The sequence below is a fragment of the Planococcus beijingensis genome, from assembly GCF_016820615.1.
Lineage (GTDB): Bacteria > Bacillota > Bacilli > Bacillales_A > Planococcaceae > Planococcus > Planococcus notacanthi.
Map to the genome: position 1 here is coordinate 57,672 of NZ_JADHDZ010000007.1, position 115,343 is coordinate 173,014.

The following is a 115,343-nucleotide window of genomic DNA, read 5'->3' on the forward strand; positions in this document are numbered from 1 at the left end:
CGGAGCTGGTTTGCGGAATATCTATTAAAAACATTCATCGCTTATAATTAATTCACTTATCTTACTTACACCTTCGCCAAAATCAACACGCCTTTTTCTTTCAGGACCAGGTTGCCGCTCACTTGTTCATCCGTTAGCACTTCTTTATACTCGCTGTCCGCCAGCTCGATCGTGACTTCTTCGTTATTATGATTCAATACGAACAAATAGGTCTGACCGTCTTTCACGCGCTCGGTTGTTTCGACGCCTTCCGGTACGGCAAGCAATGGCTCAACACCCGCTTCATCGCACACCGTCTCGAGGAAGTCGACGAGGAATTCCGCGTCCGGGCTTGATGCCACATACCACGCTTTCCCTTTTCCGAATTTATTGACGGTTAGGACCGGCATGCCTTTGTAGAAGTCAGAGCCGTATTCTGCTACCGCTTCTGCGCCTTCTGTGTGGATCAAATCAAACAGCAGGTTGCATGAATACTTGCCGCTCATCTTGCCGCGTACTTCTTTCATGACGATTTGATTGGTTTCGTCCGGGTGCAGCGCATCGATTTCTTCTGCCCAAATGCCGAGCACGTTGCGCAATTCACCAGGGTATCCGCCAAGCGTGACGATGTCGGTTTCGTTGACGATGCCGCTGAAGAACGTCGTCAGGAAAGTTCCGCCGTTTTCGACAAAGGCCTCGACTTTCGCTGCGTAGCCTTCTTTCACCATATAGAGAACCGGTGCAATGACGACATCGTATTGGCTCAAGTCTTCTTCGACGCCGATCATGTCGACTTGGACATTCAATTTGTACAATGCGTCATAATATTTATGAACTTCATTGACATAATCAAGCGATACGGAAGGTCCGCTCGACAGTTCCGTCGCCCAGCGGTTTTCCCAGTCGAAGACGATGGCCACTTTGGCGTTGACCCGCGCATCGAGCAACGTATCGGATAAGCCGTTCAGTTCTTTTCCTAATTGGGCGACTTCATTGAACACACGCGTGTTTTCGTGGCCGACGTGTTCGATGACCGCTCCGTGGTATTTCTCGCAAGCCCCGACCGAACGGCGCAGCTGGAAATACAGGATGGTGTCTGCGCCGCGGCCGATTGCCTGGTAGCTCCACAAGCGCATAACGCCTGGGCGCTTCAAGGAATTATACGGCTGCCAGTTTTGCTGGCTCGGCGTCTGCTCCATCAGCATGAACGGCTGGCCGTTCTTCAATCCGCGCATCAAATCGTGCGTCATAGCCGTGTAGCTGACCGGTGTGTCGATCGCCGGGTAGTTGTCCCAGGATACGACGTCCATTTCTTTCGCCCATTTGAAGTAATCGAGCATCGGGTACGTCCCCATCAAGTTGGTGGTGATCGGCGTGTTCGGAATGTGCTTGCGGATCGCGTTGTATTCCAGCTTGTAGCAATCAAGCAAGCTGTCCGATTGGAAGCGTCGGTAATCCAGTGAAATCCCCTGGAAGTCGGAAACGTTGTCTTCGCGTTCTTCGCTCAGCATATTCGGTGCGACGATTTCGTCCCATTCGTAGAACGTATGCCCCCAGAATCCGGTGTTCCATGCTTTGTTGAGTTTTTCGATCGTGCCGTATTTGTCGCTCAACCAGCCACGGAACGCGTCCTGGCAATTGTCGCAATAGCAGTAGCCGCCGTATTCATTGGACACATGCCAAATCAAGACAGCCGGGTGGTCCTTGTAGCGCTCCGCCAATGTTTCAGCGATTTTTTCGGAATACTTGCGGTACGTCGGGCTGTTCGGACAGGAGTTGTGGCGGCTGCCGAACTTGCGTTTACGGCCGTAGAAATCCACACGCAATACGTCTGGGTATTTCTTCGCCATCCACGCCGGATGCGCGGCTGTGCTGGTGGCAAGGCACGTATAGATGCCATTTTCATACAAGCGGTTGATTTTGTCGTCCAGCCAGTCAAAATTATAGGTATCTTCATTCGGCTGATTCAATGCCCATGAAAAGACGTTTAACGTCGCCACATCAATTCCAGCCAATTTGAACATCCGGACATCTTCGTCCCAGATTTCTTTCGAATCCCATTGTTCCGGGTTATAGTCCCCGCCATGCCAAATCTTCGGTAATTTATCGTTGATCATTTTATTCCATCCCTTCTCTTACAAAATTGTTCAGCCGAGCTTTGGCTGGTCCAGCAAGTGGATTTTATCGGTTGTCGTGTTTTCCAGTTCCAGTACGACGATTTCATTGTTTTCATTTTTCAGCAGCGGCCCCGGCAAGTACAGCCGTTGTTGCGGCCCGGCAGTGTTCCAGTAGCGGCCGAGATTAAAGCCATTGATGAAGACATTGCCTTTGGTGAAGCCCTCGGTGTCGACATAGGTGTCCAGCCCTTCTTCCGCATCAAACGAACCGCGGAAAAATTTCGGGAACCGGTCTTCGCCGCTCAGCTCATAGGCTTCCGGCAAACGGTCCAGCTCCACTTTGAACATTTCCCAGTGGAAGAAATACTGTTCGCCGAGCCACAGGTTTTTGATAAGCCCTTTCGGATCGGTCAAATGCTCCCCGTAATTGGCGCGCCCCATGTTCTCCACGAGGATCTCCAGCGTGTTCACCGGGTCCGGGAACTCCAAGGTCAATTCTTTATTTAGATCGTTGATGTAGGTTGTGGTGATATAACGGCCGTTGATGTAAATAGAGCCCCGGTCGCGGATATGGCCCGAGTTGACTTTCAATTCGCCTTGGCGGTTGACCGTCGTCCGGTACAGCGTATAGCCATATGCCTGGTCGATGTCTTCCATCGCCAGCGGCACAATGTGCTCGACTTTCCCACTGATGTCTTCCAGGACGTCGAACAAACTGACGGCCTCTGAAAGCGTCACTTCTCCATAGGCTTTCGCCGTTGCCGTCTCCTCGAAATCCGCCGGCACTTCCCGGTACTCACTCAGGACTTTCTTGACTGCTTTGTATTTCTCGGTGATCGCTCCGCCTTCCGTCAGCAAGCTGTCGTAATCGTAGCTGGTGATCGTCGGGTAATAGATGTCATAATGGTTCGCGCCGTTCATGAAGCCGAAGTTCGTACCGCCGTGGAACATATAGAAATTGACGGAGATGTTCTTCTCCATGATTTCCTTAAAAACTGCTGCCACATCGTCCCCGCTCCGCACCGTGTGTTCACCGGTCCAATAATCAAACCAGCCGATCCAAAACTCCGCCACCATCTTCGGCGAACCGGCTTTGAACGTTTCGAGTGCATCGAATGATTCCGTTACCCGCGAACCGAAATTCAAGGTAGTGGTGACATCCGGAAGCGAACCTTGTTGAATAAAGTCCGGACCGTCTGATGTGAACAAGAACGTATCCAGTTCATGCTTTTCATACTGTTCTTTAAAGAAATGAAGGTAAGCCATGTCATTGCCGTACGCCCCATATTCATTTTCAATCTGCATGGCAATGACCGGCCCGCCGTTTTGGTAGAGATGCTTTTTGAACTTCGGCAGCAATTCGTTGAAGTAATCTTCGACATGCTTCAGGAAAGACGGGTGGCTGCTTCGCATGACCATGCTTTTGTGCTTCAGCAGCCAGGACGGCAAGCCGCCCATTTCCCATTCCGCGCAGATATACGGCGCCGGACGCAGGATGACATAAAGCCCGAGCGTGTGCGCCAGTTCGATAAAGCGTTCGATATCCGCCATTCCCGAAAAGTTGAACTGCCCTTTTTTCGGTTCGTGGAAATTCCACGGAATGTAGGTTTCCACCGTGTTGAGCCCCAAAGCCTTCAGCTTCAGCAAGCGGTCTTCCCATTGTTCCGGCATCGTCCGGAAATAATGCATGCCGCCCGACAAGATCTGGAAAGGCTCGCCTTCAAAATAAAACGAATCGTTTTTAACAGTCAGCACGTCGACGCCTCCTATGTAGGTGGAGATATTTTTAGTGTTGATATGAAGCAAAACAAATAAAGTCTCTTTTTTACAGCACTCACTTAGCGCCGACGCGTCCACGGGATAAGCGACCGGCGCGATTTTAAAAGTTATTCTATCTGTAAAACTCTTTACTCACACCCGCTTTACTTTAAAAACAACCGACGAAAAGTCAGCCGGATGGTGGTCCGTTCGGTACTGGTTCAGCTGCAATCCAGCACCCATCAATTCATCTCCGAAAAAGGTGTCGCCGGTCCCATCGATGCTGTATTCAAATTCCGGGTTCAGTCCTTTAAAGAAAAGGCGGGTGAACCCTGGATTCGGCCGCGACAAGACTTGGTAATAACCGAGGATTGCTTCGCTTTGGTCTTCTGACACGACCATCCAACTGGTTTGATTGCCCTCTTCCGCAAACGGGCTTTCGATTCGGTAAAACTGGCCTTGCTGGATGAGCGACCGGTTTTCTTTGTAGAAAGCGATTTGTTCTTTTACTTCTTCTTTTTCTTCATTGGTCATCGCCGTTACATCGAGTTCGTAGCCGAATGCGCCGAAATAAGCGACGTTTGCCCGGGTCTCTAAGCTCGTCATCCTGCCCACTTGATGGTTGGGAACCGCGGATACATGGGCGCCCATTGAACTGAGCGGATACACCAGCGACGTGCCGTACTGGATCTTCAACCGTTCAACCGCATCGGTGTCGTCACTGGTCCAGCCTTGCGGCGCGTAATACAGCAAGCCCGGATCGAACCGGCTGCCGCCACCCGCACAGGATTCGAACAAGACATGCGGAAACTCTGTCGTCAGCCGTTCATACAAGGAATAGACGCCCAGGATGTAGCGGTGCGCCACTTCACGCTGGCGGTTGGCCGGCAATTCCAAAGAACCGACTTCTGTCATGTAGCGGTTCATGTCCCATTTCACATACGAAATCGGCGTCTCCCTCAAGACTTTCGCCATCATCTTATGGATGAAATCCACGACGTCCTGTCTGGAAAAATCAAGCACAAACTGATTTCGGCCATGCGACATTTTCCGGTTGGGCACATGGATCACCCAGTCCGGATGGGTTTTATACAACTCACTTGCTTTCGAGACCATCTCCGGTTCAAACCAAAGGCCGAATTCCATGCCCAAGCCGGTAATGTCTTTCGCCAATTGCGTAAGGCCCTTCGGCAACTTGCGCTTGTCTGTCGACCAATCCCCTAAAGACGTGGTGTCGTCATCGCGTTTGCCGAACCAGCCGTCATCCAGGACGAACAATTCCACGCCCAATTCTTTGGACGACTTGGCGAGCTCCAATATTTTTTCATCATTGAAATCCCAATAAGTCGCTTCCCAGTTGTTGATCAGCACCGGACGTTCCCGGTCACGCCATTTCCCGCGCGCCAAGCGAGTACGGTACAGCTGATGGAAAGTCTGGCTCATGCCATTCAAGCCTTCATCTGAATACACCAGCACCACTTCCGGTGTCTGGAAACTTTCGCCGCTTTCCAGCAGCCAATTAAAATCAAACGGATTGATGCCCATCATCAAGCGCGTGACATCGTAATGATCCACTTCCACCTGCGCCAGGAAATTGCCGCTGTAGACCAGGCTCATGCCGTACACTTCGCCTTGATGTTCCGTCGTCTCCGGCCGTTTCAAGGCAAGAAACGGATTTTGCTGGGCGCTGCTCGTCCCGCGTGTACTGGCAATGCTTTGGATGCCCGGCACCAATTTGCGGTTTTGGATGTGCCGCTCCCGTGCCCATGAACCCGACAGCTGCACCATCTCAAAATTCGAATCCGGCAAATCGATGCTGGCACTCAATGCTCTTGTTAAATTTACATCTCTTTGCCCCCGATTGATGAACTGTGCAGAACGCGCAATCGCATTGGACTTTTCAAACACCGTATAAGAAAGCCGGAGCTCCAAATCGATTTCTTTGTCGTACAGATAAATCTCCAAAGTGGTCGCTTCCTGATCACTTTCCGCATACGTAGCGGGCAAGCCTTCCAGTTTCTTTTTCCCTTTAAAGATCTGGTGGTCCTGATAAACCAAATCCGTAATCCGGCTGCCGCCTTCCTGCAGCACCTGATAAGCCGGCTCCCGGAAGTCCGTCGCCCCGTAGGCCGGATATTCCTGCTTGATCAAATCCAATGAAAAAACCAAATCCCCTTCATTGACACAAGCCGTATTCGGAGCAGCTTCCACATGAAACAAGCGCTGGAACGACTCCCGATGGCGCAGCTTCTTGCCATAATAAAGCTGCCCCAACTGGCCATTGTCCAAAACGCTGAAAATATAGCTCACTTTTTCTGTTTGCAGGTGAAACTCTTGAGTGGAGTCATTATATAAAATCGGCACAATTTACCTCCTACTTAAAAATCAAATAGAGTGAACTTCTAAATCGCTTCGGTCGCTTTGGGCACAGCTCTCGCAAGAAGCCAGGAAGAGCACCTGTCTTCTTGCTTCGCTCAGCCCAAGGACGCGCCGGCGCTAAGTAGCTTATTAAAAAACAAAAGTAAGTACATATATTTTGCTGACTTAATTAGATATGTAGCAAAACCGTTGAGACTCCCGCGGGAGCAGCGTTAGCGACATGAAAGAAATCCACTGGGGCCCCAGCCCAAGTTAGTTCGGCGCAAGCCCGCGGCAGCTGGTACCGCGACTTCCTGTCGCACCAGCCGCATGACCCACATCCTGTGGGCCCGAAAGCGAAACGGTTTTGCGAAATATCGTTTATCAGCCATTAACCTTTAACCGACCCCATCATGCCTGCAACAAAATGCTTCTGCATGAGGAAGAATACAAGTGCAGTCGGCAAAGTGGCGATGACGATGGCTGACATGATGACGCCGTAATCCGGTGCGTAGCTGGAGCCCAGGTTTGAAATCAACAACGGAATTGTTCTTTTTTCCGGTGATTGCAGGATGACCAATGGCCACAGGTAGTTGTTCCAGCTGTTCATGAACGAAATGATGGCCGCTGCTGCGTACGTCGTTTTCATCGTCGGCATGTAGATCCGGAAGAAGACGCCGATTTCACTCAACCCGTCAATTCTTCCCGCCTCCACCAAATCTTTCGGAAACATCTTCGTGTTCTGCCGGAAGAAAAAGATGAAGAACGCGGTCGTCGCCGTCGGCAAAATGACTGCGCCGAGCGAATCGATGCCAAGGAATGGTGCTGTGTCGCTGATGCTGCCGAACATGCGGTAAAGCGGCACCATGATCGCCGCAAACGGAATCATCATCGACAGCAACAGGATGTTGAAGACAATGTCTTTTCCTTTGCTGCGGTGGATTTCAAAACCATAGCCGGCAAGCGATGCCAACAACAGCGTCAAAATGGTCGTAATGATTGCGATGATCGCCGAGTTCATCAATGCCGGGACAATGTCCACTGTCGCAAATAAAGTCTTCATGTTTTCAATCAAATGAGTCCCCGGTATTAAGCGCCCTTGCGTTACATCCACCGATTTATTGGTGATGCTGACAAGCATCCACAGGAACGGAAAAATGGAAACGATGGCTGCGAGACTTAGAAACGTGTAGATGAAGATGCTTTTCAAGTTTTTCATTTTTTCTCACCCGCCACTCTGAATTGAATAATCGAAAGGATCACCACTAAAATCACGATGACGTAAGATACGGTTGACGCATAACCAAAGTCAGGCGTGTATTCGAACGATAGGTTGTAGATGTATTGCGAAATCGAAATCGTCGCATTCCCGGGTCCGCCGTTGGTGATGTTGACGATTTCATCAAAGATCTGCAAGGTACCGATCGTAGACGTGATCGATGTGAACAAAATGATCGGCTTCAGCATCGGAACGGTAATCTGGAAAAACTGCTGGAAAGCGTTCGCTCCATCAATTCTTGCCGCTTCATAAATTGACTTGTCGACGTTCTGCAATGCCGCCAAATAGAAAATCATGTTATAGCCCGTCCATCTCCATGTGATGGCAAGGATGATGACTACCTTCGCCCAAAACGGATCGGCCAGGAAATTGATCGTTTGTGAAATAAAACCGAAGTTCAGCAGGAATTGATTGATGATGCCATCGATGCCGAACAAATACTTGAAGATAACTGAATAGGCAACCAATGATGTGACACAGGGCAAGAAAATCGCGATTCTGAAAAAGCCTCTGAATTTCAATTTCGGGTCGTTTAACAAGACCGAGAAGAATAACGCCAAGACAATCATCAAGGGTACTTGAATGAGCAAGTAGATTGATGTATTGGTTAGCGCTGCGATAAACGTCGGATCACCGAACAATCGCTGCCAGTTGTCAAAGCCGACATATTCCAAGTTCCCGCCCATCCCTGATTGGAATGACAGCAGGAATGCTTGGACCATCGGGTAGAAGTTGAAGATTGTGATAGCGATGACGGAGATAATGACAAACAGCCAACCGACTTTTTTCCTGAAGAATACACCGTTTTTTTCGCGTCTGGTCTCTTTATAGCGCAAGCTGACCGGGAGATCCAGTTCACCTTTTTTTGTAGATTGCTGGCTCATTTTTCTCATTCCTCCTATAAAAAAAGCTTGAGCTGTGCCTGGCTGGTGAGCGATAAAGCACTTCTACCAGTTCATCGGCGGCAACTCAAGGCTTTAGTTAATTCCAATCAATTATTTGAGTTGTGCTTCAGCTTGTCCTTGGACATTCTCAAGTACTGTCTTAAGCTCTGTGCCATTCAAATAATCCTGCATTCCTGTTACCAGGATATCTTCAATTGCATATGTGTGTAGACCGTAGTTGACGCCTGGAATTTCGTCTGTCCATGAAGACAGGTCAGTAAGAAGTTGCTGCCCGCCGAAGAATTCGTCTTCAACTGCATAAGCGTCGCCTTCAGCTGCCGCGGAATAAGTTCCAAGAGCGCCGATGTCTTTAACCAGTGTTTGATAAAGATCAACATTCGATCCAAATGTGTTCAGCATGAAATCAGCTGCCTGTTCTTTGCCATCGACGTTCAGGATATACCAAGAACTGCCGCCCAAGTTAGAAGCGTTGACTGCGCCTTCCATGTCCAGTCGCGGCATTGGCACAACAGCCCATTTGCCTGATTGATCTGCTGCTTGTTTGATGCTTGGCGTGATCCAGTTTCCTGTTGGAACGCTTGCTACATCGCCGCTGTTGAAGGCGCCGACAAACTGGCTCCAGTCAGAAACGATTTTTCCGATATCCGCATCCATCATCTTTTTGTATGTTTCAAATGCTTTTTCAAGTGATTCGTTGCCTGCAAGGTTTGGCGTTGAACCATCTTCATCCACATACCATGAACCATTTGTCTGGATCATCATACGGATTTGACCCAAATCGTTCGGGTCCAATGTCAGCATATTTTTGCCCGTTGCTTCTTTTACTTTTTTACCGATTTCGATGTATTCATCCCAAGTAATATTTGTCAGGTCTTCGGGTGTGTAGCCCGCTTCTTCCAAATAATCTGTGCGTACGTACAATCCAGCAACCCCTGAGTCAAATGGCAATCCGTATTGTTCGCCGTCAAAGCTGGTTGTGGCAATTTTGTAATCCGCAAAGTCGTCTGAGTTGATGACATCCGTCAATGGATGGAAAGCATCCGGATAGGCCTGAAGGAAACTTTGTGCACGGTAATCTTCGATCAACACAATGTTCGGCATTCCTTTTGTTGTACCCGAGCTAAGCCCTGTGTTTAATTTTTGAATGATATCGTCTTGCGCATTTTCAATGATGTTCACTTCAAAATCTCCGTCTCCGCTGTAAGCTTCTTTTGCTTTTTCAAGAGCGGCAATATTGAATGCTGGATCCCAAGCCCAAGCGGTAATGGCGTCTACGCTTGATGAACCTTCTGAACTGCCGCCGCTTGCTTCTTCATCCCCGGAAGAACAAGCCGCTAAAACTGCCATACCGACAAGCAGCACAAGCATAAGATAAAATTTCTTCATTGAAAATCCCCCTTTTTTGTAAGCGCTTAACTTTGCACCTTGTCTACAGTATAACGACACAAAAAAAAAGATTGTTAGCACAATCTTTAGGTGTTTGTTTGATAATTTTTAGATATTTCAAACTTTCCGATAATTTAGTTGGACTATTCTTAGATGCTGGTAATTTCTTTAGGTTTCGCGGAGAGCTGAAGCGGCAATTCGACTTTCACTTTTGTGCCATTTCCTATTTCACTGGTGATTTCTACGCCAAATTCTTCTCCATACAGCATCTGGATGCGCTCATGGACATTGCGGATGCCGATGCCGCTGAACAAGTGGCGTTTCTCTTTGATGTCTTCTTTGGTATGGTCGCCTTTGATTTCCATGCCATCGCCGTTATCGACGATTTCGCATAACAGGTTGCCTCCTTTTTCAGAAACCAGGATTTGGACAAAGCCTTCTTTTTGAATGTTGAACGCGTGGAAAAAAGCGTTTTCGATAAACGGTTGAAGAATCAGCTTCGGCAACTGGTAATCCAGGCAATCGGGCGAAATGAAGAAATTCACTTTGATGCCTTCGCCGTATCTCGCCTGATTGATCAGCACGTAATTTTTTAAGTCTTTTATTTCCTGTTCGACGGTGATGGTTTGGTCGACGTTGCTCAGGGCATTTTGCAATAACGAAATCAAAGCATGGATCATATCCGTCGCTTTTTCCTTTTTGCCCTGCTGGATCATGAATTTGATGGAAGCCAAAGTATTGTAAAGAAAATGCGGATTGATTTGATGCTGCAGCGCCATCAGTTCCGCAGAACGCTGTTTTTGCTGCGCCTGGACAACAAGGCCGACATATTCCTGTAATTCATTGAGCATGGAATTAAAAGCATTGGCGATTTTCTTCGCTTCGTAGCCGCCTGTTTCGGCAATCGGCCGATTGAATTCGTGTTTGGCGCTCGTTGAAATCTGCTTGACCAAACGGCTGATGGAATTCGTTATCCGCCGGGAAATGAGAAACACCACAATCACAGCCAACAAGACGATGCCCAGACTGATCAATAGAATTTCTTTGGTGTTGATCAAATTGGCCAATACTGCGTCTTTATCCACCAGATTCACCAAATACATGTCATAGGTCGGAAGGTATTGCGACATCAGCATGTAATCTGTGCCAGAGATGGTGACATCTTTGAATTCCAATCCTTCATCTTCCACTTTTTCCGCCAATGCCAGAAGCTCATCAGCTTTGTCACCGATCATTTCTTCTTTATTGCTGGAAACGATCTGCCCTGCCCGGTTGACCAGCAGCACTTCGTTTTCCGTACTGGTATACCCTTCATACAGCCCTTTCCATTGCTCTTCGAGAATCGGAAAATACAGCACGCCATAAATTTCGCCGGTCGACCGTTCCATGAGTGCTTTTGTGGCCACAATCATCGGTTTGTCATTAAACGATGTAGAAGGCATAAATTGATAAAGCAGCGTATTGGGCCGGTTGATGGTGTACTTCGTTATGGGATGGTTTCGCAGTATGTCCCAAGACACCGGCCAATTGGAATAATTCATATTGTACAGGCGTTCGTTGTTGCCGAGCACAATCATATTGGTGTCGTAGGACTCGACCGTCGGATAAATGCGTTCAATCTGCCGGCTGATGTCGTGATAGGATTTCGATGTTTCGATAGCGTTTGTATTTTCCTGCGTCAATACTTTTTTGATGGTGCCGTTGTTCTGGACTTCATTCGTGGCATTGACGATGGCAAAACTATAATCTTCGAATCTGATTTCGATCTGTTCCAGGGCTTTCGTGTTTGAAATGCTGAAAGTTTCCATAAATAAGTTGGAAGACATCCGGATCGAGCTGAAGGTGATCAATAAAGATACGGCCACGATACTGAGCATCATGATCAGGAACATTTTGATGAACAGGCTGTTATTCCGTAAGATGAGAAAGGCCATTTTCTTCATTTTCATGTCGGGCACGGAACTCCTTTCGGTAACTGCCTGGCGACGTCCCGGTTATGCGTTTGAACACTTTGCAAAAATAGCTGTGATCCGAATAGCCGACCATTCCGCTGATGTTCGAAATGGTGACCAGGCTGTTTTCCAAAAGGTCCATAGACTTCTTGATCCGCACCCGGTTGAGGTATTCGCTGAACCCTTCTTTGTGGTGCGCACTGAAATAAGAAGACAGATACGATGCATTGAAATGAAAATGGCTCGCGATTTCAGACAGACGGAGCGGCTCGGTATAATGCTGTTCAATATACGCCAGGATTTTATCGATGTTGTTGGCCTGGTCTGCTGTTTTGTTAAGCGACAGAATGTTGGTCCGCACTTCTTCCAGGAATGCGTTGAACTGCGCCAGCGCTTTATGAACATGTTCCGCTTCGTTGATCGCCGAGAAATAACCGTATTTCTTTTGCTCGATTTCCTTGTTGTCGTATTTCATGGCATCCAGTAATATGATGATGTTAAAGACGATATTCCCTAAAAATGATTTGAATTCAAAGCTGTCGTTGTTGTATCGTCCCCCCAAATCCGACACATGATTTTCAAGATACGCAAAAGCCGCATTGAACAAGCCATCTTTGAACATCTCGATAAAATGATTCAAATCAAAATTGGCTTGTTTTTCATTTTCTTCCGGCAAGTTGTCGTAGACGAATACATTCTGTTCCGGCAGATAAAATAAATACTTCTTCATCTTCGCGAAGCCTTCATCGTGGACCTGTTTAATGTCATCGATTTTTTCGAACGGTTCGAACATCATCCATGTGGCAAGCAGCGTTTGGGCCACCTGGCTTTCAATCGTGCCTTTGATAGCTTCCAATTGATTTGGATTGAAATTCAGCAACAGCATCGATTCCGTCTCGCTGCCAGCAAACGAATAAATGGCAATGTCTTCAAACGGGATCCGGTTGAACACGGCTTTCAGCTGAGTAGAATCCAGTTTATTTCCGTGTATGCGCACCAAAACAAAGCGGCTGTTGGGAAAGACTGTTCCATCCGCCGATGAGTCGTAGCCGAGCAACATATTTTCAAGTATTTCTTCGGTGGAACGCTTCGGCTTCTCTAGTAAACCAGCTTCCTGCAAATCCGGTATCCTGTTGACGATCTGCTTTAAGATCCGCAATAATTCGGCGCCGTTCAACTTCGGCTTCAAGATATAATCGGCGACTCCATTTTGGAATGTCGAACGCACGTAATCGAAGTTTTCAAAACTGCTCAACACAATGATTTCAAGATGAGGAAACGCTTTCTTGGCTTCTCTGACCAGATCGATGCCATCCATGATCGGCATGACGATATCCGTGACGACAATATGCGGTGAAAATTCCCCGATCATTTGCATCGCTTCTTGGCCATTCGACGCTTCCCCAACAATCTGAAACCCTTCCTGTTCCCAATCAATATAATTGATGATTCCCTGCCTGATCAGCATCTCGTCATCGACAATCAACACTTTGCACATTTCTCCCATGAATATACCCCCTTAAAATGTAACCCATAAGAAAAAATTCTGGACTTGAACATCTTCTTCATTCGGCACCTGCTTCTATTTCTCTTGTGCCAATCTACAGACATAGTACCACTTTTTATTGATCAGCGACAAAAAACCTCCTTTCAGGCGCAAATCTTCTGCTTGAAGGAGTATCTGGAATCTTTTTGAAACGTTTCTTCGCTCCTGCCGTATAACAGGTACGAGGAGGTGCGTGTATGATGAATGAATTTTTCTTCCTGATTCCGATAGTGACCATTCTTTTTTATTTAGTGGTATTCGGCTTTGTGATATATGCCGTGGTCACCGGCCTGAGATTGGCGAAAGAGCGCAACGAGCAGTTGAAAGCGATTGCTGAAGAATTGAAGCGGAGACCGTAGTTCTCGAGAGGGGTTGGAAGATGTGGGATTGATCCGGTGGCTGTTTTTTGAAAAGAAGCATTTGGCTTATACGGCTTTTGGCGACGATATGTACTATAAAGCAGCTGGCAAGCTCACCGCTCACGGTGTCGCTTACGATGCAGTATTGAAAGTGAATGCCAATGCCACTCCCCCCGTTTTCAACAATGCGGCAAATTCGGCGCAATATGATTTTTATGTAGCGAAAGAGCAGAAGCACCGCGCACAGCAGGCGCTTCACAGTTAGATCTCAGCATTTGCTGCTTACCGAAAACTACAGACCCGATTGGCTGCAATTCAAGTGCGACGCGACGCTATTTGCTTTTTAAACAGATTGGAGCTGCGCGGGAAAGGCCTATGGCAGAGAAGAATTCTTGTAAAAACCTAAAAAACGCTTCAGGCATGGTGAGTGCCTGAAGCGTTTTCGTCTTTTATTCAGCATATGGGTGGTTCTGCAAACAACATGTGGGATTCCGCAAACAATGTCGCATATTCCGCAAACAACTTCACGCATTCTGCAAACAACGCCGCCGATTCCGCAAACAAACTCCACGATTCCGCAAGCAACCGCTTTAAGATGGCAGCTTCCTTGCTTTAATTAACCACCAGATGGTGAAAATTATCATAAAGATGCCGGTTCCAAGGAAAACCCTCGAAAACAATTCCAATCCGGCGGTCGGCGAGGCCATCAACGCCCCGCTGAGTACCAGCAGCGCGATTGCACATAGTAAGAGAAACACGCTTAAAGCCGCCTTCTTTCTTCTGAATATCCAGAAAGACAGTTGCAGAAACAAAATCATGCCGGAAACGAACATGACGAGCGGAAACAACGGCTCGAATTTTGCGGCGTAGACGAGGTAGTCGATGGCCAGGATATCATCTGCCGAGCCCACTCCTCCACTCAACCAATTGGTGAACACTGCAGAGTACGGCCACTCCCAGGAAATATCATCAAGCTGGCTTCCTTCATAGAGGCTGATGAATGTAGCAGCGGCGAAAAAGGTCAAGGCGCCGAAGAACAGGACAGCTTGCTTTGATTTCCTTGCGTTTTCATTCTCCATTCAACCTCTCCTTACCCAGCTTCTTTTCCAACCATTATATCAATAATTTTCCAATTCGCATAAAAAAAGAAGAGAAACCCGAAGGCCTCTCTTCTGATCCAATTAAGTGGGTTTTACTTCGTACGAGTCGTCGCTGATTTCTCCGACGATTTCTTCCAGGATATCTTCCATCGTGACAAGTCCGGAAATGACGCCGTCTTTTGTGGTGACGACCGCCATATGCGTCCGGCTTTGCTGCATTTTTGTCAGGACTTTCTGGATCGGCGTGGTTTCTGTAAAGCTTGTCATTTCATGGATAAACGATTCGGGCTCTTGAATCCGTCCCGCCGCCATGCTCGTCAATATTTCTTTGGTGTTGATGAAGCCGATCAATTTGTCTTTATTGCCGGCATCGGTGACCGGGTAGCGTGTGTACTCGTGTCCGTCGATGACGTTGAACAGTCCATCACGGGGCAAATTGCTGTCGATTGTGACCATTTTCTCCCGTGGGATCATGATGTTCCCGACAATGCGGTCATCGAAAGCAAAGATATTTTTCAGGTACGTCAATTCGGTTTGATTGATCTCACCGCTCTGGTAGCTTTCGGCCATAATCAGTTTTAATTCTTCTTCGGAATGGGCTTCTTCGTGGCCGGCTGGCTCTACTTTAAATAAACGCAGCAACAGGCGCGCCGAACCATTCATCAGCCAAATGAACGGGCTCATGATTTTTCCGAACCAGTAAAGCGACGGTGCCAAGAGCAAGGTCATCTTTTCAGCGAATTGGATAGCCAAGGTTTTAGGCGCCAATTCTCCGATAACCACGTGCAGGAACGTTACGATACTCAATGCAATCGCATAGGAAAGAACTGTCGATAACGCTGCCGGAACCTCGAAGGCTACAAATAGCGGGTGCAGCATGCGTTCCACTGTCGGCTCCCCTAATGCACCGAGGGCCAAAGCGGTTACGGTGATTCCGAGCTGACAGGCGGACAGGTAGTAGTCCAGGTTATTGGCTACTTCTTTTGCCCGTACAGCTTTTTTATTGCCTTCTGATATCAATTGGTCGATCCGTGACATCCGCACTTTCAAGATGGCGAATTCGGCACCCACGAAAAATGCGGTTGCAATGATCAGCAATGCCACAAGTATCAAGTTAATTACTATTTGTCCATCCAAGTTGTATCCCTCAATTGAGGGATTCACCTCCATATATTTTGTAGGTTCTACTGGCTAGTTCACGGTCCAGTTTATTCGATTAAGTTGTCGGTTGTTTATGGAACATGACTTGCTTGATCTGTTGGTTGTCCATTTCCGTTACAGTCCATAGAGTCTGGTCTTCCGTGACTGTTTCGCCCGGTTGAACTTCTCCCAGGCTCTTGAAATGAATCCAGCCGCCGATGGTATCGATCTCTTCGCTGTCATCAAAAGACAGTCCGAAACGTTCCTCAAGGTCTTTCAGCAGGACACGGCCATTAATCAAGTATTGGTCTTCATTGACTTTACTGATGTCCGGAACTTCATCCGCATCGAACTCGTCGCGGATTTCGCCGACGATTTCTTCCAAAATGTCTTCCATGGTAATCATACCAGCGGTACCGCCGTATTCGTCCGCCACCAACGCGATGTGGACGCGGGCATTCTGCATATGCAATAACGCATCTTGCAGGCCAGTCGCTTCAAAGACGGTCGGCAATTCCAAAATGAACTCTTCCAGCTGCCAATCACGCCCTGCGACGATATGCGGAAGCATTTTCTTGGCACTGACAAAACCGAGAACGCGGTCTTTGTCGCCATCTTCCGTGACGGGATAGCGTGTGTAATTGTTTTCATCCAAAATCTCGATGATTTCTTTCAATGGCATGTCTTTATCAAGTGTCACCAATTCGGTACGCGGCACCATGATATCTTTAGCCACGCGCTCATCAAATGAAAAGACGTTTTCCATATAGGAAAGCTCGGTTTCATTGATCGCTCCGCCTTCATAACTTTGGGCCATGACGATTTTCAGCTCTTCTTCCGAATAAGCCTGTTCGTGCCCTGCCGGCTGAACGCCGAAAAGTCTCAACAGGACGCGGGCAGCTCCGTTCAATGCCCAGATGAAGGGCTTCATGATTTGACCGAACCAATAAAGCGAAGGCGCCAACAGCAAAGACATCTTTTCAGCGAATTGGATCGCCAAGGTTTTAGGCGCCATTTCACCGACCACTACGTGAAGGTAAGTCACAAGCAGGAACGCAATTGCATAAGAAGCAGCAGATGCTAAAGCATCGGAAACTGCAAAAAAATCAAAGATCGGGTACATCAAGCGTTCGACAGTCGGTTTCCCGAGCGCCCCGAGCCCGAGTGCCGTTACGGTAATACCAAGCTGGCAGGCGGACAAGTAATAATCCAAGTCGCTGGCCACTTTTTTTGCCATCACTGCTTTTTTATTGCCTTCCGCAATCAATTGGTCGAGCCGCGACATGCGGATTTTAACGACCGCAAATTCCGAGCCGACGAAAAAGGCCGTCAAGCCAATCAATATCACTAATAACACTAAATTCAATAAGGTAACTATATCCACGTGTTCTCCCTGTAAAAGGGATTCACCTCCAAAGTTGGTTACAGCAAAGCGATTAAGGCAGCAATTGCTGCCACTTGATGCTCAAGCGCTTTGCTGATGTGCAGCTTCACGGAACTTGGCGCGTCTTTCAATTGCTCTTCCAAGCGCGTGATTTTTTGTTGCAGGTACTCGAATTCTTCGGTAACTTCATCCACCAGCTCATTTGTTTCCGGCATTTCCGGCGCGTTGAGGATTTCTTTGATTTCCGAAATCGACAAACGCTGTTTCTTCAGCAGCTGGATCCGTTCAAGCGTCTGCAGAGCAGAAGCCGGATAAAGCCGGTAGTTGGCTTCAGAACGTTCACTATGAAGCAATCCGGATACCGTGTAGTAATCGATGGTTCTTGTTGATACCCCGCTCATTTTTGCAACTTCTCCGATTTTCATTAATCCCTTCCCAATGCAGACGCCTCCCTTTTTGATTCCGTTCAGCCGCAAAACTTACGCAGCTGAAATCCGTTTTGATCAACTGCGGAAAAGCAGTTTCTCTCTGTAATAAAAAATATAGCACATGCCAGTAAAAAGCATACAGTTGCACGTGCTGCTTTTTAATAGAAATATTGAAATACTTAGGAGGTTTGCCATGATATCGACATTTTTTGCTTAGAGAGGTGATTTAGCGAAAGAGCGGTTCGGGCACGGGGTGCCTGAAGTGGTCTTTCTTCTTTTTCCAATTATGGTTTTGGTGCTTCTGCAAACAACTTCACGGATTCTGCTAATAAAACCGGCTATTCCGCAAACAACGCCCTGTATTCTGCAAATAAAACAGGTTATTCCGCAACAAACCTGTCTTTCCGTCATTCTGGCTTCTCTCCCGTTTATTTTTCAATTTCAGGACTGACTGCCGGCCAATCGGGTATAGCTCTAATACAGCAATTTCTTGCTGGATAACGGTCTTTAGCCACGGGGGTTCTTCGTAAAATCGATTTTGAGATTTGGCAAATAGCATTGAAAAGGAGATGGCGTTTTTGGAATATCAACTGACTTTGCGCTTGGCTGATGAAAATAAAGGGTATTCCTGGCTGTTCGAGAGCCCGGAGGATACCATGCCGCTGTTTGATGAGGTAGTGGAGACGTTCCAGCATTACGAAGCAGATGACATGGAGACGTTTATCCGCGAGAAGAAAAAGGAAATCGAGGAAACGGGGTCCAGCCATACCGCACAGATTGACGTGACGAAAGTGGACAAAAAAGCGATTATCCGATCCGCGTCGTATAAGGAAATGTGGTACGAAGGAAAATATTTCGATGATATTTTGGAGGTGTTGACCGATCGGTTGGGCCCACCGGAAAATCAGCAATTTGAATAGCAGTTGTTGGCAGCAAGCGTCCTTTGGGGCGCTTTTTTGTTTGGAAATAATAAAAAGCCAGGCGACATCTGCCTGGCTCCATGCTTATTCCCTTCCTTTGATTACTTGTTCCACCAACCCACCTATAGATTCTTCCCCTTCGATCATCATCGTGAAAATGAGATCCGGGCTTTCCAGGCTATAGCCGGCAAACCAGGCGTTCTGCTCGCCGTTTTCCCGTGTGGTGCCACTTTTGCCTGCGAGCTCCAGCCCCAGCTCGCTGCCCGCATTGACCAATCCTGCCTGCAGCGTTTCGGCATTTGCAGCGTCAAGCAAGCCTTCATTCCATACTTGTTGGTCTGCGTCATCAAGGAATAACGTCGGCTTGTAAAGAGTGCCGTTTGCCAAAATGGGGCTGTAGAGAGTGGCGAGATGCAGGATGTTGACCTGCATCTGCCCCTGTCCGGAAGCCGTCCCGGCGAGCTGGCCTTCTGAACCGAATGTGCCGTCCCGGGAAATCTGCGATGGCGTCAGCTCGATGGGAAAGGCGATTTCTTCGCCAAAGCCGAAATCTTCCAAGCCACTCCGGAACTCATCATTCGGAATATTGAGCGCCTGCTGGGCAAAATAGATATTGTCCGAATGGGCCAGCGCTTTATTCAAATCAATCGGATTCGGCACATCATCGTGCGGACGCGTCACCCGGTAATCGCCCCACGAACGGTAGCGCTGCCACGACTTACCGGTGATACCGAGCCCTTCCGCCGGATCGAGCGTACCGCTTTCCAGTCCGATCGCTGCGGTGACCGGCTGTATGACCGGCCCCGGTGTATACACTGCCGCAAACCGGTTGAAGAACGGCTGCAGCGGATCGTTCGCAAGTTCCTGAAAGCGGCTATTGGTGATGCTTGGAATAAATTCATTGGGATCAAAGCCCGGTGAACTAACCAACGCCAGCGTTTCACCGGTATCTGGATCGATTGCCGCACCGGTTCCCGCCTTGCCCCTCATTGCATGGTAGAGTGCTTTTTGCAATTCGGCATCGATGGTCAACGCCACCGTTTCGCCAGGCACGGGTTCATTGTCCACCGACGTGATGACGGCGTTTTCCCGTTGCTTCTTCAAAATGATGCGGCCGCCCGCTTCTCCGCGGAGCCGCTCCTGCAAAATTTCTTCAAGCCCCTGCCGCCCGACCAGCGTTTCAGCCGAATAGCCCTGGCCGCTCCACGCGTTCAGCTGCTCGGCAGTAATAGGGCCGATATAACCCGTAATATGCGCCAGTGCGGCGCCATACGGATACGTGCGCATCGCCACTTCGTCCCGTGTCGTGCCGCGAATTGTAAACAATTCATCCAGCTTCTTTTGGTCCGCTTTGATCTGCGCAATCGGCACCAGGAAATGCGGCTGGACCCACGGCTGGTTGAGCTTGTCCTCCAGCGCCTGCTCATTCATCCCCAGCAATTCCGCGAGCTGCGGCTTTTTGGACTCATCGAAGTTTTCCGGAATCACACTGACTTCATAGCCGGTGCTGCTCGAAGCGATCGCTTGCCCGTTCCGGTCCACAATCTCCCCGCGCGGACCTTCGGTGATTTCAGTCGTCACCTGGTCTCCCGCTTCGAGATTTGGCAGAATAAAAGACGGATCCCATTCCACAAACCAGTCCTCCACTTCACCATGCGCTTCATACAATAAAGTGAGCGTCTTTTCGAATTCCACCGGACCGATGATCGTATCGAATGTTACCCGGACCGGGAAATCCGCCGGCTGTTCTGGGGTCCATTCAGCATCTTCCACTGGTGCAGTATAGGAGATTTCTACATTGTCGATGCCCAACTGTTCGTGAAGCTCCTGTTGCCAGATGACAAATTTTTCCTCTCCGTAAACCGATTGCGTGCCCTGGTTCAAATAATTAATGTGCATGCCAGCAAAGTCGCCGGTTTTCCACAGCTCAATAAACTCGGCGACCCGAGGTTCCGGCGACTCGACCGTCTCAACGCCCTCTTCCGGCTGCGGGTCAGGTGCCGGCTGCGCGTCCTCCTCCTGACACGCTGTTAGGTTGAGAATCAATAGAAAGAAGATGGCTGTTAAGATGTTCTTCCTCATCACATGACCTCCGCTCTTTAGCTTTCTCCTATTATCGCTTGAACGGGCCAGAATATAAAGACTGAATTTTCTGTATCAATTTTATTGTATAGGAGTGGTTGGATTTGGAGGGGGCGTTAAAGTAGGAGGCTTGGTAGTTTAGGTAGAGACGTGGAGTGTGCAGGTAGAGATAGGAATAGTGCTTGTAGAAAGCGGAATTTGTGAGGTAGGGTGCTGCTTTCGTGGTTGGATGTTGAGTTGTTCATGTAAGAGCGACGATATCTCATGTACAAACTCAAATAGTGCTGGTAGAAACCGTGTATCCTCAGGTAGACTCCCGCTATCACAGTAGAATTGCGAGTTGTTCATGTTAGAGCGACGATAGGTCAGGTAGAAAATCGGATAGCACTGGTAGAAACCGTGTATCCTCAGGTAGACTCCGCTATCCCGGTAGGAATGTGAGTTGTTCATGTAAGAGCGAGGATATGTCATGTAGAAACTCAAATAGTGCAGGTAGAAACGGCGTATCCTCAGGTAGCCACCCACTCTCCCTATTGAATCGCGAGTTGTTCATGTAAGAGTGTGAAAATGTCATGTAGAAGCTCAAGTAGTGCCGATAGAAACCCCATATCCCCAAGTAGTCTCCCGCTATCCCCATTGAATCACGAGTTGTTCATGTAAGAGCGAGGATATCTCATGTACAAACTCAAATAGTGCTGGTAGAAACCGCATATCCTCTGGTAGACTTCTGCTCTCACGGTAGGAATGTGAGTTGTTCATGTAAGAGCAGCGATATCTCATGTACAAAATCAAATAGTGCTGGTAGAAACGGCGTATCCTCAGGTAGACTCCCACTATCCCGGTTGAATCGCGAGTTGTTCATGTAAGAGCACACAAATGTCATGTAGAAACTCAAGTAGCAAAGGTAGAAACCACATATCCTCACCTAGCCACCCACTTTCCACAAAAAAATAACCAAGCGCATACCCGCCTGGTTAACTCACAATTACTTCTTTGTCTTCTCTTTGATTTTATTCGCAACGTCGTCTTTCATGACCATGGCTTTATCTTTATAATTCGATGCTTTTTCTTTGTAGTCGTCTTTGTTTTCTTCCCAATGCGCTTTGCCTTTTTCAATCGACTTGTCTTTTAATTGGTTCAGCTTGTCTAGAAATGCCATTTAGATCATCCTTCCGTTTCCCCCGCCGTTAAAACGGTCAGGTCAACTGGGTTAAGCATACCGTGTTTGCCTGGCCGTGTCTAAAATTAGCCGAAAGTCGGACCACCTATTAAATGAAACCTGCAGCGCTAAATGGCGTATACTCTAGATAACTAATTCCGAACTGCTTATCCGAAAGGGGTGCTCCATGTTTGAACAAATGAAGGCGCGTTACCTGATCCTGTTTTCGGTATTGGGGATGATCGCCACTCTGGTTATCCTGATTGCGCTCGGTGTCAGTGATATCACACCTGATGTCGTCAGCCAATTGGTGCTGTATGTTGTGGTCCCTGGCATTTACTTCGGCTACTATTTCCGCAAACACCAGTCTTCTGTCTGGGATGTGCTGTCTTTAAACGGCATCCGGAAATGGCTGCCGGCTTTATTCGCGTTGGTGGCGGTGTCCATCGCTTTTTCCATCAGCATGTTCTGGTTCCAGTTGTTCATGTTGGCGCCCGTCGCCCCGTGGTTGGTGAATTTCATGCTGGAAGAATTCCCGGTGCCGAATACGCCCGGGTATATCGTTTTCACGATTTTCACGATTGCCATTTTGGCACCGATTGTGGAAGAATTCATGTTCCGCGGCGTGCTGCTGAAGCGCATGATCGCCAAGACCTCGATGTGGGGCGGGATTTTGATTTCCAGCTTGTTGTTCGGCATTTTGCATTTGGATATTATCGGCGCCTTCCTTTTTGGTGTCGTGGCGTCACTTCTGTATGTGCGGACCAATAATTTATTGGTGCCGATTTTATTGCATATCATCAACAATTCATTGGCAGCGGCTGCATTGTTTCTGGCACCGACTTGGCCGGAATCGCTCGCCATTTTCAGTCTGGCCGATATCTATGCGAAAGCGGCTCCGAATGCCGTAGTACTTGGCATCAGCGCGGTGCTGTTGATCGGCGCCATTTTCTGGCTGGGGCGCGGCTTGCCAAAAGCGCCTGAAGAAATTCATCAATAGAAAAAGGTCGACCGTGCACAAATCGTGCGGTCGACCTTTTTGGTTTTAAACAGCCACTTCCGTTGAAAATTGGCTGTGGTACAGATCGGCATAGAAACCATCTTTGTCGAGAAGCTGTTGGTGCGTGCCTTGCTCGATAACCGTGCCTTTGTCCATAACGAGGATCAAGTCGGCGTCTTTGATGGTCGACAGGCGATGCGCAATGACAAAGCTGGTGCGCTCTTTCATCAGTAGGTTCATCGCTTGTTGGATAAAGATTTCGGTCCGTGTGTCGACGCTCGAAGTCGCTTCATCAAGAATCATGATCGGCGGATCGGCGAGAATCGCACGGGCGATGGTCAATAATTGTTTTTGCCCTTGTGAAATATTCGAGACTTCCTGGTTCAGGATGGTATCGTAGCCATCCGGCAAGGTCCGGATAAAGTGATCGGCATGTGCCGCTTCTGCCGCTGCCAAAATCTCTTCTTCGCTGGCACCGGTTTTCCCGTAGGCGATGTTGTCGCGGATCGTACCGTTGAAGAGCCACGTATCCTGCAGCACCATACCGAAGTTCTGGCGCAGCTCGTGACGCGACATTTGCCGTGAATCAAGACCGTCGATCAGGATGCTTCCGCCATTCAATTCATAGAAGCGCATCAATAGATTGATCAAGGTCGTTTTTCCGGCACCGGTCGGCCCGACTATCGCAACTGTCTGCCCAGGGCGTACGTCGATATTCATTTTGTGGATCAGCAAGTCTTGGTCGTAGCCGAAGTCGACATCTTCAAAAACGACAGCGCCTTTCGCACGCGGCAGAACGGAAGTCGTCACTTCTTCCACTTCTTCTTGTTCGTCCAGCAATTCGAAGACCCGTTCAGCCGCGGCAATCGTCGATTGGATGATGTTGGCGATGTTCGCGGTTTGGGTGATCGGCTGCGTAAACTGTTTGGAATAGGTGATGAACGCCTGGATATCCCCGATCGAGATGGCGCGCTGCGTCACCAGGATCCCGCCGACAATGCTGATGACGACATAACTCAAATTGCCGATCAGCGTCATCATCGGCATGATGATCCCGGAAATAAACTGGGCTTTGCGGCCCGCTTGGTACAATTCTTCATTGACTTCATCGAATTGTTCGTTGGATTTTGCTTCATGGCCGAATGCTTTGACGACTTGGTGGCCTGTGTACATTTCCTCCACGTGGCCGTTCAAGCGCCCCAGATTTTTTTGCTGGCTGCTGAAGTATTTCTGGGATTTCTTCAAAATCGGTCCGATGACGAATAAAGACAGCGGCAACGAAACAACCGCGATCAATGTCAATAAAGGACTGATCGTCAACATCATCACCAAGATCCCGACAATGGTGACGATGGAAGTAATGAATTGCGTCAAGCTTTGCTGCAGCGTGCTGCCGATGGTGTCGATGTCGTTGGTCATGCGGCTCAAGGTTTCACCGTTTGGACGTCCATCAAAATACTTCAGCGGCAGTTTCTCCAGTTTTTTGTTGACGTCCTGGCGCAGATCATAGACCGTGTCCTGTGCCACTGTTGACATCATGTACTGCTGGATATAGCTGAACAAACTGCTGAACAAATAGAGTCCGGCAAGGACAGCGAGAATTTGGCCGATGACGCCAAAGTCGATGCCGCCGCCCGGCACGCCCTGCAACTGGCCGTATGCGCCTTCGAACAATTCGGTGATCGCCATTCCCATGATTTTCGGTCCGACGATGGTGAACACCGTACTGAGTATGGCGACCAGGAAGACCGCTGCCAATTTCTTGCGGCGCGGTTTTAAATAAGAGACAAGGCGTCGGAATGTGCCTTTGAAATCCTTGGCTTTTTGCGGCGGCATGTTCGCTCCGCCATGAGGAGGTCCCATCTTGGTCATGCGATCTCCTCCTCTGACAATTGAGATAAGGCGATTTCACGGTAAACTTCATTGGATTTCAACAGTTCTTCGTGCGTGCCCATGCCCACCATTTTTCCTTTTTCCAAAACGATGATGCGGTCCGCATCGACGACGGTGCTGACGCGTTGTGCCACCAATAGGACCGTAGCGTTTCGCGTTTCGTCTTTCAATGCTTTGCGCAGCTTGGCGTCTGTCTTAAAATCCAGCGCCGAGAAACTGTCATCGAAAATATAAATATCCGGCCTGCGGATCAATGCGCGGGCAATCGACAGGCGCTGCTTCTGTCCGCCTGACAGATTGGAACCGCCCTGCTCGATTTCAGCTGCGTAGCCGCCTTTGATTTGATCGATAAACTCTGTAGCTTGCGCAATGCTTGCCGCGTGTTCCATTTCCGCTTGCGTGGCATCTTGTTTGCCGAAGCGGATATTGTCCGCAATGGTCCCGGTGAACAAGATCGATTTCTGCGGAACAAAGCCGATTTTCGAACGTATTTCCTGTTGCGAAGCTTCACGGATATCGACGCCGTTGACGCGGATCGTTCCGCTCTTGACGTCATAGAAGCGCGGCACCAGATTGACCAGCGTCGACTTTCCGGAACCTGTCCCACCGATCAAAGCGGTGATTTCCCCCGGCTTGGCGGTGAAGCTGATGTTCGACAGCGCCGGCTCTTCCGCTCCTGGATAATAGAAAGTAACATCCTCGAACTCCAGCGTGCCCCGTGCACGGTCCGCTTTGGCGGTGCCACCGTCCGTGAAGGCCGGTTTCATTTCCAATACTTCGTTGATGCGTTTCGCCGATACCGCTGCACGCGGAACCATGACAAACATGAACGAAGCCATGACCAATGCGAACATGATCATCATGACGTATTGGATAAAGGCCATCAGATCCCCGATCTGCATAGCGCCGTTATTGATGCGGATACCCCCGAACCAGATGACGGCGACGACGGTCATGTTCATGACCAGCATCATCACCGGCATCAGGAAAGCCATGACTTTATTGACTTTAATGGAGACATCGGCCAACTCACGGTTGGCTTTTTGCAAACGTTCCTTTTCTTCCGGCTCGCGGTTAAAAGCGCGGATGACTCGGATGCCCGTCAGGTTTTCACGTACAACCAGGTTCAAGCCGTCCAAACGTTTTTGGACTTCCTGGAATAAAGGCATTCCATATTTCAGGATCAACAAGATCGCAACGGCCAATACCGGCATCGCGCCGATGATGACCAGCGACAATTGGGCGTCTTTCGAGACCGCCATGATGACGCCGCCGACCAGCATGATCGGCGCGCTGATGACCATGCGCAGCATCATGATGACCACTTGCTGCACTTGGGTGATATCGTTTGTGGTGCGCGTGATCAGTGAAGCCGTTCCCACTTCATCGAATTCCTGCAGCGAGAATTGGCCGACGTGTTTGAAGACTTTCTGCCGCAAATCGCGCCCGAGCCCCATCGCCGCTTGAGACGAATAAAAACTGGCAAAAACCGCGGCGACAGCACCGATTGCCGAAACCAACAGCATCCAGCCGCCGATTCGCCATATATACGGAATGTCCCCTTTGACGACGCCGTTGTCGATGATGTCCGCCATCAAGGTCGGCAAAAATAGTTCTGCCATCGATTGGCCGAACACCAACAACACGACTGCCAGCACAACCCATTTATACGGATTGAGATTTTTCAGGATTTTAATCATTTCGTTGCCACCTCTAATTCCACTTCTTTTAAATACGACGAAATTTTCCGGTGCGCCTGTAGCAGCTCTTCTACCTGCTCGTCCGTAAACTGTTCACTGGCCGCTTTGAACACCTGATGCAGGCCATCTTCCTGAAGATGAAGTTCCTCCACCAACGCCTGGCCTTTCGGGCTGAGTGCCAGCAAGGTTTCACGGCGGTTGTCCTCGACTTGCCGGCGGTCAAGATAGCCTTCTTTGACCAGTCCATCCACCGCCTGGCTCAACGTACTTTTCGGCAGGAACGTCTTTTCCCCAATATTTTTCTGGGTCATTTCCTTGCAGCTGATGATCGTCATCAAAATCGAATATTGCGGAATCGACAGCCCTTTTTCCACTGCCGACTTTTGAATGAAGCGCACCATATTTTTCTGTACATGGGCAAATGACAGCATCAATTGCATATACGCATCCATTTCTTTATTCTCATTCATCTATAGCACCACCCTTCATTTTCGAACCGTTCCAAATGGAACCATCATTGCATATCCTATAAGCTACTCCGATTGGTTCGGTCCGTCAACTTTGAAGTACCGGCTTTTATGGCAATAAAAAACATCTCCTACAAGTGGAGATGCGATTTTTTCAGGAACATTTTTTTATGGTAATTTCAGCACTATGCGAGCGGCAACAGTCGATGAGCTGCGTCAGCAGTTTGCGGTTCTGCATAAAGTTTTCCGGTTCGTTCCAAACCGCGCGGAACACCTGGGCGACAAGCTGCTCACAGACGGACGGGTCTGAATCGGCTTGGCGTGCAATGTTCCATAAGATCCGGTGGTAGCGGTCGTACAAATCGGCCAGTGCCTGTTGTTCCCGGTTCAGTATGTCCGTCATCAATTTCTCGTCTATGGTCAATTTGTCACCTCCATATTTGCCATTGCCTTTAGGCAATCGTCCTAAACCTAACTATCTCGAAATAAAGGCATTTTTTAAAAATAAAATAGAAAACACTAGAAAAATCCGCCTTTCGCAGAGTTTTCTAGTGCTATCGATTTATCTCATTTAATTGTTTAGAATGTTTTCCAACGCTTTATCGAGCGTCGGGTAGGCAAAACGAAATCCTGCCTGCTGCAGCCGCTCCGGCAAAATCCAGCGGCTTTTCAAGATCAATTCCGGTTCTGTCCCAATAACCACTGCGCCTATTCCCAGCATCCACTTGGTTGCCGGCAAAGCAAACTTCCGGTCCATCGTTAGCCGCAATTGCTTCATCAGTTCGCGATTGGTGACAGGTTCCGGCGACGTGGTATTGATGATGCCGCTGATGTTTTCATTGTCACGTATAAACAGGATAATGCGATAAACATCTTCAAGATGGATCCAGCTGAACATCTGACGTCCGTTGCCTTGCTTTCCCCCAAGTCCGAAGCGCACCAAGTTTTCGTATGGCGGCATGACACCACCGTCTTTGCCGAGAACAATCGACAGACGCAATGCTGCTTGCCGTGTATTCGGCAGCTTGAACGTGAAAAACGCCTGCTCCCACGCCTTGCCGACCTCCACCGAAAAGCCGCTGCCGAATTCCCCGTTCGCTTCGGTCATCGGCCGGTCTTCCGCATGGCGGTAGATCGTCGACGTACTGGAATTAATCCAAAGCGGAGGCGGATTGTCGCAAGCCAGAATCGCGGTTCCCAGCGCTTCCGTCGTCTCCATCCGCGAGTCGAAAATCTCGCGCTTATTCGCTTCGGTATACCGGCAGTTCACCGATTTCCCCGCCAAATTGACCACCATCTCAGCGCCTTCCAACGCATTGACGATTCCGGTATGGTTACTCCAATTCAAATAGCCGGGCTGCCGTGAAATAATGACTACCTGATACCCCTGGTCTGTGAATTTCTGTTCCAAATACTGTCCGACAAATCCTGTGCCTCCAGCCAATACGATCTTCTTCATCCCATCACCCATTTTCTGTAAGTTGTTCTCAAGCTACTTGACGCTTTAGTGGAATAAAAGATGCAGCTCAGCCAAATTCTTTTTGATGTTTCTTTTTGCGCTTCAAGTAATCTTCATCTTCCCGGATTTCGTCCCAGCGCTTTTTGAAGATCGCTGCCGATTCCGCCTTCACCGGATCGATTTCCCTTTCCTTGATGCTGCCGTCTTCATTGTATTTGCGGCCGCCTTTGTAATTGGTGTAGCGGCGCGCCCGCGTATAGCCCATCTGAATGAATTTGCGCGCCATGTCCATTCCCACAAAATCATCCTGCTTGCGGTACTCCTCGAACATCTCCGAAATCTTATCGCACGATTCCTGCGCAATTTCCGGCGTCTTGAAACGCCAATACGGCAAAATTTCACTCTTATACGGCTCCACCAGCAACACCCCCTGCTCACCTTTTCCCACACGATACAGCTCAGGATGTTTGCGCAAATCCAAGTTCTCATAATCCAAATCATAATCAAACGCCATGTTGATCGACTCCTTTATACTGAATGCTTTGTTAGAGTTATACCCTTGATTGGGGTGGGTGAATCCATGGGGAGTGATTAGTGGATAGGAAGCGTTAAGTCTTTGTGTCGAGAGTGGGGATTGCGGTAGAAATGGGGATTGTTCCTGTAGAAAGCTCAACTTGTCATGTAGCGATGCGAGTTTTGCGGGTAGAAAACCAATATCCTCCTGTAAAGAGTGGCGATCCCGGTAGAAATGAAGATTGTTCATGTAGAAAGCTCCACTAGTCATGTAGCGACACAAGTTGTGCAGGTAGAAATCCAATATCCTCCTGTAGAGAGTGGCAACCCCGGTAGAAACCCTGATTGTTCATTTAGAAAGCTCAACTTGTCATGTAGCGACGCAAGTTGTGCGGGTAGAAACACAATATCCTCCTGTAAAAAGTGGTGACCCCGGTAGAAACCCAGATTGTTCATATAAAAAGCTCCACTTGTCATGTAGCGACGCAAGTTGTGCAGGTAGAAAACCGGTATCCTCCTGTAAAAAGTGGCGATCCCGGTAGAAACCCATCCCTCCTATAAAAACAAAAAACCAGAGAAAACCTCAACGGTTTCCTCCGGTCTTTATCGTCGGGGGCGTTTTTCAGCCCCCCTGGTCTTATCCATTCAGGTTTGTATCTTTTGGGATTTTGTAGACACGCGCTTCATATGGAAGCAATTGCGCGGGATCGATGTTTTGGTGATTGGCCAGAAGCAGTGTGGAATCTTCTGGATCCACTGCGCATAAGACCGCATGCTGAGCAAGGTTCGTTACGACCAATACTTTGTCGTCTTCATTTTCGCGTGTATAGGCAAATACGGAGTCGTGGTTCATGTCCACCAGTTGGTAGTCGCCGTAGACGAATACGTCCATGTTTTTGCGCAGCCAAATCATCTGTTTGTAAAAAGACAGTACCGAATGCGGATCGTTTTCCTGTGCTTCGACGTTCAGCCATTCGTAATTCGGGTTGACGCCCATCCATGGCAAAACATCTGAGAAGCCAGCATGGTTGTTGCTGTTCCATTGCATCGGTGTCCGGGAATGGTCGCGGCTGGTTGCGCGCAAAACGGTCATGATGGCGTCATGCTCCATTCCGCTTTCCTTCTTATGGAAATACAGATTATGCGTATGGACGTCATCGAAATGATCGAGTTCTTCAAACGGGGCATTCGTCATACCGATTTCCTGGCCTTGGTAGATGAACGGTGTCCCCTGCATGAAGAAGTACATGCATCCGAGTGCCGTCGCGCTTTCACGCCAGTGCGACTGGTCATTTCCCCAAGTCGACACAATGCGCGGACGGTCATGGTTTTCGATGAATAAAGCATTCCAGCCATTGCCATTCACTTTCTCCTGCCACTTGCTGAGGACCGCTTTTAGTTCCGGCACGTTGACACCATTGCGCACTTCGGTGTTCCATAAGCCGATGTCTTCAAACTGGAAAATCATATTGAACTTGCCATTCTCGGGACTGACCCAATCGTGGATTTCATCCGCTGAAACGCCGTTCGCTTCACCGACTGTCATGATGTCGTGTTTGCTGAAGGTTTCATCGTATAATTCCTGAAGCAGCGGTTGGATGCCGTCGACATTCATCATCTTTTCCCATGAAGGTACAAAGAGGTGGCCGTCCAGATCCGGAACGTTCGTGTACTCTTTTTTGATGTGGCTGATGGCATCTACGCGGAATCCGTCGATGCCTTTCGCTACCCACCAATTGACCATTTTAAAGAGTTCATTGCGGACTTCGGGGTTTTCCCAGTTCAAATCGGGCTGTTTTTTTGAAAAGACATGCAAGTAATATTGGCCGGTCTTTTCGTCGTATTCCCAAGCCGGTCCACCAAAGATGCTTTCCCAGTTGAGCGGCTCATCGCGCCAGACATACCAATCACGCTTCGGATTGTGGCGGGAGGAACGCGATTCCACAAACCAAGGATGTTCATCGCTCGTGTGGTTGATCACCAAGTCGATGATCAATTTCATGCCACGCGCGTGCACTTCTTCCAGCAGGCGGTCGAAATCCTCCATGGTTCCGAAATCTTCCAAAATGGCCTGGTAATCGCTGATGTCGTACCCATTGTCGTCATTCGGCGATTTGTACATCGGACATACCCAAATGACATCGATGCCTAATTCTTTCAAGTAATCCAATTTGCTTGTGATGCCGTTGATGTCGCCCAGGCCATTGCCGTCAGAATCCATGAAGCTGCGCGGATAAACCTGATAGACGACTGCTTCTTTCCACCATTTTTTATTCATATCCGATCCCTCTCAAAGACGGCGGCAAGATCCTCTTTCAATCAGCCGGGATGAAACCACGACTTGCTTTGGAGGCACCGATTCGTCCGTTATTTTCTCTAATACCAATTCCGCTGCATGCAGCCCGAGTTCATAAATGGAAATGTCTACGGTGCTGAGCGGCGGCTTTAAATGTTTTGAAATGGCGTGGTTGTTGAAACCGATGATGGAAATGTCTTCGGGCACCCTGATTTGCAGATCCTCAAGGTAACCGATCACTTCGTATGCGACCATGTCGTCATGCGTGACGATGGCTGTCGGCGGCACGTCGAGTGCCATCAACTGGCGGATTGCTTCGCGTTCCTTGCCTTGCATGAGTTCCTGGTTCACCGCGTAGGCTTCAACAAAGGGAATGCCGTGTTGGTCCAGTGCCTGCCGGTAACCTTCCATCCGATCCAGCGAAACGACGAAATCCGTAGCCCCTCCGACAAAAGCAATATGCCTGTGTCCGAGGCCAATCAAGTATTCCACCGTTTCTTTAGCGTTGTTGATGTTGTCGTTATCGACATACGAAACGGTTTCCGGATCTTTATGCGGACGTCCGACTACAGAGAACGGCAACCCGCATTGCCCCAAGTATTCCATAACCGGATCGCCGATTTTCGAATACAGCAGGATGATGCCGTCGACTCGTTTTCCTTGTGCCATTTCCACGACTTCCCTGTGGATTTCTTCCTGTGTAGCGCCTGTCGATAAATACAAGCCATACTGGCTGCCGTGCGCACGTGTTGAAATGCCGCGCAGCACTTCCGGAAAGAAAGGATTTTGAAATGCCAGTGTCGCCGAATTTTCCATAACGATGCCAAGCGTCTGGCTCTTTTTCGCTACCAGATTGCGGGCCTGGAAATTCGGGAAGTAGCCCAGTTCTTCCATGACTTCACGGACTTTTTGTTTGGTCTTGCTGCTGATTCGTGGATTATCTGCAATGACACGGGACACAGTGGCCGGCGACACGCCAGCTTGTTTCGCAACGTCTTTAATCGTGACTGCCATGATGCTGCCCCCTTATTTTACTGCTCCATCCGATACGCCTTTGATGATTTCACGTTGTGCAATAAAGTAGAAAATGATGACCGGAATGATGGCGAGCGTCAAGCCCGCAAGTGCCAGATGCCATTGTTTCGTATATTCTCCGAAGAAAAAGAACATCTTCAATGGGATCGTCTCGCTTCCCGGAGTGTTGATGACCAATGAAGGCAATAAGTAATCGTTCCAGATCCAGATAATGTTCAGGATCGCCACCGTCACCGTGATCGGCTTCAGGATCGGGAAGATGATGTACCAGAATACTTGCCAGCGGTTGGCTCCGTCGATTGTTGCTGCTTCATCCAGCGAGCGCGAAACATTGTTCAAGGCGCCGTGATAAAGGAAAATCGATAGGCTTGCACCGAATCCGAGATACATGAAGATCAATCCGCCGCGGTTCAGCATTTCAAATTGGCCAAATACCGTCACGAGCGGAATCATGACCGACTGGAATGGAATCAACATCGCTGCAACGAATACAAAAAACAGCACCGTGCTGAGTTTGCTTTTCGCACGGGACAGCGCATACGCAGCCATCGCAGAGAAGACGATGATCAAAACCACACTGACGATGGTGATCAACAATGAATTGAAAAGCGTACGCATAAAATCAAGCTCTTCGAAAGCGGTGATGTAATTATCGAAGTTCCATTCTGCCGGCAGGCTGATGGTATCCATGAATATTTCTTTTTTTGATTTGAACGAGTTGACGAACATGAGATAAAAAGGGGCCAGCCATAAAAGCGCCAATAATCCCCCGAGGACTTCCAGTTTGATATCCCACTTTTTCCGCATTACATTTCAACCTCCTTGCGTTTGTTCACATAAACTTGAACAAGAGCGATGATTGCAACGATGACAAAGAATATGACCGCTTTGGCCTGCGCATAAGCGAAGGCATTTTGCGTGAATGCAGTCTTGAAAATTTCCATTGCCACCATTTCAGTTGAGTTGTAAGGTCCGCCGCCTGTCAGCGACAAGTTCTGGTCATATAATTTGAACGAGTTGGACAGCGTCAGGAACATGCTGACCGTGAACGCCGGCGCAACAAGCGGGAAGACGATGTAACGGAAACGCTGGAATGTGGAAGCTCCATCAATTTCAGAAGCCTCCAGCAATTCTTTCGGCATCCCCTCCAAATAAGCGATGTAGATGACCATGATGTACCCGGCCATCTGCCAGCTCATCAAAATAACCAAGCCCCAGAATCCCGTGTCTGTCGTAGACAGCCAACCTTGCAGGCTTTCCATGCCGATGATTTCACCGACACTGGCAAACACTTTGATGAAAATGAACTGCCAAATAAATCCTAAGATCAAACCACCGATCAAGTTCGGCATAAAGAATGTCGTACGCAATAATTTGCTAGAACGGACGCGGCCCGTCACAAGCAATGCCAGGGACAGTCCGATGATGTTGATCAGAATAACTGAAACGATCGAGAATTTTGTGGTGAACCACAGAGAATCCAAGAACCGCTCATCTTTGAACAAATCAATGTAATTTTGTAAACCGACGAATTCACCAGTAACAATACCGTTCCAGGAAGTAAATGAATAATAAACTCCAAGCAGCATCGGAACGATGACAACCAGCGTTAGCGCCAGTAAAACGGGGGCGAGGAACAACCAATAGGATAAATCTTTTGTACGCATGTAGGCACCTTTCCTTCCTTAACTCATTCCATGAAAGCTCCGGTAACAAAACAAAGTAGCACACAGGCTACTTTGTTTATCACGCTCATGATGAAAACCGGATTGTTTTGTTATTATTCAGCTCTGCTTGTTTTCCAAGCTTCTTTAGCTGATTCGATGACTTCGTCCCAGCTTGCTTCGTCGCTCAAGTATTTTTGGATACTTGCGCCAAGTTCGTCTTCACCCCATCCAGTCGGATAGCCCATGAACACCCAACCGATTGTGTTGCCTGACTCAGACGCATCATAAATCGCTTTCGACATTGGATCGGAGATTTTTGAAGTATCGTAACCTTCATAGGCAGGAATGAATTTAAAGTCTTCCACTACCGCTGTTTTTCCAGCGTCTGAAGTATAAAGCCAATCCAAGAATTCTTTTGATTCTCTGATGACATCTTCGTCCGCTTGTTTGTTTACGCCCCAGTACATCGGTACGCCAACCGGTAAGCCTGCGTTATCCAGACCTTCTACAGGAATCGGCATCAGGCCGACACCGCTGTCTGCAAGTTCAGGGTCAATTCCAGCGATTGAGCCGTAAGCCCAGTTTCCTTGTTGGATGATCGCTACACGCTCAAGAGAGAACAGTTCTTCGACTTGTTGAGAATAATCAAGGCTCACAGTCGGCTGTTTCGAATATTCGTTTTGTAGATCGACGATTTTCTTGTAACCTTCTGCGTATTTAAAGTCGACAGTTTTTGCGTCAAATGCCGCCAATACATTGTTGTCGAATTCAGGTGCCAAGAATGTATTTGATAAGTGAAGTCCTGTTACCCATGCTTCTTTTCCTGGGAAAGCAAAAACCGATTCAAGTCCCAATTCGTCTTTTTTCGAATCCAATGTTTTCACAGCTTCTTCAAGTGATGCGAAATCTGTGATCGACGCTGGATCAATTCCAGCTTCCTCAAACAGGCGTGTGTTGTAGATAAAGCCGTATCCTTCTTGGTTATAAGGAAGTCCAAGCACTTCAGATTCAACCGTTACACCGTCAAGTGTGCCTTCAAGTGCGGCTCCCGCTGCTTTTGTTTCAGCTAAGTCAGACAAATTGTCTTTCCAGTCCGCAACGTCCTGAGGTCCACCGATGTTGAAGATTGCCGGTTCGTTTCCGGATGCAAAGCGTGAACGAAGTGCCGCGCCATAATCTTCTCCGCCTCCGACAGTAGTGATTTCAACATTGACGTCCGGGTTCTCTTTTTCGTAAAGCGCCACTACGTCTTCAAACTGGTCTTTAAATTCCACTTTGAACTGGAAAATATCAACCGTTACCTGATCTTCGCTTCCTGAACCTGAAGCTTCTTCCCCGTCGCTGCTGCACCCTGCTAATACTGCTGCCGACAACATCAACGATGCCACTAACCCCTTGTTGAACTTAAAATCCTTCATCCCAAACTCCCCCTTTTGGTTTTTATGCAAGCGTTTGCACAAAGTCGTAAATAAAAAATGGAAACTCTCTGAAGCGTGTTTCCAATAATTAATTATTTGTATCATACCACCATGAAAACGTTTGCGCAATATGTAATTTTAAAATTATTTCATTTTTTTTTGCTTAATTTGCGTTTTAGCACGAGCAGAAAAAAGCAGCAACAGCTCTTAGACTGTCACTGCTTTTCTGTGGATCATTCATTTTCCAACACCAGCAATGCAGCACCTAAAATGCCTGCATCGTTTTCAAAACGCGCCACTTCCACTTGCAACGGATTCAATAACATCGGTTTGAGCTGCCGTTGGAAAGGCTCCATCCATAAGTCCGCTGCTTCGGAAACACCGCCACCGATGATGACCATTTCCATATCAAATGCTGCCTGCAGGCTGCTGATGACAAGGGCCAAGTCGCCTGTGAACTCTTCCACTACTTTTTTTGCTGCCGGATCTTTCTCCGCATTCTCAAACAGTTCAGGCGGCGTGATGTCCAGCCCCGCTTCGCGGATCCGGCGGCGCAATGCCGTGCCGGAAACGTACATTTCGCTGCAGCCCAGTCTTCCGCATGCACATTTCACGCCATTTGGATAAAGGATCATATGGCCAAGTTCAGCTGCTCCTCCATGAGGGCCGCCACTCAAAAGCTTTCCGTCCCACAATACGCCACCGCCAAGGCCGGTACCGAGCGTTAAGACGACCACACGATCCAGTCCTTGCGCCGCACCAAACTTCGCTTCCGCAAGTGCGACAACATTTGCATCGTTTTCCACTTCAACACGCTTTCCTGTTGCCTTCTCCAGCCATTCCTTAACCGGTGTATCGGTCCACCCCGGCAATGTTTCCGCGGCATAGATGACTTTGCCTTGCTTCGGATCGACAAAGCCATGTGTGCCGATGCCGATTGCATCGATTTCTGGCCTCGCCTCCAGCATGCGCAGGATATTCGCTTCCAGATACGGATACAGCGGAATCTCGGTTGGAATCTGTTCGTCGTATAAAATCTGTCCCTTGTCATCAATGACACCCATGCGGACTTTTGTTCCGCCAATGTCGACGCCTAATACGTTTGCCATAGTTTTTCCTCCATTTACGCTTTTATTTGTAGTAAACAACCGCTTCGTACGGTCTCAACAAAATATCCCCTTCACCGGCGTCAGCTGAGTAATTGCCGATCAGCACATGGCCTTCAGGGCGAGCTGCCGCTTTTGGCTGGTCCGAAAAATTGCAGTAAACCGTCAGCAATTCATCATTCCATGAACGCGTGTAGGCAAACAGTTCATCGTCTTCGCGGTACTGCAGTTCAAAATTGCCGTGCGTGATGATGTCCATGTCTTTGCGGAAACCGATCAGCTTTTTGTAATACTGATAAACCGACTCTGGATCTTTATGCTGCAGAGCATTGATTTTCGTGTAATTCGGGTTCACTTTCAGCCAAGGCGTCCCGGTTGTAAATCCGCCGTTCGGCTCAGCCGACCATTGCATCGGCGTCCTGGCGTTGTCGCGGCTTTTAACGTGGATCTTGTCCATGATGACAGCGTGCGGAATACCCGCCTCACTTTTTTCCGCGTACATATTCACTGTTTCGATGTCTTTGTAATCGGCAATCGAATCAAAGCGCACATTGGTCATCCCGAGTTCTTCGCCTTGGTAAATATAAGGCGTTCCTTGCATAAAATGAAGGCATGTAGCGAGCATCTTCGCCGATTCCACACGGTAGTCCGTGTCGTTGCCGAAACGGGAAACGATGCGTGGCTGGTCGTGGTTGTTCCAGTATAAACTGTTCCAGCCTTCATCATGGAGGCCATGCTGCCATTTTTCCAGATTCTCTTTCAAGTCCGTCAATTCCAGCGGCTTCAAATCCCATTTCTCGCCAGATGCCTGATCGAGCCCCATATGCTCAAACGTAAAAATCATATTGAGTTCGCGGTTTTCTGCAGCCGTGTAATCGCGCGCTTCTTTCGGCGTTGTGCCCGGCATTTCACCGACCGTAACAATATCGTATTGCGACAGCACCTGCTGGTTCATTTCTCTCAAATACGTATGGACATTCGGACCATTCATGAATTGATGGCTGCCGTCGCCGCCCGGTGCATCATGCATGACCGGCACTTTTGAAATCATGTTGATGACGTCCATGCGGAAACCGTCTACCCCTTTATCGAGCCACCAACGCATCATTTCGTAGACCGCCTTACGCAATTCCGGATTGTCCCAATTTAAATCCGGCTGCTTTTTGGAAAATAAATGCAGGTAATACTGGCCGCGCTCCTTCTCGAATTCCCATGTCGAGCCACTGAAGAATGAACGCCAATTCGTCGGCTCGTCGCGCCATATGTAAAAGTCGGGATGGTTTTTGAACCATTCGTGTTCGTCGGATGTGTGATTGACGACAAGATCCATAACGAGCTTCATGCCGCGATCATGAATCCCTTCCAGCAATTCATCAAAATCCGCCATGGTGCCGAATTCTTTCATGATCTGATAATAATCACGGATGTCATAGCCATTGTCATCGTTCGGCGAATCATAGACCGGCGACAGCCAAAGAATGTCCACCCCAAGCTCATGCAAGTAATCAAGTTTTTGAATAATGCCTCTAATATCGCCGATACCGTCTCCATCCGAATCCATGAAACTTCTCGGATAAATTTGATACACCGTCGACTTTTTCCACCATTCTGCCATCAAAATCCCCTCTTCCTTTTAAAGTGAATATTATTCTAACATCATACATCAATTTGCAGAATTGCCAACTAAATGTTGGCAATTCATTGATTTTTATAAGCGTTTCGGTTGAAGATGGCCAACGCTTTTTATTGGGATGCTTTCTTAAGAGGCGTCTTTCACGGTAGGAGTGTTGATTGTTCATGTAGCACCCCCACTTGGGCATGTAGCGAGACAAATTATCCTTGTAGAAACCCGGTAACTTCCGGTAGAGAGTGGCAATCACCGTAGGAGTGTCGATTGTTCATGTAGCAGCCTCACTTGGGCATGTAGCGAGACAAATTATCCTTGTAGAAACCCGTAGATAGCAATAACTCAGTTAGATAACCTTGACTATTCCCGCTGAAATTTTTCCGATGGCGAATCTAGCATAAATCAAAAAACACTACCGGGCTTTCCCGGTAGTGTTAGGTTAACGATAGATTTTGCAACGTTTCACAGGCTATGTGATTAAGCTTCTGCTGCGGCATATAAATCTGAGACGATTACATCGTCTTCTACCAGAATATATGGATGCACTTCGAGCAGCATATTTTTAATATCTTTCGGCATTGATTTGTTTGCGTAGGCGCAAATCAGTGGAAATTCGTATTCTTTTACCGCAACATCGATGATCTTTTCAAAATCCTTCACCAAGTGGATCGGGTCTTCCATCGTCGCCCATTCTACATGCGCCCAAGATCTGAACGTGGCTTGTTTGGCCAGATAAGGTTCGATCGTTTTTTCAAAATACGCCTGAATCGCTGGCGGATGATAACTTCCGCTGGAATAATAAAAGTCATAACTTTTTACAAAATGGATGAATTCCATTTGCTGTTCAGAAAGTTGAAGCTTGAGTTCAGTTTGTATTTTGGGAGTCAAACGGGGATTTTCAATCAGAATGACATAATCTCCCGCTTCAACGCCGTGCTTGGCATAAGCCACGACTTGTTCGATATATTTTTCGGTTTCCTCATACGAATACAGGACGTGGACATCTCTGCATTCTTCAAATAATTGCAGCATATTTTTGTTCAATTTATCACCCCTTCATCATTTTCAACTTCAGGCAAAGTTTTACTGGGCTTATTATACAGAAAAAGAGAACACACGTCCTCTTATTTGTTTGCGGCTGGACTATAGCTGAATAAATACTACGGCAAAGCTAAAAAAATACCACCCATAGTTATGCGGATGGTGGATGGTTAAAAGTTCTTAATTCCAGCGATGATCTGCTTTAACGCATCGATGGATTTGAGTGGATCGGTTTCGCAATCCAATCGGTGATTGATGTCGGGCAGCAATGTCGACTCCAGGCTCGGATTCGTTTTCAGCAATTCGAAAGCTCCCGCCGAGTAGTAGCGATCCTTATCGCCGATATAGCATTGGGCAGGATTCCTGCTGTTTACCATGGTGTTCAGTACGTCTTCTTGATTCATTAACGGCGTTACCCAAACGGCTTTGGCTTCGTTAAATTCCGGACGCTTCATTTCGGCAGCCATCGCAATGGTGCCGAGGGATTTGCCGATCAAGTAGAATTCCTGATAGTTTCTTCCTTTGAGCACTTCACTGATTACCAAACGCACGTCCTGAACAATCGCTTCATTTAATTCTTTCATGGTGAACTCATCGTATGCTTTGTCTGTATATTGATAATTGACCCGCAAGACGTCATAGTTTTGATTCAAGAAAATCTCTTCTGCAAAATGAAACATTGGACTTTTTGCGGTGTATCCCGCACCCGGCAAAAAGATCGCCAATTTCTTTGTATAATCCTCTGTCAGCACCACTGTGTAAGGAACCTCGATTCCTTTGTAGCCAATGACTTTGTTGTTAATTGCTTTCATAACTCCCACTCCTATCTCTCTCTATTATAAAGAATATTCCATAAGTTTACTAAATGTTTCCTGAATTAGCTATGATACAATCAAATTATCATAATTATTGCTGGGAGGTTGACGAATGAAAACGGAAAAAGAAAAGATGCTGGCTGGTGAAATGTATGATCCGCAGGATTCCGAGCTGCGCCAAAAACGCATGAATGCCCGCCGCCTTAGCCGCTTGTTCAATGTAACAACCGAAATGGATGGCCAGGACCGGACCATTCTGCTGAAAAAACTCTTTGGTTCAACCGGCGAATTGATCCATGTTGAACCGAATCTCCGCTGCGATTATGGTTTTAACATCCACGTCGGCAATAACTTCTACGCCAATTTCGATTGTGTGTTTCTGGATGTCTGCGAAATCAGGATCGGCGACAATTGCATGATTGCGCCGGGTGTCCACATTTACACAGCGACTCATCCGCTCGATCCGGTTGCCCGCAATTCCGGCAAAGAATTCGGCAAACCCGTCACCATCGGCCACAATGTCTGGATCGGCGGCCGTGCTGTCATCAATCCCGGCATCAACATCGGCGACAACGCCGTCATCGCTTCGGGTGCCGTGGTCACCAAAGATGTACCCGCCAGCTCTATCGTCGGCGGCAATCCCGCAAAACCAATCGGCCATATTGAAGAATAAGAGGCGATGCGCATCGGCGCGTTGCCTTTTTGATTAAAATTTATCGATGTCTGCAATAATGTCCTGCAGCATGCCAATCGAATCCACCGGTCTGTCCCCGTACTCCAAACTATGGTTCAACCCGGGGTACAATTTTGATGCCAGGTTTGGATTGGCTTCAAGCTTGCGGTAATTTTCTTCAGAATAATAACGATCCTGATCACCAATAAAACATAAAGCGCGGTGGGGGCTGTCAATCATCGCATCCAAAACTCCCGGCTGGTCGATCAACGGCGTCAGCCAAATCAGTTTGGCCTGTTCAAACCGCCTCTTCTTCACTTCCAGACTCATTGCTATGGTCCCGAGCGATTTGCCTACTATGTAATATTCATCGCATTGCGCATCTAAAAAGAACTTATCCAAAACAGCAGCTGCATCCACTTTCACTGCTTGGTCCAATTCTTCATTGGTAAAATCATCGTACTCTTTGTCTACATAACGATAGTCCACACACAGCACATCATAAACTCTGTTTAGATAGACTTCCTCTGTAAAATGAAACAACGGCGACGTGGTCTTGTATCCTGCTCCCGGAAAAAAATCGCCAAGGTTTTTGCCTTTCCAGAATTTCGAATAAAATTATAAGGGACTGTTATCCCTCTATACCCCAGAACGTCTCCTCTAATCAGCTTCACTTCTCCCACCTCTTTCCATCATTATACAAAATATCCCATGAAGTGTATAAGTTTTTATGAGAGTTTTGCATATTTATCCGTTTTCTTGAGATATTCCCTAAAAGCTTGTTGCTGCGTTCAACCATCTAGTTTGGAGTAAGCTCCTACCGCTTTTAGCAAAACGCAGTTCGCGCAGCCGAACTGCGTTTTTCGGCATTCTAGGTTTTGGATTGTTGGAGTTCCTGTAAAGATGAGAATATGTCAGGTAGAAACGCAAATAGTTCAGGTAGCCGCGAAGGCTTCAGGTAGAAAAGCGATTTGTTCAAGTAAAGATCCTCACTCTTCATGTAGAAACGTAAATAGTTCAGGTAGCCGCAAAGACTTCAAGTAGAAACGCGATTTGTTCAGGTAAAGATCTCCACTCTTCATGTAGAATCGCAAATAGTTCAGGTAGCCGCGAAGACTTCAGGTAGAAAAGCGATTTGTTCAGGTAGAGATCCCCACTCTTCATGTAGAATCGCAAATAGTTCAGGTAGCACCACAAAAATCTCATGTAAAACCCAAAACCTCCACATAATGAAAGGATCCCGTAAGCGCCAATTGCCGCTTACGGGATCCCCTTTTCAAAAAACTACAATTCCACTTTCATGCCCGCTCCGCTTGCTTCTGCTTTGCTGTAAACGCCTTTGGCGACGGCTAAGTCGAAATAAGCGGCGCCGACGCATTTGAAGAAAGTGATTTCGGATTCTGCTTCACGTCCGGCAATGTCGCCGGCAACCAATTGCGCAAGTTCTGCATGCAGCTGGTCGAATGACCAGGCGCCGCTTGCCGCGCTGTGGATCAGTTCGCCCGCTTCGTCTTTGACGCCGGCAATGTCATCCGCCACGATTTTATTGGCGCGCAGGATGGTGGTTTCGTCCATTTCACGCATGCTAGGCAAGTAAGAGCCGACGCCGTTGATATGCGTTCCTGGCTTCAAGTCTTCCCCGTTAAACACAGGCTCGTTCGAACGTGTCGCGCAGCAGATGATGTCTGCCTGCTGAACTGCCGACGAGACAATGGTCTCAACGACATATGGAATTTCCACACCGAATGCCACAAGGCTTTCCCCGAAGCGCTCCGCTTTTGCCGGCGTCCGGTTGACCAGGATGATCTTTTCGATTGGCCGCACCGCCAGTACGCCAAGCACCTGCTCAAATGCCATCGCGCCTGTGCCGATGACAGTCAGCACACGGCTTTCTTTGCGTGCCAACAAATCGGTGGCGATGCCGCTGAGCGCCCCTGTCCGCAAGCGGGTTAAATAAGAAGCGGTCATCATCGCGACATGCTCGCCATTGTCGCCGTCGGATAATAAGATGACGCCTTGCGTAGTCGGCTTGCCCTGTGCCGGATTTTCCGGGAAGATGGTGACGATTTTGACGCCAGAGATTTTATTCGCCATATCGGCACTCGGCATGTACAACGCCGATGCCTGCCTTTCGGGAAAATCAAGAACTGTACGATGCGGGCTGTTGATCTGCCCCTCTTGCTTGGCCCGAAGCATGTCCGTAACGTCACGGATGGCGTCTTCCATGTGGTATTGCTGCTGAATCTGCTGTTCGTTGATGATAAGCACAGTAAATAGCCCCCTAAAAAAATAAGCCGCTTAGACGCGGCTTTCTTTTGTTACTAAAGTTGGTTCCGGTTGAGCCTGTCTGCCGCTCAAATCCTTCACTGCCCAAATGGACAGGAGTGAAATGACCGCCGTCAGGATGATGTAAAGCGCTACCGGCACATAGGAATTATCGAATGTCGCCAATAGGAATGTTGCGACGAGCGGCGCTGTTCCGCCTGCCAGGGCTGCACCGATCTGATAGCCTAATGTAACTCCAGTATAACGCACTTTGGCGTCGAAGATTTCTGAAAACATCGTGCCCAGCACTGCTGTAATCGGCGCCCAAATGATGCCAAGCCCGATAATCGTCGCGATGATCAATAAAGCTACAGACCCTTGCTGCAACAACCAGAAGTATGGGAAAGCGAATAACGCCATCGCCACAGATCCTGTAATGTACATCTTTTTGCGGCCGACACGGTCGGATAATGCACCCATGATTGGAATTAAAATCGTTGTGATGACTGTCGCAATCATAACCGCCGCCAGCGTCGCGGTTCTTGAAAATTCAAGATTCGTTGTTGCATACGATACGACAAAAGTTCCGAAAATGTAGAACGGTGCCGTTTCAACAACTTTTGCGCCGATGGCAATCAATACTTCGCGCCAGTGGTATTTCAAGGTTTCCACAATCGGCACTTTAGGAATCTCACCGGATGCCTGAACGGCTTTAAATTCCGGCGTTTCGTCGATGCCTTTACGGATCCATAGACCGAAGATCACAAGGAACGCACTCAGGATGAACGGCACGCGCCAGCCCCAGCTCATGAACGCCGCTTCCGGCAATAAAGTCATGATGTATAGCGCCAAAGTTCCCATAACCATCCCGATGGTGACGCCCATTTGCGGGATGCTGCCGAAAAATCCGCGTCTTTCAGGCGGTGCGTATTCTGTTGCCAGCAACAGTGCCCCTCCCCACTCGCCGCCAATGCCAAGTCCTTGAATCAAGCGAAGCGAAATCAACAGAATGGGTGCTGCAACCCCAATTGCCTGGTATGTCGGCAATAACCCCATAGCGAACGTGGCAAATCCCATTAAACTTAAGGTGATGACCAGCGTCTTTTTGCGGCCGATGCGGTCGCCGATATGGCTGAAGATGATGCCGCCGAATGGACGGATAAAGAATGATAAGGCAAAAGATGCATAAGCGAGCATCAGCCCGACCGTCGGATCTTCATTGACGAAAAACAATTGATTGAATACCAAAGCTGCCATCGTACCGTACAGGAAATAATCAAACCATTCAATCGAACTTCCTACCAGGCTTGCTGTCAATACTTTACGTGTTTGTTTTTTATCCATTCCATTTCCCCCTTGCGAATAAATTGAAGTGACACTTTAATTCTCCCTTTTCAACAGTTTAGTCAGTTAGCAATATTCTGTCAATATCTTGTCATAATTTTATTTCTCTACCATCTACGGTATGATGAAAACAGAACATTTAGCAAAGAGGGGTTTCTGCATGTCGGACGGAACAATTGGGATTACACTGAAAAGCCTTCGCAAGGAGCGCAAGATGACATTAAAAGAGCTGGCGGAACAAACGGATGTCTCCATCAGTTTCCTGTCGCAGGTTGAACGCGGCAAATCAAGCGTGACGCTGGAATCGCTGCGCAAAATAGCGGATGCCTTGAACGTGGACCCCAGCCTGTTTTTTACGAATGAAACCGAGGAAATCGATTGGGCCGAGCGCCTCGAACGGTTTTATTACAAAGATTTGTCACAAGGAGTAAAAGAAGCCAGCTTTATACCAATGCTGGTGACCTTGAAGCCGGGTGATTCGGAAGGCAATCCTTTTGCGCACAGCGGCTATGAGTTTTTATTTGTGGTGGATGGGGTGTTGACTGTGGAAGTCGAAGGCGAACGCACCGAGCTCGCCCAGCAGCAGTCGATCCTGTTCGATGCACGCCAAAAACATTATTGGTTCAACTTAACGGAACAAGATGTACGGTTTTTACTGGTATCATCCAAAACGAATTAAGGGGAGTCCGTCTATGCATCCAATCAAAGATCCGCAAGTAGATGAATTTATCGAAGCGTTGGAAAGCCCAACACAGGAAATCGTGGCGCAGCTCCGCACATTGGTGTTCGAAGCCTATCCCGAAATGGACGAAGGCTTTAAATGGGCTAAGCCGAGCTACGCCAAAGAAGGGCTGGTGTGCTATATGCAGACCGCCAAAAACCACGTCAACTTCGGTTTCTACCGGGGCGCCGAACTTCGCGACGAATCCAATCTACTGGAAGGCGACGGCAAAAAAATGCGTCATGTCCGGCTGAACCGGGCCGATGACATCCAGGCGGATGAGCTGAAGCTGCTAATCTGGGATGCAGTGGAATTGAATCGGAAATAACGAAAAGCGGAAGCGCCCATGTAGATTCGACGGGCATAAGACGCATTGGCGAAGCGGCGTTTCTTCAGCCGCATAGCCAAGGGGGCTTATGACCCTAGAATCTGGGTGCTGGACAATAAGAAAAGTGAAGGCAGCCGAATTGCTGCACATTGAAAAATAACCTTAAACACATAAAAAAAACGAGGCGCAATCCGCCTCGTTTTTCTATTTTATTGCTTCAAAAGTGATGATGGAATCTGCATTTTTCGGGTACTGGCCAAATTGATAGCCTGATGAGATGCTGATGTTGTTGAAACCGACTTTCTCCAGAATCGCTTTGAATTCCTCAACTCCGTACCAACGCATCGGGTAACGTTCAAGTTCTGTCTCGACAAGCCGTCCTTCACGCCAACGTTCGTATCGCCCTTGCGAGACGAAGTATTGCCGGATCCAGTCCACTTCGATTTTCTTGCTTTCCACTGTCAGCGTGTCGCCGTTCGCAGCTTGCCACGTCCGCGTCGACGTTTTCTCCAGTTCGATGTTTGAAGGCACATGCAAATCGACAATCAATCGCCCGCCTGCTTCCAAATGGTGATGGAAATTGTGCAACGCTTGCACCGATGCCTCGCGTTCATAAAGCAACAGGAAGGTCCCTGTCGGAATGACAATAGCTGCATACTTTGCATCAATCGAGAACGACTCCATTTTGGCATTGAACAATTTCGGCTCCAGCCCCCGCGCTTTACAATTAGCACGGCACGTATCCAGCATTTCCTCGGATAAATCAAAGCCGTCCACCTGGAAGCCTTTTTCCAGCATGGGCACGAGCATGCGGCCCGTTCCTGTCGCCGGCTCCAGAATGCGTCCGTTGCAGGAAGCGAGCCGCTCCAAATAATATTCGATGTCCCCGAACGAACTGCCGATCGGCTTATCGAGGTCATAGACTTCTGACGACAACCTGCTGTAATACCCTAACAACCCATCACCCCATCCGCTTTATGAAATCACAAATAAGTTAACAATGACTGCGATGATATTTGGTACAGCCAACAATACCCAATTTCTCATTTTCGTTACGCGCTGCTGCTTTTCGCGGCGTTTTTCTGAACTTGTTGTTCTTGTGGACTTATTTTTGCCGGTGCCCAATGCCAAGACGCCCCAAATTAATGCAACGCCTGCAACGATGCCGCTGATGATGTAGACCAGTGACCAATCGTTCATCAAATAGGCCATCAACACGCCGATCAAAGCGATGACTGTTCCAGTTAAAAAGTATTTCATGCTATTGCTCTCTCCTTTAGATGCTGTGGATGGTTAAAACTTCCCTGCACATCAATTTTATCAAATGTCACCCGATAGAGGTAGCTGTTAGCGAGGATTTTTGAATCCTGGCTGAATCGTTCAAGTTGTTAGATGACGATTCGAGGTTTCTACATGACGATTTCAGCCGGCTACATGAACTATTTAGATTCTTACAGGGATTCCAGCTTTCTACATGAACATTGAGCGTTGCTACATGCCTATATAGGGTTTCTACCTCACTAATTCAACCGGGTACATGAACTAGTCGACTCTCTACACGAATTCCACACCTCTACATGAACACTCCACGTTCCTACATGACTAGCTGGGGTTTCTACCTCACTAATTCAACCGGCTACCTGAACTAGTCGACTCTCTGCATGAACTCCATATCTCTACCTGAACATTTCGCGTTGCTACATGACTATATAGAGTTTCTACCTCACTAATTCAACCGGCTACCTGAACTAGTCGACTCTCTACATGAATTCCACACCTCTACATGAACATAGCGCGTTGCTACATGACTAGCTAGGGTTTCTACCTCACTATCCGCCCCTGCTACCTCAACTATCCAGCTCCCTACAACCCTCAAGAATTCCAACCCCGTTCAAGCCCTCAAAATGATGCAGTCCGCGCAGGCGGACTGCAATCAACCACTTAAAATCGCTGTTCTCTTGAAGCCAGCTGCTTTAACCTAAAGAATCGCAAAAGCCGCCCGCCGCAGCGAACAGCTTGCTTTGATTTCATAATTTGCGGTACCGCTTTAAAGCGATGATGTTCAGGAAGATGAAAACCGCCGCAAAAGTAGCGAGTGCCAGCAAATTGCTGGAAACATCCGCCAACTCTTCCCCTCTGTACATGATGGCTTTCAAGGCATCGGCCGCATAGTACAGCGGCATGATGCGGCTGATGTTCTGCAGCCAATCTGCCATGCCTTCGAGCGGGATGATGCCGGCGAAGAAGATTTGTGGAACGACGACAATCGGGATGAACTGGACCATTTGGAATTCGGAGGATGCGAAAGTCGACAGCAAAATGCCGAGCGACAAGGCCACCAACGCCAGCATAAGATTTATCACGATGACGTGCCACACTTGGCCGACCATGACCATCTCCAAAACCCGAATGGAATAAAACACCACAATGATGGTTTGGATGATAGCAAAAATCCCGAAACCGATCAAATAGGCGAAAACGATTTCCCAGCGCCGGATTGGCGTCGCCAGCAATCGCTCCAAGGTTCCGGACACGCGTTCTTTCAACAAACCGATTCCCGAAATCAAAAAGACGAAAAAGAAAACGAAAAAGCCCACAAGTATCGGTCCGAGAACATCAAAGAATTCCGTCTCCGCATCTCCATAAATGTATTCCGCTTCAATGCTCGCAGGGACTCCCGCTCCCCCTTGCATAGCGGCAGCTTGTGTCACCTGCATCAATAAAGCCCGTGATGTGCCTGGGTCATTGTTTTCCAATGTCACCTGAAAACCGCCATCGTTTATTTCCAGCAAGCCGTCCAATCCATCTTCGACGACGGTTTGATTATCGGCTTCACTATAGGGAACCACATCGATCGACGCATTTTCCAAAGCAATGGTGAGCAGCTCAGTGCCGCCGACAACGCCAAGCCGCGGGTTTTCATTATCGCCGTTGAAAAAGAAATACATCAGGGTCAGGACGATGAGCGGCGCAAAAAACAGTAGTGCCATTGTCCGCTTGTCGCGCAGCAGCTGCAGCATGATCCGTTTAATCAGTGCCAAAATTCTCATTGCGCACCCCTTCCTGCCTGCAGAAAGACGCCTTCCAAATCACCTGCTCCATATGCAGCCTTTAATTCGTCCGGCGTGCCAGTTGCCAGGATTCCGCCTTCACGAACCATGGCGATGCGATCGCATTTTTCCGCTTCATCCATAACATGCGTCGTTACAATGATGGTTTTTCCCTGCTGGCGTTTCAAAAGCATCAATTCGTTCCAGATCGACAATCGAAGTTCCGGATCGATGCCGACAGTCGGCTCGTCCAGAATCAAAATTTGCGGATCGTGGACCAAAGCAATAGCCAGCGACAATCGCCGCTTCATGCCTCCCGAATAAGCAGCTACTTTCTTGCCAAGTTCATCAGTCAACTGGACCAAATCCGCTGCATAGGCGAGGCGTTCTTTCAGCAATACCTGATTCATTTTGTAAAGTGAAGCGAAAAAGCGCAGGTTTTCCCTGCCCGTCAGTTCCGGATACAAAGCGTCGGATTGCGCCATGTAGCCGATGTCTTGAAGCAACGACAAATTGGGCACCTGTTTGCCGAGCACCTCTACCATACCGCCGCTCGGTGAATCGATGCCGACAATCATCTTCACCAAAGTGGTTTTCCCCGAACCCGATGGACCGATCAATCCGAAAATCTCGCCGCCTGCAACTTGCAGGTCGACTTCTTTGAGCACTGCCGTTTTCCCAAAGGTTTTGCTGAGTTTATTGATGGAGATGCTGGTGTCCATATGCATTCCCTCCAGTCAGAATAAAAACCTGTTGATACTTTGTATTCTACGCTCATTTTTAAAAAAGCAAAGCAGCGGGTTTGCTGCTTTGCTTTTGGGTAATAGGGTAATGAAAGTGTATAAGAATCATCAGCATAGAACGGGCGCCTCTGCTTTTCTTTGTCCAGACTCCGGCAGCCAGCTCTTCGGGGTATAAGCCGCTCTGGCTGTGCGACTGAAAACACGCCGCTTCGCCAGATCGTCTTACAACCGGCAGAGCTAAACGGCCGCCTCCGCTTTTCCTTGTCTAGACTCCGGCAGCCAGCTCTTCGGGGTATAAGCCGCTCTGGCTGTGCGACTGAAAACACGCCGCTTCGCCAGATCGTCTTACAACCGGCAGAGCTAAACGGCCGCCTCCGCTTTTCCTATTCCCATTCAGAGGCCAACATCCCATACACCACATGGTCAACATAGTGGTCGTACAGCCATTCGGCTTGTCGGATGGTGCCTTCTTCGGTATAGCCGAGGCGTTCAGGAATTCTGCGGCTTTTGTGGTTGTCGACTGCTGCACGGATCTCGACTTTATTCAACTGGAGATCTTTCAGTGCATAATCGGTCAAGGCTTTGGCGACGCGGGTCATGATGCCATTTCCTTGGTATTCATGGCCCAGCCAGTAGCCGATGTAGGCTGTCTTGTTGGTATGGTTGATGTTGTTGAAACCTGCGATTCCGACGATTTCTCCTTTGTAGAGAATCACTGCGCCAAGGCTTTTTCCTTCAACAAAGTTGCTGCTGCCGGACTTGATGAAGTCTTGGGTATCCTGCAATTTAGTGGTGAAATCGAGCCACGGCAGCCACTCTTTCAAATAGTCCCGCGAGGCATCGGTTAGTTCGAAAATCCGTTCGGCATCCCGCATTTCCTGAAGTTTGAGGGACAGGTCTTCGTCAATTTTATGTATGAACATGGCGGTTCCTCCTTTTTCTATGTAGACCATCGTAGCATAACTATCAGAATTTTCCATCCGTAAGTTTTTGCGCAGGAAAAACCTAAATTGTAGATTTGTGCTCTTATTCACATGGTGAAACGTGTAAAATGAATATAGAGCAAAGCGTGATTTTATTTCAGGGAGGAGCGTGAAGAGTATGGAAACTGTCGCCCCCGGAATTCCGTTATACTTGTGGATGTTGCTGTTCCTGATGTTTCTGGTGATGGCGTTTATCGGATTGGTCATCTACACGAGCCGCAAAGGAATGCCTCGCGATATTTTGCCGCCACAGAATAAACAATCAAAGCTGTTGGCAGAACAGTATGCTAATGGAGAAATCAACGAAGAAGAATATCGGAAACGCATGAAAGAGTTTGAGAAACAATCGAATAGACAATAACGTCCGTTACAGAAAGGAAGTTGGAGACCATGGGAGAGTTTTTCACACCGGGCAACCCGGCACTTGGCGTAACCATTGCTGTTGGATTTATCGTTCTGTTAGCCGGAATCGGAACATTGCTTTGGCTGACGTTGCTTAAAGCACGCAAAAAATCAGCCAGTACAGAGCCAAGCGGACCGAACCGAGCGGTTGATGCGCTGCATCAGAGCTATATCAATGGCGAAATCACCAAGGAAGAATACAATGAACAGCTGCGTGATTTAAAAGGGCCGCCAAAAAACTGATTGTGCAGTTTTTGTGGAGTTTCTCGGTTTCCGTTTAATTAGCAAGTGAAAGGGAAATCAAAAAGAGAAGCAACAAAATCTGAAACTGGAGGTTTTATTGATGGCACATGAACAACATGCAGAACTGATTAAAACCTTGCACGATTGCGCAGCAGCGTGCAACCACTGTTTTGACGCGTGCTTACAGGAAGACGATGTGAAGATGATGGCGCAATGCATTCGCTTGGACCGGGAATGTGCAGATATTTGTGCGTATTTGGAACACGCCATTACCCGCAACTCTCCATTCGTTGCTGAGTTGGCACAAGCTTGCGCAGCCATTTGTGAAGCATGCGGCGATGAATGTGCGAAACACGATCATGACCACTGCCAAAAATGTGCGGAAGCCTGCAAGAAATGTGCAGAAGCTTGCCGCAGCGTAGCTTAATCTTTTACTGAAAGCTCGGCTGCTGAGAGATTCCCGGCAGCCGGGCTTTTATGATGGCAGGAATAGGGGTTTTTCGACATAATGGAACCAAAGGAGTGGATTCGGATGGCTCGAACAGTATTGGTGATAGGCGCCGGCATCGGTGGATTAACAGCGGGTTCGTTGCTCGCAAAAGCGGGATGGCCGGTGACGCTGCTCGAAGCTTCTTCGGAACTCGGCGGCTGTGCAGGGAAATTCAAGCGCCATAAGTATTTATTTCCTGCCGGTGCCACGCTTGGCATGGGCCTTGAACCGGGAGGCATTCACGAGCGGGTCTTCCGGTTTCTCGGCAAACCGATGGCCATCGAACCGCTTGAGCAAGTCATGGAGATGATCCATCCAGAAGCAACGTTTATGTTCCAAAAAGACCGCACGCACCATGTGGAAGGCGTCGTGGCACACTTTCCTCAAAGCAGCGGGCAGATTCGTGCGTTCTACAAGGAAATCTACCAGACTGCGGCCATTGTCCGCACCTTGATGGACCCACTCCCCGCCCTGCCTCCTTCAACGGCGACCGAATGGACATTTCTGGCAAAATCCATACGCCCAAAACACGTCAAGCTTTTGCCTTTCTTTAATCAAACTCTAGGCCAGCGGCTGAAAAAGCATGGACTTGGTGACTTGCAGGAATTTCGCCATATGCTCGACGGCCTGCTGATCGACAGCATGCAGACCGGCAGCGAAGATGTGGCGTATTTATTGGCGGCAGTAGCGCTTGATATTTACCATGAAGGGGCCTATTATGTGCCCGGCGGCTTATACCGTTTTTCCGAATTGATGGGCGACAGCCTGAAAGACAATGGCGGTGTCCTGAAAAAGCGGCGGACACTGGAGAAGTTGGAACGGAAAGGCAACTTGTGGATGGCAACCGATCATCGCGGCAATGTCTATGAAGCAACGGATGTCATCTTGAATGTGCCGATCCAGCAATTGCCGAAGATTTTGGCGCCGGAGCTGGTTTCTAAACTGAAAGTTTCGTTGCGCGACGGCATTGCCGGCGAGACGTGGGCGACCCTGACGCTGTATCTGGCGGTCGATTCGGCCAAGCTGAAAGAACCGCTGCCCGCTTTCCGCCAGATTTCAACAGGTGAAGGGCTGGCAGAAGGCGGCCATTTTTTCATGTCCTCTTCTGTTTCCGGCGACGAATTGCGTGCGCCTGAAGGTTTTCAGACCGTGACGATTTCTACGCATTCGCGGACAGACGAGTGGATTGGCAAAGAAAAATACGAAGAGACGCGTGCGGTTTTAACAGAGCGCATGCTCCAGGCCATCCAAGATGCCATCCCTGAATTCCGGGAAGCCATCGTCCATATGGAAAGCGGCGCGCCTAAAGCGTGGGAACGTTTTGCAGGACGTCCGAATGGCTTCGTCGGGGGCTTCCCGCAAACTTTGGATGCGGCATTGTTCAATTCCATTTCGCATCATTCCGGTTTGCCCAACCTGTATGTCTGCGGCGATCATATTTTCCCTGGCGGCGGAACCATAGGCGCGGCCGCCAGCGGGATTCATGCAGCACGGTCGGTATCGGGTGAACGATTGGTGTAAGGCAGTTGAAGCACGAACCAGCCCAAAGGCACAATGAAAACCGCTGTCGAGAGTTTCTCAACAGCGGTTTTCTAATTGATCCATTTATAACCGATGCCCCATACTGTCTGGAAATGGTCGTCGATTGGAAAGCCGGCCTGACGAATTTTCTCTCGAACATTTCGGACATGTGAATCCACTGTGCGGCCTTCCGTTTCCGAGTCGAAGCCCCACACCAATTCGAGCAAGCGGTCCCGCTCGAATACTTTATTCGGGTTTTTCATCAACAGGCCGAGCATGGAAAACTCTTTAGGTGTCAGGCGGATCGGCTGGTGGTTAAAGCTCAACTCGAAACCCTCTTCTTCCCAGACCAAGCCGTCCAATTCAATGCGCTTTGGCGGGGCGCTGCGGCGCAGCAGAGCTTCCATCCGCGCCAGCAATTCCTCTTCCCCAAAAGGCTTCGTCATGTAATCGTCCGCTCCAAGCCGAAGCCCTTTAACGATGTCTTCTTGCTGCTCACGGGCAGTCAGCATGATGATCGGCACATTGGAGAATTTGCGGATTTCGCGGCACACTTCCCAACCGTCCATATCCGGCATCATGATATCCAGCAGCACCAAATCGAAGGCTTCTTTATTCAACAGCTCGAGTGCCTGTTTGCCGCTGTCTGCTTTGACGCAACGGTAATCATATGGCCGCAAATACAGCGCCACCAGATCGAGCATCCGTTTTTCGTCATCGACCAATAATACTTTATGAATGATTTCCACCCCTTTTCAGCCGGATCGTAACAGCGGTCTCTTTGTTCAATTGGCTATCAATGCGGATTCTGCCGCCATGCGACTCAACGATTTCTTTGGCGATTGCCAAACCCAGCCCCGATCCTCCACGTTCACGTGACCGTGATTTTTCTACGCGGTACAACCGGTCAAAGACAAAGGGCAGCTCTTCCTGGGGAATTCCCTGGCCTTGGTCACTGACTCGAATGGCGATGCCATCCCCTTCTTCACAGCATTCCACATCTACATGGCCACCCGCACTTGAATGTTTGCGGGCGTTGTCGAGAATGTTCAACAACACCTGTTGAATGCGTTCAGAATCAATAAAGGCCTGGATATCTTCCCCGCAATTGACGGACAATGAAATTTGCTGTTCGTCAAAAGCTGGTTTAACCAACAGCGCCACCGACTTCAACAATGCTGCAATCGAAACGTCGTTCTGCTCGATGGCGAATTGATTGCGGTCCAGCTTTGCCAAGTCGAATAGATTTCCGACCAGCACCGTTAAATGAGCGGCTTCTTCACGGATGATGCCCATGTATTCTTCGCGTTCCCGCTCTGTCGTGTCCGGACGGTCCAGAATATCTGCATAGCCCTTGATATAAGTCAGTGGTGTCCGCAATTCATGTGAAATGCTCGACAGGAATTCATTGCGGGCATTTTTCAGGTGATCGAGGTCCGTCGACAATTTGGTGATGGCGTTCGCCAATTCCCCGAGCTCATCATTTCGTTCATTTGTCAGATCCACCCGGTTGTTGCCCTGGCTCAATTGCTCCGTCGCTTCTTTCATGCGGATCAGCGGCAGCGTGATCAACCGCGACAGCAGCAGGATGGTGATGATGGTCAAGACCACTGTAATCATGCCAATCCACAGAAATTGGTTTTTCAGATGGCCAATGATGCGCTCGATGTTGGTGGTTGGCGCAAACATAAAGACATGCCCTTCATGGCGGCCGTCTATCGTAATGGGACTGTCCGTCGCGATATAGCGCTTGTCCTGCCAGTCTTCCTCGATGATGGCTCCGTCGACAGGCACCTCTTCGAAATCGGTATGCTCGAGCACTTCCACCATTTCCGATTCCAACGCATCGGAATTGACTAGAATTTCACCCGAAGCATCGGTAATGACGACAATAAAATCAGAGGCCGATTCCATAATGCCGACATGGGTTAACGTCATCTCTTCAAAACTATCCTCCAGCACATCGCTGTGTGTCTCACCGCGCGCCAATAAATTCTCCATCACTTCGTCAACGCGTTCATTGACCAATGTGAAATAAAGCGTTGAAAATAAAAGCGCTTCGATGATTAAAATAAAAACAAAAAACAACAAGCCGATTTTCAAGGATAATTTATTGAACATGTGGACCTCCGCCAATCAAGGAAATTTCTGTTATTCTTCAACTTGTCCAGCATTCAGGATCTGCTTCCAGGCACCTCCGCCATCTTCAGAAATAAAAGCATGCCCCGCAGCTGTGTAAAAGGCTATTTCATCAGTGTCCGACGGGTTTTGAGCAATATAGAGGATGCCATCTTCCGGCATATCCGGCAGTTCAAACGCCTGTTCTTCATCCTTTTCCCAAGTATACTGGATGAGCTCCGCTTGTGTGCCATATGTTGCATAATACAACGTTTCCTCATTGAAGAAAACCGCGGTTCCGTAGATTCCATCTTCCGTCAGCCGGGTAAAGCTTTCCCCACCGTCTTTCGACAGGAAGATCCCTTCAGTGGTCGCAGCGGCAATCAATTGCGAATCGCTCGGATGCATCGCAAAAGAAGAAACCTCGCCTTCAAGCCCTGTTCCGCTTACCTGTTGCCAGTTCTCTCCTTCGTCTTCACTGCGGAAATACCCTGGTCCCATCTGTGAATTTTCCTGCGGATTCATAACAAACAAGTGGTGGCTGCGGTAGCCGGCCGCCATGCCATGAAAATCAGTTTCGCCTTCAAAACCCATGTGATTGAGCGACCGGCCGCCGTCCTTGCTGCGCTGGATACCGATCGGATTTTGCATCATCGATCCGGGACCCGGGTGGCCTGATGTATAAAAGCCGTCATCCACTGCATTAAAGCCCATGTAATCATGGAGATGGTCACTGGTTTCCAGCCATTTTCCGTCCCTGTAAATCTTCAACCCGTGATGCGAGGCAAAATAAAGGCCCTCTTCATTTTCAATATAACCCATACCGTGGACATGATCCATGCGGCCATCAAAAGCTACTTCAAAATCCTCCGTGGTTTCGGCTGTTTCATTCGTCTCCGTCTCGCTGTTGGTTGTCGTCTCCGGGTTTGACTCTTCCGGTTCTTCGGCTTCTCCACATCCTGCAAGCAACAGGCCTGCCAGTAAAGGAGCTGCAAACCATTTTCTGTTCATTCCGCTCATTCCTTTCGTCTTCCCATCTGGATTCATTGTACAAGAAAAGTTTTGATTTTTTGTGCAGATTCTGCACAGCATTTGCATATTTTTTGGGTACAGTGTAAAGACCAAACACATGAAAGAGGGATTCACATGAAGAAAAACAACTTTCTCCTGATGACGATGGCCACTTTGACAGCTGTCACATTGGCGGCCTGCAATGAACCGGCGGAAAACGCAGTGAACCCGGCAGATCCCGACAACCAAATCGAGATGAATGAAGAAATGGACGAAGAGATGGGGCACGGCGGAATGGATCATTCCAGTTCCGGTGAAGTGCCGGAAGGACTGGCCGAAGCTGAGAATCCGACATTTCCTGTTGGCAGCCAAGCTATCATAAGTGCGGATCATATGCCTGGAATGGACGGCGCTCAAGCGACCATCTCCGGTGCATACGACACGACCGTCTACGCGTTGAGTTTCACACCGACGTCAGGCGGCGAACCGGTCGAAAACCATAAATGGGTGATTCATGAAGAACTGAAGAATCCCGGAGACGCCCCCCTTTCTCCAGGTGATGAAGCGGTGATTGCCGCCGATCATATGGAAGGCATGGACGGCGCCACGGCCACGATCGATTCGGCAGAAACAACCACCGTCTACATGGTCGACTTTAAAACAACTGACACCGATGAAGACGTCACAAACCATAAATGGGTCACTGAAAGCGAATTATCCGCTGAATAAAGCCAGCATCCTCTGCATTTTTCGCGGAGGATGCTTTTTTCATTGATGAACGAGCATTTATTCCACTGAACCAGATTTCCGCCTGGAAGAAGCATGGATCCCCCGCTTTCCACATATGGTATTATTACAAAAAGCACATCTGTATGAAGGAGCTTTTCACCATGATCCGATTTCACAAAGCTGATATTCAAAAGCGGCCTTTTCAGCCGAAAGATACCATAAATTTAAAAATGAAGATGATCGGATTGATCGCTCTGCTGATTTTGTCGATCGTTTTGGTCATTGGCATTTTCCTCAATCACTTCATCACCGATACGCTGGAAGCTCAGATGGGGGAACAGGCCCTGAGCGTAGCCGAAAGTGTGGCGCTCAATCCCGATATTGCGGAGGCTTTTAAAACGCAAGATCCCGCGGCGATTATTCAGCCGCTTGTTTCCCCAGTTCAGCAGTCAACCGCGGCTGAATTTATCGTGGTCGGAAACAGGGACGAAATCCGCTACTCGCACCCCAATCCTGAACAGATCGGCAAAAAGATGGTCGGCGAAGACAATGAACGAGCACTGAACAATGGTGAATCCTACGTTTCTGAGGCTACTGGAACGCTTGGCAATTCACTGCGCGCGAAAGTGCCGATTTACTCAGGAGATGACATTATCGGTGTCGTGTCCGTTGGGTTTCTCGCTAAAGACATCCAGACGCTGATCGGCGACTATAACCATGAGTTATGGCTGATGCTGTTGATCATTGGGCTAGTTGGGATTATTGTTGCGGTTGCCATCGCCACCTACATTAAACGGAAACTGCATGGCCTGGAACCTGAGGAAATCTCGCGCCTGCTGTTTCAGAAAGAGACCATCCTGCAGTCGACACACGAAGGCATCATCGCCGTGGACGATGCCGGAAGGATTACCTTGCTCAATCAGATGGCCCAGCAATTGTTGTTCGGCAACGAACGGGATGGGGACAAACTCATTGGCCAGCCCATTCGGCAAGTCCTCCCCACTTCCGATTTGCCGGATATTCTGAAAACCCGGACGAGCCATTTTGATCAGGAAGAGGTCTATGGCAGCTATGCGGTCTACGTCAACTCAGGCCCGATTTATTATGAAGATACGCTGGTCGGCGCCGTTTCCACTTTCCGCAATAAAACCGAAATCGACCGGCTGACAAAAGAGCTGTCACATATCAAGCAATACGCCAATGCGCTGCGTGCACAAACCCATGAGTTTTCCAATAAGCTCTACACCATTTCAGGGCTGGTCCATTTGAATAAAAAGCAGGAAGTCCTTGATTTTATTCGGATGGAAAATGACATTCAGCAGGAATGGATCCAGCAAGTCATCGACAAAGTTAACGATCCATTGATCAGTGGCATTCTGATCGGCAAGCTCAATCAAGCAAGCGAACAGCAGGTCCAACTCACGATTGACCCGGATAGCCGGCTGCAGACACCTTTGTCGGAACAGCAAAGCCGTGCATTGCTGACCGCCATCGGCAATCTGATCGACAATGCACTTGACGCAGTGAAGGAATGTTCGCCGGACAGAAAGCAAATCACCCTCTATTTCACGGATGTCGGAGATGATATCTTATTGGAAATCGATGATTCGGGACCGGGAATTCCGGATGGGCAAGAGCAACAATTATTCGACAAGGGCTTTTCATCGAAAACCGGTCCAGACCGCGGCTATGGGCTAAATACTACGAGACAGCTTATTGCCGGTGCCGGCGGTGAATTGCATGCAGAGGAAAGTGAACTCGGCGGAGCCTGCTTTGTCGTTTCATTACCGAAAAAGGAGAATGCGTTATGAGACAGATGCTTCATGTACTGATTATTGAAGACGATTTCCGCGTTGCCGAAATCAATCGCCAGCTTGTGGAGCAGGTCGCTGGCTACCAAGTCGATGGCGTCGCCAAAACAGGCGATGAAGCGATGGCGTTCCTGCAAAGTTGCGGACAGCTGCCGGATTTGATTTTACTGGACGTTTTTATTCCTGACCGCAAGGGGCTGGAACTCCTTCAGGAAATCCGGCACAGTTTCCACGCTGTTGACGTGATGATGCTGTCGGCTGCCAAAGATACGGCCACAATTGAAGAAGCGCTGCGCTGCGGCATTTTCGATTACCTCGTCAAGCCAGTGGATTTTTCCCGTTTTGAACAAGCATTATTGCGCTTCGGCGAACAAAAAGCATTGCTTGCTTCCCGGCAAGAACTGGAACAGACGGACATCGACAGGCTGATTGGCATCGAACCTATTGCCGTTCTTTCCGAGACGGCTGATGGGCATTTGCCTAAAGGCATTGACCAGCTGACCTTGGTCGGCGTCATCGAAATTCTGCAATCCTCCGCCCCGGAAGGCCTCAACGCCATGGAGACTGGAAAAGCGGTGGGCGTCAGCCGTTCCACTGCCCGGCGTTACTTGGAACATCTCGTTTCCATCGGCGAAGCAAAAGCACAATTGAATTACGGAGAAATCGGCAGGCCCGAAAGACGTTATATTCCGTGGACAAAATGATCAAAACCACCTTAATGCTCTTTAGTTTGCTTAATTGAATAATCTTATTTTTCAAATCCCTCTGTGCTAAGTTAAGAACAATAACTTAGAAGCAGAGGGATTTTACACAAAATGCGATTTTGTATGCGTTTACAATTCCTCCTTCATTTTAGTCTTTTATCTACAGGGAGGAATTCTTATGTTAAGTCTTATTGGATTATTGACCATCGTTGTCATTGTCGGATTGTTGATCAGCAATAAAATCACACCGATCGTCGCGCTTGTTCTTGTGCCGATTGTCGCTGCTTTTGTAGCGGGCTTCAGCTTTGCTGAAATCGGCGATTTCTTCAACAGCGGCATTGAATCGGTGATGAGCGTTGTCATCATGTTCATCTTCGCGATTCTGTTTTTCGGCATCATGCAGGATGTCGGCTTGTTCGACCCGCTGATCAATAAAATGATTGCGGTATCACGTGGAAATGTCATTGCAGTGGCAGTCGGAACTGTGCTGATTGCAGCAGTCGCACAACTTGATGGATCAGGCGCTTCGACATTCCTGATCACCATCCCTGCTTTATTGCCATTGTATAAACGCTTGAAAATGAACCCTTACTTGTTGCTGCTATTGGTCGGTACTTCCGCCAGTATCATGAACATGCTGCCTTGGGGCGGCCCACTTGGCCGTACGGCAGCTGTGCTGGGCGTTGATGTTACCGAATTATGGCGTCCGTTGATTAAAGTCCAGGTGATTGGGTTGGTGTTGTTGATTGGATTGGCTGTTTTATTGGCCATCCGTGAAAAGCGCTTGATTGCCAAACGCGGAGATTTTAACGAAGAACTTTATGAAGAAGCACAGCCCCTTGTTAAAGGTGCGCAAGATGAAGCTTCATTGAAAGCCGCATCTCTTCGCCGTCCGAAATTGCTTTGGGTCAATACCCTTTTGGCCATTGCCGTCATCGGCATTTTGGTTTGGGGCATCATCCCTGCCGGCTTCGCCTTTATGATTGGTGTCAGCTTGGCTTTGCCATTGAACTACCCGAACATGAAAGACCAGATGGACCGAATCAAAGACCATGCACCAAACGCATTGTTGATGGCCGCCATCATTTTAGCAGCCGGTTCGTTCCTTGGTATTTTGAACGGCACCTTGATGCTGGATTCAATCGCCAATGATCTGGTGAAAATCCTGCCCGCCTTCGTCATTCCGTATCTTCACATCATCATCGGATTTTTCGGTGTACCTTTTGATTTATTGCTTAGTACTGATGCTTATTACTTCGCTTTATTCCCGATTGTGGAACAAGTGGTTACTGAATTCGGCGTATCATCGTTGTCGGCTGCCTATGCCATGATCATCGGCAATATCATCGGCACATTCGTCAGCCCGTTTTCTCCAGCTCTTTGGCTGGCTCTTGGATTGGCCGGACTCGAAATGGGGCGCCATATCCGTTATTCGCTTCCAATCATGTGGGGATTCAGTATCGTCTTGCTTGGAATTTCGATTTTGATTGGCGTTGTGTAAGGAAATAGTTTAAGAGCCAGCCACAGTGGACCTGTGGCTGGCTTTTTGATGTGGATTTCTTTGGTTGTTTGCGGAATATGGGCATATACGCACGCTTAACGACTTTTACGTACGCTCAAACAGATTTACGACGCCCAGCGACTTTTACGCACGCTCAAGCAGATTTACGCACGTTCAGCCCTAATCGCACAAAAAAAAGCACGGCAGAAAATCTCTGCCGTGCACTAAAAACGATCAGGAAAGCAATGGAATCCGTTCGTGGTATTTCTTGATCATTTGCGTGTTATGTTCGTCCGCTCCGTCGATATTGCCGCTCCGGAAAATGGGCGGTTCAAAGCCCGCATCAGCCATTTTCTTGATGGCTTCCGCGAAAATGCCGTTCAGTATGGTCGCTCCGACGACAGTGGAAGTCGGGCCGAATGGAACGTCGACACCTTCGTATGACAGGATCGCATCCCCTGCCACGGAATGATTGTCGATGACCAGGTCTACTGCATTAAAGAGGTGTTGGCCTGTTGTGTGGCGCGAGGGCTGGTTACCGGAATACTCCAGTGACGTCAGGCCGATGACGAATGCCCCTTTTTCACGCGCCGCAAATGCAACATCCACCGGCACAGGGTTGCGGCCGGAAGTCGAGATGATAAAGACTATATCGCCTGCGCGGAAGTCCTGTTCTTTCAGGAATCCTGCCGCATACTCGCTTTGCCGCTCAAGCTGCGACGATTGGACCGCGCCTTCGTGCAGCATCAACGGTTCCACAAAAATCGGCTTGATCGGCACCAAACCGCCGGCGCGGTAAAACACTTCCTCCGCCAGAATATGCGAATGCCCGCAGCCGAACAATTGGATGATGCCGCCGGACTGGATGGCAGATGCCGCTTTCCCGGCTGCTTCAAGCATCGCCTTTGCTTCATTTTTCTCGACAAGCTCCAGACGTTCCTGTACTTGTTTGAAATAACTGCTTAACATCCGATCAGCTCCAGTCTAGCTGCTTACGCTTGTCCAAGTCCTTCAGCCACGATCAATTCGTCGACTTTGGCCATCAACGATTCTTCGTCGCTGCCGTCAGCTGTGATAGTGATGCTGTTGCCTTTGGAAACGCCAAGTGACATGACGCCCATGATGGATTTCAGGTTTACTTCTCTTTCCTTATAAACCATTTTGACGTCTGAAGAAAACGGGGATACCGCTCCTACCAATTTTGATGCCGGGCGTGCATGAAGACCTTCGTCGCTTGTGATGGTATAGCTTTTTTCAATCATGTCCATTTCTCCTCTTTTGTTATCTTTGTATGTCGGTCGTAAATTTGTAGCGGTCGGCACGATAGGTGCTGCGGACCACTTCGAATGGCATTTCACCGGCGAGATAGCTGATGCGTTCAATCATCAGGATGGCTGCCGGCGGTTTGATTTGCAGCAGATCAGCATCTTCTTTTTTCACCAAGCCCGCTTCCATCCGCTGAGTGGCGCGGCTGATGGTCAGTTGCTGGTCTTTCTCGATCATAGCATACAGCGAACCTTTGAACGAATCCTGGTGCAGGTCCGGAAACTGTTTGACCGGCAAATAGGTGCGTTCGATAGCCATTGGCTTGTCGTCGGCAAAGCGAATGCGTTCGACGAAATAGACCTCTTCCCCTTGTGCCAATTGCAGAGCGGCCGAAATGTCGGATTCCGGCTCCAGAATCTCAAAGTTAATCATCTTGCTGCTCGGGACCATGCCGCGCGCCATCATATCCTCCGTGAAGCTCGTCAAACCATTCAGCGGCTGCTCGACTTTCGGTGATGCCACAAATGTGCCACGCCCTTTTTCACGGTACAATAAGCCGTCATTGACGAGATTGGTGATGGCCTGGCGCACCGTCATGCGGCTGACGTCAAAACGTTCAGTCAGTTCACGTTCAGAAGGAATCGTGGTGCCAATCGGGAAATCCCCTTGCTGGATCTGCTGTTTCAACTGTTCTTCTATTTGAATGTAAATGGGAATCGGCGATTGTTTGTCCAGCACAGCGATCACTCCTCTTCAGCCTTCACTAGCCCGTATGCCTCCCGGTCTACAATCAGTGTAACATCACTGTGCTTCCATAAAAATGAAGCCGGAAAATCTTTGCTGACGTGCCCTTCCAGAAAACGTTTGACTGCCTGTGCTTTCTTTTTGCCCGAAGCCAACAGGAGAACTTTTTCACTTTTTAAGATCGACTCGATGCCCATTGTAATGGCGTGCGTCGGCACTTCATCGCGGTCGCTGAAAAATCGCGCATTGCTGTTGCGCGTCGACTGTTCAAGCTTGACGCAATGAGTCCGGCTCGTTTCCGGCGTGCCTGGCTCATTAAAACCAATATGGCCGTTTGTCCCCATGCCAAGAATCTGCAGATGAGGCGGACCGAGTTCATCAATCAATGCTTCGTAACGGCGGCATTCTTCTTCGACCGGCAACGCTTTGCCGTTTGGAACGTAGGTATTTTTCAGCTGAATATCGATGGATTGAAACAATTTGTCATTCATAAAATGGCGATAACTGTTTGGGTGTTCACCAGACAGGCCACGGTATTCATCTAAATTGAACGTTTGGACATCCCGGTAGGAAATGCCGCGTTCCCGAACGCCTTCAATCAGCTTTTCATAAAGGCCGAGCGGAGTCGACCCAGTTGCAAGCCCCAGCACCGAACGGGGATTGTCTCGGATCTGCTGTTCCACCAATTGCGCCGCCTTGCTGCTCATCTCTTCGTAGTTTTCGACTCGTATCAGTTTCATCACAGTCACTCCTTCGTATAAGCGATTGTTCCTCGGCAAATGGTCAATTGGACAGTGAAGCTGCCGTCAAGAATCGCCACATCGGCGTCTGTCCCTTCCTGCAAGCTGCCTTTATTCGAAAGGCCGAGTTCTTTTGCTGCATTGGCGGAAGTCATTGAAACCAGTTCGTTCAAACTGCAGCCGGTGATCGATTGGACGTTTCGGATGGCGGCATCCATTGTCAGGATGCTGCCCGCCAATGTGCCGTCGGCAAGCCGCGCGTCTTTCCAGGTAACTTGCACGTCCTGCCCACCCAAATCGTAAACGCCTGGCGCTAAGCCCTTTGCACGCATTGCATCGGTGATGAGGATCAGCCGTTCTGCCCCTTTTTGGCGGAAAGCCAGTTCAACAGAAGTCGGATGGCTGTGAATAAAATCAGCGATTACTTCTACCGTCAGGCCTTTTTCTGTCAAAGAAGCGCCTACGACACCGGGATTGCGGTGATGGAATGGGCTCATCTGGTTATAGAGATGGGTGACATGGCTCGCGCCTGCACGGACAGCCGCCTGCACTTCCTCAAGCGTTCCATCCGAATGGCCGATCGACGCAATCACACCGTCCTCTGCCAGGTTTTTGATGAATGCCAATCCGTTTGTTGTTTCCGGAGCAAGCGTCACCAGCCGGATTTGGTTCCCGCTGAGCTTCTGCCATTTTTGGAATAGCGGATAGGAAGGTTCCGCAATGTATTCAATCGGCTGTGCCCCTGCCCGCTTATCGGAAATGAACGGCCCTTCCAAGTGGACGCCCAGCATTTCAGCCTGGCCATCCTCCATCTGGAAATCCCGAATATTTTTCAATGCAGCTGAAATGGCTTCATCTGATTGGGTCATTGTTGTCGCCAGAAAACTCGTCGTTCCTTCTTTCGGCAACACGCCAGCCAATCCCTTTACTGCTTCAGGTGTGGCATCCATGGCGTCGTGCCCTGCCGCACCGTGAATGTGGACGTCAATAAACCCGGGAAACGCTGTCCAGTTTTTGCCGGTTGCATCAATATGAACATCGGCCTGTGCTTCAATTTTTTCTGCGACACGGCTGATTTTTCCGCCTTCCAGCAGGATGTCTCCCACGTAACTTTCTTTTGCAGCATCCGCTATGGCGATGCCGGAAATCAATATGCTTTTCTTCATCTCAACCACTCCTTGCGAAAAACCAGGAAAATCACTGTGGATGTCCCTGGTTTTTCTGCTAGTATTATTCGACTTTCAGGATGGAAGCTGTTCCGTGCTCCTGGAAGCCCTCTTTCATGACAGTGACTTGTTGTTCAGTTAAGTTTGTGAAAATAATCGGTGTTGCGATTGAAGGCGCATTGGCTTTCAGGAATTCCAGATCAAGCTTCAACATCGCGTCTCCGCGCTGCACGAGCTGCCCTTGCTCCACCAAAGTCTCAAAGCCTTCGCCTTTCAAGTTGACCGTATCCAGTCCTACATGGATCAGGATTTCAATGCCGGTATCCGTTTCAATGCCGATGGCGTGTTTGGTCGGGAAAACACTGACCACACGTCCGTCAACCGGTGAATAGAGCGTATCTCCAGTTGGCAGGATGGCAAGCCCTGGCCCCATCATGCCTTTTGCAAACACTTCATCCGGCACTTGTGACAACGGAATCAGTTCGCCTGTAATCGGCATTTCAAAATCTTCTGCGACAATCGCTTTCATTGCCGGCTCTTCAGCGGTTGTTTCTTCAATCACTTCCGCTTCTGATCCAGCTGCAGGAGCCGGGTTGCCATTGGCCAGGCGCGGCTTCATGGCATCTGCCAGGAATTCAACTGCTGTGCCGATGACAACCTGGACATTGGTTTTATTGACTTTCATGACACCCATTGCACCGTGGCGCTTAAGGTCTTTTTCGTTTACACGATCTGAATCTTTAACAGTCATGCGCAGGCGCGTCGTGCAATAATCAACGGCGACAATATTGTCTGTCCCGCCAAGCGCTTCAATTGTGTGGTAAGCTCTGGCATCAACGGCTTTATTGCCAGTGCCTGCATTTTCTGCACCTTCTTCATCTTCGTCTTCACGGCCGGGTGTTTTCAGGTCCAACTTAACGATCAGGAAGTAGAAGATGACAAAATAAATGGCTCCGACAACCAAGCCCATTACCAATAAGAGCAGCGGATTCTGAGCAAGTCCATAATTCAGCACATAGTCAATCGCTCCAGCTGAAAAGCCGAAACCGTGGTGGATGTCCAACGCATAGGCGACCATCATCGAGACGCCTGTCAATAAAGCATGGACTACATACAAAATAGGCGATAGGAACATGAATGAGAACTCAATCGGTTCTGTGATTCCTGTCAAAAACGATGTAAAGGCGATACTGAAGAGCATGCCGCCAACAATGGCTTTGCGCTCTTTTTTAGCTGCCGCATACATCGCAAGACAGGCAGCCGGCAAACCGAACATCATGATCGGGAAGAAACCGGACAGGAATGGCCCTGCTGTTGGATCCCCTTTCAAGAAGCGGTTGATTTCCCCGCGGACCACTTCTCCAGAAGCATCCGTAAAAGTACCGAAATCAAACCAAACAATGGTGTTGATGACATGGTGCAATCCAGTCGGCAACAACAGGCGGTTCAAGAAACCGTATGCCCCGACACCGAACATGCCGGCATTTAAAATCCACTCACCTGCACTGTCGATGCCGTCTTGGATCGGTGGCCATGCATAACCGAGCACGCCAGCCAGAATCGTCATGGTTGCTGCAGTGATGATCGGCACAAAGCGCCTGCCGCCAAAGAAGGCAAGCCATTGCGGAAACTTCACATTATAGAATTTATTATACAAAAGACCTCCGACAATACCGGACAAAATACCGGCGAAAACGCCCATATTGATCGACTCGTTAATTGTCACAATCGCCGAAGTCAAAACGAGGTAAGCGATGGCACCGGCCAAAGCCGCTCCACCATTGCCATCATGAGCAAGGCCCATCGCAATCCCGATGGCAAAAATGATTGCCAGGTTGTCGATGATCCCTGCACCGGCTGCCGACATGAACGGAATGCCGAGCATATCATCCTGCCCAAAACGCAACAGCAACGCGGCCGCCGGCAGTGTAGCGATTGGGAACATCAATGATTTCCCTATTTTCTGCAGAAAACTGAACATAGAATTTCCTCCCTTTTATGTATTCTTAATTTTCACTATATCCATTATCGGTATAGTTGTCTATACCAATTTCAGTGATTATTAAAATAAAGTAAGCGGTTACTTCTGGAGGATTTTTTATCCCACTGATTGAAGTTTCTCTTTATTAATTTATTTCCTACTCTTCTTTTCCTATTCATCTGAGTAAAATTTGCCATCAAAAAACCGGACAACAGAAAATCTGCTGTCCGGTTCTTTTGTTTTCTCTAATAAGTAGCAGCGGTTTGGCTTTGTTTTTTATTCTTCATATAGTTTAAGATGAAAATGCCGAGGACGATAACCAAACCGATGATATCGGTAATGGTTTCAGGAATAATCAGCATCAATGCGCCAGCTCCCAAAATGATGCGAAACACCACATTCAGTTTTGTCTGGAAATAGCCTTCCACTGCTGCGCTCAGCCCAATGATGCCGATAATGGCTGTGATTGTGATCAACACGATTTCCAGTATGGGCGGTAACACGAATTCAGTTGCGTTGACGGCGATACCTGTCGTCTCGATCATCAGCATTGCTGGGTTATAGACGAACAGATAAGGAATCAGGAAACCGGCAAGCGACAGCCTCAGCGCATTGAAACCAGTCCGCATCGGATCTCCCCCTGATATTCCGGCACCGGCAAATGCGGCGAGCGCAACCGGCGGTGTAATATTGGCGAAGATTCCGAAATAGAAGACGAACAGATGTGCAACCAGAACCGGAATGCCGAATTCAGCAAGCGCTGGCGCCGTCATGGTCGCCGTAATGATATAGGCAGGAATTGATGGCAAGCCCATCCCAAGAACGATAGAAGCCAGCATCGTCAAGAATAAGGTCCAGAACAGCGAGCCGGCACCAAATGCAGTGATTGCTGAAGTCATCACTGTACCAAAGCTCGTCAAACTGACGACGCCAATGATGATGCCGACAACCGCACAGGCAATCATGACAGACAAGGATTGGCGAGCGCCGTCCTCAAGTGCTTCCAGAATATCTTTAAAGCCCATACGTGTCGACTTTCTGAACCCCGCCACAATGACAGTCAAGACGATTGTATAGAATGCTGCATAGGCAATCGGCATGCCGGTGTAAAGCATAAAGACCAAGCCAACAATCGGCAGCAGCAAATGCCCTTTTTCTTTCAGTACTTCCTTGGTTCTTGGCAGATCGGCTTTCGGAATCCCTTTCAGGTTTTCTTTGCCGGCCCGGAAATGCACTTGCATGATGACTCCCAGAAAATAAAGCACAGCCGGCACCAGTGCGGCCAGAGCGATAGTACCATAAGCAATGCCTGTTGTTTCTGCCATGATGAATGCGCTTGCCCCCATGATTGGCGGCAATATCTGCCCACCGACCGAAGCGCTGGCTTCAACCGCTCCTGCGAAGTTTCTGTGGTAACCGATCTTTTTCATCAATGGAATGGTGAACGCACCGGTTCCGACAACGTTGGCGATCGCCGAACCGTTGATGCTGCCCATAAATCCGCTGGAAATGACCGCCACTTTGGCAGGACCGCCCTGCTTGCTGCCGGCTAAAGCCATGGCCAAGTCATTGAACAATTGGCCCATCCCTGATTTGGCGAGAAACGCACCGAACAGGATAAACAGGAAGATAAATTGCAAGGAAGCAGAAATGGCTGTCGAATAAAGCCCTTCCGTCTTCAAATACAGTTGCCCAAAAATATCGCCAAGGTCGAATGGCCGCGTCATCAGCATGTTCGGCATCCAGACAAAGTGGCTGATGAACGGATAAGCCAGGAACACCAATGCCAGAATCGGCAGGATGATGCCGGTTACGCGCCGCGCCGCTTCAAGGACCAGCACCACCGTCAGAATTGCAAACACGATATCCAATGTATTCGGGATTCCCCCGCGCGTGGTCATGATCTCGTTGTATTCATACATCAAATAGCCCGCAGTTCCCAGGCTGAAGATGAATAAAATCCAGTCATAGAACGGAATTTTCGTGCGATCCTGCTTTTTGAATGTCGGATAGACCAGGAAAATCAAGCCCATCCCAACAGCTACGTGGATCGACCGCGCCTGAAGGGCAGGCATCGGATTGAAGGTCACATAGAGATGATAAATCGAATAAGCGATGGCGATCGCTGCTATCAGAAAGACCAGCTTCCGATTTTTCAGTTTGCGGACTTTGGCATCTGTATCGTATTTCTCCAGCACTTCCTGGCTGAGGGTTTTGTCTTCTTCATGGGCAGAAACGCTTTCAACATCCAAATCCCGGTTGTCTTTTGTCATAGTTTATTCCCCCTCATATAATCCCACAGATCAATAAATTCAATCGTGATCGTCACCATCTCGTAATCTTCCGTATAGTCATATAGTGGAATTTCCTTGTTGGCGGTTTTTATCGTTGTTTGTGCATTTTGTGAGACCGTCAAATTCATTTCTTTGAAGAGCCGTCCGATTTCCATATGGACATAGCCATCTTTTGACGGGATGATTTTCCCGTCTGATGGGACACCTGCGCCGTACGTTTTAAACTTCGTTTCCGCCAGCAACAGGCTGTCGCCGTTCCGCTCATAAAACTCAAGCCACTGTTCTTTTTCCACTGAATGGATCCATTGCAAGGTAAAATCCGTTTCTTTCAAATAATAGCGTTCCCCGCCAAAGTTGAATTGCACGACAGGGATCCGCCACAACAGGAAAAAAAGGAGCACAATCACACATGCTCCTCCCGCCAATACTCTATTGTTCATCGTAGTAACGCTGTGCCCCTGGATGCAACGGTGCCACCAAGCCTTCCTGTGCAGCTTCCAATGTAATATCGGCGGCTGCCTGGTGAGAATTCTCGAGCGTGTCCAGATTCTCGAAGAAGGTTTTGGTCAATTCGTAGACATCGTCTTCGCTCATATCCGAGTGGACCACCAATGCGTTCATGATTGCTGCAGTCGGAACAGGTTCTTCATTTCCGTAAGTATCTGCTGGTATCTCAAGTGCAATAAAGTAGGACTGGTCTTCCGCTACACGCTCCACATCTTCAGGAGCGATGGAAACCATGCGGATGTCCAGTGTTTCAGAAAGCTCCAACAGCGATGCATTCGGCAGGCCGCTCGTCAGGAAGGCCGCGTCGATCTGTCCGGCACGCAAGCCGTCAGCCGCTTCTGCATAGCCCAGATAATCCACTTGAATATCATCGTAGGTGATGCCGTAGCCTTCAAGCAGCGTACGCGCATTCACTTCCACTCCGGAGTTCTGATCGCCTACCGCGATTCGCTTGCCGCGCAGGTCTTCGAAGGTTTCAATACCCGAATCCGCAGTAGTGACGATTTGCACGTAGTTAGGGTACAAAGCAGCGATTTGGCTGATTTTATCTGTCGGCTCTGTAAAGCCTTCGGTTCCTTCAACTGCTTGGCTGACCACATCGCTCATCGTGAAGGCCATTTCAATTTTGTCTTCTTTGATCAAATTGACGTTCTCCACGGAGGCCCCGGTTGTCTGGGTTCTGGAGTTGACGCCATACTGTGAGCTGTAGGTTTCAGCCAGCGTCGATCCGATGATGTTATAGGGTCCGGATGCTCCACCGGTAGCGATGGTGACAATGTTCGCTTCCAATCCAGCAGTTTCTCCACCGCCATTTTCCGGATTCGTAGTCGTATTGTCTTCTCCACAAGCCGCCAAAACCATGCTTCCGGCAACGATCAAAGAGAAAGCGCTTACCTTCATTTTCTTCATCTCTCTACCCCCTTGTTTTTTTTAATTATACCGATATTCTACATGGATTCATAGGAAGTATTCATTTTTTTCTGATTATACTAACTACTTAAAAGGCTACAACTACGGATGCTCTTTTCAAAACTTTAAAGAAAGGGTAGTATTAGTGGATAATTTTCATTGACAGTTTCTTCAAACAGGCATAGAGTAGGCTCATATTTCAGTTTTCTCGATGAAGGAAGGGTCTCGTATGCGTTCCTGGAAAAAGAAGCGGATAGCCGTTTCTCCCCCGGCGGTGATTTCCGGCAGCTTTTTGTTGTTGATCTTGGCAGGTACAATTTTGTTGAAGATGCCGTTCGCGACTACACGGCCAATTTCCTGGACCGATGCTTTTTTCACTGCTACTTCGGCCACGACAGTGACTGGACTCAGCGTCTTTGATCCAGGCACGGTACTTACAGGATTTGGGGAGCTGGTTCTTCTTGTGATGATTCAATGCGGAGGCATCGGATTGATGACATTCGCGGTTGCTATCCTCATTCTGTTCCGTAAGAAAATCGGGCTCCAAAACCGGATTTACGTCCAGGAATCGCTGTCGCAAAGTACTATTGGCGGCATCGTCAAGCTTGTCAAACTGATTCTCACTTTTGCTTTGTCTGTAGAAGCGGTTGCCATCATACTGCTAACCCTCTACTGGATACCGGAATTCGGCTTTACAGACGCACTCCATTACAGTGTCTTCCATGTCATTTCCGCGTTCAATAACGCCGGGTTCTCCTTGTTTCCTGATAACTTGATGAGTTTTGCCGGAGATCCGCTTGTGAACCTATTAATCTCTGCGTTATTTATCGTAGGGGGCATCGGGTTCACCGTTGTCATCGATGTCTATCAAAAAAAAGCATTTCGCCAATGGGCATTGCATACCAAACTGATGGTCAGCGGCACTTTAATTTTAAATGCGATTGGCATGATCGTCATTTTCGCTTTGGAATATGGCAACCCGGGCACTCTCGGGCATATGTCCTTGCCGGATAAGTTATGGGCTTCCTATTTCAGTGCAGTCACTCCGCGTACTGCAGGATTCAATACGCTGAACTACGGAAATTTTGAAGATCCAACTCTGCTGTTCACCATGCTGTTGATGTTCATCGGCGGCGGCAGCGCTTCGACGGCTTCTGGCATCAAGTTGACCACATTTGTCGTTGTCATCCTGGCAGCTGTTGCGTTTTTGCGTTCACAACGCGAACCTGAGATTTTCGGAAGATCCATCCGGCTGGAAGCGATATTGCGTTCACTTGCCATCACCACAATCAGTGTATTGCTGGTAATCTTCTTCCTGTTTTTGTTGGCTGTGACGGAGAAAATTCCGTTTCTGCCTTTGGCATTTGAAGTGGTTTCTGCTTTTGGAACGGTCGGCTTGTCGATGGGCATTACCGGTGATTTAAGTCCTCTTGGCGAAATCCTGTTGAGCCTGGTGATGTTCACCGGCCGTGTCGGGCCATTGACTTTGTTCTTTATCTTAATGAAACCGCGCAATGAACATTACCGATATCCTTACGATTCGGTATATACCGGTTGAATATAAAAAGTGCAGCATCCCAAAAATCTGGATGCTGCACTTTTTTTCGATTTCATTTTAATTAATTGTCTGCTACTTTGACCATGCCGTACGATGTGATAAGGTGCCACATATTTTGCGGAATATCCAAAGTGCCGACCATTTTTTGTGTGATGACCGGATGGATTTCCTGTTCTTTGCCTTGCTTCACTTTTTCGGTCCATTCCGGATCGATCAGTGCTTGGCGGCCAATCACAACAATATCCGCTCCTTCTTCCAATGCCGTCAATGCATCTTCAGGGGTTTTCACACTTCCGACTGCGACAAAAGCAACGCGGCCATTGATGTGGTTCGCGAGGATACGGACAATGCTGTCGCCTTGTTCAGCGCCTCTTGGTTTTTTCTTGAATTCCATCAATGATACGTGAAGATAGTGGATGCCGCCTTGAATCAATTCTTCCACCAAAACTTTAGTTTCTTCTATAGTATAGCCAACTGTCGTTTCATTGTTTTCTTCCGGAGACAATCGGTAACCGACGATAAACTGGTCATCTGCATATTCAGCGACAGTGTCTTTGACTTTTTTCAATACAGCCAGAGGGAACTTCATGCGGTTTTCCAAACTGCCTCCCCATTGATCCTGGCGCAGGTTTGTAGCAGTAGAAATGAATTGCTGAAGCAAGTAAGTATTGGCACCATGGATTTCCACGCCATCAAAGCCCGCTTCAATCGCTCTTCTAGTCGTTTCACCAAAATCAACGATGATCGCTTCAATTTCCGCTTCTGTCAATTCACGTGGTGCCGGCTTGCCTGATGCATTCGGCACTGAACTTGGCGCAACCGTTTCATTCGTCTTGATCAGCTCAGCCTGCCCTTGTCTTCCGCCATGCTGAATTTGCAGAATCGCTTTGCTGCCTTTTGATTTCATTTCTTTAGCCATTTGAGTTAAACGCGGAATTGCATTATCGTCAAAACCGATAAACTGGTTCGGAAACGCGATGCCGTTTTCTGAAACGGCGATGCACGCAGATATGTACAGGCTTCCCAGTCCAGCGCGGCGGTTATAATAGGTTAGTTCCTGATCCGAGACGGTGCCGTCTTCATTTCCGGAATAAGTCGTCATCGGGGCAACACCTAAGCGGTCGTCCAGTACGACGCCGTTCGGCAATGTAATTTCTTTAAATAATTCTGTATATAGTGGATTCATGAAACTTCCTCTTTTCTGCATATAGGTTTTCTTCCGAAAGGCTTCGGTATTTCAAAATAGCATACGGATTTTCAGGAATCAAGAATACACGCTCGGCCCCTTTTTCTGATACATTATTTTTGACCAGCCCCAGTTCGAGTGTTACGCTTTTCAACGAATTCGGATATTAGGAGGAATTTTCCATGACAGCACAAACTCATAAAGAAATTCATTTGGTGAATCGCCCTGAAGGCATGCCGACCAACGATGATTTTAAATTTGTCGAAAAAGACATTCCGGCACCGGGCGAAAACGAAGTCCTATTGAAAACACTTTACTTATCAGTAGACCCTTATATGCGCGGCCGGATGCGAGACGTAAAATCGTATATCGCACCATTCGAATTAAATAAAGTATTGGTCGGCGGCGTTCTTGCCGAAGTGGTCGAGTCCAATTCGGATTTATTTAAAAAAGGCGACATCGTCAACAGTAACCTTAGCTGGGCTGAATACAATGTAGCAGCTCCAGAGAAATTGCAAAAAGTAGATCCATCTCAAGCACCGATTACGGCACGCCTCAGCGTTCTTGGATTGACCGGCCTTACAGCTTACTTCGGCTTGCTGGACATCGGCAAACCACAGGCTGGCGAAACGGTTGTCGTTTCAGGCGCGGCCGGTGCAGTCGGTTCGATTGTCGGACAGATCGCCAAAATCAAAGGCGCACGTGCAGTGGGCATCGCGGGATCTGATGACAAAGTCGATTACTTGGTCAATGAGCTCGGCTTTGACGCAGCAGTCAACTACAAGAAAGACAGCTTCGAAGAAGACTTGATCAACGCGCTTCCGGATGGCGTCGATGTTTATTTCGACAATGTCGGCGGCGACGTATCTGACGCGGTCATCAATCAGCTGAACAGAAATGCCCGTGTTTCACTATGCGGTTCGATTTCGTCTTACAACTCATCAGGCGAAGACGTCGGTCCGCGTATGCAATGGAAATTCATCAAGACCAGCTCGATGATGAAAGGCTTCACGCTCGGTGATTACGCGAAAGACTTGCCGACAGGCGCCGCGGCACTTGCCGAATGGCTGCAGGAAGGCAAATTGAAATACGACGAAACGATTGTCGAAGGCTTTGAAAACACGCCGGAAGCTTTCTTCGGACTCTTCAAAGGCACAAACCTCGGCAAGCAATTGGTAAAAGTCGCTGACCCTGAGTTTGCAAAGCTATAAAACTGTGAGAAGCCGCCTTTTCGGGCGGTTTTTTTCCATTTAACTGGCGATACTATCCGTATCGGGTGAAATACTTTCCAAAACGGCGCAAATACTTTCCATTTCGAATGAAATACTTTCCAAACTCACATAAATACTTTCCGAACACAGAAAATCCGCGTCAGCTCACTCGCTGACACGGTTTTTCTGTTTATGCGGATACACATTTTCCAGGATAACTATTTTCCACTCCCCAACGAGCAGATTTCCTTATAATTCCTTGAGGAACCGGAAAACTGAACGCGGAAGAAAGAAAATCACATCCAAGATACTAGTGAAAAAGTCTATTACATCAAAAATCCACCAGCGATCTTTTTTCTCCTTGCTTCTCGTTTTGATTGCCATCCATCATCCCCGCCTCTTCTGCTTTTTAATGTATACGCAGAAGGAGCAGAAATGGTTTCATTTTCCATTGAGATTAAATGCACCTGCCAATAAACGCAGTGTGTCCATGCGGTTATCCGCTCCAGAAATGTTCGGAATGATGGTGATTTCGTCTGTCTCATAGCTCTCTGCAAGGGTTTCGATCTGAGCTTTCACCTGCTCCGGTGTACCGATCAGCATACGCTGCCGGTTGCGTGCCACTTTTTCCTGTTCATTGGCGCTGAAGCCGCGCTTTTTCGCCGTCTCAACGGCCGGGTAATAAGGAGGCGGTGAATCGGATTCAACAAACAACAGCCATAGATCAAAAGCCGTCGCCAACTCCTCGGCTTTTTCCATCGTTTCAGCAACGACTGCAAAAACGGCGATGATTACTCTCGGTTGCTGGAGAAAGCTCGATGGCTGGAATTTGGCACGGTATGTATCCACTGCCTCTACTCCTTGCTGCGATGGCTTGGCGAAATGGGCATATGCATAGCCCATTCCTTGTTCAGCCGCCAGACGGGCACTGCCCTGTCCGGTACCAAGCAGCCACAATTCAGGCGCCGTCTCAATAATCGGCATGGCCTTCAACGATTGAAAGCGGTGCTCGCTGTCAATGTCATCACTAAAGTACTTCTGCAGATCCGTCAATTGCTGATCATAAGGCAGCCGTTTCGTTTTGCTTTCATTCAAAGCTTCATTGACAATCCGGTAGCTGCGGGAGCGGCCGATGCCAAGATCGATGCGGCCCGGATGCAGTGCTTCAAGCATCCGGAAATTCTCTGCAACTTTATAAGCGCTGTAATGCGGCAGCATAACGCCTCCCGAACCGATTCGGATGGTCTCAGTGGACGTCGCCAAATGCATCATCAGCATTTCGGGCGTACTGCCGGCAACCGAATCCACCTGGTGATGCTCAGCCACCCAAAAGCGCTTATAGCCGAGATGTTCAGCCAACTGAGCGAGTTCAGTCGTCTGTTTCAGGGCAGCCGCTGCGGTCCCGCCTTCGTCAATCGGCGAATAATCGAGGATATTCAATGAAATCATCTGTCTATCTCCCTTCGCAAGTCCTTAAATCTTAGCATGCCCTTCTGAATCCTCTCCACTATCACGCCCTGCAGTAGAACGTGAATCCATTTTGTGACACACTTCATAAAATAGCTGTTTGTTTCGAACCGCTTCAGTTCCTCTTTTTCAGGCATTCGATTAAACTGTAGATAGAAAAACAAAGAAAACGTTTACACCATTTCCATTCCATCAATGACCTTTAAGCTGCCCTTGCCTGCGGTCAACCTATCCATCCATGTGAACTTACTCAATTATGAAAGGCAGGAGCTTCCTCATGAAAAAGATCTCATTTTTAGGCTTATTTATTTTATTGCTGCTGGTACTTTCCGGGTGTTCAGCCTTCAATTCCGGCAGTGCAGCCACCGGTCAATCGGCAGATACAAGCACTTCCAAATTTCCGGACAATCCAAACACAGACCTCGAATTCGACACAGACAAACTGCAGGATATTTGGCTGGCCGGCGGCTGCTTCTGGGGAGTCGAAGCTTATATGGCACGGGTTTACGGTGTCTATGACGTCACCTCGGGCTATGCAAACGGAAACACCGAAAATCCGAGCTATGAAGAAGTGATCCATGACAATACCGGACATGCCGAAACGGTCCACGTCCGATACGATCCCGAACGTGTGGACTTGGAGAAGTTGCTTGGCCATTACTTCATGATTATCGATCCGACGCTGCTGAACCAGCAAGGAAATGACCGTGGTGAGCAATACCGAACCGGCATTTATTATGAAAATGAAGCCGACCGTGCTGTCATCGACAAAGTAGTCGCTGCAGAGAAAGAACGCTATGACGACCCGATCGTCACTGAAGTCGAAGCGCTTGAGCATTATTATCTGGCAGAAGAATACCACCAGGATTACCTTGAAAAAAATCCGGATGGTTATTGCCACGTTGAGTTTGATACGTTGGAAGATCAGGAAATCGATGGAGATGCCCAGTCATTGATCGATCCGGCGCTTTATCCGAAACCAAGCGACGAAGAATTGAAAGCGAAGTTGACGGACATCCAATATGAAGTGACACAGGAAGACGCGACCGAACCTTCTTTCTCCAATGAATACGATGGTTTCTACGAACCAGGCATTTATGTGGACATCACTACCGGAGAGCCCTTGTTCTCATCTGCGGATAAATATGACTCCACAACCGGATGGCCGAGTTTCACTAAACCCATTGATCCAGCTGTCGTCACTGAGCACGAGGACGGCATGCTGTTCATGAAACGGACTGAAATCAGAAGCCGCGCCGGCGACAGCCACTTGGGGCACGTTTTCAATGACGGACCCAAAGACGAAGGTGGACTTCGCTATTGCATGAACAGCGCCGCCCTGCTGTTTATCCCAGAAGCGGAAATGGAAGCAGAGGGCTACGGATTTTTGCTGGATAAAGTTAATTGATCTATCTGCCCGAAAAGACATTCAGCATCCAGCTGAGTGTCTTTTTTTTAACAAAATTAAAAGCAGAAGCAAGGAAAATTGAATTTCCTGCTTCTGCTTATTATTTTGTTTGCTTATTGTCCAGTTCTTCGGGTACTTCCGCTTTTCTTCTTGTCCAGCTACAGCGCCCAGCTCTTTGGGTCATAAGCCAACCCAGCGCCGTGGCAAAGAGCGCCACTCTGCTGGTCTGTCTTACGCCCGGCAGAGCTACACGGGTGCTTCCGCTTTTCGTTATTGATCTACAATAAAGTACCTTGCATCCGGATGGGCAAATACGATGGCGGATACGGAAGCTTCCGGATCCATCATGTATTCTTCTGTCAGATGGACGCCGATGTCTTCCGGCTTGATGAGGTTGAACAGTTTTGCCTGATCTTCCAGGTTCGGACAAGCCGGGTAGCCGAAAGAGAAGCGCTGTCCCTGGTATTTCGCAGCAAAGCGTTCGCGCATCGAGAAATCCGTTGCATCCGGGAAGCCCCATTGGTCGCGGATTTCCTGATGGATGCGTTCGGCAAAGCCTTCCGCCAGTTCCAGCGCAGTTGCCTGAAGTGCATGGCTTTCCAGGAACTTGCCTTGTTCTTTCAAGCGTGTTGCTTCATCCCGTACACCGAACCCTGCAGTCACTTGCATAAAGGCCACATAATCCATTACCCCGCTGTCGACCGATTTCAAATAATCGGCCAGGCATAGGAATGGCGGAGCCGATTGGCGCGGGAACGTGAAGCGTTCGATTTCTGTTTTGGCGTCTTTCGGATCGTAGATGACGACATCGTCGCCGTCACTTTGAGCCGGGAAAAATTGATAAAGGCCAGATGGCTTCAATAAGCCGGAGCCCAGGAAATTCGTAGCCAGTTCATGCAGCTGAACCGCACGCGGATCTCCATTTGCCAGGGTTTTATCATTATAGCCTTTCAGCCCAAGATGATGGCCGATCAAGGTGCGCATGTTGACGTAAGGATACAGGTGCGCCACTGAATATTCCTTCAGCACATGGCGCCGCAAATCATTCGGTACGTAAACCGGTACGTCTTCACGAACCGTCTTGACCGGCTTCTCAGCAACAGCAACAGCCGGCTTGGCTGCGCGCGCTGCTTCAGAAGCTTGGCGCTTTTCCTGTTGGGCATCCAATTCCAGCAGCAATTCCTCTTTTCCGGCTCCACTTTGAAGACGGTTGGCGAGATCCAGCCCTTGCATCGCGTCTTTTGCGTAAATGACCGGTCCATCGTATTCCGCTGAAATCTTGGTTTCCGTAAAGCGTCTCGATAAAGCCGCGCCGCCTACCAGAATCGGCACATCGATGCCCGCTTCCTTGAAATCCTGGGCGGTGATGACCATCTGTTTTGCAGACTTGACCAGCAAGCCAGACAAGCCGATCATGTCCGGCTTTTCTTTGCGGATCACTTCAATCAAAGTCGCCGGCGACACTTTAATGCCGACATCGATTACTTTAAAGCCATTATTGCTCAAAATGATTTCGACCAGATTTTTGCCGATGTCGTGGACATCGCCTTTTACGGTAGCCAGAACGATTTTTCCTTTTCCGGAATCGTCTTCTTTCTTCTCCATGAACTGTTCAAGGAATGAAACCGCGGCTTTCATGACGCCGGCACTCTGTAGCACTTCGGCGACAATCAATTGGTTGTCATTGAACAGCCGGCCAACTTCAGCCATTCCTTTCATCAAAGGTCCATTGATAACATCCAGCGGTTCATCGTACATCTCCAGGGCTTTTTCCAAATCCGGAATCAACCCTTCTTTTGTGCCTTCGATAATGTAATAAGCCAAACGGTCAGGCACAGTTTTCGGGATATCGTCTTCGGTCTTTTCTTTTTTCTTGTCGCGGTAGAAAGCGGTGAAATCAGCCAAAGTTTCATCAGTTGTTGTAAACAGCAATTCATTGGCCATATCGATTTCCTGCTTCGGAATCGAAGCATAACGCTCCAATTTTTCCGTGTTAACGATGGCGTAATCCAATCCAGCCTGCGTGCAGTGGTATAGATAAACCGCATTCAGCACTTCTCGGCCAACCGGCGGCAAACCGAAAGATACGTTGCTGACGCCAAGAATGGTCAAAGCCCGCGGCATTTTTTCCTTGATCAGGCGAATGCCTTCAATGGTTTCCACTGCAGAGCCGATGTATTGCTGATCTCCTGTACCGACCGGGAAGACCAGTGGATCAAAAATGATATCTTCCGGTGCCAGACCCCATTTATTGACCAGCAGATCATAAGACCGTTCGGCAATTTCCAGTTTGCGCTCACGCGTAACGGCCATTCCCGGCTCGTCGATCGTTCCGACAACAACTGCTGCCCCATATTTTTTCACCAGCGGCATCACTGCGTCAAAACGCTCTTCCCCATCTTCCAGGTTGATCGAGTTGATGATCGCTTTGCCTTGTGAATATTTCAGCGCCACTTCAATGACTTCTTCATCCGTGGAATCAATCACCAATGGCACTTTGACTTTCTTGACGACTTCTTTCATGAAGTTGGTCATGTCTTCCACTTCGTCCCGGTCCGGGTTCGCCAGGCAGATATCGATGACATGTGCACCATTCTTGACTTGTGCACGGGCGATTTCTGCAGCTTCTTCAAACTGGCCATCGATGATCAAGCGCTTGAATTTGCGGGAACCGATGACGTTTGTGCGTTCCCCGATAAACAGCGGACGCATGGTTTCATCGTATTGCAATGGTTCAATCCCAGACACTACGTGGCCATGGTCAACCGGGTCCGGCTTTCTTGGTGCCAGACCTTCCATTGCTTCACGGACTGCTTTGATGTGTGCAGGCGTAGTTCCACAACAGCCGCCTACGACGTTCAGCCAGCCTTTATCGGCAAAGCCGCGCAATTTTTTCGCCAGTGATTCCGGCGTTTCATGGTAATGTCCATCTTCATCGGGCAAGCCCGCGTTCGGGTAACAGCTGACATAGCCGTCCGACAACTCCGATAGCGAACGGATATGGTCCGTCATGAATTCCGGTCCTGTTGCACAGTTCAAGCCGACCGACAAGGGTTTGACGTGTTCGATCGAGATGTAGAACGCTTCGATGCTTTGGCCGGCGAGTGTCGTGCCCATCGGTTCGATGGTCCCTGACACCATAATCGGCAATTCGATTCCGGTTTCTTCAAAAGCTTGCTTGATGCCGATAGTCGCCGCTTTGACATTCAGCATGTCCTGGCTCGTCTCCAGCAAGATCAAATCCGCTCCGCCTTCAATCAATGCCTTGGCTTGCACATAAAAGTTTTCCAGCATTTCATCAAATGTCGCGCCGCCTGTCACCGACAATGTTTTCGTCGTCGGCCCAATAGCACCGGCCACAAAACGCGGCCATTCCGGCGTTGAATAAGCAGCCGCCGCCTTTTTTGCGATTTCCACTCCACGCCGGTTGATTTCCGCTGCCTGATCGCCGATTCCATACTCATCCAACACGATCGGCGTTCCGCCGAATGTATTGGTGCAAAGAATATCAGCTCCCGCTTCCAAATAGGCCGCATGAATTTCTTCAATAACCTCCGGACGGACAATATTCAAATATTCGTTGCAGCCGTCGAATTCATCACCACCAAAATCTTCAGGTGAAAGATCCGCATTCTGGATCATCGTTCCCATAGCTCCATCGATGATCAATATTCTTTTTTCGAGTTGTTGTTCAATAAGATGTTTGGACATGTATAGGATCGCTCTCTTTCTGTTGATCTAGTTGTCTGATGTAATGGATCAATTCCACGGTCATATCGTAACGGACAAACGGTGTGATCAGGTAGATGCCATGGAACAGTTCAGCTGCTGTATCGATCAATTCTTTCGCAATCTGGATGCCTTCTTCCGTCGCGCGGCCTTTGTCTTCGCCGCAGGCACGCATACGTTCAAGCGCATCTTCCGACAGTTTGATTCCCGGCACTTCATTGTGCAGGAATTCGGCACTGCGGATGCTCGTCAACGGCATAACTCCGATAAAAATCGGTGTTTCCAGGTGTTTGGTCGCTTCGTGGATTTCGATGATTTTCTCTTTTGTGTAAACCGGCTGCGAAATGAAATAATCTGCACCGCTTTCGATTTTCTTCTCCAGTCTCGCTACGGCCCGGTCCAGCACACGGACATTCGGATTGAATGCCGCAGCGACCGAAAAGTTGGCTTTTTTCCGCAAAGGCTTGCCGGAAAATGAAATGCCTTCATTGAGCTTTTTGATCAGCTGGATCAATTCCATGCTCGACACGTCATAGACGCTGGTTGCTCCCGGGAAATCGCCGACTTTGGTCGGATCTCCTGTTACGGCGAGTATATCATGGATTCCAAGCGCATCGAGCCCCATCAAATGCGATTGCAGACCGATCAGGTTGCGGTCACGGCAAGTAATGTGGGCAAGCGCCCGAATGTCTTGCTTGTGTTTGAGGATCGAGCCCATCGCCATATTGCTGATGCGGGGCGATGCCAAAGAATTGTCCGCCATGGTTACGGCATCCACTCCCGCCTCGTTCAAAGCGGCAGAGCCTTCCAGGAATTTAGTGGTATCCAAATGGCGCGGCGTGTCCAGCTCCACAATGATGGTCCGTTCCGTTTTGGCTTGTTCATGAAGCGGTTTGACTGCCAATGCTTCCGCTTCACGGATGACAATCGGTTTTCTTTCCGTGACTTCTTTATGGGCAATCGGCGGCAAATGGTTCAGGTGTTTTTTCACTGCTTCAATGTGTTTCGGCGTTGTGCCGCAGCAGCCACCAATTAAACGGACCCCTTCTTCTCTCAACAACAAAGTGGCGCGTCCAAAATAATCCGCTTCCGATTCATAAACGATCCGGCCATCCTCCACATCCAGCAGACTGGCGTTCGGGTATGCCGACAAAAACGCTTTTTCAGGCAAGGTGACTTCTTCAAAAGCCTGGATGGTATGGTGTGGCCCCAAGCGGCAGTTGACGCCGACAATGTCCGCTCCCAGACTTTCCAGTTGATGAAGAGCATCGTTCAACGACATTCCATTTTGCAGAATCCCTGGGTCATGCATGGATACTTGCGCAATCAATGGTGTATCGGTCATGCCTTTCAGGTGCTTGACCGTTTCCGCAAGTTCTTCGAAATCGTAATAGGTTTCCAGCAATAGGCCGTCGGGATTTCCCGCCAATAAGTGGCTTGCCTGCTGGTCCACCATCGCAATGATTTCCTGCAGGGTGGCATCGCTTTTCCGGATTCCACGGATTCCGCCGATGGTTCCGAAAACAAATTGGCCGCCTGGCGCTGCTGCACGCTTGGCGATGTCGATCGCAGCTTTATTGATATCAGCGACTTGCGCTTCCAAACCGTAGCGTGCCAGCTTCGCTGCATTCGCTCCATACGTGTTGGTCTGGATGATGTCCGCACCGGCTTTGATGTAATCCAGATGGATCTTCTCAATCACTTCCGGGCGCTGAAGGTTCAATTCCTCATTGCAATACTCGATGCCGTACGAATACAGCAATGTTCCCATGGCTCCATCCGCTGTCAAAATCCTGGTCTTTAATTCGTCTAATAAACCCACTCTTCTCAACCTCCCATATATACAAAAAAAGCCTTCATGAAAAAGAAGGCTTTACGATATCAAACTCGTTCCTTTTCATCTGCCAGACAATTTCTTGTCTGCTGGATTTAGCACCTGACCTTTCGGCTGGTTGCTGAAGCTTCATAGGGCCAGTCCCTCAACTTCTCTCGATAAGAATTCACTATTCAGTTTTAAGTATTCTAAATATGGTACCTGTATCTGAAGAGCAGGTCAAGGCAATCTGTCGAAAAACAATGAAATTTCTGTGATTTTTTTCACAATGTATACGTTTAGGGCATAAATCAATTTTATACTTTCATCCAACCGTTGAAATTAGACCAGGAAAAGGGCGTTATGTTTTTATAAAGGCACTTAGAAAAATTTCCGAATGCATCCCGATTTTTTGCAGTCCTGCAATTCAGTTTGTCTTCAGGAAAATCGTCCATTGATAGAATTAAATCGAACATCATGTACATCAAATCGATACCAGGTGAACGGCCCTTCTTCCAGCATCCAGGTGATTTCCATCTTCACTGGAACGGTCAGTCCCCCCACTTTCCGCTGCTCTTTAACAGTGCCCACGCACAGCAGGGGACGTGCGTCTTCTCCACCGTCTTTGTAGCGCCAGGCTTCCACTTTCAGCAATTCGTTTTGTTCATTGAAAAAATAAGTGACAGAACCTTTAAGACCTTCAAAATTCATGGTCGCTGTTGCGGAGTGTGCGTCCACCTCCTCCCAGGAAATGAAGGGACTGAGGACAGCCGAAGGATACCAGACTAGCTCCATCAGGTAACGCTGGAGTGCGGATTCATTGGTCTTTTCATCATCAACTGTTTTGGAAATCGGAATAATGCCGGCAAGCTTGATATGCATGCCTGCCTTCCCTTCCAAAAAACTGTCTTTTCCTGTCACAACCAATCCTTTTCCCATTTTCAACTTCACGATCCATCGGAAAGCTGGTGGATCTGTATGGCTGATTTGTTCTGCTTCGGATACGGTCCACCGCTTCTGTTCGGGTTTCAGTTTCATTACCCCCGATTGCTTAAGGCTCACCAAATTGATTTGTTCATGGCCAACAGCCTCAATTTCAGATAACCACCCTTTTATACAGGTTGGCAGTGAGCTAATCATATCTGCTGTCAGTTTGTTGGAAATTGCCCGACCTGTTTTCTTTCCGGCTTTTTCTTTATTCTCCATCGCTCTCCCTCCTTTTACTTGCTATACCTGTTTATTGAATGCATAAAGCATTTTATTATCAAATTTTATACGAAAGGTCAAAAAAAGAGTATTTTATAGCAAAGTGATATATATCAACTTGATATAGGGAGGCGTATAAATGGCTAGAGAAAATCATTCGCAATATGCCATTCTTGGTCTATTGACAACAGACTGCCGCACAGGTTATTCGATCAAGCAAATGATTGATACAAGCCTGAACCATTTTTGGAAAATCAGTTATGGACAGGTTTATCCTAGTTTGAAAGTGTTGGTGGAAAAAGGTTATGCCTCAGTAGAAAATCAGGTTCAGGAAAGTAAACCCGATAAAAAGGAGTATACGATTACCGCTGAAGGAGAACGTGTTCTAAAAGAATGGATTCAATAGCCCATTCACCAGTTGCCTACAGAAAAAACGAATTATTCCTCAAACTGTTCTTCAGCCGAAATCAGGATGTTCAGGAAACACTCAACCATTTAGAGGCTTATTGCGAAAAATTGGCTGAGCGCCTCAACACTTATCGTGGTATTCAAGAAATGATTCAAACGCAGTTAATGGAGCAGCCCAACGCCCCGTTTTGGCTGATCACCTTGGATTATGGATTACGGACAACGCAGGCTGCAATGGACTGGGCTGCCTGTCATCTGAAAACTTCTTCAAATTGCCGCTTACTTTCATGGTTCAATATTGGGGTTCCGAAGAAGAGCTGCACGCTTATTCAAAAGGACAAAAACATTTGTCTGCCTGGAAAACCTTCAATCAAAAAGCAAGAAACAGCGACGCTGTCGGCATCTATCATGAAACCTACCTTATCTCTCCTGGCCAATCGGAATCGATTTATGTGAATATGCCTGAATTCGGCTTAGCCAAAGCGCTTGGAAGAAAAGCCATCATACCTGCCAATTCTTCTGCCCGACAACGCCTTAATAAGCAAGAACAATCCTCATAAGTTCAAAAGCAAAAAGCCTGTCTGAAGATTTCAGACAGGCTTTTTGCTTGGGTTATTCAGTACGGTTTCACTCTCCATTAAAAAAGGCTTTGCAGTTCCTTCACTGGCCGGACGTCCGGCTGCCCTTCGTAACTGGTAAATTCGATTTCACCGATGCGCATGCCGGCATTGTATTCGCCGATGATTGTATCCAGCAGAATAAATGAAGCCGAGACGAATTCATCTTCATTGTCTTCTGTAAATCCTTTGATGTACAAAATCAGGTTGACTTCATCGCTGTCTTTTTCGAAGGTGCAGAAAATGTCTTCCCATGACAGTTCAATTTCACCATACTCGATGGAAACCTCTTCTTCCTGCGGCTGACGAAACGCCACGATCGTAAAGAGTGCCAAATCAGGGGCTTGGCCGACCAGATTGATCACAGCGTCAAATGCTTCCACCATGCCATCAGCGCTGACGATGAATTCCCGTTTTCCGTCCACCAGCCCTTCACTGAGTTCAAAAGCCAGATGCCGGTTTACTTTATGCAACTTCTTTTCCAATTGGTTAAAGAGCTTGTCTCTACCGGAATCGTCCAATTCAAAATAGGCTTCTTTATTGTCTTCAAACCATTCCCAGAAAGCTGCTACCTTATCTTTTCTCTTCGGCAACCAATTCATCCTGCTATCCCCTTTGCAACCATCTGCGTTCTTTTCTCTCTATCATAATCATTTTCACACAAAAGCGATAGTTCTTTTTGTCTATGTACTAAAGACTATTGTTTAGCTGATTTAATTTCATAGATACGGAATTTCATCATGGAAATCAAGCCCAATACAGGACCGATGCTCAATACTGCAAACACCCACTCCCACCCGATAATGCTTTGCACGATCGGAATTAAATTGATTGAGAAAATGGTGATTAAAAACCCGATGCACATTTGGAATGTCAAAGCTGTCCCTAAATACGGAGCATCTGCAAATTCCGTTACCGCTGCTGAAAATTGGGCCGAATCGGAAATCACAGACATACCCCAAATCACTGCGACCAGCAACGTCAGCCATAAAGCCTGTCCGAACGTGAAACCGATGATGACTGAACAGGCACCACTGACTCCGAGAGAAAGAACGGTCAGCCGCGACCTGCCTAATTTGTCTGCCACTAAACCTCCCAGTACACAGCCAACCGCTCCTGCAATTCCAATTGAGGCAAAAGACGAGAAAGCGATGGTTGCCGAACTGACTTGAGGCGAAGCATTTGCAAAGCTGGCAGCAAGAAAAACAGGCAACCATGTCCACATCGCATACAATTCCCACATGTGGCCGAAATAGCCGTAGTTCGCCAGCATAACAGGTTTATTAAGCAAGACTTTTTTAATTAATTTAAAGGAGAATACCAGGCGTTGTGAAGAAGCGGGAGCGTCTTCCACAACCCAGTGCATAATAGCTGATGCAACCAGAGCCAATAACGAACTCACAATCATGACCAATTTCCAATCCACAGCGGAAAAAAAGATGCTGATGAAATGGGGCAACGACGAGCCTAAGGTCAACGCCGCTATTAAAATTCCCAGTGCCAATCCTCTTTTCGTTGGAAACCACAGTGAAAGCAACTTGACTGCTGTCGGATAAACACCGGCAAGTGCTACACCGGTCAACACACGCAGCGTAATGCCCATAAGGGCGCTGTCCGCAATTGGCAGCAGACCGTTGATCAGCGCGCCTGCCAATGCAGAAAGTGCGAAAACTTTTCGTGCATTAAAACGATCCGCAATGCCAAAATAAACGCTGGCCAAGGTGCCGATGATAAAACCGACTGGAACAGATGCCGACAACCAAGCTTCCGTTCGCGCTGTGAGGCTCCACAGCTCCTTCAATTCCGGACCGGTTACGCTCGCACTGAACCACAAACTCAGCGCAAACAGCTCTGCCAGTGCAATCCAAAATAAAGCCTTCCATTTTTCCGCTGCCATATTAATCTTCCTTCCAAAAAACGCTCTGGCTTTCTTCTTTCCTTATCATAGAACAGCAAAAGCAAATAAGATAGGCGATAACTCCACAGCACCCTTTCATGAATGACGACTTCACCCAACTAAAAACCCTTCACCAGGTTAAAGGACTGATGAAGGGTTTCAGAATTCAGCTTGTTGTTAAGTTCTTTATTCCACTATCACTTGAAGTTCCAAGCACTGAGCTCACCGTCCGGAACTTCATCAGAGCTGATATCTGCTGCCGGCTCATCGATCCACAGCTCGTTTTCAGTGGCAGCCACCACAACGGCGGCTGAAGCGTCGCCAACCACGTTGACAGATGTTCTGAACATATCAAGGATGCGGTCCACTCCGGCAACCAAAGCAATGCCCTCAAGCGGCAGACCGGCAGCACTCACTACCATCGCCAGCATAACCAGACCTGCACCCGGTACCCCAGCTGCACCGATGGAAGCTAATATGGTTGTAAAGATAACAATCAGCAATTGTGACAAGGTAAGCTCCACTCCCGAAACCTGGGCGATAAAAACGACAGCGATGCCTTGATAGATGGCTGCGCCATCCATATTCAAGGTTGCGCCAAGAGGCAGCACAAAACTGCTTATTTTTCTGGAAACCCCTAAGTTTTCCTGGGTATTCTTGAATGTTACAGGCAAGGTGCCCGAACTGCTGCACGTACTGAACGCAACGGCCGCAGCCGGAGCAATTCCTCTGAAGAATTTCAATGGACGGGTCTTCCCTAAAGTTTTGACCGCCAGCGAATAGACGACAGCTGCATGGAATAAGCAGGCAAGGGCCACAGCCAAAATCAATTTCGCCAAGGGCAGCAAGACGGATAACCCGTATTGTCCGACAACCGGTGCTACTAGCCCTAAAACACCGATTGGAGCGAATCGCATGATAATGCCTGTTATTTTATACATCACCTCTGCAAACCCTTCAAAGAAACGACGGACGGGCGCAGCCGGTTTTCCGACCAACGTAATCGCCAGCCCAATAAAAACTGCGAAAAAGATAATCTGCAGAATGTTGCCTGAAGCAAGTGCTTCAAACGGATTTTCAGGAATGATATTCAGCAAAGTGGCAATGGCGCCGCCTGTTTCATTTACTTCCACCGTGGTATCCGGAATGCTGAGATCAAGCCCTTTGCCTGGTGAAATCAAATAAGCAAATCCCAAACCGATGACAACGGCAATCCCGGTTGTGGCCAAGTAATACGAAATGGTTTTTATCCCGATTCTCCCGAGCTGTTTCGGGTCTCCTGTGCTGGCGATTCCGACAACCAAGGTCGCCAAAATCAAAGGTGCAATGATAAATTTGATCAGCCTTAAGAACAAGTCGCCCAATGGTGCGACAACCTCAATTGCCGGACCAAACACAATTCCCAAAATGACTGCCACAGCAAAAGCGATTAAAATCTGCACCAGCAAATTCCCTTTAATTTTCATGATTCGCTCACCCCTTCAACGTAGCTGAATTTCTCCATCTTCTCTATGACTTCACAGTGATTGAATCACCGATTTCCAAAATGGGCACATCGATATTTACGGTATCCGGGTATTTGATACCCGCTCCGGTGTTCAAAGCGACAACCGTTTCGCCTTCTTTAATCCAGTTCTGTTTCCGTAATTCGCGGATGGCTACAAAAACAGCTGCGCCTTCAGGACAGATGAAGGATCCTTCCAGACGGGCAATTTTTCCTTGTTCAGCAAGCATTTCCTGATCATCCACTGCAATAGCGCAGCCTTCTGTTTTGTAGATGGCATCCAACACCAGGAAATCGCCCAGCGCTTTCGGCACATTGATGCCAAAAGCCTGTGTGCTGGAACTTGCCCAGAATTCGGACTCGTTCTTCCCTTCTTCCCAGGCTTTGACAATCGGCGCGCAACCCGTCGCCTGAACAGCCACCAAGCGCGGCAGATTGCCTTCGATCCACCCCAGTTTCTTCAGTTCATTCAAGGCTTTATAGATGCCGATCAAGCCCACTCCCCCTCCAGTCGGGTAAAGAATGACGTCCGGCATTTCCCAGCCCATCTGTTCTGCAATTTCCAAACCCATCGTTTTCTTGCCTTCGATGCGGTAGGGCTCTTTCAATGTTGATACGTCGTACAGGCCAAAGTCCTTTACAGCTTGTCCGACGATTTTTCCGGCATCACTGATCAGTCCATTGACTAAATACAGATTCGCCCCGGACAAGGCCACTTCGTTGCGCGTGATTTTCGGTGCGTCCTGCGGCATGACGATGGTCGATTGGATACCGGCTTTGGCGCCATAAAGGGCCCATGCAGCCCCTGCATTGCCGTTAGTCGGCATTGCGAATTCCTTGACGCCCACTTCCTTCGCCTTGGACACGCCGACAGCTGCGCCTCTTGCTTTAAACGTCCCTGTCGGCACCAATCCCTCGTCTTTCATATAGAGATTTTCCACATCCATGTCTTTTCCAAGGGCTGGCATCGCTATCAGCGGCGTCATGCCCTCGCCTTGTGACACCACGTTCGCTTCGTTTTCCACCGGCAGCATCTCATGGTATCTCCATAAAGTCGGCTGCCTTTTTTCTACCTCATCGCGTTTCAGATCCGCTTTCAGTTCGTCCCAATGGTAATCCACCAATAATGGCGAACCGCATGTGCATAATTGATGCTGTTGCTTCGTATCGTAAACGGCCTCGCATTTCGGGCAATAAAGATGGGATATGTAACTGTATTTCAATGTGAACACTCCTCTTTCATGGATTTTCCTGACAACAATAGCCCGGAAACTACCCCCGGGCTATCGATTGGACTTTATATGATTAGCTATGGAAATTAAGACCCGATGTGACCGCCGCTACATAACCGGCGCGAATAACGAAATCACCGAAATGTTCGTTTTCCTGGCGTTCTTTTGCAAATTGGAAAAAGATCGGTTTCAGCGTCGCTAAAATCTCTTCTTCTCCAATGTTTTCGCGATACATTTTGTTCAGCCGGTCTCCTGCAAAACCCGCCCCTAAATACATATTGTATTTTCCGGGCGCTTTGCCGATAAAGCCGATTTCTCCAAGTGCAGGGCGTGAACAGCTATTCGGACAGCCCGACATACGGATGATGATTTCTTCGTCACGCAGGCCAGCTTCGTCCAGCGTATCTTCGATTTTGCTGATCAGCACCGGCAAATACCGTTCCGCTTCTGCCATTGCCAAACCACAAGTCGGCAATGCCACACACGCCATCGAATTCTGGCGCAGCGCTGAATTTTCTTTGCCATCAGTCAGTCCGTATTTCTCAACCAAAGCATCGATTTTCGCTTTGTTTGTCGCTGTGACATTGCTGATGATCAAGTTCTGGTTGGCTGTCAGGCGGAATTCCCCTGTGTGGACATGGGCAATTTCACGGAGCCCTGTCATCAATGGGTAGCCGTCAAAGTCTTTAACACGGCCATTCTCGATGAATAGCGTCAAATGCCATTTGCCGTCGCTTTCAATCCAGCCATAACGGTCGCCGTTACGGTCGAACTGGAATGGACGCTCTTCTTCAATCTCCCAGCCGAGGCGCGTGTTCAGTTCATTTCTGATCCAATCAAGCCCCAATCTGTCGACAGTGTATTTGAAACGGGCATTTTTCCGGTCCGTTCGGTTTCCGTAATCACGCTGGATGGTCAGGATCTTCTCACCGACTTCATTGACTTTGTCCGGCGGGCAGAATCCGATCACGCGTGCCAATTGCGGGTACGTATTCGCGTCGCCATGCGTCATGCCCATGCCGCCTCCGACCGTAACGTTGAAGCCTTGCAGCTTGCCGCCTTCCAGGATGGCAATAAACCCAAGATCCTGGGAGTAGATATCAACATCATTGGCAGGAGGAATCGCAAAACCGATTTTGAATTTCCGAGGCAAATAATAGCGCCCGTACATCGGTTCCACTTCTTCTGCTTCGTTGCTGTCGACGACTTTTTCTTCATCCAGCCAAATTTCATGATAGGCTCTTGTTTTCGGAAGCAAGTGTTCACTTAATTCGCGGGAGATGTCATAGACTTCTCCGTGAACATCCGACTGATACGGATTGGATGTCGACATGACGTTCCGGTTGACGTCTCCGCAAGCAGCAATCGTATCCATCAAGGCATGGTTCATTTCCTGGATGGTGCTCTTCATATTCCATTTCAAAATGCCATGCATCTGGAAAGTCTGGCGCGTCGTCAGCTTTAAAGTGCCATTGCCATGTGTGTTTGCCAGGTTGTCCATCGTCAGCCATTGATGCGGCGTGGCGACGCCTGCAGGCAAGCGGACACGGATCATGAATTGGTAGGCAGGCTCAAGTTTCTGCTGGGCACGTTCGTTGCGGATATCCCGGTCGTCCTGCATATAGCTGCCGTGGAATTTCAATAGTTTGGTGTCTTCATCCGGAATCGAAGCCGTCAAGCGCTCCGCAAAGCTTTCTTCAATATTGCCCCGCAAGTAGTTGGTTCGGTCTTTGATGACCTCCATTTCACTTGGAGTGCCTTCTATGTCAGTCAATTCTTTAATTTTCATGATAAGCTCCTTTCAATGTTGAGCGGGTCTGCTTAATAAACATCGCGCAAGTAACGTTTGTCGCTGCGCATGGAAGTCAAATACTCTTCCGCTTGCTCTGCACTCATAGTGCCTTCCTGCTCCAGAATGGTCGCCAACGTAGCATGGACATCTTTGGCCATGTATTTTTCATCGCCGCAGACATAGACATTCGCTCCAGCTTCCAACCATTGATACACTTCCTGGCTCTTTTCCATCAAACGGTGCTGCACATAAATCTTTTCTGCCGTATCCCGGGAGAAGGCGACATCCATCTTCGTCAGGACGCCATCCTTCAACCATCTTTGCCATTCAGTCTGGTAAAGGAAATCGGTGACGAAATGCTGTTCACCGAAGAACAGCCACGCGTCTCCTTGTGCATCCGTTTCTTCCCGTTCTTCCATGAAAGCACGGTAAGGAGCGACTCCTGTTCCAGCACCGATCATGATGATCGGCGTCTCCGGATTTTCAGGCAAACGGAAACTATTATTGCTTTGGATGAACACTGGGAGCGTTGCGCCGGCTTCTGAACGTTCTGCACATTGCGTCGAGCAGACGCCCGTCCGTTTCCGTCCATTCGCTTCGTAGCGCAAAGCGCCTACGGTCAAATGAACTTCATCCGGATTCGCTTTTGCACTGCTGGCAATCGAATACAGGCGAACCGGTATTTTGCGCAGGATTTTAATGAATTCAGCAGCAGGCACTTGCCACGGTCCGAAATCTTCCGTCAAGTCGATCAGATCTCTTCCATAGATATAAGCCTGCAGCTGTTCTTTGTTTTCAAGTTCCAATAAATTCTTCAGGGCATCACCTTCTGCAAAAGCGGCCGCTTTTTCAAGCAACGGCTTCGACAGGCTGGTGATTTCAAAAGTCGTAATCAATGCGTCGCGCAATGAGCTCGTATCGCCTTGCTTGTTGATCGATACCGAATCATTTGGATTCCATCCTGCCGCCGCAATCAATTGATCAACCAGCTTGTCTTCGTTTTCAGGAACAATCCCCAAGCTGTCTCCCGGTTCATATTGCAGGCCAGAACCTTCCAAATCGAGTTCCAGATGGCGCGTTTCTTTATTCGACCCGCGCCCATTCAAATTGATATTTTCCAGAACTTCCGCGTTGAACGGATTGCTGCGGGAATAGGCAGGCTTGCTGGCAGCTGGAATTTCTTGAGCAGCCGAAGCAGCTCCCGGACCAGGACGATCTGTTTCTTTGTCTTTGTTCAAGATGCTGAAGACGCCGTCGAACCATTCCTCTGCCGGTTCTTCAAAATCCAAATCGGCGTCTACACGCGGATGAATGCGTTTGGCGCCCAATTCCTCCAGACGCTTATCGAAATCCTTCCCGGTCTGGCAAAAGAATTCGTAGGAGCTGTCCCCCAATGACAACACCGAGAACCGGACATCATCAAGCTTCGGAGCACGTTTGCTGTGCAGGAAGTCATAAAGAGCAATGGCGTTATCCGGCGGATGGCCGTCTCCGTGCGTACTGGTGATGACCAATAAATCTTCGACTTTTTTCAAGTCTTTCGGTTTAAACTCATCCATTGGCGTAAGCTTCACTTGATAGTCTTTGTCCTGCAGTTTTTTCGAAACCTCTTTGGCAACCGATTGGCAGTTGCCGGTATGAGAGCCGACCAGAATGGTGATTTCACGCGTGGCAACCGGTGCACCGCCTTGCTGTGCATACCATTCCAATCCGGGTTGTTCCTGCACCGCTACTGTGGCGGCTGATTGTGTGCCGGCCAAATAGCCGTTCAGCCAAATTTTCTGATTGTCGGTCAGCATCGGCAATAAGCGATTGATAAGCTCGACCTGTTCCTGATCGAATGGGCTGTTCATTGTCTGCAATTGCAAATTGTTTCACCTCGAAATTCGTTTATTTTTATTTATTGAAGAATTTGCTGCTGGCGGTAATGATGATCGATTGCTACGATCATCGCCCCCATCTTCTGGTGTTCGGGCTGCAGCACTTGATTGATGCCATTGCTTTCCAGCTCTTGGGCAGTGACTTTTCCGACGGCAACTGCCAGCACCCGGTCATTGAAAGCGTTGACCAGTTCTTGGCTTTGCTCAGTGTCGGCGAAGATATTCCTTACCTGCGTTTTACTGGTAAAAACAATGGCGTCCAAGGACTGTGCGATGATGGATTGTTTTAGTTGGTCTACTACTAAAGAATCCGGTTTTTCATAGGAATAAGGGCGGGATAAGTAAACCGAGTGGCCCTTTTCCTCCAATATGCTTTTCAGTTTATCGTCGTCCTGGTCGTAGGCCTGGAGAAAGATCCGCTGCGGGCTCTTGCCTTCGTATTCTTCAGCCAAAGCCGCGAGCAGGTTATTCATGGTTCCATCTTCTGAAACATGAACCGGCTCTAAGCCATGTTCTTTGATCCATTTCATTGTTTTGCTGCCTCGAACAGCCAATTTCGTTTCTTTCAGCTTGTCGATATAACGCGACTGAAGTCCGATGCTTTCTGCGGAATCGGTTAAAGTTCTTGCTCCGATCCCCGTCGTGAAGATGGCCCAGTCAAAAGATTTGGCTAAAAAATCTGTGATGTTCTGTGCGCTGATGTCTTCGTTCAGCCGTTGTCTTCCCTGAATCGGGAGAATGACAGGTGTACCGGACTGCTTTTCGATCAGCAAGCTGATTTCTTTTGCAGCGCGGACTGCGGCGACGCCAATTTTCTTTCCGGCCAATCCATTCATGTTCAATCTCTCCTTCTGTCACTCACCATGCTAATTGTTGCTCACTTTGCAGCGCTTCTTGTGTGCGTTCGGCCAGGGCATCCACCATGGATGGATGGTTGCCTAAATATCCGCATAAGATGATTTGCTGGTCGTCTGAAGACAAAGCGTTGATTTTCTTCTGCATTGATTTCACCAAAAGGCCTGTGAACCATAAATAAGGAACCACGAAAATCTGGTTGCTGCCGGAATTGATGGAAGCTTGCAATCCTTCATCAAATGACGGGGCAGCTGCGGCCAAATAACAGACTTCCACGTTCGGTACATTTGCTTTCACTGCCAGTTTCGCAGCAATTTCTTCAACCGAACGGGTGATTTCCGAGCTCTTCCCGCCTCTTCCGACCAGCAGAATCTTCGCTTCAGGCAATCGCTCCACTGTCGTCTCCTGCAGACGCTCAGCTAAAATCTCAACGAGCCGATCTTGGACACCAAGCGGTTTTCCGTAAGTAAAGCGGATATCCTGATAACGCAAGACCGATTTTTTGACTTCATCTGGAATGTCTTCGTAATAATGTCCGGCGCTCAGCAACAGAACTGGAACGACTGCAATTGCTGTCGCGCCTTGTTTGACAAGGCTGTCAATTCCTTCCCCAATATCCGGACTGGCCAGCTCCAAAAAGCAGGTTTCGTGAAGAGTTACATCTACCTTTTGATGAACCTGCTCCATAAACGCCATCGCTTCATCGCGTGTTTCTTTTACACGGCTTCCATGGCTTACGTAAAGTACAGCCTGCATGTCACCATCTCCTTATCCAACATGGGCGGCAAGCTGGAATTGCTGTTCGTCCTGCAGCTGCTCATACCATTGCAATTTGTCTCTCAATCGAACCACTTCTCCCACTACAATCATCGATGGATTCTCGAAATCCTTGGCGTTTCGGATAATGTCTTCGAGTGTTCCCGTAACCGTCCGTTGGCGTTCTGTCGTCCCCCATTCAATCAAGGCGATCGGTGTCGTCGGTTTTAATCCGTGGCGCATTAAGCGGCCACAGATTTCAGGAAGCTTGCTGACGCCCATGTAGATGCACAACGTATCCATGCTTTTGACGACATGTTCCCAGTATTCATCCTGGTCGACGCCCACTTTGCTGACTCCTGAAATAAAGGCTACGGAAGAACTGTAATCACGGTGAGTGACCGGGATTCCAGCGTAAGCCGGCGCTGCAATGCCCGCTGTGATACCTGGAACAATTTCAAACGGGATATTGTGGTCCACCAATGCCTCTGCTTCTTCCCCGCCTCTGCCGAAGACGAAAGGATCGCCTCCTTTTAAACGTGTGACGACTTTTCCCTGCAATGCGAACCGGCAAAGCAGCTCGTTGATTTCTTCTTGCTTCAAGGAATGGTTATCGGGTTTTTTGCCGCAATAAATCAATTGGGCATGTTCTTTCGCTTCGTCCAGCAATTCCTGGTTTATTAAGCGATCATAAAGGATGACATCAGCCTTCTGAATGGCTTTCAACCCTTTCACTGTAATCAAATCAAGGTCGCCTGGACCTGCACCCACTAAATAGACTTTTTTCATAAGCTTCCTAGACTCCTTTTTTCAACCAGAGAAACGATGATTATGCCATTTTCTGATCGGTAATTTACTCTATTGCCGGCCTCATTATGTATGCAGGCCACATTCAGTTTTCGCAAAGCCTTTCCATCTGCCGTCGCGGCTGTCTCCATCAGTCGTCACTGCAAAAGAGCAATGCTTGCAGCCGATGCTTGGATAACCTTCGTCATGCAGAATGTTGTATTCCAGGCCATTCAATTGGATATACTGCCAAACATCGTCCCATGTCCAATGAATCAGCGGACAAACTTTAACCGACTTGAACCGGTTGTCCTTGTTGATGAAATCCGTCTTGCTGCGGCTGGCTGACTGCTCTCTTCTAAGGCCTGAAATCCAAGCCTGTGAACCCGAAAGTGTTTGTTCCAACGGCTTGACCTTGCGGATATCACAGCATTTATCCGGCTGGCTGTTCCATAGTTCATCACCGAACTGGCTGGCTTGCTCTTCTAACGTCAATTCTGGCTTTTTCATCCGGATATTCAATTTCGGGTAGCGCTTCTTGACGCGTTCAATCAGTTCATAAGTTTGGTTGAAGTGGACGTCGGTATCGAGAAACACCACTTCGGCATCGCTTTTCACCTTGGAGATCAAATCAATCAGCACCATGCCTTCTGCCCCAAAGCTGCAAGCATAGACAATATTCTCTCCATAGGATTCATAGGCCCATTGCAGAATATCAGCAGCCCCTTTCAAGAGATCGGTCGGTGCCAAATCTTTAAATGGATCTCCAGTAAATTGCTCGTACGAAACAGCGTGGCTCATCCTAACTTCCTCCTTTAAACTTCTATATATTGAATTAAAGATTTTCAGTAAGCAGTCCCGTTGGTTGGATATTCCTCCGTGCCACTAAAATAAAAAACCCCCTCTTCCAATGGAACAAGAAGAGAGGGTACCAATTCGCAGTTTGCGGGGCCTGTCTTCTTATCTTCCAGATCCCAATGGAACCTGCTGGAATTGGCACAGTGTATCCGGTCAAAACCAGAACTTGTTGCCGAGGCTTCAAAGGGCCAGTCCCTCCACCTCTCACGATAAGAAATACCTTATAAGATTACTTGGTTTTAATAATTTCTCTAAATACTATAGCAATAAAAGATAGCTGTCAATAAAACTCTGAAAATATCATTTATTTACTTTCTGCAATAAAGAGTTTCCATTTTCTTCATTCACTAGCCTCAAGCTTTTTATATTCTTGCCAAAAACCAGCCATTCTTCAGGCTTTCTTTGTTGTAGGAAAAGCGGGTTTGGTCTTTAACGCTCTGCACAACTCCGCAAGCTGCTTCGACAATCGCCTGGCCGGCTGCCGTATCCCATTCCATAGTCGGCGCAAAGCGGGGGTAATAATCCGCTCCCCCTTCTGCTACCAGACAAAACTTCAGTGAACTGCCTGCCGATATCTGTTCGATTGGTTGGCTATCGTCGTTTATCCGATCGATGAATTCCTGTGTTTCAGCGGACATATGCGAACGGCTTGTTACGATTCGAGTCCGGTCTAAAGCTTTTTTTGCAGTCAACAGAATGCTTCCCTCGAATAATTCATCGGCTTTTTCAAAATTTCCAGCTGAAGCAGCTTCCAATTTAAATGCGCCGCTGTTTTCTTCACCGTAGTAGAAAACATCCATGGCCGGCACGTAAATCACACCCAAAACCGGATAGTTCTCTTCTATTAAAGCGATGTTGACGGTGAACTCACCATTGCGTTTGATGAATTCCTTCGTGCCGTCGAGTGGATCCACCAGCCAAAAACGCTGCCAGTTTTTCCGCTCTTCATAAGGGATTTTACTGCCCTCTTCGCTGAGAACCGGTATGTCTGGGTAGGCAATCTGCAGTCCTCTTTCAATGGTCTGATGTGACCGCTGATCGGCAATGGTCAGTGGTGAATCGTCAGCCTTCGCTTCAACGATCAATTCCTGTCCATAAACCGCCATGATCTCTTTGCCGGCTGCAAGACTGATTTCCAGCAATTTCATTGGATCAATGCCACTAGCCATCAGCCCAGATATCCTGCTTTCTTCAAGTAATCTGTAATTGTCTGAACCGACTCTTCCAAAGTCTGCTTGTCGGTTTCAATGACGATTTCAGGATTTACCGGTTCTTCATATGGCGCATCGATGCCTGTGAATCCTTTGATTTCGCCGGCTCTTGCTTTTTTATAGAGGCCTTTCGGGTCGCGGTCTTCGCAAGTGTCCACACTGCATTTGACGTATATTTCAATGAACTCATCTTCTTCAAGCAAGGCACGCACCTGGTCGCGATCTTCCTGATACGGCGAAATAAATGCCGATAGCGTCAATACCCCTGCATCACTCATCAGTTTTCCAACTTCACCGATGCGGCGAATGTTTTCTGTCCGGTCTTCCGGGCTGAATCCCAAATTTTTATTCAATCCGTGGCGAACATTATCCCCATCCAATAGATAGGTACGGATTCCAAGTGCGTGGATCTCTTTTTCCAAGGCAACAGATACCGTCGATTTTCCTGATCCCGATAACCCGGTGAACCACAGCACCCCGCTTTTGTGGTTATTTAATTTTTGTCTGTCCTCTTTTGTGACACTTGATTCATGCCATACAATATTCGTTGATTTGGTCATCTTTTCTCCTCCTAAAACCAGTAATAGTAAACGATTCCGATAGTCACCGACATAACCAGAATACTGAGTGGCGTGCCCACTTTGACATAATCCATGAATTTGTAGCCGCCTGGCCCATAGACGATCAAGTTGGTCTGATAACCGATCGGGGTAATAAAGCTTGCAGAGGCAGCAATCGTGATGATCACTGCGAAGCCCATAGGATCAAGCTGCAGGTTGCTGGCCATTTCAATGCCGATTGGAATCATCAGGACAGCCGCAGCACTATTGGTGATCAGTTCTGTAAAGATACTGGTCAGCAGGTAAATTAAAATCAGAATAGCTAACAGGCCGAACGGCTGTCCGATTGCCAACAAGCCATCCGCCGCCCATTGCGCCAGACCTGTTTTAGTCATGGCCGCTCCTACCCCGAATGCACTGGCAATCAGCAGCAGTACATTGAATTGCACGTCGTTTTTTGCATCGTCCATTGAAATCGACTTGGTCACCAGCAAAATCAGCACAGCCAATGCCATGGCTTTGAACATGCTCAACCAACCGACAATGACACAGGCGATCGCACCCAGAAGTACCAGCAATGAAAACCAGCCCACCAAGCGGCTTTCCTCAAGTGCCTTAGGCATTTTCATAGAAGACACCACATAAAAGTCATTGGATTGCTGGTACTTTTCCACAAACCCATTGCCGGCGAGCAATAGCAAGGTGTCGCCCGGCCGCAGAATGATATCGCCGACTTTGCTTTTGATGCGTTCGTTATTGCGGTGAACGGCCATTACACCTGCATCAAAACGTGAGCGGAATTGGGATTGCTTGATGGTTTTTGACAATAGTGATGATTCATGGGAAACGACAGCTTCTGCAAGCTGCGTATTGCCGTTTTTCAAGTCATCCAATTGGAGGTTGGTACCCGTCTTCAAGGTCAGACCTTTTCTTTTTTGGAGATCTGCGATGGTGGCAATGAGCCCGGTAAAGATTAGGCGGTCTCCAGACTGGATGACCGTTTTGGAGCTGACCGACGAAATTCGTGTCTGATTCCGGATGATTTCTATCAAGTACAATCCCTTTAAATCACGTAATTTAGCTTCTTCCACTGTTTGGTTGGTATGCGGAAAGGTTTCTTCCACCACCATTTCAGCAATGTATTTCCGGGAATCTTCAGCCACCTGTTGGCTGAATCCTTTATTCTCGGGCAAAAGCATATTGCCGATGGTGAATAGATAGATCAAGCCGACAATAGTGATGGGGATGCCGACAATCGCCAATTGGAACAGTGAAAATCCAGGAAGCCCATAATCGATCAGCATGCCGTGGACTACCAGATTCGTTGAAGTTCCCATCAGCGTGATGGTCCCTCCTAAAATCGTTACATACGACAAAGGAATTAAAACCTTTGATGGTGCAATGTTCCTTTCTTCACACCATTTCTTCAATAATGGGGTCAGTGTCACGACAATCGGCGTGTTATTCAAAAAAGCAGAGATTAACGGAAGCGGCAGAAAAATACGGAACAGTGAACCTTTCAGGCTTTTGCCCTTGTTCAGCCAGCCAATCATCATCTGGTCGATTAGGCCATGCTTTTGTACAGTCCCGACTACGATGAACAATAAGGCGATGGTCAGCATTCCCGGATTGGAAAAGCCGCGCAACGCTTCTTCTGTCGTTAAAATTCCAGACAGCAGCAAAACCACCAATGCCGAAAACACAATCATATCTGGGCGGGCAATTTCAAAAAGGAGCGCACTGACCATAGCAATGATGACAATTAGCACAAAAACCATTGAGACTGACATGGGCAACCATCCTTCAATTTAGTTACTTGTTACGGTCTCCCGCAAGCCTTTAATAAGTACATCGGCTACTTCCGGACGGGAAAACTGTTTTGGCGGCTTTTCTCCGTTGCGAAGCAATTCGCGCACTTTCGTGCCGCTTAAATGGACGTGGTTTTCTGAAGTGTGCGGGCACGTCTTGGCTGTTGCCATGTTCTCACATGCATTGCAGTAGAACGAATGCTCAAATTTAAAGATTTGGATGCCCAGTTCTTCTTCAAACTGGCTGATGAACTCCTGTGCTTCGTATGTGCCGTAATAGTCGCCGACCCCTGCATGGTCGCGGCCGACAATGAAATGTGTGCAGCCGTAATTCTTGCGGACAATGGCATGAAGAACCGCTTCTTTTGGCCCTGCATAACGCATTGCTGCTGGATAGATCGCGAGGCGTGCTCTATCTGCCGGATAGTAATGCTTCAAAATGACCTGGTAACTTTCCATCCGCACTGCCGCTGAAATGTCATCCGATTTCGTTTCACCCACCAATGGGTTCAATAATAAGCCGTCGACTACTTCCAGTGCTGCTTTCTGAATGTATTCATGTGCACGGTGCACCGGGTTGCGCGTTTGGAAACCGACAATCGTCTTCCAGCCAAGTTCTTGGAACAACTGGCGCGTTTCAACCGGATCCAAGTGGAATTCCTCGAATTCGCTGTGGTCTGGTCGATTCAATAAAGTAATCGGGCCAGCTAGGTAAACATCGCCGCGTTCGTATAATTTCTTCACGCCGGCGTGTGCTTTTTCTGTTGTTCCGTAAATTTTCTGTGCTTCCAATTGCTTGTCATATGCGTATTTTTCCGTCAGTTCGATTGTTCCGTAAATGACGCCGTCTTCGCCTTTTAAAGCAATTTCATCGCCGACCTGATAGCTGTCCGCTTCTTCTGCCGTAACCGACAGCGTAATCGGAACACTCCAAACCGTTCCATTGCTGAGACGGGATGTATGTACCACACTTTCATAATCTTTTTGGCTGAGGAAGCCGGTCAACGGACTGAAGCCGCCGATGCCGATCAATTCCAAATCCGAGATTGCCCAATCCGAAATGAATAAAGAAGGAAGCGACTCTGCATTTTTCAATGCCTTTTCTCTTTCACTGCCCGTCACCTGTCTGTTTACCAAATTTCCACCGTGTGCTTTGCTTGTCATTTCATTACCTCCAAGGTTAGTTTTATGTACTGTCGTCTATTTCAAAAACGTTCTGAAACCAAATCTCCAAGGCGTTCGGACAAAAAGAAAAGGACCCTCTTCGACAAGAAGAAGGTCCGAAAAAACAAAACGATCTTCTTATCTTCTAGGCTATTGAAAGCCTATTGGAGTTAGCACCGTTTCCTTAAAGGAGGGTTGCTGAGACATCAAAGGGCCAATCCCTCCGTCTCTCTTGATAAGAACGCATATTCAATTTTCATTTGAATTGTTTGAAATATTTGATTTTACAAAGTATATAATAGACTATTCCCAGTGTCAAACTATGTTTTAAGTTTTTTATTTTTTTCTATACCGAAAAGTTGGTCTATCAACAGGTGATGGATAAAAAAATATTTTTGTGATGAAAAAAATGAAATCTGAATTACCAGGATGAATTGAATAGCGACCGCAAAACGCATGGAGATTATTTTTGGTAATATTAAAAGAGTTGAGGAGGCGGATAAGATGACGGTGATTCCGATCATGATTGAAATGAAAGGAAAAAAAGTGATTGTTGTAGGTGGAGGGCGCATCGCGAAGCGCAAGCTGAGTGGTTTGGTGGATAGCGGAGCAGAGCTGTTGGTCATCAGTCCGGTGGCCGATCCTGCCATAATCGCTTGGGATGATGAAGGTAAAATTCTCTGGAAGCAGAAATGTTTCGAGCCAGGGGATGCCGAAGAAGCTTTCATGATGATCATCGCCACCGATGATCCGGCTACAAACGCAGAGTCCAGAAAAGCTGCACCTTCCAATTGCCTAGTGAACGCCTCTGATGAAGCGGAAGCTGGCAATATCCATTTTCCAGCTCATGTCAAAAGGGGAAAATTGAGCATCGCAGTTTCTACAAACGGCGCCAGCCCGATGCTGGCAAAGAAAATCAAGCAAGATCTGCAGTCTCAGTTTGATGAAAGTTATGAACAATACCTAGATTTTCTTTTTGAAGCAAGACAGCTTCTAAAGAAAACAATGATTCCACAAAACGCAAAAGAAGAATACCTCCGTGGCTTTCTGGATGAATCCTTTTTACAAGTTGCGTCACAAGAAGCGTCACTCCGGGAATTGCGGCTTTTGATGAATAAAAAAAAGGACTTGGAATAATTCATTCCAAGTCCTTTTGAGCTGATAAAGAGCGTTAACTTCTGTACTTGATCGCCAAGCCTTTCAAGAAATTGCGCGCATAGCGGTCTCCGCATTCTTTGTAGTTTTTATGTCCCACTTTTCGCAGCAATGCACCCAACTCGCCTCTTGTCACCGTAACGCCTGCCAAATCCCAAATCTCCAGCATGTCCTCACTGTTCAGCTGCAAAGCGATTTTCACTTTCTTCAAAAGCAAGTTGTTGGAGCGCTCGTTTGTCGATTCCGGGAATTCAGGTTGCCCTGGTTTCGGCTCCTGACGGCCTCTCTTGAAAATGATGAAGCCATTCAAAAACGATTCAAACAGATGGTCGTCCGCTCGGATGTAGTCATCGTTATCTTGTTCGGCCCAAATGCTGTCATCCTCTTCTTCGCTTTCAGGTGTTTTCGTCAGCACTTTCAGCACTTCGTCCTTGCTCAAATCAATGCCGCCCAATTTAAAAATCTCGACCATATCGTTATTTTTTATATCCAGTGCATAACGCAATCTGATCAATAAATCATTATTATCCATTTTCTTTGCCTCCTGTTGATTTCCAGTAATGAATGCTTATCCACTATAAATCCATCCCTAATAATAGCACATAATTCACAGTTCATCAGGCTTCCGGAAAGACAGCAAAAAAAGACAGCTTTATATCGCTGTCTCTTGATTTTCTTTATTTTTAATGTCTTTTAATTGCTTTACTTTATCCTGTAGAACCGTAATAATTTCCAGGGATTCAGGGTCATTTAATGATTCATCATAAAAAAACTGCAGGTCCCGTTCAATATCCGCAAACCGTTCATTATAATGCCTCAGTTTTTCCGCAATGATCAATTGCTTCGCTTCTTCTACACTCTTCATTTTATTGTGACCTCCGCTTTGATGACCAACAAACCTATTCTTTTCTAGTTTCCCTTTTCTAAACCTTTTTAACCCTTTATTTTTGTCTTTTCTGTGTCTATAGATACATCCACTTAAATTGTCAACCTAGTTTACAATTTAGGTTTTTTATGTTATGATGAATTTAGTTGAGATAAGTTGAGGAGGAAAAAAATGTTCACTATTGGAGATCACATCATTTATTCCGCCCATGGTTTATGTAGAATTGACGATATTCAGGACGTAACCGTTTCTGGCGTCACCAAGCAGTATTACAAATTGCATCCTTTGGAGAATACCCGAGTGACCATCAGTACACCAGTCGACAACGAAAAAGTTGTCATGCTGAAACTTCTTCAAAAAGAAGAAGCCCTTGAAATCATTGAAACGTTCAAGCAGCCTGGAGGCGAGTGGACCAACCATCCAAACTCCCGCTTAAAGAAATATTCTGAAGTTATCAATACGGGAGAACGCATGGAAATTGCGAGAGTCGTCAACACGCTGATGCGCAAGAAGTTCGAAACGCAACTAGAGAAAAAGACGCTCTATGAACGCGATTATAAACTTTTAAACAATACCCAAATCATTCTTTTCAAAGAACTGGCACGTGCGCTTGGCACCAGTTTTGAGGAAATCAATAAACAAATCAATGACATGATCAAGGAAGATGAACCTCTTCCGGTCGTGTAATAACTGCTTTTCACTATACAAGAACGCCCTGCTTCATCAATCGGTTGATGAAGCAGGGCGTTCTTCGAATTTTCGGCTAAATACCCCAATCGGATTTCAAAATGTCCTTGAGGATTTCCATGTGATCGGGGCCGATTTTCTCAGCGACTTTATTTTCCAACTGAACTTTTAGCGCTTCGTTTTTCTCGTAGCATTCTTCCCCAAAAGCCGTCAGCCGGATACACTTTTCTTTTTTATTATTTTCCACATTCCTTACTTCCACTAATCCTTTAGAAGCTAAATTTTTAATGAACTTATGGATCGCCTGCCTGGAAATATCCACATTTTTCGTAACGTAGGCAATGGTGGGCTGTTTTTTATAAATGCGTGCCATAATGTACCATTCAGAATTGGAAATATGGAATTCGCTATTATCATTCCATGCCTTCTCCGAAATTCTCCGCGTTGTTATATGGCGTTCGCTTATCAAATCGATCAAATTCAACTTCTGTAATTCCGCGTCCGGGGCCAAACAGTTCACTCCTATCATCTTCTTCGCCATTTAATATACCGATTCCATCTGGCGAAGTCAATTTGTAGAAATACTTACAAGTTTGCGGAAAGTGGTCTGGTTCCCCTCCCTCCTGTTATACTCTGAATAATAGCTGAAGATGGAGGTTTTTAAGTTATGCAAAACAAGGACATTCCACGGAAATTTCCACATGACTTTTTATTCGGTGCAGCTTCTGCTTCCTATCAAGTAGAAGGCGCCGCCAACGAAGATGGTAAAGGGCCGACCAATTGGGACGTCTTTTCCAAAATTCCCGGCAAAACATTCGAAGGCACCAACGGCGACATCGCCGTCGACCATTATCATCGCTACAAAGAAGATATACGCTTGATGGCAGAGATGGGTCTGGAGTCATACCGCTTCTCCGTTTCATGGGCACGTATTTTGCCGGACGGTGACGGCAGTATCAATGAAAAAGGGCTGAAATTTTATAATAACCTAATCGATGAATGCCTGAAATACGGCATCGTTCCGTTTGTCACGCTGTATCATTGGGATTTGCCGCTGGCACTTGAAAAAGATGGCGGCTGGACCAATAAGCGGACAGCAGAAGCTTTCGTCAAATACGCAGATATCTGTTTCCGATCGTTCGGTGACCGCGTCAAACATTGGATCACCTTCAACGAAACCGTCATGTTCTGCGGATTGGGCTATTTGAAAGGCGCCCACCCACCAGGCATTGAAAACGATGAAAAGAAATACTTCCAGGCGACCCATAATGTTTTCTATGCACACGCCAAGGCAGTAGAAACCTATAAATCGCTCAAGCAATACGGTGAAATCGGCATCACCCACGTCTTTCTTCCGGCCTATAGCGTCGACGACACCGAAGAAAACTTGAGAGCTGCCGAGCATGCCAATGCGTACGAGACCCACTGGTATTACGATCCGATTTTAAAAGGCGAATATCCTCAGTATGTTGTGAAGCACCTGGAGGAAAAAGGCTGGACGCCCGATTGGACTGACGAAGAGCTGGACATCTTGAAAAGAAACGCTGACCACAATGATTTCATCGGACTCAATTACTACCAGCCCATCCGTGTAGAAAAAAATCATGAAGCCGTTTCTTCTATCGAACATTCACGGGAGACCTCTACGTTGGTTCCTGGCAGTCCTTCTTTCGACGGCTTTTACCGAACTGTCAAAATGGACGATAAAACTTATACCAAATGGGGCTGGGAAATCTCGCCACAAGGATTTCTGGATGGACTCCATATGCTGAAAGCGCGCTATGGAGACGTCAAGATGTATGTTACAGAAAACGGATTGGGTGATGAAGATCCGATCATCGCTGGTGAAATTGTCGACATTCCGCGAATCAAATACATTGAAGAACATTTGAAAGTCATCAAAAAAGCCATAAGCCAAGGCATCAACCTGAAAGGCTATTACGCCTGGTCTGCCATCGATCTGCTAAGCTGGCTCAATGGCTACAAAAAACAGTACGGCTTTATCTACGTCGACCACAAAAATGGATTAAACCGCAAGAAAAAGCTGTCGTTCCATTGGTATAGGCAAATAATTGAGACACGTGGAGAAGAGCTTTAGCACAACTAAAAAACCAGCCAGTTGCGAATTTGTATGTTCGCCGCTGGCTGGTTTTATCGTATTTTCAGCAATTAATGCATTTAAAGTTTTACCGTTCAACTTGTATACTTTACTATCCTCTGTTTTCCTGCAACTTTCGCCTGCAACTTATTCTTCACATACCCAACGAATAGTGTCATGAACACCATCCCAACCACCAGCATGGAGATGCTTCCTGCCAAATAAGCTGAATCCATTGAAAACAGCACTTCATTTCTGAACCAGGATTGGAACGGAAGACCGAATCCTAAAAGTACGGCGAAGAACAACACTTTAACTTTCCAATCTTTTCCTTTCATTTTCTTAATCGAATTATTCACAAATAAACGCAAGAAAGCGAGAGCCGATCCGATTCCAAAAAAGATCAGCAAAAACATTTTGATGTCTTCGTTTAATATAAAAGCTTTTGACAGCATGACAACCGCAATGAGTAGCATAATCCACATAACAATCGTTGATTTTTTCATTTCCATCACCTTTTCTCCGAATTCCACTAAACACACTGTTCAGTGGTTATACGTTAATTTTAGGCGCCTGCTATAATGAAAGCAATAAACAGAAAAGGCATAACTGTTGATAGCTGTGGAGGGATATGGATGATGGCTGTTTACGATGACATGAATGAAAAAACAAAAGAAAAGATCCAAAAGAGCTTCCTTCAATTGCTTCAGGAAAAGAACTTTATAAAAGTTTCTGTCCAGGACATTGCAAAAGCCTCAGGTATAAACAGAGGAACTTTTTATCTTCACTACTTAGAAAAGTATGATCTTCTCGACCAAATGGAAGAAAACTTGCTTGCTGGACTGGAAGTCCAATTGGAACGGCTCCAACCCGATCGCTTGTTGCTGGAAGCAGAAAAAGGAAACATCTCGATGCATGCGGTTGAAGTATTTCGCTATATTCAACTGAATGCCGAAACCTTTAAGGTGTTTTTAGGCGGCAATAACCGCGTCGGCTTTCATAAGCGGTTGAAACAATTCTTCGTAGAGCATTTCCTGGAAAAAATGATTAGAAACGAACTTTTTTTCAACAGTACCACGGTTCCACAAGACTATTTGTCTTCTTTTGCCACTTCAGCTTTTTTGGGGCTCATCGAGCAGTGGCTGGATAATGACTTAGCAGAAACACCTACACAAATGGCTGAAATGTATATTCAGATTATCTTCTTTATCAAGAATTTATGAACCACAAACTTCCTGAAGACAGAAAAAGACAGTCTCCTAAAGTAACAGGAAACTGTCTTTTCTTTATTTGCGTGTGGCACTCATATCGGATTCTCCAGCTATTTCAATGCCTGTCTCGTCTTTAACGACAAAGAAAGATTTAAAGACGAAGGCTGCAAGAGCCGCTCCGACAAGAGGTGCTACGATAAATACCCATAATTGAGCAAGTGCGTCGCCGCCAGCAAAAATAGCAGGAGCTAAACTTCTGGCAGGGTTTACAGAAGTACCTGTCAATGGTATGCCGATGATATGAACCAATGTCAACGTCAAGCCGATGACAATCCCTCCCATGTGGGAAGTGGCTTTACTTGTAGTGACACCCAAAATGGCAAGCACAAAGATGAAGGTAAGGATGACTTCAATCACAAGCGCTCCTGTCAAATTCAAACCGACTGCACTCAACTCACCGTATCCGTTTGCGCCAAACCCTTCCAAGCTGGTCGAGCTTACGACAACAAAAGCCAGAATCGAACTCCCTGCAAATGCTCCCAATATCTGTGCAACGACATAACCGCCAAACTCCTTAGCTGTCATATTACCGGAAATCAGCACAGCCAACGAAACTGCGGGATTGACGTGGCATCCTGAAATATGGCCGATGGCGTATGCGCCCGCTACAATCGACAGACCGAAAGCGAATGCGATGGCCAAAACGCCAAGAAATCCTGTATCCGTTCCACCTGTGTACCCTCCGAGAACAACTGCTGCACCTGTCCCTAAGAATACCAAAATAAATGTACCGATAAATTCCGCCAAATACTTTTTCATCGTGAACCAACTCCTTCTTCTGAATGAATTTTAAAAAGATATTATTCTTTCTCATTACATGGTTCGAAGTGTCTGCCATTCAAAACGTTCCTCCTGAGTTTTTCATCAGTACTGTGAAACGGTCCATGCCCCTCTGTTACACGACAACATCTAAATAAATAAGTGCAAATAAGAATTAAGAACTAAACTCTTTTACTTTATTGTATACCACGCCTCTTCACTTTTCACTCCAATATATTTCCAATTCTTTCTTATTGCTCTATGCTTCTTCTTGCTGCCTCATTTCAAAAGACATTCCTGAATAAAAAAAGACCTCTTGCCAGTTCTAAGAACTGACAAAAAGTCTCTATTCGCGTTCACTCATTTTTCAACCGCTTCTGCTAACTCCACTTCTTGATTCGAAGCTTCAAAAGCATCCAGCAAGGCACGCACTTGATCCGTCGTTTCGGTATACATCAATTGATTTCTCAATTCACCGGCTCCACGGACTCCGCGAACATAAATCTTAAAGAAGCGGCGGAGAGGCTTGAAGGCAATCGGCTCGATGTCTGTCGAATATTTATCATGAAGGTCCAACTGCAAACGCAAAAGATCAAACAATTCCTTCGTGCTGTGTTCTCGCGGTTCTTTTTCAAAAGCGAACGGATTGTGGAAAATGCCCCGGCCGATCATGACGCCGTCGATGCCGTATTTCTCGGCAAGCTCCATGCCTGTCTGGCGATCCGGAATATCCCCGTTGATCGTCAACAACGTATTCGGCGCGATTTCATCACGAAGCTGCTTGATTTCAGGAATCAATTCCCAATGCGCAGGCACTGCGCTCATTTCTTTTTTCGTCCGCAAATGAATCGACAGATTGGCGATGTCCTGCTCCAATACATGGGTCAGCCAGCCTTTCCATTCTTCCACATCCGTGTAGCCGAGGCGCGTCTTGACACTGACAGGCAAGCCGCCAGCTTTGGCCGCCTGGATGATTTCAGCAGCGTTGTCCGGATAATTGATCAGCCCACTGCCTTTTCCTTTGGCGGCAACGTTCGGTACCGGACAGCCCATATTGATATCAATCCCTTTAAAGCCCTGCTTCGCCATTCCGATGCTCATTTCCCGGAAATGCTCAGGCTTGTTGCCCCAAATGTGAGCCACCATCGGCTGCTCATCTTCGGTAAACGTCAGACGTCCCCGTACACTGAAAATGCCTTCCGGATGACAATAACTTTCCGTGTTCGTAAACTCCGTAAAAAATACATCAGGCCTTGCTGCTTCCGCCACTACATGGCGAAATACCACATTGGTGACATCTTCCATCGGCGCCAATACAAAAAACGGTCGCGGCAACTCACGCCAAAAATTTTCTTTCATATGCAAATTCCAATCCTTTCATTACGGGATCGAAGGCCAGACCTTCATCCAAATGTTCTTCATTTATCTATTCTATAATCATTAACTATCAACGATATAAGGGCACTCTACTTTTCTTAACCTTATACAGTTTACACGAATCGTGCGTTTCTGGAAAGAGACGTGCTTTGAAGAGAAGTTCTCATGCAGCGCGTCAGCAATTAGTAAACAAGAAGCACAGAAAAACCTCTCAACAATTCACCGCATTGTTGAGAGGTTTTCTACTGGTTGAACCAGTGCTTCATGCTTTCGTCGAGTTGTTCGAATGTCCTGTCTAGCAATTCTTTCGGAATTTTTGAATACCCGTCTCCCATATGTACTTCGAAATAACAGGAGTGTTCATCCATTTCTTTGAGGTAACTGGTTATCCCTATTCCTGTTTGCTGTTCCAGCTCCAATAAAATCGGTTCGACTTGCTCTTTAGCTTGCCTGAACTGGACATGAAACATATTAGAAACCGGAACAGCAGGAAGTGTTGAAATGCCATAACACGCATTAAACCGTTCAGCCACTTCCTTAGCTTCCTCATAATACTGTTCCATTTTATTGGAACGCATGTCAAAGTAATAATCTGCGGGTATGATATAAGGATACAAACTGATTAAATCGCCGCCGTGGCGCCTTTTCCAAACTTTTGATTGCTTGATAAAATCGTTGTCACCTGCTAATATAGCACCCGCAATTCCGCCAATCCCTTTATATAAAGAAAGGTAAACGCTATCGAATAAAGAACAGACATCATGTGCTGTTTTCTGATAGTAAGGGAGAACTTCCAATAACCGGGCACCGTCGAGATGAAGCCGAATCTGCCGATCACGGCAATATTGAGAAATTTGTTCAAGCGTTTCAAAACTTGGCAACTGACCGCCTATTTCCCGTTGTGGCAGTTCCAATAAGATAGCCGCAACCCCGTCTTCCATTTTGATGACGTCATTCAGATCGATTACCTGATCACGTTCAGTAAGGAAAACCGAGTCAATATGATGCAATTCTTTTAAACCGCCTTCTTCATGAATCTCTAAATGGCTAAGTGGATGGTACGCTACTTTTCCAGTTCCCTTTTCATCACACCAGATTCGCAAGGCAATTTGCTGGGCCATCGTGCCGCTCGGGAAAAAGACCGCGTCCTTTTTTCCTAATAAAACTGCCATTTTCTTTTGGAAATCCTCAATGATCCGGCCCTTACCATACTTATCACTTTCCAGTTCATCTTCTATATTTTGAAATGCTTCTTTTAAAACCTGGATATTCCGTTCACCATTTCCCGCCAGTTTGTAGGCCGTTTGATTATAGGCCCTCTCTAATTGATTTTCTTCACCCACCTTATAAACCCCTTTCAGAAAAACTTATACGTATTCTTTCCTGAAGTTTTTGCCTCGTACAAAGCCTGATCAGCGTGTTTAAGAAGTGCCGCTAATTCTTCAGTACCACTGGCCGGATATGTGACAACTCCGATACTTGTAGAAAGTTGATACTGGGCATCCCACTTACTTAAGCGATCGAGTACATGCTGCGCCTGTTGGCTTATGTCTTCTTTACTGCCTATAGAAGGAAAATGCATGACAAACTCATCGCCTCCTAATCTGACCGCAAAAGCGTCCGGCTGTTCAGCCGCCAACTTCTGAAGCCTGGAAGCTACTTCCTTCAACACGCCATCGCCTGCTTCATGGCCATGGATATCATTTACCTTTTTAAACCCATCCAAATCCAGAAAGAGAATCACGCCACCTTTACTGGAATGATTGTCAAAGAAATTAGAGAGATACCGTCTGTTATACAGATCCGTCAACGCATCCCGATAAGCAAAACGCTCAAGATCCAAATAATAAGAAAACATCCGAACAATTTTTTGCAGTAATTGGATACTCTTCGCATCAAAGTGGGTGACTTCATCATTGATTGCACATAATGTTCCAAATTTCTCTCCATTCACAAGAGAAATCGGTAAGCCCAAGTAAGACCGGATATTCACTTCATCAAGCTTCTGCTGAAGTTTCTCTAAGCTGCTTTCTTTTTGGATATCTTCATAGATCAGAGGCTGGTTGTTTTGAAAATCCACTCGATTGCAAAGCGTTTCATTCAGGTTTAACACCAGTCCTTCTGCCACGGCAATACTGGTATCTTCATTTGAAAGCTTGAGAATAACTTGTTGGCTATCGCTAAGTGACGTTAAATAGATCAATTGATCCGGCAAGATTTCTTTTGCCAATTCCAGCACATCGTTGGCCAGTTCATCAAAATTTTTATACATCTGCAATTCTTGATACGTAGTTACCATGGCACACCTCGAATATTTTCAAATTTCATTTTATCGATCCATCCTCTCTTAAGGAAATGAAGCAATCTTAAAATCATTTCCTTGCTTCAAAAAACGGGGATCTTGTTGTATTTCTTAAAGCTTAACATATCAAGCTGATAAGCATTTAATATGAATTCAAAAATATTTCTTCCCATCGGCAAAGATTGCTTCTTAATTTACACCTAATAAAAAAGGACGAAACCGGTGTGGTTTCATCCCTTTTGCTGATGGTCTTGAGAATACGATCTTCCAGTCATTTTGTTAATCGCAACAATTTTTCGTTCAGTTACAGTTTGCAATAAAACACTCAATAAGAAACCCAGCTTAATCCTGTAGTTCCTTCGCCTGCATGGACGCCTACACAAACGCTTAGTGCAGCAACTTGCACTTTCAATGCTGGAAATTCTTGCAAAAGCTCGCTCTTCCATATTTCTGCGTCAGTGGCATTATTGCAGTGAATAACGGAAACTTCCGGAACAGTGCCCGTCTCCATATCCGCACGAAGGGAAAGAGTGACTTTGTCTTTCGCCCGTTTGTTTAAACGAACCTTTTCTTTCAGGATGGTTATTCCATCTTCAAAAGTGATCACCACTTTAATGTTCAGCAGATTGGTGACGAAGGTTTGTGTGCCAGACACACGCCCGCTTTTATGCAATTGATTCAAGCTTGAAGGAATAAAGGACAATCTCGACCGAGTCGCCATTTTATTGATCGTTGCCACCACTTCTTCCGCGTCTTTGCCTTCTGCAAACAACCCTGCGCCTACTTCAATCATCTTCCCCATTGGAAAAGAGCCGATTTTTGAATCGATGGGATAGACATTGAAATTTGTCATCTTCGCAGCTGCCTGGGCACTTTCAAATGTCCCTGAAAGGCCACTCGATAAATGAAGCGCAATCGCAAAGTCATACCCTTCCGACTCCAATTTTTCATACAAAGATACCATCTCGCCAATTGCAGGCTGTGAAGTTTTAGGTGAGACTTTCGCTATCCGTAATTTATCGTAAAACTCTTCTTGTGTAAAATCGATGGATTCCCGAAACGATCCATCCGAAAAAACCACACTAAGAGGCAGAATGTGGACATTGTGTTTTCGGATGAAATCCTCATCCAATTGCGCAGCCGTATCAGTAATCCAAGCTATTTTTTTCATTGACGTTTCTCCTCTAAATGTGAGTTTATCAGCATCGTAAGTGGCCTGCTCTTGCTAACTTACAGGAGGATTTAAACAAGTGCTAGTGACAGCCGTCATATACATAAAAAGTTCTAAATAGGCTGACATGATTTGAACATATATTGCTGTTTTTCTTTTTTGAGAATAGGAGCTATATATGTTCAAATAAAAAAGCCTCCTCTTAATTCATTGAATTGAGAGGAGGCTCATGGATTTAAATTTACTATGACCAATAAATAATCACGGTTTATTGAAGCATCTTTTCGTCCCGGGTAAAATCAAGGACTTAAAGAATTACTTACATCATGCCGCCCATGCCGCCCATATCAGGCATTCCGCCCATAGGTGCTGCTGGTTCCGGAATGTCTGCTACGACTGCTTCAGTCGTCAAGAACATAGCTGCAACAGAAGCTGCGTTTTGAAGCGCTGAACGGGTAACTTTGGTTGGATCGACGATTCCTTCTTCCACCATGTTAACCCACTGTCCATTTGCTGCGTTGAAGCCGATGCCGATTTCTTCGGATTTCAGGCGGTGAACGACGATTGATCCTTCAAGGCCTGCGTTTGTCGCGATTTGGCGAACCGGCTCTTCAAGTGCACGAAGCACAATGTTGACGCCTGTTGCTACGTCGCCTTCCTCTGTTTCAAGAAGTTCTGCAACCTTGTTGTAAATGTTGACTAGCGCTGTACCACCGCCGGCAACAATGCCTTCTTCGACAGCTGCACGAGTTGAGTTCAACGCATCTTCAATGCGAAGTTTACGTTCTTTCAATTCTGTTTCAGTAGCCGCTCCGACTTTGATGACTGCAACGCCGCCAGCCAATTTAGCTAGACGCTCCTGCAATTTCTCTTTGTCGAATTCAGAAGTTGTTTCTTCGAGCTGGTTGCGGATCTGTGTAACACGAGCGACGATTTGTTCCTGGTCGCCGGCGCCTTCCACGATGGTTGTGTTTTCTTTCGAAACAACCACTTTTGATGCGCGCCCAAGCTGAGCGATGTTCGTTGTCTTCAATTCAAGTCCAAGATCTTCTGTAATCACTTCTGCGCCAGTTAGTGCAGCGATATCTTCCAGCATCGCTTTGCGGCGGTCACCGAAGCCTGGTGCCTTAACAGCTACAGCATTGAATGTGCCGCGCAATTTATTGACAACCAATGTCGCCAATGCTTCGCCTTCAACATCTTCAGCCACGATCAACAATGGCTTGCTTTGCTGAACGACTTGCTCAAGAATCGGAAGGATTTCCTGGATGTTGCCGATTTTCTTGTCAGTAACCAAGATGAATGGGTTATCCAATACCGCTTCCATTTTGTCTGAATCCGTCACCATGTATGGAGACTGGTATCCACGGTCGAATTGCATTCCTTCAACCACATCAAGTTCAGTTGTGAAGCCGCGAGATTCTTCCAAAGTGATGACGCCGTCGTTGCCGACGCGCTCCATTGCTTCTGCGATCAGTTTGCCGACTTCTTCATCACCAGATGAAATCGCTGCAACTTGTGCAATCGACTCTTTTCCTTCGATTGGCTTGGAAATGGCTTTCAATTCCACAAGCGCGTTTTCCACTGCCAATTCGATTCCACGGCGGATGCCTACAGGGTTCGCGCCAGCTGTAACGTTCTTCAAGCCTTCACGGATCATTGCCTGCGCAAGAACCGTCGCTGTCGTTGTCCCGTCACCGGCGATGTCGTTTGTTTTAGAAGCTACTTCCGCAACAAGTCTCGCCCCCATGTTTTCAAAAGCATTTTCAAGTTCGATTTCTTTTGCAATCGTTACACCATCATTGGTGATCAACGGCGAACCGAATTTTTTATCAAGAACCACGTTGCGCCCTTTTGGCCCAAGTGTCACTTTTACTGCATTTGCTAATTTATCTACGCCTTGCAGCATTAGACTGCGTGCGTCTTCACTGAACTTAATATCTTTTGCCATGTTTAGCTTCCTCCTGTTTCGCTGGTTTATTTTAGCCTAAAACTGCTAATATATCATTTTCACGTAAAATCAAATATTCTTTGCCTTCATATTTCAATTCAGATCCTGCGTATTTCGAGAAGATGACGCGGTCGCCAGCTTGCACGTCCAATTCTGTGCGCTGCCCGTTTTCACGGATAAGTCCATTTCCTACAGCGATCACATGGCCCTCCTGCGGTTTTTCCTGTGCTGAACCCGGCAAGACGATTCCGCTTGACGTTTTTTCTTCCGCTTCGATGAGCTCAATAATTACACGATCTCCTAGTGGTCTTAACAATTGAAACACCCTCCTCAAATTATCTAAATGTTCTCGATTAGCACTCTCAACCTCTGAGTGCTAACCCACTACCAAGTTTAATAAAATCTTCAGTCTTTTGCAAGCGGTAACCATTAGTATTTTGATTTCTTTGCGGTTGTTCTTTGAAAGCTCTACAATAGAAGGAGCATCCCCCAGTGAAAGGAATTACATCATGCCCACCAAACGAAAAACCTTTATAGACAGTTTCTTGAAAAACGGCAGCTCCTCTCGCCCGAAAACCAAAAAGAACAGCAGCTACCGCCCGAAAGCACAAGGGACAAAAACGCCGCTTTATGTATTGTTGATCTTT

General features: G+C 47.7%; 103 protein-coding genes, 2 pseudogenes and 3 riboswitches (1 of these 108 only partly in view). Of the genes and pseudogenes, 26 read left to right on the top strand and 79 right to left on the bottom strand.

Features of this window, described 5'->3' with window-relative positions; genetic code table 11:
- Positions 1-65 precede the first annotated feature (65 nt).
- The 8 genes from IRE19_RS15485 to IRE19_RS15520 all read right to left on the bottom strand — a co-directional run bounded on the left by IRE19_RS15485 (position 66) and on the right by IRE19_RS15520 (position 13,241).
- Positions 66-2,096 carry a beta-galactosidase gene (locus tag IRE19_RS15485; RefSeq protein WP_203341087.1) on the bottom strand — a complete coding sequence of 677 codons (2,031 nt, stop codon included), beginning with the start codon at positions 2,094-2,096 and terminating at the stop codon, positions 66-68.
- A 30-nt stretch (positions 2,097-2,126) separates the two neighbouring features.
- The gene (locus tag IRE19_RS15490) at positions 2,127-3,851 is read right to left on the bottom strand and encodes a glycoside hydrolase family 35 protein (RefSeq protein WP_349291289.1); all 1,725 of its coding nucleotides are present in this window, start codon (positions 3,849-3,851) and stop codon (positions 2,127-2,129) included.
- Positions 3,852-4,007: 156 nt separating this feature from the next.
- The gene (locus IRE19_RS15495; protein ID WP_203341088.1) at positions 4,008-6,218 is read right to left on the bottom strand and encodes an alpha-galactosidase; all 2,211 of its coding nucleotides are present in this window, start codon (positions 6,216-6,218) and stop codon (positions 4,008-4,010) included.
- Positions 6,219-6,603: 385 nt separating this feature from the next.
- Positions 6,604-7,431, bottom strand: coding sequence for a carbohydrate ABC transporter permease (locus IRE19_RS15500; RefSeq protein ID WP_191716338.1), 828 nt, complete (start codon positions 7,429-7,431; stop codon positions 6,604-6,606).
- Entirely contained in the window at positions 7,428-8,375 is a 948-nt protein-coding gene (locus tag IRE19_RS15505) for a carbohydrate ABC transporter permease (RefSeq protein WP_238943259.1), read from the bottom strand. The genes IRE19_RS15500 and IRE19_RS15505 overlap by 4 nt, the downstream gene beginning before the upstream one ends.
- Before the next feature lie 111 nt (positions 8,376-8,486).
- Positions 8,487-9,782, bottom strand: a complete 1,296-nt coding sequence (locus IRE19_RS15510) for an ABC transporter substrate-binding protein (protein ID WP_203341089.1) — start codon at positions 9,780-9,782, stop codon at positions 8,487-8,489.
- A gap of 149 nt (positions 9,783-9,931) precedes the next feature.
- Positions 9,932-11,731, bottom strand: coding sequence for a sensor histidine kinase (locus tag IRE19_RS15515; RefSeq protein ID WP_203341090.1), 1,800 nt, complete (start codon positions 11,729-11,731; stop codon positions 9,932-9,934).
- Positions 11,691-13,241 (bottom strand): response regulator transcription factor, encoded by a 1,551-nt coding sequence (locus IRE19_RS15520; protein ID WP_203341091.1) that lies wholly within the window; start codon positions 13,239-13,241, stop codon positions 11,691-11,693. The genes IRE19_RS15515 and IRE19_RS15520 overlap by 41 nt, the downstream gene beginning before the upstream one ends.
- A 236-nt stretch (positions 13,242-13,477) precedes the next feature.
- Here IRE19_RS15520 and IRE19_RS15525 point away from each other — a divergent pair, with 236 nt between their 5' ends.
- Both IRE19_RS15525 and IRE19_RS15530 read left to right on the top strand, forming a co-directional pair.
- Positions 13,478-13,639 carry a hypothetical protein gene (locus IRE19_RS15525; RefSeq protein WP_191716342.1) on the top strand — a complete coding sequence of 54 codons (162 nt, stop codon included), beginning with the start codon at positions 13,478-13,480 and terminating at the stop codon, positions 13,637-13,639.
- A 22-nt stretch (positions 13,640-13,661) separates the two neighbouring features.
- A complete protein-coding gene (locus IRE19_RS15530) occupies positions 13,662-13,904 on the top strand; it encodes a hypothetical protein (protein WP_238943279.1) in 243 nt (80 codons plus the stop codon).
- 325 nt (positions 13,905-14,229) lie between these two features.
- Here the strand turns inward: IRE19_RS15530 and IRE19_RS15535 are convergent, their stop codons facing one another.
- From IRE19_RS15535 to IRE19_RS15550, 4 genes are all read right to left on the bottom strand, one after another.
- Positions 14,230-14,718, bottom strand: a complete 489-nt coding sequence (locus IRE19_RS15535; protein ID WP_203341092.1) for a DUF4306 domain-containing protein — start codon at positions 14,716-14,718, stop codon at positions 14,230-14,232.
- A 102-nt stretch (positions 14,719-14,820) separates the two neighbouring features.
- The gene (locus tag IRE19_RS15540; protein ID WP_203341093.1) at positions 14,821-15,876 is read right to left on the bottom strand and encodes a hemolysin family protein; all 1,056 of its coding nucleotides are present in this window, start codon (positions 15,874-15,876) and stop codon (positions 14,821-14,823) included.
- A 79-nt stretch (positions 15,877-15,955) separates the two neighbouring features.
- Positions 15,956-17,263, bottom strand: coding sequence for a CNNM domain-containing protein (locus tag IRE19_RS15545; protein ID WP_203341094.1), 1,308 nt, complete (start codon positions 17,261-17,263; stop codon positions 15,956-15,958).
- A gap of 38 nt (positions 17,264-17,301) precedes the next feature.
- Entirely contained in the window at positions 17,302-17,688 is a 387-nt protein-coding gene (locus IRE19_RS15550; protein WP_191716346.1) for a MerR family transcriptional regulator, read from the bottom strand.
- A 581-nt stretch (positions 17,689-18,269) separates the two neighbouring features.
- On the opposite strand from IRE19_RS15550, the gene IRE19_RS15555 reads away from it, so the two are divergent.
- Positions 18,270-18,611 (top strand): hypothetical protein, encoded by a 342-nt coding sequence (locus IRE19_RS15555; RefSeq protein ID WP_191716347.1) that lies wholly within the window; start codon positions 18,270-18,272, stop codon positions 18,609-18,611.
- 84 nt (positions 18,612-18,695) lie between these two features.
- On the opposite strand, the gene IRE19_RS15560 is transcribed toward IRE19_RS15555, so the two are convergent.
- Complete coding sequence (locus IRE19_RS15560) at positions 18,696-20,693, bottom strand: penicillin-binding transpeptidase domain-containing protein (RefSeq protein WP_203341095.1); 1,998 nt, start codon at positions 20,691-20,693, stop codon at positions 18,696-18,698.
- Between the two features lie 985 nt (positions 20,694-21,678).
- Complete coding sequence (locus IRE19_RS15565) at positions 21,679-21,852, bottom strand: hypothetical protein (RefSeq protein ID WP_197053101.1); 174 nt, start codon at positions 21,850-21,852, stop codon at positions 21,679-21,681.
- Between the two features lie 187 nt (positions 21,853-22,039).
- Here IRE19_RS15565 and IRE19_RS15570 point away from each other — a divergent pair, with 187 nt between their 5' ends.
- A complete protein-coding gene (locus tag IRE19_RS15570) occupies positions 22,040-22,852 on the top strand; it encodes a CPBP family intramembrane glutamic endopeptidase (RefSeq protein WP_203341096.1) in 813 nt (270 codons plus the stop codon).
- 45 nt (positions 22,853-22,897) lie between these two features.
- Here the strand turns inward: IRE19_RS15570 and IRE19_RS15575 are convergent, their stop codons facing one another.
- The 15 genes from IRE19_RS15575 to IRE19_RS15645 form a co-directional block, all read right to left on the bottom strand.
- Positions 22,898-24,724, bottom strand: a complete 1,827-nt coding sequence (locus tag IRE19_RS15575) for an ABC transporter ATP-binding protein (RefSeq protein WP_203341097.1) — start codon at positions 24,722-24,724, stop codon at positions 22,898-22,900.
- Positions 24,721-26,445, bottom strand: a complete 1,725-nt coding sequence (locus IRE19_RS15580; protein ID WP_203341098.1) for an ABC transporter ATP-binding protein — start codon at positions 26,443-26,445, stop codon at positions 24,721-24,723. Before IRE19_RS15580 ends, IRE19_RS15575 begins: the two co-directional genes overlap by 4 nt.
- The gene (locus tag IRE19_RS15585; RefSeq protein ID WP_203341099.1) at positions 26,442-26,915 is read right to left on the bottom strand and encodes a MarR family winged helix-turn-helix transcriptional regulator; all 474 of its coding nucleotides are present in this window, start codon (positions 26,913-26,915) and stop codon (positions 26,442-26,444) included. The genes IRE19_RS15580 and IRE19_RS15585 overlap by 4 nt, the downstream gene beginning before the upstream one ends.
- A gap of 151 nt (positions 26,916-27,066) precedes the next feature.
- On the bottom strand, positions 27,067-27,336 hold the full coding sequence (locus IRE19_RS15590) for an RNA polymerase sigma factor (RefSeq protein WP_203341100.1): 270 nt from the start codon (positions 27,334-27,336) through the stop codon (positions 27,067-27,069).
- Positions 27,337-27,483: 147 nt separating this feature from the next.
- A complete protein-coding gene (locus IRE19_RS15595) occupies positions 27,484-28,371 on the bottom strand; it encodes a TIGR01777 family oxidoreductase (protein WP_203341101.1) in 888 nt (295 codons plus the stop codon).
- A gap of 67 nt (positions 28,372-28,438) precedes the next feature.
- Positions 28,439-28,885: a DUF4385 domain-containing protein gene (locus tag IRE19_RS15600; protein ID WP_203341102.1), complete on the bottom strand. Its 447-nt coding sequence runs from the start codon at positions 28,883-28,885 to the stop codon at positions 28,439-28,441.
- Positions 28,886-29,521: 636 nt separating this feature from the next.
- Positions 29,522-31,162, bottom strand: coding sequence for a glycoside hydrolase family 13 protein (locus IRE19_RS15605; RefSeq protein WP_203341103.1), 1,641 nt, complete (start codon positions 31,160-31,162; stop codon positions 29,522-29,524).
- A gap of 12 nt (positions 31,163-31,174) precedes the next feature.
- Positions 31,175-32,194 (bottom strand): LacI family DNA-binding transcriptional regulator, encoded by a 1,020-nt coding sequence (locus IRE19_RS15610; protein ID WP_203341104.1) that lies wholly within the window; start codon positions 32,192-32,194, stop codon positions 31,175-31,177.
- A gap of 12 nt (positions 32,195-32,206) precedes the next feature.
- Entirely contained in the window at positions 32,207-33,022 is an 816-nt protein-coding gene (locus tag IRE19_RS15615; protein WP_191716359.1) for a carbohydrate ABC transporter permease, read from the bottom strand.
- A complete protein-coding gene (locus tag IRE19_RS15620; RefSeq protein WP_191716360.1) occupies positions 33,022-33,882 on the bottom strand; it encodes a carbohydrate ABC transporter permease in 861 nt (286 codons plus the stop codon). The genes IRE19_RS15615 and IRE19_RS15620 overlap by 1 nt, the downstream gene beginning before the upstream one ends.
- Positions 33,883-33,995: 113 nt before the next feature.
- On the bottom strand, positions 33,996-35,300 hold the full coding sequence (locus IRE19_RS15625; protein ID WP_191716361.1) for an ABC transporter substrate-binding protein: 1,305 nt from the start codon (positions 35,298-35,300) through the stop codon (positions 33,996-33,998).
- 233 nt (positions 35,301-35,533) lie between these two features.
- Entirely contained in the window at positions 35,534-36,409 is an 876-nt protein-coding gene (locus IRE19_RS15630; protein ID WP_203341105.1) for an ROK family protein, read from the bottom strand.
- Between the two features lie 22 nt (positions 36,410-36,431).
- Positions 36,432-38,027, bottom strand: coding sequence for a glycoside hydrolase family 13 protein (locus IRE19_RS15635; protein WP_349291293.1), 1,596 nt, complete (start codon positions 38,025-38,027; stop codon positions 36,432-36,434).
- A gap of 483 nt (positions 38,028-38,510) precedes the next feature.
- Complete coding sequence (locus tag IRE19_RS15640) at positions 38,511-39,077, bottom strand: MEDS domain-containing protein (RefSeq protein WP_203341107.1); 567 nt, start codon at positions 39,075-39,077, stop codon at positions 38,511-38,513.
- Positions 39,078-39,244: 167 nt separating this feature from the next.
- On the bottom strand, positions 39,245-39,886 hold the full coding sequence (locus tag IRE19_RS15645; RefSeq protein ID WP_203341108.1) for an alpha/beta family hydrolase: 642 nt from the start codon (positions 39,884-39,886) through the stop codon (positions 39,245-39,247).
- A 115-nt stretch (positions 39,887-40,001) separates the two neighbouring features.
- On the opposite strand from IRE19_RS15645, the gene IRE19_RS15650 reads away from it, so the two are divergent.
- Complete coding sequence (locus IRE19_RS15650; RefSeq protein ID WP_203341109.1) at positions 40,002-40,562, top strand: maltose acetyltransferase domain-containing protein; 561 nt, start codon at positions 40,002-40,004, stop codon at positions 40,560-40,562.
- 33 nt (positions 40,563-40,595) lie between these two features.
- Here the strand turns inward: IRE19_RS15650 and IRE19_RS15655 are convergent, their stop codons facing one another.
- From IRE19_RS15655 to IRE19_RS15665, 3 genes are all read right to left on the bottom strand, one after another.
- Positions 40,596-41,051, bottom strand: coding sequence for an alpha/beta hydrolase (locus IRE19_RS15655; protein WP_349291291.1), 456 nt, complete (start codon positions 41,049-41,051; stop codon positions 40,596-40,598).
- Positions 41,052-41,846: 795 nt separating this feature from the next.
- Positions 41,847-42,830 carry an ornithine cyclodeaminase family protein gene (locus IRE19_RS15660; protein ID WP_203341110.1) on the bottom strand — a complete coding sequence of 328 codons (984 nt, stop codon included), beginning with the start codon at positions 42,828-42,830 and terminating at the stop codon, positions 41,847-41,849.
- Between the two features lie 30 nt (positions 42,831-42,860).
- Positions 42,861-44,171 (bottom strand): MFS transporter, encoded by a 1,311-nt coding sequence (locus tag IRE19_RS15665; RefSeq protein WP_203341111.1) that lies wholly within the window; start codon positions 44,169-44,171, stop codon positions 42,861-42,863.
- Between the two features lie 160 nt (positions 44,172-44,331).
- On the opposite strand from IRE19_RS15665, the gene IRE19_RS15670 reads away from it, so the two are divergent.
- Together IRE19_RS15670 and IRE19_RS15675 are read left to right on the top strand one after the other, a co-directional pair.
- The gene (locus tag IRE19_RS15670) at positions 44,332-44,850 is read left to right on the top strand and encodes a helix-turn-helix domain-containing protein (RefSeq protein ID WP_203341112.1); all 519 of its coding nucleotides are present in this window, start codon (positions 44,332-44,334) and stop codon (positions 44,848-44,850) included.
- 13 nt (positions 44,851-44,863) lie between these two features.
- Positions 44,864-45,220, top strand: coding sequence for a DUF1801 domain-containing protein (locus tag IRE19_RS15675; RefSeq protein ID WP_203341113.1), 357 nt, complete (start codon positions 44,864-44,866; stop codon positions 45,218-45,220).
- A 204-nt stretch (positions 45,221-45,424) separates the two neighbouring features.
- Here IRE19_RS15675 and IRE19_RS15680 read toward each other — a convergent pair whose 3' ends face one another.
- From IRE19_RS15680 to IRE19_RS15700, 5 genes are all read right to left on the bottom strand, one after another.
- Complete coding sequence (locus IRE19_RS15680) at positions 45,425-46,177, bottom strand: class I SAM-dependent methyltransferase (RefSeq protein WP_203341114.1); 753 nt, start codon at positions 46,175-46,177, stop codon at positions 45,425-45,427.
- Positions 46,178-46,195: 18 nt separating this feature from the next.
- Positions 46,196-46,480 (bottom strand): DUF5316 domain-containing protein, encoded by a 285-nt coding sequence (locus IRE19_RS15685; RefSeq protein WP_203341115.1) that lies wholly within the window; start codon positions 46,478-46,480, stop codon positions 46,196-46,198.
- Positions 46,481-47,247: 767 nt separating this feature from the next.
- Complete coding sequence (locus IRE19_RS15690; protein WP_203341116.1) at positions 47,248-48,270, bottom strand: ABC transporter permease; 1,023 nt, start codon at positions 48,268-48,270, stop codon at positions 47,248-47,250.
- Entirely contained in the window at positions 48,267-48,992 is a 726-nt protein-coding gene (locus IRE19_RS15695; RefSeq protein WP_203341117.1) for an ABC transporter ATP-binding protein, read from the bottom strand. Before IRE19_RS15695 ends, IRE19_RS15690 begins: the two co-directional genes overlap by 4 nt.
- Before the next feature lie 404 nt (positions 48,993-49,396).
- On the bottom strand, positions 49,397-49,936 hold the full coding sequence (locus IRE19_RS15700; protein ID WP_203341118.1) for a GNAT family N-acetyltransferase: 540 nt from the start codon (positions 49,934-49,936) through the stop codon (positions 49,397-49,399).
- A gap of 178 nt (positions 49,937-50,114) precedes the next feature.
- Between IRE19_RS15700 and IRE19_RS15705 the strand changes: the two genes are divergently transcribed.
- From IRE19_RS15705 to IRE19_RS15720, 4 genes are all read left to right on the top strand, one after another.
- Entirely contained in the window at positions 50,115-50,357 is a 243-nt protein-coding gene (locus IRE19_RS15705; RefSeq protein ID WP_203341119.1) for an SHOCT domain-containing protein, read from the top strand.
- Between the two features lie 29 nt (positions 50,358-50,386).
- Positions 50,387-50,641 carry an SHOCT domain-containing protein gene (locus tag IRE19_RS15710; RefSeq protein WP_191716378.1) on the top strand — a complete coding sequence of 85 codons (255 nt, stop codon included), beginning with the start codon at positions 50,387-50,389 and terminating at the stop codon, positions 50,639-50,641.
- A 100-nt stretch (positions 50,642-50,741) separates the two neighbouring features.
- Entirely contained in the window at positions 50,742-51,068 is a 327-nt protein-coding gene (locus IRE19_RS15715; RefSeq protein WP_191716379.1) for a four-helix bundle copper-binding protein, read from the top strand.
- Between the two features lie 105 nt (positions 51,069-51,173).
- A complete protein-coding gene (locus tag IRE19_RS15720) occupies positions 51,174-52,652 on the top strand; it encodes a phytoene desaturase family protein (RefSeq protein ID WP_203341120.1) in 1,479 nt (492 codons plus the stop codon).
- Positions 52,653-52,723: 71 nt separating this feature from the next.
- On the opposite strand, the gene IRE19_RS15725 is transcribed toward IRE19_RS15720, so the two are convergent.
- The 3 genes from IRE19_RS15725 to IRE19_RS15735 are packed head-to-tail and all read right to left on the bottom strand — an operon-like array spanning position 52,724 to position 55,781.
- Positions 52,724-53,392 (bottom strand): response regulator transcription factor, encoded by a 669-nt coding sequence (locus tag IRE19_RS15725; protein ID WP_203341172.1) that lies wholly within the window; start codon positions 53,390-53,392, stop codon positions 52,724-52,726.
- Positions 53,385-54,773: a sensor histidine kinase gene (locus tag IRE19_RS15730; RefSeq protein WP_203341121.1), complete on the bottom strand. Its 1,389-nt coding sequence runs from the start codon at positions 54,771-54,773 to the stop codon at positions 53,385-53,387. Before IRE19_RS15730 ends, IRE19_RS15725 begins: the two co-directional genes overlap by 8 nt.
- Before the next feature lie 30 nt (positions 54,774-54,803).
- Positions 54,804-55,781 (bottom strand): F510_1955 family glycosylhydrolase, encoded by a 978-nt coding sequence (locus IRE19_RS15735; RefSeq protein ID WP_203341122.1) that lies wholly within the window; start codon positions 55,779-55,781, stop codon positions 54,804-54,806.
- 135 nt (positions 55,782-55,916) lie between these two features.
- Between IRE19_RS15735 and IRE19_RS15740 the strand changes: the two genes are divergently transcribed.
- From IRE19_RS15740 to IRE19_RS15755, 4 genes are all read left to right on the top strand, one after another.
- Entirely contained in the window at positions 55,917-56,510 is a 594-nt protein-coding gene (locus tag IRE19_RS15740; RefSeq protein WP_203341123.1) for a YdhK family protein, read from the top strand.
- Between the two features lie 161 nt (positions 56,511-56,671).
- A complete protein-coding gene (locus tag IRE19_RS15745) occupies positions 56,672-58,321 on the top strand; it encodes an ATP-binding protein (RefSeq protein WP_238943262.1) in 1,650 nt (549 codons plus the stop codon).
- On the top strand, positions 58,318-59,025 hold the full coding sequence (locus tag IRE19_RS15750) for a response regulator (protein WP_191716385.1): 708 nt from the start codon (positions 58,318-58,320) through the stop codon (positions 59,023-59,025). Before IRE19_RS15745 ends, IRE19_RS15750 begins: the two co-directional genes overlap by 4 nt.
- A 178-nt stretch (positions 59,026-59,203) precedes the next feature.
- Entirely contained in the window at positions 59,204-60,526 is a 1,323-nt protein-coding gene (locus IRE19_RS15755; RefSeq protein ID WP_203341125.1) for a CitMHS family transporter, read from the top strand.
- Between the two features lie 234 nt (positions 60,527-60,760).
- Here IRE19_RS15755 and IRE19_RS15760 read toward each other — a convergent pair whose 3' ends face one another.
- From IRE19_RS15760 to IRE19_RS15800, 9 genes are all read right to left on the bottom strand, one after another.
- Positions 60,761-61,495, bottom strand: coding sequence for an SIS domain-containing protein (locus tag IRE19_RS15760; protein WP_203341126.1), 735 nt, complete (start codon positions 61,493-61,495; stop codon positions 60,761-60,763).
- Positions 61,496-61,518: 23 nt separating this feature from the next.
- A complete protein-coding gene (locus IRE19_RS15765) occupies positions 61,519-61,788 on the bottom strand; it encodes a phosphocarrier protein HPr (RefSeq protein WP_191716388.1) in 270 nt (89 codons plus the stop codon).
- A 19-nt stretch (positions 61,789-61,807) separates the two neighbouring features.
- Positions 61,808-62,530 (bottom strand): GntR family transcriptional regulator, encoded by a 723-nt coding sequence (locus IRE19_RS15770; protein ID WP_203341127.1) that lies wholly within the window; start codon positions 62,528-62,530, stop codon positions 61,808-61,810.
- A 5-nt stretch (positions 62,531-62,535) separates the two neighbouring features.
- On the bottom strand, positions 62,536-63,276 hold the full coding sequence (gene nagB / locus IRE19_RS15775; RefSeq protein WP_203341128.1) for a glucosamine-6-phosphate deaminase: 741 nt from the start codon (positions 63,274-63,276) through the stop codon (positions 62,536-62,538).
- Between the two features lie 5 nt (positions 63,277-63,281).
- Entirely contained in the window at positions 63,282-64,442 is a 1,161-nt protein-coding gene (nagA, locus tag IRE19_RS15780) for an N-acetylglucosamine-6-phosphate deacetylase (RefSeq protein ID WP_203341129.1), read from the bottom strand.
- 64 nt (positions 64,443-64,506) lie between these two features.
- The gene (gene nagE / locus IRE19_RS15785; protein WP_203341130.1) at positions 64,507-66,423 is read right to left on the bottom strand and encodes an N-acetylglucosamine-specific PTS transporter subunit IIBC; all 1,917 of its coding nucleotides are present in this window, start codon (positions 66,421-66,423) and stop codon (positions 64,507-64,509) included.
- 245 nt (positions 66,424-66,668) lie between these two features.
- Positions 66,669-68,696 (bottom strand): TRAP transporter permease, encoded by a 2,028-nt coding sequence (locus IRE19_RS15790; RefSeq protein ID WP_203341131.1) that lies wholly within the window; start codon positions 68,694-68,696, stop codon positions 66,669-66,671.
- A complete protein-coding gene (locus IRE19_RS15795) occupies positions 68,693-69,124 on the bottom strand; it encodes a DUF1850 domain-containing protein (RefSeq protein ID WP_203341132.1) in 432 nt (143 codons plus the stop codon). The genes IRE19_RS15790 and IRE19_RS15795 overlap by 4 nt, the downstream gene beginning before the upstream one ends.
- A 22-nt stretch (positions 69,125-69,146) precedes the next feature.
- On the bottom strand, positions 69,147-70,133 hold the full coding sequence (locus tag IRE19_RS15800) for a TAXI family TRAP transporter solute-binding subunit (RefSeq protein ID WP_203341133.1): 987 nt from the start codon (positions 70,131-70,133) through the stop codon (positions 69,147-69,149).
- Between the two features lie 229 nt (positions 70,134-70,362).
- On the opposite strand from IRE19_RS15800, the gene IRE19_RS15805 reads away from it, so the two are divergent.
- On the top strand, positions 70,363-71,691 hold the full coding sequence (locus IRE19_RS15805; protein ID WP_203341134.1) for a TrkH family potassium uptake protein: 1,329 nt from the start codon (positions 70,363-70,365) through the stop codon (positions 71,689-71,691).
- A gap of 61 nt (positions 71,692-71,752) precedes the next feature.
- Here the strand turns inward: IRE19_RS15805 and IRE19_RS15810 are convergent, their stop codons facing one another.
- Positions 71,753-72,877 (bottom strand): NADH-dependent flavin oxidoreductase, encoded by a 1,125-nt coding sequence (locus tag IRE19_RS15810; RefSeq protein ID WP_203341135.1) that lies wholly within the window; start codon positions 72,875-72,877, stop codon positions 71,753-71,755.
- A 182-nt stretch (positions 72,878-73,059) separates the two neighbouring features.
- Here IRE19_RS15810 and IRE19_RS15815 point away from each other — a divergent pair, with 182 nt between their 5' ends.
- Positions 73,060-74,088 (top strand): NADP-dependent oxidoreductase, encoded by a 1,029-nt coding sequence (locus IRE19_RS15815; RefSeq protein WP_203341136.1) that lies wholly within the window; start codon positions 73,060-73,062, stop codon positions 74,086-74,088.
- A 441-nt stretch (positions 74,089-74,529) separates the two neighbouring features.
- On the opposite strand, the gene IRE19_RS15820 is transcribed toward IRE19_RS15815, so the two are convergent.
- A complete protein-coding gene (locus tag IRE19_RS15820; protein WP_203341137.1) occupies positions 74,530-75,537 on the bottom strand; it encodes an LLM class flavin-dependent oxidoreductase in 1,008 nt (335 codons plus the stop codon).
- Positions 75,538-75,832: 295 nt separating this feature from the next.
- On the opposite strand from IRE19_RS15820, the gene msrB reads away from it, so the two are divergent.
- Positions 75,833-76,963 carry a peptide-methionine (R)-S-oxide reductase MsrB gene (msrB, locus tag IRE19_RS15825; RefSeq protein WP_203341138.1) on the top strand — a complete coding sequence of 377 codons (1,131 nt, stop codon included), beginning with the start codon at positions 75,833-75,835 and terminating at the stop codon, positions 76,961-76,963.
- A gap of 270 nt (positions 76,964-77,233) precedes the next feature.
- Here msrB and metH read toward each other — a convergent pair whose 3' ends face one another.
- The 3 genes from metH to IRE19_RS15840 all read right to left on the bottom strand — a co-directional run bounded on the left by metH (position 77,234) and on the right by IRE19_RS15840 (position 83,711).
- Positions 77,234-80,674, bottom strand: a complete 3,441-nt coding sequence (gene metH / locus IRE19_RS15830) for a methionine synthase (RefSeq protein WP_203341139.1) — start codon at positions 80,672-80,674, stop codon at positions 77,234-77,236.
- The gene (locus tag IRE19_RS15835; RefSeq protein ID WP_203341140.1) at positions 80,655-82,514 is read right to left on the bottom strand and encodes a bifunctional homocysteine S-methyltransferase/methylenetetrahydrofolate reductase; all 1,860 of its coding nucleotides are present in this window, start codon (positions 82,512-82,514) and stop codon (positions 80,655-80,657) included. The genes metH and IRE19_RS15835 overlap by 20 nt, the downstream gene beginning before the upstream one ends.
- A gap of 72 nt (positions 82,515-82,586) precedes the next feature.
- Positions 82,587-82,691: riboswitch (SAM riboswitch) on the bottom strand.
- A 252-nt stretch (positions 82,692-82,943) separates the two neighbouring features.
- Positions 82,944-83,711 carry a DUF6920 family protein gene (locus tag IRE19_RS15840; protein ID WP_203341141.1) on the bottom strand — a complete coding sequence of 256 codons (768 nt, stop codon included), beginning with the start codon at positions 83,709-83,711 and terminating at the stop codon, positions 82,944-82,946.
- A 139-nt stretch (positions 83,712-83,850) separates the two neighbouring features.
- On the opposite strand from IRE19_RS15840, the gene IRE19_RS18465 reads away from it, so the two are divergent.
- The 3 genes and pseudogenes from IRE19_RS18465 to IRE19_RS15850 all read left to right on the top strand — a co-directional run bounded on the left by IRE19_RS18465 (position 83,851) and on the right by IRE19_RS15850 (position 84,679).
- On the top strand, positions 83,851-84,117 hold the full coding sequence (locus IRE19_RS18465) for a PadR family transcriptional regulator (protein WP_238943263.1): 267 nt from the start codon (positions 83,851-83,853) through the stop codon (positions 84,115-84,117).
- A pseudogene (locus IRE19_RS18470) lies at positions 84,105-84,308 on the top strand (virulence activator alpha C-terminal domain-containing protein); the annotation flags it as partial. The gene IRE19_RS18465 and the pseudogene IRE19_RS18470, both read left to right, overlap by 13 nt.
- A gap of 98 nt (positions 84,309-84,406) precedes the next feature.
- Entirely contained in the window at positions 84,407-84,679 is a 273-nt protein-coding gene (locus IRE19_RS15850; RefSeq protein ID WP_238943264.1) for a monooxygenase family protein, read from the top strand.
- Positions 84,680-84,756: 77 nt separating this feature from the next.
- On the opposite strand, the gene IRE19_RS15855 is transcribed toward IRE19_RS15850, so the two are convergent.
- The 14 genes from IRE19_RS15855 to sat form a co-directional block, all read right to left on the bottom strand.
- Positions 84,757-85,338: a hypothetical protein gene (locus tag IRE19_RS15855; RefSeq protein WP_203341142.1), complete on the bottom strand. Its 582-nt coding sequence runs from the start codon at positions 85,336-85,338 to the stop codon at positions 84,757-84,759.
- A gap of 95 nt (positions 85,339-85,433) precedes the next feature.
- Positions 85,434-86,633: an MFS transporter gene (locus IRE19_RS15860; RefSeq protein ID WP_203341143.1), complete on the bottom strand. Its 1,200-nt coding sequence runs from the start codon at positions 86,631-86,633 to the stop codon at positions 85,434-85,436.
- Between the two features lie 197 nt (positions 86,634-86,830).
- Entirely contained in the window at positions 86,831-88,093 is a 1,263-nt protein-coding gene (locus IRE19_RS15865) for a dicarboxylate/amino acid:cation symporter (protein ID WP_432419938.1), read from the bottom strand.
- Between the two features lie 49 nt (positions 88,094-88,142).
- Complete coding sequence (locus tag IRE19_RS15870) at positions 88,143-89,360, bottom strand: threonine synthase (RefSeq protein ID WP_203341145.1); 1,218 nt, start codon at positions 89,358-89,360, stop codon at positions 88,143-88,145.
- 82 nt (positions 89,361-89,442) lie between these two features.
- Complete coding sequence (gene cysI, locus IRE19_RS15875) at positions 89,443-91,158, bottom strand: assimilatory sulfite reductase (NADPH) hemoprotein subunit (RefSeq protein ID WP_203341146.1); 1,716 nt, start codon at positions 91,156-91,158, stop codon at positions 89,443-89,445.
- Positions 91,159-91,190: 32 nt separating this feature from the next.
- On the bottom strand, positions 91,191-93,029 hold the full coding sequence (locus IRE19_RS15880; RefSeq protein WP_203341147.1) for an assimilatory sulfite reductase (NADPH) flavoprotein subunit: 1,839 nt from the start codon (positions 93,027-93,029) through the stop codon (positions 91,191-91,193).
- Between the two features lie 32 nt (positions 93,030-93,061).
- The gene (locus tag IRE19_RS15885) at positions 93,062-93,877 is read right to left on the bottom strand and encodes a uroporphyrinogen-III synthase (RefSeq protein WP_203341148.1); all 816 of its coding nucleotides are present in this window, start codon (positions 93,875-93,877) and stop codon (positions 93,062-93,064) included.
- Between the two features lie 22 nt (positions 93,878-93,899).
- Entirely contained in the window at positions 93,900-94,652 is a 753-nt protein-coding gene (locus IRE19_RS15890) for a sirohydrochlorin chelatase (protein WP_203341149.1), read from the bottom strand.
- Between the two features lie 12 nt (positions 94,653-94,664).
- Positions 94,665-95,441 (bottom strand): uroporphyrinogen-III C-methyltransferase, encoded by a 777-nt coding sequence (cobA, locus tag IRE19_RS15895; protein ID WP_203341150.1) that lies wholly within the window; start codon positions 95,439-95,441, stop codon positions 94,665-94,667.
- An 84-nt stretch (positions 95,442-95,525) separates the two neighbouring features.
- Positions 95,526-96,239: a phosphoadenylyl-sulfate reductase gene (locus IRE19_RS15900; RefSeq protein ID WP_238943265.1), complete on the bottom strand. Its 714-nt coding sequence runs from the start codon at positions 96,237-96,239 to the stop codon at positions 95,526-95,528.
- 156 nt (positions 96,240-96,395) lie between these two features.
- Positions 96,396-96,512, bottom strand: a riboswitch (SAM riboswitch).
- 146 nt (positions 96,513-96,658) lie between these two features.
- On the bottom strand, positions 96,659-97,465 hold the full coding sequence (gene cysQ / locus IRE19_RS15905; RefSeq protein ID WP_203341151.1) for a 3'(2'),5'-bisphosphate nucleotidase CysQ: 807 nt from the start codon (positions 97,463-97,465) through the stop codon (positions 96,659-96,661).
- The gene (gene cysC, locus IRE19_RS15910) at positions 97,465-98,067 is read right to left on the bottom strand and encodes an adenylyl-sulfate kinase (RefSeq protein WP_203341152.1); all 603 of its coding nucleotides are present in this window, start codon (positions 98,065-98,067) and stop codon (positions 97,465-97,467) included. Before cysC ends, cysQ begins: the two co-directional genes overlap by 1 nt.
- Positions 98,068-98,078: 11 nt before the next feature.
- The gene (locus tag IRE19_RS15915) at positions 98,079-99,857 is read right to left on the bottom strand and encodes an SLC13 family permease (RefSeq protein ID WP_203341153.1); all 1,779 of its coding nucleotides are present in this window, start codon (positions 99,855-99,857) and stop codon (positions 98,079-98,081) included.
- Between the two features lie 18 nt (positions 99,858-99,875).
- Positions 99,876-101,039: a sulfate adenylyltransferase gene (sat, locus tag IRE19_RS15920; protein WP_203341154.1), complete on the bottom strand. Its 1,164-nt coding sequence runs from the start codon at positions 101,037-101,039 to the stop codon at positions 99,876-99,878.
- Positions 101,040-101,174: 135 nt separating this feature from the next.
- Positions 101,175-101,281, bottom strand: a riboswitch (SAM riboswitch).
- Positions 101,282-101,543: 262 nt separating this feature from the next.
- Between sat and IRE19_RS15925 the strand changes: the two genes are divergently transcribed.
- Positions 101,544-102,176: an NAD(P)-binding protein gene (locus IRE19_RS15925; protein WP_203341155.1), complete on the top strand. Its 633-nt coding sequence runs from the start codon at positions 101,544-101,546 to the stop codon at positions 102,174-102,176.
- 34 nt (positions 102,177-102,210) lie between these two features.
- Here IRE19_RS15925 and IRE19_RS15930 read toward each other — a convergent pair whose 3' ends face one another.
- Complete coding sequence (locus IRE19_RS15930; protein ID WP_203341156.1) at positions 102,211-102,726, bottom strand: YehS family protein; 516 nt, start codon at positions 102,724-102,726, stop codon at positions 102,211-102,213.
- A 120-nt stretch (positions 102,727-102,846) separates the two neighbouring features.
- Positions 102,847-103,059, bottom strand: coding sequence for a hypothetical protein (locus IRE19_RS15935; protein ID WP_191716422.1), 213 nt, complete (start codon positions 103,057-103,059; stop codon positions 102,847-102,849).
- A gap of 192 nt (positions 103,060-103,251) precedes the next feature.
- Here IRE19_RS15935 and IRE19_RS15940 point away from each other — a divergent pair, with 192 nt between their 5' ends.
- On the top strand, positions 103,252-103,767 hold the full coding sequence (locus IRE19_RS15940; RefSeq protein WP_191716423.1) for a CarD family transcriptional regulator: 516 nt from the start codon (positions 103,252-103,254) through the stop codon (positions 103,765-103,767).
- 76 nt (positions 103,768-103,843) lie between these two features.
- Here the strand turns inward: IRE19_RS15940 and IRE19_RS15945 are convergent, their stop codons facing one another.
- Positions 103,844-104,308, bottom strand: a complete 465-nt coding sequence (locus IRE19_RS15945) for a MarR family winged helix-turn-helix transcriptional regulator (protein WP_203341157.1) — start codon at positions 104,306-104,308, stop codon at positions 103,844-103,846.
- Positions 104,309-104,434: 126 nt separating this feature from the next.
- On the opposite strand from IRE19_RS15945, the gene IRE19_RS15950 reads away from it, so the two are divergent.
- The gene (locus tag IRE19_RS15950; RefSeq protein WP_203341158.1) at positions 104,435-105,865 is read left to right on the top strand and encodes a glycoside hydrolase family 1 protein; all 1,431 of its coding nucleotides are present in this window, start codon (positions 104,435-104,437) and stop codon (positions 105,863-105,865) included.
- Positions 105,866-105,960: 95 nt separating this feature from the next.
- On the opposite strand, the gene IRE19_RS15955 is transcribed toward IRE19_RS15950, so the two are convergent.
- Positions 105,961-106,377: an MFS transporter permease gene (locus IRE19_RS15955; protein WP_238943266.1), complete on the bottom strand. Its 417-nt coding sequence runs from the start codon at positions 106,375-106,377 to the stop codon at positions 105,961-105,963.
- Between the two features lie 123 nt (positions 106,378-106,500).
- Between IRE19_RS15955 and IRE19_RS15960 the strand changes: the two genes are divergently transcribed.
- Positions 106,501-107,088: a TetR/AcrR family transcriptional regulator gene (locus IRE19_RS15960; RefSeq protein ID WP_203341159.1), complete on the top strand. Its 588-nt coding sequence runs from the start codon at positions 106,501-106,503 to the stop codon at positions 107,086-107,088.
- 63 nt (positions 107,089-107,151) lie between these two features.
- Here IRE19_RS15960 and IRE19_RS15965 read toward each other — a convergent pair.
- The 7 genes and pseudogenes from IRE19_RS15965 to groES all read right to left on the bottom strand — a co-directional run.
- Positions 107,152-107,907: pseudogene (locus tag IRE19_RS15965) on the bottom strand (aquaporin); the annotation flags it as partial.
- Positions 107,908-108,255: 348 nt separating this feature from the next.
- Positions 108,256-109,254, bottom strand: a complete 999-nt coding sequence (locus tag IRE19_RS15970) for a tRNA dihydrouridine synthase (RefSeq protein WP_203341161.1) — start codon at positions 109,252-109,254, stop codon at positions 108,256-108,258.
- Positions 109,255-109,514: 260 nt separating this feature from the next.
- Positions 109,515-110,615 carry a beta-eliminating lyase-related protein gene (locus tag IRE19_RS15975; protein WP_203341162.1) on the bottom strand — a complete coding sequence of 367 codons (1,101 nt, stop codon included), beginning with the start codon at positions 110,613-110,615 and terminating at the stop codon, positions 109,515-109,517.
- Positions 110,616-110,629: 14 nt separating this feature from the next.
- A complete protein-coding gene (locus IRE19_RS15980) occupies positions 110,630-111,571 on the bottom strand; it encodes a sensor domain-containing diguanylate cyclase (protein ID WP_203341163.1) in 942 nt (313 codons plus the stop codon).
- A 328-nt stretch (positions 111,572-111,899) separates the two neighbouring features.
- Positions 111,900-112,745, bottom strand: a complete 846-nt coding sequence (locus IRE19_RS15985; RefSeq protein ID WP_203341164.1) for a DegV family protein — start codon at positions 112,743-112,745, stop codon at positions 111,900-111,902.
- A gap of 319 nt (positions 112,746-113,064) precedes the next feature.
- Positions 113,065-114,696: a chaperonin GroEL gene (gene groL / locus IRE19_RS15990; RefSeq protein ID WP_191716438.1), complete on the bottom strand. Its 1,632-nt coding sequence runs from the start codon at positions 114,694-114,696 to the stop codon at positions 113,065-113,067.
- Positions 114,697-114,727: 31 nt separating this feature from the next.
- The gene (gene groES / locus IRE19_RS15995) at positions 114,728-115,012 is read right to left on the bottom strand and encodes a co-chaperone GroES (protein WP_006831533.1); all 285 of its coding nucleotides are present in this window, start codon (positions 115,010-115,012) and stop codon (positions 114,728-114,730) included.
- A gap of 193 nt (positions 115,013-115,205) precedes the next feature.
- On the opposite strand from groES, the gene IRE19_RS16000 reads away from it, so the two are divergent.
- On the top strand, positions 115,206-115,343 hold the 5' end (the start) of the coding sequence (locus tag IRE19_RS16000; protein WP_191716439.1) for a CPBP family intramembrane glutamic endopeptidase. The gene runs 708 nt beyond the window's last position; 138 of the gene's 846 nt are visible here — the first part of the coding sequence; it begins with the start codon at positions 115,206-115,208; the stop codon falls past the right edge of the window.

Coding starts and splice junctions, on each gene's coding strand:
- IRE19_RS15485 (WP_203341087.1), bottom strand. CDS start 2,096: ATGATCAACGATAAATTACCGAAGATTTGGCATGGCGGGGACTATAAC.
- IRE19_RS15500 (WP_191716338.1), bottom strand. CDS start 7,431: ATGAAAAACTTGAAAAGCATCTTCATCTACACGTTTCTAAGTCTCGCA.
- IRE19_RS15505 (WP_238943259.1), bottom strand. CDS start 8,375: ATGAGCCAGCAATCTACAAAAAAAGGTGAACTGGATCTCCCGGTCAGC.
- IRE19_RS15510 (WP_203341089.1), bottom strand. CDS start 9,782: ATGAAGAAATTTTATCTTATGCTTGTGCTGCTTGTCGGTATGGCAGTT.
- IRE19_RS15515 (WP_203341090.1), bottom strand. CDS start 11,731: ATGAAAATGAAGAAAATGGCCTTTCTCATCTTACGGAATAACAGCCTG.
- IRE19_RS15520 (WP_203341091.1), bottom strand. CDS start 13,241: ATGGGAGAAATGTGCAAAGTGTTGATTGTCGATGACGAGATGCTGATC.
- IRE19_RS15525 (WP_191716342.1), top strand. CDS start 13,478: ATGATGAATGAATTTTTCTTCCTGATTCCGATAGTGACCATTCTTTTT.
- IRE19_RS15535 (WP_203341092.1), bottom strand. CDS start 14,718: ATGGAGAATGAAAACGCAAGGAAATCAAAGCAAGCTGTCCTGTTCTTC.
- IRE19_RS15550 (WP_191716346.1), bottom strand. CDS start 17,688: ATGAAAATCGGAGAAGTTGCAAAAATGAGCGGGGTATCAACAAGAACC.
- IRE19_RS15560 (WP_203341095.1), bottom strand. CDS start 20,693: ATGAGGAAGAACATCTTAACAGCCATCTTCTTTCTATTGATTCTCAAC.
- IRE19_RS15565 (WP_197053101.1), bottom strand. CDS start 21,852: ATGGCATTTCTAGACAAGCTGAACCAATTAAAAGACAAGTCGATTGAA.
- IRE19_RS15570 (WP_203341096.1), top strand. CDS start 22,040: ATGTTTGAACAAATGAAGGCGCGTTACCTGATCCTGTTTTCGGTATTG.
- IRE19_RS15575 (WP_203341097.1), bottom strand. CDS start 24,724: ATGACCAAGATGGGACCTCCTCATGGCGGAGCGAACATGCCGCCGCAA.
- IRE19_RS15580 (WP_203341098.1), bottom strand. CDS start 26,445: ATGATTAAAATCCTGAAAAATCTCAATCCGTATAAATGGGTTGTGCTG.
- IRE19_RS15585 (WP_203341099.1), bottom strand. CDS start 26,915: ATGAATGAGAATAAAGAAATGGATGCGTATATGCAATTGATGCTGTCA.
- IRE19_RS15595 (WP_203341101.1), bottom strand. CDS start 28,371: ATGAAGAAGATCGTATTGGCTGGAGGCACAGGATTTGTCGGACAGTAT.
- IRE19_RS15600 (WP_203341102.1), bottom strand. CDS start 28,885: ATGGCGTTTGATTATGATTTGGATTATGAGAACTTGGATTTGCGCAAA.
- IRE19_RS15605 (WP_203341103.1), bottom strand. CDS start 31,162: ATGAATAAAAAATGGTGGAAAGAAGCAGTCGTCTATCAGGTTTATCCG.
- IRE19_RS15610 (WP_203341104.1), bottom strand. CDS start 32,194: ATGGCAGTCACGATTAAAGACGTTGCGAAACAAGCTGGCGTGTCGCCG.
- IRE19_RS15615 (WP_191716359.1), bottom strand. CDS start 33,022: ATGCGGAAAAAGTGGGATATCAAACTGGAAGTCCTCGGGGGATTATTG.
- IRE19_RS15620 (WP_191716360.1), bottom strand. CDS start 33,882: ATGCGTACAAAAGATTTATCCTATTGGTTGTTCCTCGCCCCCGTTTTA.
- IRE19_RS15625 (WP_191716361.1), bottom strand. CDS start 35,300: ATGAAGGATTTTAAGTTCAACAAGGGGTTAGTGGCATCGTTGATGTTG.
- IRE19_RS15630 (WP_203341105.1), bottom strand. CDS start 36,409: ATGGCAAACGTATTAGGCGTCGACATTGGCGGAACAAAAGTCCGCATG.
- IRE19_RS15645 (WP_203341108.1), bottom strand. CDS start 39,886: ATGAAAGCAATTAACAACAAAGTCATTGGCTACAAAGGAATCGAGGTT.
- IRE19_RS15650 (WP_203341109.1), top strand. CDS start 40,002: ATGAAAACGGAAAAAGAAAAGATGCTGGCTGGTGAAATGTATGATCCG.
- IRE19_RS15665 (WP_203341111.1), bottom strand. CDS start 44,171: ATGGATAAAAAACAAACACGTAAAGTATTGACAGCAAGCCTGGTAGGA.
- IRE19_RS15670 (WP_203341112.1), top strand. CDS start 44,332: ATGTCGGACGGAACAATTGGGATTACACTGAAAAGCCTTCGCAAGGAG.
- IRE19_RS15675 (WP_203341113.1), top strand. CDS start 44,864: ATGCATCCAATCAAAGATCCGCAAGTAGATGAATTTATCGAAGCGTTG.
- IRE19_RS15685 (WP_203341115.1), bottom strand. CDS start 46,480: ATGAAATACTTTTTAACTGGAACAGTCATCGCTTTGATCGGCGTGTTG.
- IRE19_RS15690 (WP_203341116.1), bottom strand. CDS start 48,270: ATGAGAATTTTGGCACTGATTAAACGGATCATGCTGCAGCTGCTGCGC.
- IRE19_RS15695 (WP_203341117.1), bottom strand. CDS start 48,992: ATGGACACCAGCATCTCCATCAATAAACTCAGCAAAACCTTTGGGAAA.
- IRE19_RS15700 (WP_203341118.1), bottom strand. CDS start 49,936: ATGTTCATACATAAAATTGACGAAGACCTGTCCCTCAAACTTCAGGAA.
- IRE19_RS15705 (WP_203341119.1), top strand. CDS start 50,115: ATGGAAACTGTCGCCCCCGGAATTCCGTTATACTTGTGGATGTTGCTG.
- IRE19_RS15710 (WP_191716378.1), top strand. CDS start 50,387: ATGGGAGAGTTTTTCACACCGGGCAACCCGGCACTTGGCGTAACCATT.
- IRE19_RS15715 (WP_191716379.1), top strand. CDS start 50,742: ATGGCACATGAACAACATGCAGAACTGATTAAAACCTTGCACGATTGC.
- IRE19_RS15720 (WP_203341120.1), top strand. CDS start 51,174: ATGGCTCGAACAGTATTGGTGATAGGCGCCGGCATCGGTGGATTAACA.
- IRE19_RS15730 (WP_203341121.1), bottom strand. CDS start 54,773: ATGTTCAATAAATTATCCTTGAAAATCGGCTTGTTGTTTTTTGTTTTT.
- IRE19_RS15735 (WP_203341122.1), bottom strand. CDS start 55,781: ATGAACAGAAAATGGTTTGCAGCTCCTTTACTGGCAGGCCTGTTGCTT.
- IRE19_RS15740 (WP_203341123.1), top strand. CDS start 55,917: ATGAAGAAAAACAACTTTCTCCTGATGACGATGGCCACTTTGACAGCT.
- IRE19_RS15745 (WP_238943262.1), top strand. CDS start 56,672: ATGATCCGATTTCACAAAGCTGATATTCAAAAGCGGCCTTTTCAGCCG.
- IRE19_RS15750 (WP_191716385.1), top strand. CDS start 58,318: ATGAGACAGATGCTTCATGTACTGATTATTGAAGACGATTTCCGCGTT.
- IRE19_RS15755 (WP_203341125.1), top strand. CDS start 59,204: ATGTTAAGTCTTATTGGATTATTGACCATCGTTGTCATTGTCGGATTG.
- IRE19_RS15760 (WP_203341126.1), bottom strand. CDS start 61,495: ATGTTAAGCAGTTATTTCAAACAAGTACAGGAACGTCTGGAGCTTGTC.
- IRE19_RS15765 (WP_191716388.1), bottom strand. CDS start 61,788: ATGATTGAAAAAAGCTATACCATCACAAGCGACGAAGGTCTTCATGCA.
- nagB (WP_203341128.1), bottom strand. CDS start 63,276: ATGAAACTGATACGAGTCGAAAACTACGAAGAGATGAGCAGCAAGGCG.
- nagA (WP_203341129.1), bottom strand. CDS start 64,442: ATGAAGAAAAGCATATTGATTTCCGGCATCGCCATAGCGGATGCTGCA.
- nagE (WP_203341130.1), bottom strand. CDS start 66,423: ATGTTCAGTTTTCTGCAGAAAATAGGGAAATCATTGATGTTCCCAATC.
- IRE19_RS15790 (WP_203341131.1), bottom strand. CDS start 68,696: ATGACAAAAGACAACCGGGATTTGGATGTTGAAAGCGTTTCTGCCCAT.
- IRE19_RS15800 (WP_203341133.1), bottom strand. CDS start 70,133: ATGAAGAAAATGAAGGTAAGCGCTTTCTCTTTGATCGTTGCCGGAAGC.
- IRE19_RS15805 (WP_203341134.1), top strand. CDS start 70,363: ATGCGTTCCTGGAAAAAGAAGCGGATAGCCGTTTCTCCCCCGGCGGTG.
- IRE19_RS15810 (WP_203341135.1), bottom strand. CDS start 72,877: ATGAATCCACTATATACAGAATTATTTAAAGAAATTACATTGCCGAAC.
- IRE19_RS15815 (WP_203341136.1), top strand. CDS start 73,060: ATGACAGCACAAACTCATAAAGAAATTCATTTGGTGAATCGCCCTGAA.
- IRE19_RS15820 (WP_203341137.1), bottom strand. CDS start 75,537: ATGATTTCATTGAATATCCTCGATTATTCGCCGATTGACGAAGGCGGG.
- msrB (WP_203341138.1), top strand. CDS start 75,833: ATGAAAAAGATCTCATTTTTAGGCTTATTTATTTTATTGCTGCTGGTA.
- metH (WP_203341139.1), bottom strand. CDS start 80,674: ATGTCCAAACATCTTATTGAACAACAACTCGAAAAAAGAATATTGATC.
- IRE19_RS15840 (WP_203341141.1), bottom strand. CDS start 83,711: ATGGAGAATAAAGAAAAAGCCGGAAAGAAAACAGGTCGGGCAATTTCC.
- IRE19_RS18465 (WP_238943263.1), top strand. CDS start 83,851: ATGGCTAGAGAAAATCATTCGCAATATGCCATTCTTGGTCTATTGACA.
- IRE19_RS15850 (WP_238943264.1), top strand. CDS start 84,407: ATGGTTCAATATTGGGGTTCCGAAGAAGAGCTGCACGCTTATTCAAAA.
- IRE19_RS15855 (WP_203341142.1), bottom strand. CDS start 85,338: ATGAATTGGTTGCCGAAGAGAAAAGATAAGGTAGCAGCTTTCTGGGAA.
- IRE19_RS15860 (WP_203341143.1), bottom strand. CDS start 86,633: ATGGCAGCGGAAAAATGGAAGGCTTTATTTTGGATTGCACTGGCAGAG.
- cysI (WP_203341146.1), bottom strand. CDS start 91,158: ATGAAAATTAAAGAATTGACTGACATAGAAGGCACTCCAAGTGAAATG.
- IRE19_RS15885 (WP_203341148.1), bottom strand. CDS start 93,877: ATGAATGGATTGGCCGGAAAGAAAATTGGCGTCGCCGCAGTCCGCGCT.
- IRE19_RS15890 (WP_203341149.1), bottom strand. CDS start 94,652: ATGCAGGCTGTACTTTACGTAAGCCATGGAAGCCGTGTAAAAGAAACA.
- cobA (WP_203341150.1), bottom strand. CDS start 95,441: ATGAAAAAAGTCTATTTAGTGGGTGCAGGTCCAGGCGACCTTGATTTG.
- IRE19_RS15900 (WP_238943265.1), bottom strand. CDS start 96,239: ATGAGCCACGCTGTTTCGTACGAGCAATTTACTGGAGATCCATTTAAA.
- cysQ (WP_203341151.1), bottom strand. CDS start 97,465: ATGGCTAGTGGCATTGATCCAATGAAATTGCTGGAAATCAGTCTTGCA.
- cysC (WP_203341152.1), bottom strand. CDS start 98,067: ATGACCAAATCAACGAATATTGTATGGCATGAATCAAGTGTCACAAAA.
- IRE19_RS15915 (WP_203341153.1), bottom strand. CDS start 99,857: ATGTCAGTCTCAATGGTTTTTGTGCTAATTGTCATCATTGCTATGGTC.
- sat (WP_203341154.1), bottom strand. CDS start 101,039: ATGACAAGCAAAGCACACGGTGGAAATTTGGTAAACAGACAGGTGACG.
- IRE19_RS15925 (WP_203341155.1), top strand. CDS start 101,544: ATGACGGTGATTCCGATCATGATTGAAATGAAAGGAAAAAAAGTGATT.
- IRE19_RS15930 (WP_203341156.1), bottom strand. CDS start 102,726: ATGGATAATAATGATTTATTGATCAGATTGCGTTATGCACTGGATATA.
- IRE19_RS15935 (WP_191716422.1), bottom strand. CDS start 103,059: ATGAAGAGTGTAGAAGAAGCGAAGCAATTGATCATTGCGGAAAAACTG.
- IRE19_RS15940 (WP_191716423.1), top strand. CDS start 103,252: ATGTTCACTATTGGAGATCACATCATTTATTCCGCCCATGGTTTATGT.
- IRE19_RS15945 (WP_203341157.1), bottom strand. CDS start 104,308: ATGGCGAAGAAGATGATAGGAGTGAACTGTTTGGCCCCGGACGCGGAA.
- IRE19_RS15950 (WP_203341158.1), top strand. CDS start 104,435: ATGCAAAACAAGGACATTCCACGGAAATTTCCACATGACTTTTTATTC.
- IRE19_RS15955 (WP_238943266.1), bottom strand. CDS start 106,377: ATGGAAATGAAAAAATCAACGATTGTTATGTGGATTATGCTACTCATT.
- IRE19_RS15960 (WP_203341159.1), top strand. CDS start 106,501: ATGATGGCTGTTTACGATGACATGAATGAAAAAACAAAAGAAAAGATC.
- IRE19_RS15970 (WP_203341161.1), bottom strand. CDS start 109,254: ATGAAAGAAAATTTTTGGCGTGAGTTGCCGCGACCGTTTTTTGTATTG.
- IRE19_RS15980 (WP_203341163.1), bottom strand. CDS start 111,571: ATGGTAACTACGTATCAAGAATTGCAGATGTATAAAAATTTTGATGAA.
- IRE19_RS15985 (WP_203341164.1), bottom strand. CDS start 112,745: ATGAAAAAAATAGCTTGGATTACTGATACGGCTGCGCAATTGGATGAG.
- groL (WP_191716438.1), bottom strand. CDS start 114,696: ATGGCAAAAGATATTAAGTTCAGTGAAGACGCACGCAGTCTAATGCTG.